Raw genomic sequence first — 98,579 nt, 5'->3', positions numbered from 1 at the left:
GCGATACCGCCCTTTGGGGCGAGCAGTAACAATGGCCTTTGGAGGGCCAAGGATAAACCACCAGTTGAACTGGTGGTTGCTAACTAAAAAAACTTTTACCAAAACACCCAGTATGATAAACTTAAGGAAAAGAGCAATAATTGAATCCCCATAGCTATCGGCTAAAGGGACGCGACTTTGTTCACCAAGGTAAAATCGAAATTGAATACTGAAGGGATATATTTTAAAATGATGCTAGAAACTGAAAGATTGATTTTAAGAAAGTGGACGCAAGATGATGCAGAAAGTTTGTTTACTTATGCAAAAAATCCAAAAGTAGGGCCAATTGCCGGATGGCCTCCTCACAAGGATATCGAATCAAGTAAATATGTTATTGACAATGTTTTCACCGGAGCAGAATGCTATGCAATCTGTGAAAAAGAGAATAATGTTGCAATAGGAGCTGTTGAACTAAAACTAAACGGACATACAGATATGACAGATAGAGATGATGAATGTGAACTTGGTTACTGGTTGGGAGAACCATTCTGGGGCAGAGGGTATATGCCAGAAGCGGCATATGCGCTTATGAAACGAGGATTTGAAACGCTTGAAATGACTACAATATGGTGTGGCTATTATGACGGAAATAAAAAGTCCAAAAGAGTACAGGAGAAACTTGGATTTATTTATCATCATACTTGCGATGAGGTTCCAGTACCATTGCTTAATGAGATAAGAGTTGGCCATACAAATGTCATAACAAAAGAGCAATGGAAAAGCCATACACAACCTGATGGAAAAATCCACGTAGCCAATATCGAAGAAGTGTAAAGAACCAATTATATCTGTTGGAGAGAGTGGTGAAAAGTTATGAAGTTATTATTTAAACAAAGGCTGTTTTCATGGTTTGACAGCTATGATATCTATGATGAAGCAGGCAACACTGTTTATGTAGTAAAAGGTCAGTTGTCCTGGGGACATAAACTTGTAATTTATGATGCCTATGGAAATGAAGTGGGAATGGTTGTTCAGAAAGTACTTACTTTTCTTCCTAAATTCGAAATTTATAAAAACGGCAGTTATATCGGATGCCTGAGCAAAGAATTCTCATTCCTGACGCCACATTATAATATTGATTACAATGGATGGCATATTGATGGAACCATTATGGAATGGGACTATAGCATTCTTGATCGAAGCGGTTATTCAATTGCACGGGTTAGTAAAGAACTGTTTCATATGACGGATACATATGTTATTGATGTGCAGGATCCAGGAAATGCGTTGGATGCGCTGATGTTTGTACTGGCAATCGATGCAGAAAAATGTTCCAGAAATTAAATAGTTGATCTTGTTACCGAAGATATTCGGAGATGGGGAGGTAGCATGGGATTATTCAAAAAGAAAATCGTGAAAAAAACATATGACAGAGAACAGATGAAACCAGTTATTCGTGCAAGCATTTGCACCGGAGAAGAAGTAGCAGGATTTAAAGATATACGGACCGGAAAAATCGAAGAGATCATGCTGATCAGATCGTCGGAAGACTTAGAAAAATTCAAAGAGATATATGAGATAACAGAGGAAATCTCAAAAGAATATTAGACATCTTCTGGGTTGTGGATGAACGCCAGGTATTCGTCTGTAAGCTTATAGGGAAAAAGGAGTTATTTTATAAAGGTGATGAAAATTACTTACATTAAACACAGTGGATTTTTAATTGAAACTAAAGATTGCTACTATATTTTTGACTATTATAAGGGTGAATTACCACTTCTTGACAAGAAAAAAGAAGTAATTGTTTTTTGCAGTCATTTTCATAAGGATCATTTTAATCCTGTGATTTTTGAGATCCTTGATGATATGGGCATGACATATCAGGCAATTTTGGCGAAAGATATACGCAAAAGAAAACATTTGTCAGATATGAAGATCACATATGTTTATCATGATCAGACTTATAATCTGGATAATGGCACTCAAGTCGATACATTGCTATCTAACGATAGTGGTGTAGCATTTATTGTTAAAACAAAGGAAGGCACCATTTATCATGCCGGTGACTTAAACGACTGGTATTGGGATGGTGAGCCGAAAGCTGACAATCAGAGACTTACTTCAGCATATCGTGCGGAGATCAGCAAAATCAAGGGTATGCATTTTGACGCTGCATTTGTCCCCTTAGATCCGAGGCAGGGAGATCACTATGCTGACGGAATCCTGTATTTCCTTAAAAATGTAGATTGCAATGTCATTTTTCCAATGCATTACTGGAATGATGCCAGTGTAATTAAGCGGTTTATTACTGAATGCCCACAATATAAGTCACGAATTAAAAACACAGAATGTACAAAAGAAGAATTATGAAGTTTAAGATGATTCACGAAAACTACAATGTGTCAGATCTGGAGCGATCTATTAAATTTTACAACGAGGCTCTTGATCTGCACGAAGTGAGAAGAAAGACTACAGATGATTTTATCATTGTGTATCTGAGCAACGATGTAAGTGATTTTGAGTTGGAACTTACCTGGCTTAAAGATCATCCACAGCCATATAATCTGGGTGAATGCGAATTCCACCTGGCATTCCAGGCAGAGGATTACGAGGCAGCACACAAAAAGCACAAAGAGATGGGATGCATTTGCTTCGAAAATGAAGCAATGGGAATTTATTTCATCGTAGATCCAGATGGCTACTGGCTTGAGATTCTGCCGTAAAGCTGGTTGAGAAATCGAAAAAAACTGATGTATATTGATAATTTTAAAATCGTTCACATAAGAAAAATATATTTGGAAACATTGTCTCAGGAATAAGAAGTGATTATGAAGTATTGCAATGGAGACCAGAGAGCAATCAATAAACCAGTGCGGGATCTTGATATCCAGTACCGGTATTATTATTTTATAGAGGCATCTTGCATATGTTATTAACAGACAATATAATAAATACATTGGAGCAGTTTCAAGAAATGAAGAACTTTCAATTTTTGAAAGTGGGTGACTATATGAAAACAATACATCAATATTATCTTCATTGATTTCTACTAATAAGGTCAGTCTGCTTCAGATCTGAGGTGCTTATCCGAAAATGATTATTGCTCGAACCAAACATCCAAAATATAGCTATGAAGGAATCAAGATTCACGACATAGCTGATTGGTTGTTGCAAGAATAAGCACCTTTGTATTTTGATAATGTATATGAATAAGAAATAACTGCCATACTGTGCAGTTGTACCCAAAATAAATTGTATGGGAAAGACAGTAAAAATAATACCGTCTGTAAGAATATACGGACGGAAATGGGATGTGGAGGCATGGAGTATGTTTAAAGAAATTGGGGATGAACGGGCTTTTAACGGGATTTTAAATCAGATCATAGAGAACATTCAGAATGGCAATCTCAAAGCGGGAGCTGCCCTTCCGGCAGAGCGGACAATGGCGGAGACCATGGGAGTGTCCAGACCGGCAGTCAGAGAAGCTCTGAGAGCACTGGAACTGTTGGGAATAGTAAAGCCGGTGCCGGGAGGCGGGAATTATATTACGGAGGATCTGGATACCTGGCTGATCGAACCCTTATCCATACTTTTTAAATTAAATCATGGATATCTGCGCCAGAATCAGCAGTTCCGTGCGGCACTGGAAAGAGAAGCAGCAATTCTCGCAGCGAGAAAGTGCACACCGCTGGATGCAGCAGAATTAAGGGTGATTCTTGCACGGCTGGACGTAGCAGAAGATGAAAAGATACGGGGTGAACTGGATCGCGAACTTCACCAGAAGATTGCAAAGATCGCAGATAACCCGATGGTTTACAGTGTCCTTGCGGCAGCGGATCAGCTGACTGAGAATATTGTTTCCGGGACGAGAGACTACATTATGAAAAAGAATAATTCTGCCAAAGAGGTTGATGACCAGCATCATCGGCTTGTTGAGGCGATCATCAACGGAGATGCAGAACAGGCGGAACGATGTATGTCCGAACATATGGATACGATTGAACGCTATATGGAAGAAATGCAAAAAAAATCCTGAGAAATTTTGGGCATTTTTACAGGATAAATTGATATGACCTCTATTGCGTTTTGGTAATACCAGTGGTATAATCAAAATACAAATTGGTAATGCCAATAAACAAAACTGGCAATGCCGGGAAGAGGGACGAAACAATGGGATATGTGAAATGGTCATATGAGACACTGAATCATTTTTGCGGAGACGTATTCAAGGCGTTTGGTTTTACAGAGGAAGAAAGCAATCAGATCAAGGATGTGCTTCTTACGGCTGACCTTTATGGAATAGAAAGTCATGGTATGCAGAGAATGGTGCGTTATCATAAGGGAATCGAAAAGGGAACGATCCATCCGCAGGCGAAGCCTGAAGTTGTATTTGAAACACCGATATCTGCAGTGATTGACGGCCATAATGGAATGGGACAGCTTATTTCCGTTTATGCAATGAAAAAAGCCATCGAAAAAGCCAAAAAAACCGGAGTTGGAATTGTAACTGTCCGTGAGTCCAATCATTTCGGTATTGCCGGATATTATGCAAAGATGGCGTGCGATGAGGGACTTTTGGGAATGGCCTGCACCAATTCAGAGGCTATTATGGTTCCTACGTTTGGTAAAAAAGCCATGCTTGGCTCAAACCCAATTGCAGTAGCTATGCCGGCAGACCCGTATCCGTTTTTCTTTGACTGTTCTACCACGGTAGTTACAAGAGGAAAACTCGAAATGTACAACAAAATGGAGAAACCGCTTCCTGATGGATGGGCGCTGGATAAAGATGGTCATGCAAGCACAGATGCACCGGATGTCCTTGCCAATATTGTTGCAAAGAAGGGTGGCGGAATCATGCCTCTTGGTGGAAATGAAGAAGTTACAGGAAGCCACAAGGGATATGGATATGGTATGCTGTGTGAACTGTTCAGTTCCATTCTTTCCATGGGTGTCACTTCGGATCATTGCTGCACATTCCCGGATAAAACAGGAATCTGCCATGGATTTATGGCAATCGATCCGGCTTTATTTGGTGATCCTCAGGCAATCCGCAGACATTTTTCAGAATACCTGGAAGCTTTGAGAGAAAGCCCGAAGGCAGAAGGCAAAGACCGTATTTATACACATGGTGAAAAAGAAGTTTTTGCAGAAAAAGAAAGAAGAGAGCATGGATTACCTGTAAACGATAATACGATGGTCGAACTTGCTAATCTGTGTGGATATCTCAAACTTGACTTTGATAAATATTTTGATGGATATGAGCTTCCAAAAGACAGCAAATTCTTTACAGGAAACTATTAATAGATGAGATTAGAAAATACCAGGGAGGACAACAGAAATGGATTATGCAAAAGAATCTTTAAGACTGCATGGAGAATGGAAAGGTAAGATTGAAGTTGTAACAAGAGTACCTGTAGAAAATAAGGATGATCTGTCACTTGCTTATACACCTGGAGTTGCACAGCCTTGTCTGGAAATCCAGAAGGACGTAAACAAATCCTACGAACTCACAAGAAGATGGAACATGTGTCTGGTAGTTACAGACGGTTCTGCTGTTCTTGGACTTGGAAATATCGGACCGGAAGCCGGAATGCCGGTTATGGAAGGAAAATGTGTCCTTTTCAAGGCATTTGGTGATGTGGATGCATTCCCGCTCTGCATTAAAAGCAACGATGTGGACGAAATTGTAAATACAATCTATATGATCTCCGGTTCCTTCGGTGGAGTAAACCTGGAAGATATTTCCGCACCGAGATGTTTTGAAATCGAGAAGAAATTGAAAGAAAAATGTGATATTCCGATCTTCCATGATGACCAGCATGGTACTGCGATCATTACACTGGCAGGTCTTACCAATGCACTTAAAGTTGTTGGCAAGAAGAAAGAGGATGTCCGTATTGTAATGAACGGAGCCGGAGCAGCAGCAATCTCTATTGCACGTCTGCTTCTTACAGCCGGATTTAAGAATATCACCCTCTGCGACAGAAAGGGTGCAATCTATGAGGGACGCCCGGAAGGTATGAATCCGATCAAAGATGAAATGGCTAAAGTTACCAACCTGGCTAAAAAATCCGGTTCTCTTGCAGATATGCTGGTCGGCGCAGATGTATTTATCGGTGTTTCCGCACCAGGTGCCGTTACAACAGAGATGGTTAAGACCATGAATAAAGATGCAGTTGTTTTTGCATGTGCAAACCCGACTCCGGAGATCTTCCCGGATGACGCAAAGGCAGGCGGAGCAAAAGTTGTTTCTACAGGAAGAAGTGATTTCCCGAACCAGATTAACAATGTACTTGCTTTCCCTGGAATCTTCCGTGGTGCATTTGATGTGAGAGCAAAAGAGATCAATGATGAGATGAAGCTGGCAGCGTCTGAAGCACTTGCTAATCTGATCACAGATGAGGAACTTTCTCCGGAATATATCATTCCGAAGGCATTTGATAAGAGAGTAGGACCGGCAGTAGCCAAAGCGGTTGCTGAGGCAGCAAAGAGAACCGGTGTAGCCCGTATTTAAAAGACATACAATTTAATAATTAAGATAGGCAATTCTCCCCGGCATGACTTATAATGGGGACAGCAAGGACGTGTGACTGCAATAGATTTTACTTCAAGGAAACGTCCGCAGTATGCCGGGGAGTGCCTTTTTTTACATATTCTATAGGCGTAACCCTTTAATATCTTTAATACGTGATAAGATTGTATTGCAGCTGCAGCTGACAATACCAGGCAGAGGATCAATGACATTGTGCAGAAAGAGCTCCATTTCATCACTAGATGAAGCAACGGCATGTACATGAAGCCTGTCCCTTCCAGTGACACGGTAAATTTGTGTAACTATATCATTTTGGTATAATAGATTTGTTACCTGTGGCAGATGCTCAGGTTTTGTTTCAATCTCAAAATAGCATGACACAGCACCGCTGATTTTTGTGGATTTATTATCGTTGTATATTCTTCAATTACGCCTTTTTTCTCCAAAGCCTGAATCCGGGCTTTTACTGCGACTCTGGAAATCTCGATTTCTTCACCAATATCAGAGTAAGAGATGCGTGCATTTTCTATCAGTAACTGGATAATCTTCTGATCCAGTTTATCTAAACCGTCCAGGTACATAAGTATTCCTCCTGTAGAATAATATTCGCTGGATATCATTTTTTCTTAAATATCATATCATTCATATTACTAAAAGTAAACAGAAGCTTGACTTGACTGTTATAGCTACCTATAATTGTTACATAACGTAACTTATAGCTTGCATTTAGAAGATATAAAATTGATTCGGATGGAGGAAAGAGTAAGATAATGTCAAAAGATGAGTATTTGATTATAGATGCGCCTCTTAAAGCGCTGACGGTTTTTGCAATGCCGATGATTCTAGGCAGCTTTTTTCAGCAAATATATAATATGGCTGATTCCATCATCGTCGGTCAGTTTGTGGGTTCCTCCGCACTTGCAGCTGTTGGTGCCTGTGCAGCACTGACCAATGTTTTTATTTGTGTGGCGCTGGGTGCAGGTGTCGGCGCCGGTGTACTCGTGAGCCGTTACTTTGGTGCCAGGGAGTATGGAAAAATGAAAACCATTGTGTCAACGTCCTTGATTAGCTTTTTAATTCTAAGCATAGTCCTTGGTGTTTTTGGCTTTTGTTTTTCCCGCTCGATGATGAGCGCACTGCAAACCCCTGCCGATATACTGGATGACGCAGTGCTGTATTTGCGTGTCTATTTTGTGGGCTTTCCGTTCCTGTTTATGTATAACATTCTTTCAACGATGTTTACTTCTATAGGAGAATCAAAAATTCCACTGGGACTCCTGATATTTTCGTCAATCTTAAATATCTTTATGGATCTTTGGATGGTAGCCGGCCTTGATCTCGGCGTGTTCGGTGCGGCGCTTGCAACTTTGATTGCACAAGGCATTTCTGCCGTGTTTTCACTTTTGATTTTCTTCCATCGGATGCGGCGATATAAAAGTCACTTTGACTGGTTTGACAGGCAGGAGTTACTTTCTATGTTTCAAATTGCTGTGCCTTCGGTTCTGCAGCAGTCTACAGTATCTATCGGCATGATGATCGTGCAGGCAGTTGTAAATCCTTTCGGTACACAGGCACTCGCGGGGTATTCGGCGACGATGCGAGTTGAGAACGTTTTTTCTCTGATTTTTGTATCCATCGGTAATGCGGTTTCACCATATGTTTCCCAGAACCTTGGTGCAAATAAACCACAGCGTATCAAAAAAGGCTACCAGGCTGCACTGGTATTGGATGTGTGTTTTGCAGTCATTGCCTTCATTATAATTGAAACGCTCCACACGCAAATTTCCTCGCTGTTTCTTGGTAAAGACGGAACAGCCCTGGCCTATCAGGTATCTGGGGATTATATGAGATGGCTCGGTTATTTCTTTATCTTTATGGGAATCAAAATGGCAACCGATGGAGTCCTTCGTGGTCTCGGAATCATGCGCCCATTTCTCATTGCAAATATGGTGAACCTGGCAATCCGTCTTTCTGTTGCTTTGATTTTTGCGCCGCGTTTTGGCATTGCATTTGTCTGGCTTGCTGTACCAGCTGGATGGCTTGCAAACTTTTTAATATCCTATGTGGCTCTCAGAAGGTCATGGCCGACTGATAAATAGAAAAATGTTATGGGATTTTTCATTGCAAAGGCGATGAAGCTGTGCTTGAAAAAAATGCCTATCCTGTCGGCCAACAGGATAGGCGGTGGTCGTAAGACCTTATTTATTCACATCAATATAGCTGTACAGCGTATACTTGGAGATCCCGAAATAATTAGCTACCTTATCTCCGGATTTCGTGATAAGGAAAGCTCCGGAGTCATTTAAAAACTGTATGGCAGTAACCTTATCCTCTTTATTCATAAGAGCAACAGGCTTTCCAACCAGACTTACAGATTCCTCAATCAGACGGTCAAGCAGGTCATTGACACTGTGGGTGATCTGCTTAGGCTTCTCCTCCTTGTCCGTAGGTGTGATCAGATCATTCAATGCACTGTTGATCATGGTCAGCTTGGTAATATCATAGTTAATACCAAATACGTAATGAAGGCTGCCGTCATCGTCTTTAATATAGGATGTGCTGCATTTAAGGATTTTGCCGTCAGCGGTTTTCATCAGGTAACCGTTGTGATCTGCAGGTGCACTGTCCCCTCGTCTTTTCTGCCGGATTCCGTCAAAAACAGCATCAGATGGTCCGTCGCCTACATTTCGTCCGGTTACGTGACCGTTTACAATATAAATAATAGAGTGTTCAGGCTCCTGTGTTTTCAGATCATGGATTACCACTTCGCAGTCTGCTCCGAACTCCGCAGCGATATCCTGAGCAATCTGCTGTAAGACAGTTAATCTTCCCATATTTACCCTCCTGTTATGTAAATATCTTTTGCAACTGCTTTGGATCCTGAGTTTTTCAAAGAGACTTCAGATCCTGTCTGCAATTACTATTATATCATTATTTTAAGTGCAGGATGTTACCGTATGTTTCTTATATCATAACATGCCTGGATGGAAATAAAAAGATGTTTTGCAAAAAAATTGTTGCACACTGAAAAAAATTCGTGCCAGCTTTCTTGAACGCAGTGAAAACATATGTTATATTTACTAATAGAAATAATGGAAATGGGGGACGGATTATGAAATATCTCTTAAAAAACGGAACGGTAATATCAGGTACAGGCGGGAAAAAGCTGGACGTGCTGGTGGAAGGAGAGAAGATCATCCGCGTGGGAGAGTCGCTTTTTGAGCAGGACGCCAAGGTGGTGGACGTAACCGGAAAGCTTTTGTTTCCGGGCTTTATTGACGGACATACGCATTTTGACCTGGAGGTTGCCGGAACGGTAACAGCAGATGACTTTGAAACCGGAACCAGGGCAGCTATCCTTGGAGGAACCACTCTGGTCATTGACTTTGCTTCTCAGGACAAAGGGGGACATACTTTAAAGGAAGGCCTCGCGAAATGGCACAAAAAGGCAGATGGTAAATGCTCCTGCGACTATTCTTTCCATATGTCTATTGTAGAGTGGAATGAGGAAACCAAAAAAGAAATCCAGGATATGATTGATGAGGGAATTACCAGCTTCAAGCTTTATATGACTTATCCGGCTATGATCGTGGACGATGAGGATCTTTACAAGATTGTGAAGGCCCTGAATGAGAAAGGATGCTTCGCAGGCGTTCACTGTGAAAATGCAGGAGTGATCGATGCGCTGATCCAGGAGGCGAAAGCGGAAGGAAGATTAGGTCCGGAAAATCATCCGCTGGTGCGCCCAGACACTATGGAGGCTGAGGCTGTCCACAGACTTCTGGTGATCGCAAAGGAGGCAAAAGCACCGGTAATGGTAGTTCATCTTACCAACCGCAAGGCTTATGAGGAAATCCTTCGCGCAAGAGAAAACGGACAGACTGTCTTTGCAGAAACCTGTCCCCAGTATCTGGTACTGGATGACAGTGTGTATTCCAAACCGGATTTCGAAGGCGCCAAGTATGTGTGCGCACCTCCGATCCGTAAGAAAGAGGACCAGGACTGCCTGTGGAAGGCACTTGCAGAGGGCCAGATCCAGACGGTTGCAACTGACCAGTGCAGCTTTACCCTGGCGCAAAAAGCAATGGGAAAAGAAGATTTCACCAAGATTCCAGGAGGCCTTCCCGGGGTTCAGACAAGAGGAACTCTTCTGTATACTTATGGCGTGCGCACCGGCAGGATCTCTGTGGAGAAAATGTGCCAGCTTCTCTGCGAAAATCCGGCAAAGCTGTATGGCGTGTATCCCAATAAAGGTGTGATCGCAGAAGGCAGCGATGCAGATATCGTGGTGTTTGACCCGGAAAAAGAGAATGTGATTTCCGCGAAAACACATGCATACAATACGGACAATAACCCATATGAAGGCTTTGAAATCCACGGGGATATTGACAAAGTATTCCTGCGCGGCAATCTGGCTGTAGAGGATGGAAAACTGGTGCAGGAAAAGCTTGGAACCTATATTAAGAGAGGATTGAGACAGCCGCTGGCATAGTTTTGCCAGAGCCTGTTGGAAAAAGTTTTAGAAAAAATATGCGTCTTTTGCGGCGTGGCTTTTGGTAAGCCTTATGCCGCAAAGGGCGCATATTTTTATATATCTGTGTTTTTTGAAATTTCCCGCTTTTTCGCATATCCTGTCAGGATCAGTGCCAGCGCTCCGTCACAGGTCATGTTGCAGGCTGCCGCAAATCCGTCATGGATGGCAAATACCGCAAACATCAGCGCCACTCCCGAATCCCCGAATTTCAGGATTCCTGTAAGGGTTCCAAGTGATACCATCACCGTTCCCCAGGGAAGCCCCGGAGTGCCAATGGAGCAGGTAGCAAGAAGCACGGAAAAAATCACCATGGTGCCAGGTGCCGGAACAGAACCGTAAAGAATCCTGGAGATCATCATCGCGAAAAATACCTCTGTAAGCACAGAACCGCAGTGATGGATCTGTGTAAAAAGAGGAAGTGCATCTTTTGTAAGATCCTGTTCCAGACATTCACACTTAGAAGCTGCCTCCAGGGAATATTTGCCTGTGGCTGCAGAAGAGCGGGTCATCAGCGCCATCTTACAGACCGGCAGGTATTCTTTCAGAACTTTCCAGGGCTTTTCCCCGGAATAAGAGCCTGCAAAATAATACAAGAGCAAAGTCCAGATGCCATACACCGGAATCACGATTACCAGCGTCAGAAGCAGAAGGGGCAGATACTTAATGAAATACCCCTGATAAGCAAGGGTGCACAGGGAAAGTCCGATATAAGCTGGAAGAATCGGCAGCAGAACCCTGGACATCAGGGAAAGGGTAATTCCCCGAAACTCATTGAGCAGCTCCTTGGTGCGCACCGCATTGGTCCAGCAGGCTCCGAATCCCAGCAGGATGGCAAGCACAAGTGCACTTAAAGCGGAAACCGGTGCCGGAATGGGAAGCTCAAACAGGGTGTCCGGCAAAAAGCGGAAGGACAAGCTGTCTGTGGAAACCGGAAGCCTTGGGATGATCAGGTATCCAAGCACCGCCGAAAACGCAGCCGCCCCCAGCATGGAAATATAAGTAATGCGGATCACAGGTTTGGTGGCTGGCGTGGGATCTTTTTTTACGGAAATGATGGAGGATGCCATCAGCCCGATAATAATAAGAGGTGCCAGAAATGCAATCAGCTGGCTAAGTACATAACGTGTTGTAACAACCAGATTCAGTGCGCCGGATGTGAATCCCATGGTACGGGTGGCGTTGAAAAACAGCCCCGCAAGCAGGCCGGGGATGCTTACCGCCAGAATCCGGACCGGAAAACTGGTCATAATTCTTTTTTTCTTCATTGTGAAAATTCCTCCCGATGTATTATAATATACGAAAAAGAAAGGTGCAATGAAATTTTGAAAATGAGGTGAAGTGTCGTGTATAATAAAATTTATGAAATACTGGAAGAAAAAGGGCGGATCAAGACAGCGATCATTCTGGATGGTCCGGACATGGGGAAAAAGTGTATTGTGAGACAGCCTGGAAATCCAGATGCAGCAGCGCAGGAGAAGAGCCTGATTCCAGAACAGGAAGAAGACAGAGAAATCTGGGAAAAATATCTCCCACTGTTAAACGATGCTAGAGAAACAAAAGTCATAACTGCCGACGGCATTCGGATTTTCGTGGAAGACTATCGCAAAAATCCAAGGCTTGCTATTTTCGGCGGCGGTCACGTATCCCAGCCTACCGCCCATCTGGGAAAAATGCTGGGCTTTCATGTGACCATCATGGATGACAGAGAAGATTTTGTGACAAAAGAGCGCTTCCCGGAGGCAGACGAGCTGGTTTACGGGGATTTCAAGGATTTGGATCAGTACATTGTTCCCTATGAAAACGCCTATTACGTGATCCTGACAAGAGGCCATCTTGGAGATGCCGACTGCCTTCGCAGGCTTTTGAAGCGTCCTTATGAGTATCTGGGAATGATTGGCAGCAAAAATAAAGTGCGGATCACCCGGGAAAATCTCCTGAAGGAGGGCTATTCCCTGGAAGAACTTGATCAGGTTCATGCCCCCATCGGAATCCCTCTTGGCGGACAGCTTCCCGAGGAAATTGCAGTCAGCATTATGGCAGAGATTGTCAAGGTGAAAAATCAGCACTACAGCGCCTACTGCGATGAAAAGGTAGAGGCAGCAGTACAGGAGGGCCGCCATGGCGTAATGGTGACCATTGCCGAGAAATCCGGTTCCTCCCCAAGAGGAGTAGGCAGCAAAATGTTTGTGGAGCCATCCGGCCATATCGAAGGCAGCATTGGCGGCGGCAAGGTAGAATTCGAAGCCATCAACCACTGCCCGGAAGTGAAGGACAAAGAAGTGAAGCACTACGCCCTCACCGCCGACGGCAAAGACAGCCTTGGCATGATCTGCGGCGGCCAGGTAACGGTGGTATTCGAGCGGGTGTAAGCAGTTCCCTTCACTTAGGACTTGCATATTTTGTAATAATACTGTATATTAATTGTAACGATTCGCAAAAAGAGTATGCGGCTGCTGATAGGAGGCAGCTGACTTTCATAACAGAAGAATCAATCCGTTACTGTGCATGGAGTGGACAGTAACATGAATCCAAGGCAGTGATGCTTTGTAAAGGAGGAATAATACTATGAGAAAAGCAGGTTTGGCTGCTCTGCTTCTTGGCGCAGCACTTTGCATCCCGGGATGCGGATTTGAGGAAGGCGCAGGAGCAACCGTTACTGTTATACAGGCTACCCCTACTCCGATTCCAACCCCTACCCCGGAGGCAACACCTACTCCAGAGGCAACACCTACACCTGAGGTTGTAGTCGTACAGACTGCAAGCGGCGTGAACGTAACCAAACAGGATGGTACTTACGTTGCCAATGCAGATGTAAACCTTCGTGCAGATGCAAGCACAGATGCAGCTCTGGTTGCCAGCGTGGCAAACGGCACACAGCTTACTAGCACAGGTGTGTGCGACAATGGATGGGTTGAGGTTTCCTATGAGGGACAGACCGCATATGTATCCGGTGATTATGTAAGTGCAGTAGCTGCAGACGCAGGCGCAGCGAATGGAGCCGCAGATGTCGGTGCAGATCAGGCAGTTGACGCTTCCACAGAAGGCTGATGCTTTGAAGAGAACGAAATAAAAAAATGCCAGATGGGCAGGAATCAGAGTGTTTGTGATTTGCTCATCTGGCATTTTTCATGAAAGTTTTGAATTTGCTTCTGATTCAACTGCATGAATATGCAGATTCATGACCTGAATGCAAATATGTTCTGTAGTTTCCGAAGATGCGAAGAAACTGATTTTCGGAAACTGGTTTACTCTGGATAAACCAGTCTGTCCGGTTTAATATCGTAAAGCACTTCATCCAGAAACTTCTTTGCAAGATATTTTGCCATGCCAAGGTTCATGTCCAGGTAGTTTCCACAGTCCTTTGCAGACGCGCCCGGCACCTCGCCCTCGAAATCCCGGATAAACTCAAAAGTTTCGATCATAAGCGGCACAATGTCCTTAGATTCATAATCCCCGTTCAGCAGAAGATAATTTCCGGTACGGCAGCCCATAGGTCCCCAGTAGATCATCTTAGGGCCGAATTCCCTGTGGTTGCGAAGAAAAGTAGCTGCAAGATGCTCAATGGTGTGAAGTTCTGCAGTATTCATCACAGGCTCCTCATTGGGGGAAGTCATGCGGATGTCAAAAGTGGTGATCACGCTGTTTCCAACCGGATCCTTGCGGGAAACATACACTCCCGGCTGAAGCTTGATGTGGTCTATTGTAAAACTGGTAATCTTTTCCATAAAAAAGGTCCTCGCTTTCTGTAAAGTATAAAATTCTCCCTTGATTTTAGCAGACTCTGGAAAAAGTGGCAAGACAGGAATCCTGGAAAGAAAAATTTCCTGGATTTTCACTTGACAATAAAGCCTATTCATCATATCATCTTTGTTAAAAAAACAGGCTGTCTTTTGCTGGAACCAATATGTGATCGACGCAAAAGAGGGCCTTTTTTACGGAAAAAGCGAGAAAGGGTTTGGAAAACGACAGATGAAAAACTGGGAAAACGTAAGACTGGTCAGAGAATTTTCTGATCAGGGTGTGGACTGCTACAAGCTGGCAGGCGGAGACTATGTGAACGAATACTATGTGGTATCAGAGGCGGAGACAAGAAAACTGATGAACACACCGGAGGTTGTAGGCTATGAGGTTTACCACTGCCTGATCCCTGCTACCTCACAGATGCTTTACTATTTCAAGGAACAGAAGAAGGTGACAACAGCCAACATCCTGTCCATTCTTCGCGGTGCCCTGAACTATCCTCTTGAGGAGAGCTGCTATCGCGAGCACATCCGCGTACACGACATCAGCTTTTTGTCCAGCGAGCGTGTGTTCCAGGAGGACGAGATCGCAGGACTGGAGATCAAGTACAGCAAGCTTACCATGGTGCCGGACAGCACCCTTATGATCGGCGATATCATTGCCTCCGGCGAAACTCTGATCCACTGCCTGCGCTATGTAACCGATTTCTACCGGGCACATGGAGCCAAGCTTCGGAACATCATCATCTTCACCATCGGCGGCACCAAGGGAATCGAGATCCTGGAGAAGCTTACCAGCGAGATCCGCGAGTACTGGCCGGACTTCGAGGGATTTATCACCGTTTACTATGAGGGAATCTTCAGCACCTATCAGGACAAGGGCGTATCCGGGATCAATCTTCCGGACGTGGATTTCTACTGGAAAGACGGCATCATCGCACCGGAGTTTCGAAGAGAAACCCTTTCCATGCGGGATCCTCTGTTTGAGAAATGCATTATCTACGATGGCGGCGCCAGAAGATATGAGATCCATGAGCATGTGGAGGAGGTTCTGGACTTCTGGAAGGGCATGTTAGAGCGCTGCGATGTGATCGACATGAACGCCCTGATCGAGGAAAAATTAGGCTATGCACTGCCGATCAGTTACGAGGACTGGCTGGCCTGCAACCACTTCCAGGAGATTGAGTCCGCCCAGACCAAATGGCTGTATGAGATGGAAATGCGCTTCGCAGACTGTCTGAAACAGGTAACCTTGAAAGAGATTGCCCAGCAGAGAATCGAAGAATTCACAACTGCGCTGCGCAAATACATTTTATGATGATGCAACTACAGGAGAAAGAAAATGAGTAAAAACAAAAAAACAAAAGACGTTGACTTTGCGTCAAAGGCAGTTCCGGCAGACAGCCGCAAAGGCCTGGTTACTATGTTCATGATCATGCTGGGATTTACCTTCTTTTCCGCAAGCATGTGGGTTGGCCAGCAGCTGGCAGAAGGACTTGATTTCTGGGGCTTTGTGAAATCCCTGATTCTTGGCGGCGTGATCCTTGGGGCTTACACCGGACTGCTTGGATACGTAGGTGCCAAGACTGGATTATCCCTTGACCTTCTCTCCAGAAGAGCATTCGGGGAAAAAGGCTCCTACCTTCCATCAGCCATGATCAGTTTCACCCAGATCGGCTGGTTCGGCGTGGGACTTGCCATGTTTGCCATTCCGGTATCCAAGGAGCTTCTTGGGGGAAGCGATGCTGCCATGTGGGGACTTGTGATCCTGGCTGGTGTATGCATGACTGCTTCCGCTTATTTTGGAATCGATTCCCTTACCATTGTCAGCTATATTGCAGTGCCGCTGGTAGCGGTTCTTGGTACTGTTGCAATGGTGATGGCGGTACAGCAGGGAGATGGCACCATCATTGACCAGTTCGCCAAATCCAGCGGAAGCCTGACCATTGTAGGCGGCGCAGGACTGGTGGTAGGTTCTTTTGTATCCGGCGGAACCGCAACCCCGAACTTTGCCCGTTTCGCAAAGAACGGCAAGGTCGGCGCGATCACCACAGTGGTTGCGTTCTTTATCGGCAACTCCCTGATGTTCTTCTTCGGTGCTGTTTCTTCTATTTTTGTAGGAGGAAACGATATTTTTGAGGTTATGATCCGCTTGAACCTGTTTTATCTGGCTGTTTTGGTGTTGGGCCTTAACATCTGGACCACCAACGACAATGCCCTTTATACAGCAGGTCTTGGTCTTGCCAACATTTTCCATCAGAAAAAGAAACCAATGGTACTGATTTCCGGAATCATCGGAACGGTGGCTTCTGTATGGCTGTACTACAATTTCTGTGACTGGCTGAACATTCTTAACTGTACCCTTCCGCCAGTTGGAATCATTCTGGTAATGGACTATTTCATGAACCGGAAAGAGTATGAGAAAGAGAATCCGGCACTGAAAACGGTAAACTGGTTTTCCGTTGCAGGTGTTGTGCTTGGAACCATTGTGGCAAATGTGCTGAACTGGGGTGTGGCTTCCATCAACGGTATGGCTGTGGCAGCTGTGTGCTACATGATCGGACAGCTGATGCCAGGTACCAGAGGAGTTGTCAATGAGCACTAAAATAGAGAAAAAGCGGGAACGGGAAAAGAAAATGGTTTCCCAGATGATCCAGCTTTACTGCAAAAAGCAGCACCACAGCAAAGACGGGCTTTGCCCGGAATGTGCCGCGCTGGATGCCTATGCCAGAATGCGCAGCGAGAAATGCCCGTTTATGGAGACCAAGACCTTCTGTTCCAACTGCAAGGTGCACTGCTATAAGCCGGAAATGCGGGAAAAGATCCGTGAAGTCATGCGTTTCTCCGGTCCAAGGATGCTGTTTCATCATCCCATAGCAGCGATCCGCCATGTGGTGGAATCCAAGAAAGAGAAAAAGAAATTGAACAATTTGTGAAATCAATTGTATTTTGCGACAATTTCGTTATAATGAGAAAAGATGGCGTCAGGAAAAGCCTGGCGCCGTTTTTTATCCAAATACACATACTTAAGAACGTAATCTGGAGGCGAATTATGAAGAAAAGAAAAATTCTGGCAATGTTGATGACTGCAACCCTGTCAGTGGGACTGCTGGCAGGCTGCGGCACAGACAATGCGAAAGAAGAAACCCAAAATACAGAAGAAAAGACAGATGAGGCCACAGAAGAGAACTCTTCCGATACAAGTGAAGAGCAGGGAACTGACGAGGAAGTTTCCGGTTTTTCAGACGGTACGGATGAGAAAGGAACTGTGACAGATGAGGCAGTACTGGATACTTCACAGCCCCTTATCGGCATCCACCATGCGGAAATTGAAGTGAAGGATTACGGCACCATCAAGGTGGAACTGGATGCGGATACAGCGCCTATCAGCGTTACCAACTTTGTGAAGCTGGCACAGGAGCATTTCTATGACGGGCTGACTTTCCACCGTATTATTGACGGCTTCATGATCCAGGGCGGCGATCCGGAGGGAACCGGAAGAGGCGGCTCTGATGAGACCATCAAAGGAGAATTCTCTGAAAACGGCGTGGAGAATAACATTTCCCATGAAAGAGGCGTAATCTCCATGGCAAGATCCTCAGATCCGGACAGCGCAAGCTCCCAGTTCTTTATTGTGCAGTCAGACAGCACTTATCTGGACGGACAGTATGCAGCTTTCGGCCATGTGACAGAGGGCATGGACATTGTGGACCAGATCTGCAAGGATGCCAAGCCGACGGATAATAACGGAACTATTTCCGCAGACCAGCAGCCGGTGATGACGAGCGTGATTATTACAGACTGATTTCGGAGTCTGCAATTTTACATCTGCAATCGATGTTTTGTCCAGCTTCGGCCTGCGCAGTTTGTGCTGTGCGGCTTTGGCTGGACAAAATTTTTTATGAGATATAATGCAGATGCAGAGGTTATTGTTTTACTACAAGCACAGGCATAGGCGGATTGTTGGGACGGTTGTAGTATTCGGTTTTGATTACCAGATATTTTCTGGAGTCCAGTTTTTTCAGCCAGCTAAGAAGGGCATCCCGCTCCTCAAATCCGGAATCGCCGCCGCTGTAAATGCACAGCATCAGGATTCCGCCTTTTTTCAGAAGGCCAAGGGAAGCCTGAAGGGCCAGAATGCTGGAATCAGGCCTGGTGGCCAGACTGTGATCCCCTCCCGGCAGATAGCCGAAGTTAAACACAATGCAGCTTACACTCATGGGCGCAGCGTAGTTTCCCATATTTGCATGGGAATCCAGGATCAGCTCATAGTTGTGAGCTGCATTTTCTTTTTCCAGGCGCTCCCTGGTGTGGGCAAGGGCCAGTTCCTGGATGTCAAAGGCAAGTACATGGCCTTTTTCCCCGCAAAGACGGCTAAGGAGCAGGGTGTCGTTTCCGTTTCCCATGGTAGCGTCAATGCACAGGTCTCCTTCCTTTACATGCTCTGTGATAAAGTGGGCGCACCACTGTGTGATCTGATAATTCATGATAAAGTCCTTTCCGCTTGGATTCGATGATATCTAAAATGCCATTTCATTATAGCAGATTTTCCTTTTATATTCATGGAAAAATGGCAAAAAAATCTGCCGGATGCGGGCAATAAAAAGGCTGACCGCGGCAGCGCAGCATGTACGAAAAGCTATACATGGAAAAAATACATTGCAATCAGAGCTATATTTGTTTTATAATAAGCGGTACGGACAGAAAAATGTCCCCATGAGTTTAAAGAGAAAAGAGGAAAACGAATGTTAGAGGGAAAGACCGTTCTTCTGGGAGTGACAGGCAGTATTGCCGCATATAAGATCGCATATCTTGCAAGTGCGCTGAAGAAGCAGCACGCGGACGTTCATGTGCTGATGACCAGGAATGCCACGAACTTTATCAATCCCATTACCTTTGAGACTCTTACCGGGAATAAATGCCTGGTGGACACCTTTGACCGGAATTTCCAGTTCCAGGTAGAGCATGTGTCCATTGCCAAGAAAGCAGATGTGGTGATGATCGCCCCGGCCAGTGCCAATGTGATCGGCAAGCTGGCACATGGAATTGCAGATGATATGCTGACCACTACCATCATGGCATGCAGATGCAAAAAAATTATTTCCCCGGCCATGAATACCAATATGTTTGAGAATCCCATTGTCCAGGATAATTTAAAGACCCTGGAGCATTACGGATATGAAGTGATCGATCCTGCAGTGGGCTATCTTGCCTGCGGCGACACAGGAGCCGGCAAAATGCCGGAGCCGGAGACTCTTTTGTCCTATATTATGAGAGAGTGCGCCTGCGAGAAGGATATGAAAGGGCTGAAGCTGCTTGTCACAGCTGGTCCTACCCAGGAGGCCATTGATCCGGTCCGCTATATTACCAACCATTCTTCCGGCAAGATGGGCTACGCCATTGCGAAAATGGCAATGCTGCGAGGTGCAGATGTCACACTGGTAAGTGGACGTACTGCCATTGCGCCGCCGCCCTTTGTGAAGGTGGTTCCGGTGGTGACAGCAAGGGATATGTATGAGGCTGTCACAGCGGTAAGCAAGGAACAGGATATTATCATCAAGGCAGCAGCTGTTGCGGATTACCGTCCGGCTACCGTCAGCGATGAGAAGATCAAGAAGAAAGACGACGATATGTCCATTGCCCTTGAGAGAACAGATGACATTCTGAAGTATCTCGGGGAGCACAAACCGGATGGACAGTTTCTGTGCGGATTTTCCATGGAAACACAGAATATGATCGGTAATTCCAGAGTCAAGCTTACAAAGAAAAATCTGGATATGGTAGCTGCCAACAATGTAAAAATGGCTGGCGCCGGATTCCAGGGGGACACCAATGTTCTGACTCTGATTACACAGGATGAGGAAGTGTCACTCCCGCTTATGAGCAAGGAGGATGCAGCCAGTAAAATCCTGGATAGAATACTTTTTTTAAGAGTGACGGGTAAATAAAAGAACACATGCCCGTCAGTCCATACCGTATTGTATCCCTTTTACGGGAACGATAACAAGGAGGATCATTATGAACAAAAAATTTACAACATCTCAAATCACACTGCTTGGCCTGATGATAGCAATCCTGCTTCTGATGGCTTACACACCTCTTGGCTACCTGAATATCGGACCTCTTGCCATTACTTTTAACATTATTCCGGTTGCCATCAGCGCAATTACAATGGGACCTGTAGGCGGAGCCATTGCCGGAGCCGTATTCGGACTGACCAGCTTCGGACAGTGTATCGGCATTGGCGGTACCAGCATTATGGGTGCTACCTTATTCGGAATCAATCCATTTCTGGCATTTGTACAGAGATTTATCCCAAGACTGGTTGACGGACTTCTGCTTGGATATATTTTCCAGGGCGTTCGCAAAAAATCAAAAAATATTTATGTTTCCTGTGCAGTGACAGGCTTTTGCTCCGCATTTCTGAACACTTTGTTCTTTATGGCACTGCTGGTAGGACTTTTCGGAAATACAGAGTATGTGCAGGGCCTTATGGGCGGAAAAAATGTAATTCTGTTTATCTGCACATTTGTAGGAATCAACGCAGTATGCGAGATGATTTCCGCCACTGTGATCACGGGTGCTGTGGGAGCTGCCCTTTATAAGGCAAGACTGCTTCCTGGCGCAGAGAAAAAGGCTGACAAGGCGGTAAAGGCAGCAGAGGTTTAAAATACAGATAGATGATTTATGTCCGGGCAGACTTTGACTGCGGACGGGAAAAAGGCCAGACGGCTGATAAGAAACTATGGAGGGAAACTATGATCTTAGCAATTGATATCGGAAATACAAACATTGTGGTTGGGTGCATTGACCGGGAGAAGACTTATTTTATTGAGAGACTTTCTACGGTCCGCACAAAAACAGAGCTGGAATATGCAGTTGATTTAAAAACGGTTGTTGACATTTACCACATTAAACGTACAGATATTGAAGGCTGCATCATTTCCTCTGTAGTTCCCCAGATCACCAATGCCGTGAAGCTTGCTGCTGAGAAGGTGCTTCACAAGGAGCCCATGGTTCTGGGACCTGGAGTGAAGACCGGTCTGAATATTATGATGGATAATCCGGGACAGCTTGGCGCTGACCTGGTGGCAAATGCGGTTGCGGGAATCCATGAGTATCCCCTTCCTCTGGCGATTATCGATATGGGAACTGCAAGCACGGTGAGCGTGGTTGATGAAAAGAAACATTATGTGGGCGGTATGATTTTTCCCGGAATGGGAGTGTCCCTGGATGCCCTCACAGCCCGTGCTTCTCAGCTGAGTGGTATCAGCATTGAGGCTCCCAAACGTATCATTGGTAAAAATACCATCGAGTGTATGAAAAGCGGCGTGATCTACAGCAATGCGGCTGCACTTGACGGTATTGTGGACCGGATCGAAGAAGAACTGGGCCAGAAGATTACAGTAGTTGCCACTGGCGGTCTTGCCCGCAAGATCGTTCCTCACTGCCGCAGGGAGATCCTGCTGGATGAGGATCTTCTGCTGAAGGGGCTGCTGATTATTTATGAGAAGAATCGGTAAGAGAAGATAGGGCGACGGCCGCGAAGCCAGAAATAGCTCTATACGAAAACCAGACACGTCGATATGGCGGCTGTATTAACACGAAAATATAAAAGGCAGATCAGAGGAAGCACAGGATGTGCGGCGCTGGTCTGCCTTTTTTAACATACATTAGTGAAAAGCATTAGAGAAATCTTCTGGTACCGGGGCGGTGATGCACATGACTTCTTTTGTAACTGGATGGGTGAATTCCAGCTGGTAGGAGTGCAGGGGCTGGCGCTTTATGATGCTGTAATCCGGATTGTAGAGAAAATCTCCTGGAAGAGGGTGCCCGATGTGCTTCATGTGCACCCGAATCTGGTGGGTACGACCGGTTTCCAGGTGAAGTTCGATTAAAGAATATGCCTGGAGAAAATCTGTTTTCTGTGCGTCCGAAACAGGAGAGAATATTCCAGCGTGAAGCGCGTAAGCAGCCAGCCTTTCATAATGTGTGACTGCACGCTCCCCATTTACAGGGTCAATCTGCCGTTCAATAGTGGAGCCGTCTGTCCGTCCGATAGGCGCATTTATGGTACCGTGGGACGGCGTGATCCCCTGAACGATTGCCAGATAAGTCCGGCGGATCTGCCGCTGCTTCATCTGGGCGGAGAGAACTGCGGCGCTGTAAGGATTTTTCGCCAGAATAAGAGCACCTGTGGTATCCCGGTCCAGGCGGTTGATGCAGCGGTAGACGAAGGTTTGTCCCTTTTCCTTAAAATACCAGGCCGCTCCGTTGGCAAGGGTGTTGTCGTAATTGCCGATGGAAGGATGCACAGGCATGTCTGCCGGCTTATTTATGACCAGGAGATCCTCGTCCTCATAGAGTATGGAAAGGTCCATTTTCACAGGCAGAATATTCTCGCTGCTTTCCGTTTCCGGGATATGAATGCGAAGAAAATTCCCGGCATGAAGAACCGACTTGCCGAATCCTCTTTCCCCATTTAACTGAATTGCTCCTTTATACGGCTTCATAGAGGAAAGAATGCCCCGGGAAAATCCCTTGCTTCGAAGGAAATCAAGAAGCAGCATGTTTTCCTCGTCTGGCTGTACAGTGTAAGTAAGAATCCGGTCCAAAGTAAGTTCCTCCTGTGTTGTTTTTATTGGCAAAGAATGTTACAGAACATCTGACTTTCATATATGATGATATCGCCGGTAGACGACATGTCCGTTTTGTGAAATAGTCTGACATTATATTTAGAATTTCGTACTGCAATTTTTTCGCTTAAGGTGTATAATAACACAGATAAAATGTGTATGGAAGTATACAATCGATTTTTACGGCTGATTTCTGTGCATCGTGAAGTATGTTGCTGGATACAGAGTGGACAATAACATATGACGAAATGTGCTGCCGAGCACGTGGCCAGTAATCATCCGTTTAGGGGGAAAAGAGAAAACATATGGAACAACAGCAGCACCTTTTTACCAACAAAATGCTCCGGGCTCTTCTGGTGCCTATTATTATGGAGCAGCTTTTAAACGCACTGATGGGAACTGTGGATACTATGATGGTCAGCAATGTAGGCTCCGCGGCGATTTCCGCAGTCTCCCTTGTGGACTCCATCAACGTTCTGATCATTCAGGCGTTTTCCGCACTGGCAGCAGGTGGAACCATCATCTGTACCCAGTATCTTGGTCAGAAAAATCACGAGATGGCAAACAAATCTGCCAGACAGGCTCTTTTTATCATAACTGCCATTTCCGTCTGCATTGTCACATTGGGACTGATTTTCCGTGCACCACTGCTGAGCTTTATTTTCGGAAAAGTAGATGCGGATGTTATGGATAATTCAATGGTCTATTTCTTTTACACCGTACTGTCTTATCCATTTATCGCCCTCTATGATGCCGGAGCTTCCATTTTCCGTGCCCAGGAAAATACAAGAGGACCAATGGTGATTTCCATTATTTCCAATGTGATGAACATTGGGGGAAATGCAGTTTTGATCTGGGTATTTCACATGGGAGTTGCGGGAGCAGCGATTTCCACCTTGGTATCACGAATCTTCTGTGCAGTGGTAGTTCTGTATCAGCTGCGAAAAGACAGACAGCCCATTGCGGTGAGGGATTATCTGAATATCCGCCCGGATGGAAATATGATAAAGCGGATCCTGGCACTTGGAGTGCCCTCTGGTGTGGAGAACAGTATGTTTCAGCTTGGAAAGCTGGCAATCCAGTCCACTGTGTCTACCCTTGGAACCACAGCCATTGCAGCTCAGGCTATGACCAATATTATGGAGATGCTGAACGGAACGGCTGTAATCGGCGTGGGAATCGGACTGATGACCGTAGTAGGCCAGAGCCTTGGCGCAGGACGCAAGGACGAAGCTGTGTATTATATGAAAAAGCTGATGATCTTTTCAGAGGTCTTTCTGATTGCCTGCTGTGCGATTGTGTATGCACTGGCGAAACCGATCACCATGATCGGCGGCATGGAGCCGGAAAGTGCCAAAATGTGCCTGAATATGATATTCTGGATCACCATTGTAAAGCCTCTGGTATGGATGCCGGCCTTTATTCCAGCCTACGGCATGCGTGCAGCCGGAGATGTGAAATTTTCCATGATCACCTCCTGCACCACCATGTGGGTATTCCGTTTCTGTCTCTGCGTCTACCTGATCCGCGTCTGCGGCATGGGCCCCATGGCCGTCTGGATCGGAATGTTCACCGACTGGACCGTAAGAGGAATTGTATTCAGTCTTCGCTTTAAAAGCGGGAAATGGATGGAACACAGGGTTGTGTGAACAAAAGCAGCAGTTTTGCGGTCGGGATGGGTCAGGAGCGGCTTGGCTGTTGACTTTTACAGGACAAAATTATATAATGTAACGGATAAAAACAGGGAAAAGTATTTTCAGGAAGCAGGTGGAACTCCTGCACAAGTCCGTTACTGTACAGTCAGATACTGGATGCTTTTTCAGGAACAGGATTTCCTGCGGCAACCGGGATCATTCTGGGAAAAGAAGCTTTGTTGTCACGTTACGACAGAGCTTTTTTTGTGTAAGCCTGGCTGCGGAAAATGGTTTCCATTAAAAATCCCAGCCAATAGCTGAAAAATTTACTTTTATACCTACGGAGGCAAAGGATATGGCACACAAAACCGGTCTGGAAGAGTACTACGTGATCCGCGGACAGAAGAAAATGCGCTTCGGCTACACCACAGGCTCCTGCGCGGCAGCTGCCTGCAAAGGCGCAGCGCTGATGCTCCTTGGGAAAAAGAAGCTGGACAGCGTTCCTCTTATGACGCCCAAAGGAATTCTCCTGGATCTGGAACTCCACCACATTCAGATCGAAGAAAACCAGGTCACCTGCGCTGTCAAAAAAGACGCAGGGGATGACCCGGACACCACCAATGGGATCCTGGTATACGCCACCGTATCAAAGACAAAAGAACCAGGAATCCAGATAGACGGCGGAATCGGTGTTGGCCGCGTGACAAGACCGGGACTTTCCCAGCAGGTAGGAGAGGCGGCAATCAACCCAGTTCCCCGGGCCATGATTCTTCGTGAAGCAGAGGAAGCTGCTGTGTCTTACGACTATGAGGGCGGGCTGAAAGTGGTGATCTCTGTGCCCGAGGGCGTGGAAATCGGCAAGAAAACTTTTAATCCGAGGCTTGGAATTACAGGCGGAATTTCCATTTTGGGAACCTCCGGAATTGTGGAGCCCATGAGTGAAAAAGCGCTGGTGGAGAGCATCCACGTAGAAATGAAGCAGCATTTCGTCCAGGGCGAGCAGTACATTCTTGCCACTCCGGGCAACTATGGCGCAGACTATTTAAGAGAGCATATGACATTGCCCTTTGAGCGGAATATCAAGTGCAGCAACTACGTAGGCGAGACCATTGATATGGCAGTAGACATGGGGGTAAAAGGCATTCTTTTTGTGGCTCATATCGGCAAATTTGTAAAAGTGGCAGCCGGGATCATGAACACCCATTCCCATAGTGCAGATGCCCGTATGGAAGTACTGGCTTCCAATGCCCTTCGTGCAGGAGCTGACGGCGACACCGCAAGAGCGGTTTTAAACTGCAATACAACAGATGAAGCCCTGGACGTTCTTCATGAGAAGCAGCTTTTGCAGCCCACAATGGAAGAAATCATGAAAAAAATCCAGTTTTATCTGGACCACCGTTCCTATGAACAGATCAAGCTTGGGGCAGTGGTATTTAACAATGTATACGGCTATCTTGGCAAGACGAAAGATGCAAAAGAGTTGATCGAAGAAATCAAGAAACAGGACATAGAGCTGCAGAAAAAATAATGCAGGAAGCAGAAAATAAAAGAAACGTAACTGGCAATCAGGAATTTTGCAGTTACGGGAAAGAGAAGTAAATGACAGGAAAATTATACGGCGTAGGTGTAGGTCCGGGAGATCCGGAACTTGTTACACTCAAAGCCTTACGACTTACAAAAGAAGCAGACATACTGGCGTTCCCAGGGGAAAATCCCAGGGAATCCGTAGCCTACAAGATCATGAAGGGCGCATACCCGGAAATCGATACCAAGCAGATGATATCCCTTCCCATGCCCATGACCAAGGACAAAGAACAGTTGAAGCAGGTTCATGACGAAGGCACCAGAATCATCGCAGACCAGCTGGATCAGGGCAAAAATGTGGTATTTTTGACCCTTGGAGATCCCACCGTCTATTCCACCTACCTTTATGTGCACAAACGTGTGGCACAGATGGGATACGACACAGAAATCGTAAGCGGCATCACTTCATTTTGCGCGGTAAGTGCCAGATTTAACCAGGGCCTGGTAGAAAAAGCCCAGCAGCTTCACGTGATCCCGGCTTCTTACCAGATTGAAGAGGCACTGAAGCTTCCCGGCACCAAGGTGCTGATGAAAACCGGAAAACAGATGAAAACAGTGAAAGAGCAGATCAAAGCATCCGGCAGCGAAGCCATGATGATCCAGAACTGCGGTATGCCGGATGAGCAAATATACAGAACCGTAGATGAAATCCCGGAAGATGCAGGATACTATTCATTAATTATTGTAAAAGAGGAGAAAAAGCCATGATTCATTTCGTAGGAGCAGGTTCCGGTGCCCCGGACCTGATCACAGTAAGAGGAAAAAAATACTTAGAGGAAGCAGATGTGGTAATCTATGCCGGATCCCTGGTAAATCCCAAGCTTCTTGAGTGCACCAAGGACATCTGCACTATTTACAACAGTGCCAAAATGACCCTGGAAGAAGTACTTTCCGTAATGGAAAAAGCAGAGGCTGCAGGCAAGACAACAGTAAGACTTCACACAGGAGATCCTTGTATTTACGGTGCTATCCGGGAACAGATGGATGTTCTGGATGAAAAGGGAATCGCTTATGATTACTGTCCTGGCGTCAGTGCATTCTGCGGCGCAGCAAGCGCACTGAATCTGGAATATACTTTGCCGGACATTTCCCAGAGCGTGATCATCACCCGTATGGAAGGCAGAACTCCGGTTCCGCCCAAGGAGAGTATCCAGTCCTTTGCTGCTCATCAGGCAACTATGGTTGTTTTTCTCAGCACAGGAATGCTGGAGAAACTGAGCAGAAGACTGATCGAGGGCGGCTACACAGCAGACACTCCGGCAGCCATTGTTTACAAGGCAACCTGGGAGGATGAGAAAAAATTTGTGTGCACAGTAGGCACTCTGGCTCAGACTGCCAAAGAAAACAACATTACAAAGACAGCCCTTATGATCATCGGTGACTGCGTAAATGCAGCACACTATGACCGTTCTAGGCTCTATGACCCGGGATTTACAACAGAGTTCCGTGAAGCAACAAAGTAATTGAAATAAGATGAAGATTTCCATAATATGTTTCACCCTGACCGGGCAGCAGACCGGAGAAAAACTGAAAAAAGCACTGGAAGAACAGGAGCATGCAGTTTCCCTGTATACGAAGAGCAAGTACATTCCGGAGTCCATAAAAGAGAGTACAAAGGAATGGGCAGGAAAGCAGTTTGAGAGTGCGGATGGAATTATTTTCATTGGAGCCACAGGAATTGCAGTGCGCAGTATTGCCCCCTATGTAGCCAGCAAAAAAACGGACCCGGCGGTCCTGGTGACAGACGAATGCGGGAAATTTGTGATTTCCCTGTTATCCGGACATCTTGGAGGTGCTAATGAGCTGGCATTGCAGGCGGCAGAGGCTTTGCATGCAGTTCCTATTGTGACCACTGCCACGGATCTGGAAGGGAAATTTGCCGTAGATGTTTTTGCAAAGAAAAACAACTGCCATATTTTCCGTATGAAAGAAGCCAAAGAAGTGTCAGCAGCTTTGCTTGCAGGGGAGAAAGTAGGATTTTACAGTGAATTTCCCTGGGAAGGCGAATTGCCGGATGGGCTGGTGAATTGCTGCGGACTTAGGGATGAAAACTGGATTTCAGAAAATGAACCCGGAACCAATGTCCAGAATGATAACCAGATAAAATCGGGAAAACAGGAACCAGAGACAAGGAATGAAATTAGTTCTGAAACAGATTTGGCAGCGATGGAAGCAAAGCTAGAATCGGCATCTGATCTGTTTCCTAAGGTAGGAATTGCCGTCACCATACATAAAAACTGTACTCCATTTCTTTCCACTACTCATGTAGTACCCCAGGCCGTGGCTCTGGGAATGGGCTGCCGCAAAAATAAAGAAGCGCAGGCAGTGGAAAAGGCCGCGTTTACCTGCCTTGAGGAAAATCAGATTTATCCCCAGGCCGTGGCCTGTCTTGCCAGTATTGATATCAAAAAAGAAGAACCAGGACTTCTGGCCCTGGCAGAAAAAATGGGAATCCCATTTGAGACTTTTTCTAGTGAAGAGCTTCTTGCTGTGAAGGGGGAATTTACAGCCTCTTCCTTTGTGAGCAGGACGGTAGGCGTTGACAACGTGTGCGAGAGAAGCGCATTAAAGGCGGCGCAGGATAGAATCTGTTTGAATACCGGTAGGATTCCAGAACGAAACCAGACAAAACCAGGTACCAGGCGAGGTGGGGAACATTGCCGCCTGATCCAGAGAAAACAGGCAGCAGACGGCGTGACAGCCGCCCTTGTCCTTGCAGATTGGAGGATACATTTTGAATAAAGAGAAGAAAATTTACGTAGTGGGCATTGGCCCCGGCTCCTATGAGGGAATGACAGGAGCAGCAGTGGCAGCCCTTGAAAAAAGTGATGTGATCGTGGGCTACACCGTATATATTGATCTGGTAAAGGATCATTTTGCGGGCAAATCCTTCCTTACCACTCCTATGAGAAAAGAGGTAGACCGCTGTGTCATGGCCTTTGACGAGGCAATGAATGGACAGACCGTTTCCATGATCTGCAGCGGAGATGCAGGCGTATACGGAATGGCTGGCCTGATGTACGAGGTAGGAGCCAATTATCCGGATGTTGATATCGAGGTAGTAGCAGGCGTTACTGCAGCTACAGGCGGCGCAGCAGTCCTTGGCGCACCTTTGATCCACGATTTCTGCCTGATCAGCTTAAGCGACCTTCTTACCCCATGGGAAAAAATTGAAAAACGCCTTCTTCTGGCATCGGAGGCGGATTTTGTGATCTGCCTTTACAACCCGTCCAGCCATAAGAGACACGACTATCTGAAAAAAGCATGCGAGCTGATGCTGCAGCACAAGTCCCCGGATACTGTATGCGGCATTGTGAAAAATATTGGAAGAGAAGGGGAATCTTCCCAGATCATGACCCTGGACGAACTGAAGGATACTCAGGTAGACATGTTCACTACCGTATTCATCGGCAATTCCCAGACTCGCAACATCAAAGGCAAAATGGTTACTCCAAGAGGATACAGGGATGTCTGAAATCATTGTATTTGCAGGCACAACAGAGGGATGTGATATCAGTAATTTTCTGGCAGAACATCAGATCCATGTGCTTGCATGCGTGGCTACCGACTACGGCAGCAAATCATTAAAAGAGAACGAATATCTGAAAATCCACGCCGGGCGCCTGACAGAGCCGGAAATGGAAGCACTTCTAAATGAGAAAAAGCCGGAAATGGTTCTGGACGCAACCCATCCTTACGCTGCAGAGGTTACGGAAAATATCCGCACAGCCTGCCAGAACACAGGTTTGGAGTACAGGCGTGTGCTGCGGGAGGCTGGAGCCTATCAGGACCAGGCCGTTTATGTGCCGGATACCCAGGCTGCCATTGAATTTTTGGAGGGGACAGAGGGCAATATCCTTCTTACAACCGGAAGCAAGGAGCTGGGAAAATACACCGCACTTTCTGATGCTGGAGAGCGCATTTATGCCCGTGTCCTTTCCCTGCCCTCTGTGATGGAAACCTGCAAAGGCTACGGCTTTGAGGGAAAGCATCTCATCGGCATGCAGGGTCCTTTTTCTATGGAATTAAATGCTGCCATGCTGCGCCAGTTTGACTGCAAATATCTGGTTACAAAGGATACCGGAAAAGCAGGAGGCTTTCAGGAGAAAATTGATGCGGCCCTTTCCTGCGGAACTGTTCCGGTAATTATTGGACGTCCTCTGAAGGAAGAGGGACTTTCTGTGGCAGAGTGCAGGCATATGCTGGCAGAGTATTTCGGATTTACCGTGAAGCCTCATATTACTTTGCTTGGAATCGGCATGGGAAGCCAGGAAACTCTTACTGTTCAGGGAAAAAAAGCGGCGAAAAGCGCGGATCTGATTATTGGCGCAAAGCGGATGGCAGATGCCGTTCGGGAGCCGAGACAGGCAGTGGTATATGAATACCGCAGCGATGTGATCGCGGATTATATACGGAATCATCCGGAATATGAGAAGGTTGTGATCGCTCTTTCCGGTGATGTGGGATTTTACAGCGGAGCCAGGAAGCTGCTGACGGCACTTGGCGGTAGGGAATCTAACGTGGAGGTAATTTGCGGAATTTCTTCTGTAGTATACTTCATGTCCGAGATCGGGCTTTCCTGGGATGACGCGAAGATCACCAGCGCCCACGGTAAACATTGCAATCTGATTTCCATGATCCGCCATAACCAGAAGGTATTTTCCATTCTTGGAACCGGCACTGCAGTGGCAGAGCTGGCAGGGAAGCTTGTGAAGTATCATATGGGCGAGGTTCGTCTCTATGTAGGCGAGAATCTTTCCTATCCCGATGAGAAGATTTTTGTAAAAAAAGCAGAAGAGCTGACAAACTATGAGGGACAGCCTCTTAGCGTTGTCTGTGCTTTTCATGAAAACCCGGAGCCGGCCCTTTCTACTCATGGAATCCCTGACGAGGAATTTATCCGCGGAAAAGCCCCTATGACAAAGGAAGAAGTGCGAAGCGTTTCTCTTTCCAAGCTTCGCCTTACAGAGGATTCCATCTGCTACGATGTTGGCGCGGGAACTGGTTCTGTGTCTGTGGAAATGGCTCTTCGGGCAGACCAGGGACAGGTGTTTGCCATCGAGAAAAAAGAGGAGGCAGCCGCTCTTCTGGAAGAGAACAAACAGAAATTTGCAGTGGACAATCTGGAAATTATAAAGGGAGAGGCACCTCAGGCACTTGAGAATCTGCCTGCGCCTACCCATGCATTTATCGGAGGCTCTTCCGGTAATTTGAAGGAGATCGTAGCACTGCTTCTTGGAAAAAATCCACAGGTGCGGATTGTAATCAACTGTATTACCCTGGAAACTATCAGCGAAGCTTTGGATGTGCTGAAAGAGTACGGTTTCCAGCAGCGCGAGGTAGTGCAGCTTGCTGCTTCCAGATCCAAAGAAATCGGCCGCTACCATCTGATGATGGGAGAGAACCCGATTTATATTATTACCTGTCAGAATCCGAAAATGCGAAAGTAATTTTTTATATGAGAAGTAAGCAGGAGGGCAATGACGTGCTAAAAACAATACCAAGGATTATGCTTGCGGCAGGAGCCAGCGGGAGCGGGAAAACCCTTCTGACCTGCGGACTTCTGCAGGTGCTTGTAAACCGGAGAATCAAAACAGTCTCTTTTAAATGCGGACCGGATTATATTGACCCTATGTTCCACACCCAGGTCATTGGAACCAAATCCCGGAATCTGGATACCTTTTTCACAGGGGAAGAGATCACCAGATCTCTTCTTGCCAAAAACAGTGCAGACTGTGAAATGGCGGTGATGGAAGGGGTTATGGGATTTTACGATGGAGTTGCCGGAACCACCACACAGGCAAGCGCCTATGATCTGGCGCGGGTTACGGATACTCCGGTAATTCTGATCGTAAACAGCAAGGGAATGAGTGTTTCCCTCGCTGCCTACATAAAGGGTTTTATGGAATACAAAAAAGACAGCCGCATAAAGGGTGTGATTTTCAATCAGATGTCCCCTATGCTTTACCCCAGAATGAAAAAGCTGGTGGAAGAGGAACTGGGAATCAAAGCTCTTGGCTATGTGCCAAAAGTAGAGGATTGTGTGATCGAAAGCCGCCATCTTGGCCTGGTGCTGCCGGAGGAAATTCCAGAGTTGAAGCAGCGTCTTCTGAAGCTGGCAGACGTACTGGAGAAAAGTCTGGATATAGAGGCGATTATACAGCTGGCCAAAGAGGCACCGGAGCTTTCTTATGAGCCGTTAGAGGAAGAGAAGACAAGGGCATCGATTATGGCATCAGAGCCAGAAAAATGTACACAGAATTCTGTTGCTCTATCGGCAGCGGAGAACACGAAGCAGTCGTCCCTCTCTTCTGTAAAAGAGGTATTAAAATGGAAAAGTTCGAAAAAGCTTCGAATTGGTCTTGCTAAAGACGAAGCATTCTGTTTTTTCTATGAGGACAACTTAGATTTGCTTCGTGCGATGGGGGCAGAGTTGGTGCCGTTTTCCCCGATACATGATGCTCATCTGCCGGAAAATCTGGACGGACTGCTTCTCTATGGCGGCTATCCGGAGCTGAATACACAGGCGTTAGAAGAAAATAAGTTTATGCGTGAGGAAATCGCTGAAGCCATAAAAGGCGGAATGCCTTGTCTTGCAGAGTGCGGCGGATTCATGTATCTTCACGACCAGATGGAAGGCATGGACGGAAAATTTTACCAGATGACAGGTGTGATTCCCGGCAAAGTCTGGCGCACGCCAAAGCTTACAAGATTTGGCTATATTACTTTAACTCAAAATGAACCGCTTGTTCTGGGGGAGACAGACTTTGGAAGCAGCCCGGCGCACGAATTCCACTATTTTGATTCGGAAAACTGCGGCACCGCCTTTCACGCATCAAAGCCTCACAGCAAAAGAGGCTGGGACTGCATACACGGATCAGACCGCCTGCTGGCAGGTTTTCCTCATCTTTATTACTACGCAAACCCAAAAATCCCACAGGCATTCCTAAAGAAATGCTTAGAGTATCGTTTGTCTGGCAGATCCAATGATTGAAGAATGCAGCAGATGAAAACAGGGAAAGTTCGTGCATAAATGTTTGAACAATTGCAGGACTTACTTTGCAGAAAATATCGCCTGGAACACAGGTGGAATGAAGGAGCAACAAACATGATACGATTATTCACCCTCCCGGCAGGGTTTCTTCTGGATCTGCTTATGGGCGATCCAAGATGGCTGTACCACCCGGTATGCCTCATCGGAAAACTGATCAGCGTACTGGAAAAAGGAATCCGGAAGGTTTTTCCAAAATCAGAAAAAGGAGAGCTGGCAGGCGGTGTTCTGGAAGTCATCCTTGTGTGCCTGATCACATTTCTGGTTCCTTTTGGCATCATCCATCTGCTTTATGGATGGAACTTCTGGGCAGGCTTTGTGCTGGAAACCTTCTGGTGCGGACAGCTGCTTGCAACCAGATCCTTAAAAGATGAGAGCATGAAGGTATACGACCGTCTGAAAAACGGAACCATTGAGGAAGCCCGCTATGCTGTTTCTATGATCGTGGGCCGGGATACCCAGTCCCTTACAGAGGTGGGAGTTACTAAAGCTGCGGTGGAGACCGTTGCGGAAAACTCTTCCGATGGAATCATTGCCCCCATGCTTTATATGGCGATCGGTGGAATCCCTCTTATGTTTCTTTACAAGGGAATCAACACTATGGATTCCATGCTGGGTTACAAAAACGACAAATACCTGTATTTTGGAAGATGCGCCGCAAAGCTGGACGATGTGGCCAACTATATTCCGGCCAGGACTTCCGGCTGGCTTATGGCCCTGTCCACTGTTTTTGTGGGAATGGACACCAAAAATGCAGTGAAAATCTATAGAAGGGATCGCCGGAATCACGCCAGCCCCAACTCTGCCCAGACAGAGGCTGCTATGGCAGGGGCCCTGGATGTGCAGCTTGCGGGAAACGCCTATTATTTCGGCAAATTATATGAAAAACCAACCATAGGAGACCCTATCCGTCCAGTGGAAATCGAGGATATTCTCCGCTCGAACCGACTGCTTTACGCAACCTGTATTGCAGGCGCAATCCTGTTCTGGGGCGTGCGCATGCTGGTATGGCTGTATGCTGGAATATAAAGCAAGGATATCAATATATAAATATGCAGACAAGCAACAAGTCTGCTGTCTAACGGAGAAACAAAAATGGAAAAACACATACATGGCGGTGATGTCTACCATCACCAGGGGTGCATCGACTTCTCAGCAAACTGCAATCCCCTTGGCACCCCGGAGGGAATCAAAAAAGCCATTATAGAAAGCCTGGATCACATCGGTGACTATCCCCAGGTTGGCTGCGCTCCCCTCAAAGAAGCCATTGCAGAATACGAACACACCAAACCGGAGCAGGTAATCTGCGGAAACGGCGCAGCAGAGGTGATCTTTTCCCTTTGCCGGGCGGTAAATCCAAAGAAAGCCCTGGTGCCGGCTCCCACCTTTGCAGAGTATCAGCAGGCGCTGTACAGCGTGGACTGTGAGGTGGAATATTTTCCTCTGGAAAAGGCAAAACAGTTTGCCCTGGATGAAAGCTTTCTCCAGGCGCTGACCCCGGATGTGGACATTATTTTCCTGTGCAATCCCAACAATCCCACAGGCCTTCTGGTAGAAAAGCCTCTTCTGGAAAAAATCCTGGACCGCTGCCAGCAGCTTGGAATTTTTATGGCAGTGGATGAGTGCTTCCTGGATTTTGTGGAAGCGCCGGAGGCATATACTCTGAAGGAACATCTGGAAAGCCATCAGAACCTGTTCCTTTTCAAGGCTTTTACCAAGCGCTACGCCATGGCGGGAGTAAGACTTGGTTACGGGCTTTGCGGGAATCGTGCCCTTCTGGAAAAAATGGAAAGCATGAGCCAGCCATGGAATGTCTCTTCTATAGCACAGGCAGCCGGCCTGGCAGCTTTGAAGGAAAAAGAATATGTGGAAGAAGGAAGACGGATCACCTTTGAGGAGCTTGCCTACCTGAAAAAGGAGCTGACGGAGCTTGGCTATCCGGTTTATCTATCACAGGCGAACTACGTTTTCTTTGAAGGCCCGGAAAATCTCTATGACCAGCTGGAACAGAAGAAGATCCTCATTCGGGACTGCAGCAACTACACCGGACTTTCCAAAGGGTATTACCGGGTGGCAGTGAAGAATCACCAGGACAACCAGCAGCTGATCCGGGCGTTGAGAGAATTACAGAAATGATTTTTTTACATGATTTAGATGAAGTATAACTTACATATTCAGGGGGAGGAACACATTTTGGCAAAAGCAATTATGGTGCAGGGTACCATGTCCAATGCAGGAAAAAGCCTTCTGGCAGCAGGGCTTTGCAGAATTTTCAAGCAGGATGGATATCGGGTGGCACCCTTTAAATCCCAGAACATGGCACTGAATTCCTTTATCACAAAAGAAGGGCTGGAAATGGGACGGGCCCAGGTGATGCAGGCGGAAGCCGCAGGAATTGCCCCATCCGTTCTGATGAATCCCATTCTTTTGAAGCCCACCAACGATGTGGGTTCCCAGGTGATCGTAAACGGCGAGGTCCTGGGAAACATGAGCGCCAGAGACTATTTCAAATACAAAAAGAAACTGGTGCCAGACATTATGAAGGCGTACAATGCCCTTGCAACAGAAAATGATATTATTGTTATAGAAGGAGCAGGAAGCCCTGCGGAAATCAACCTGAAAAGTGATGATATCGTAAACATGGGAATGGCGAAAATGGCCAAGGCTCCAGTGCTGCTGGTAGGCGACATTGACAGAGGCGGTGTTTTTGCCCAGCTGATCGGAACAGTTATGCTGCTGGAAGAAGATGAGAAAAAGATGGTAAAAGGCCTGATCATCAACAAATTCCGCGGAGACAAAACCATTCTGGATCCCGGCGTGGATATGCTGGAGGAAAGAAGCGGCATTCCGGTGGTTGGGGTGGCACCTTATCTGAACATTCAGGTGGAGGATGAGGACAGCCTGACAGAGCGTTTTGAGACCAAACGCTCTGTGGATCTGATTGACATTGCGGTAATCCGTGTGCCAAGAATTTCCAACTTCACGGATTTCAATCCTCTGGAGAGCATTCCGGGCGTTTCCCTTCGCTATGTGAAAAATCCTTCTGAGCTTGGCAATCCGGACATGATCATTTTGCCCGGAACCAAAAACACTATGGAAGACCTTCTGTGGATGCGGGAAAACGGGCTGGAAGCGCTGATCCTGAAAGAAGCCGCAAGAGGCAAGCTGATTTTCGGAATCTGCGGCGGCTATCAGATGATGGGAGAGAGCTTAAGCGATCCTCATGGGGTGGAAGCCGGCGGTACCATAAAAGGAATGGGACTTCTTCCAATGGACACTGTTTTTGCTGAAAAGAAAACAAGGACCCGGGTGGAGGGTACCTTCGGAGAATTGGATGGAGCTTTTGCAAAGCTTAGCGGCACTGCGCTGGAGGGCTATGAGATCCACATGGGCGAGACCGTTCTGAAAGGAGCGGCGAAGCCATCCACTGCCATCTGTGACAGCGTGACAGGGGAGCAAAAAGCCGACGGAGCCCATCTTGACAATGTGTGCGGAACCTACGTCCACGGTGTTTTTGACAAGGAAGCTGTGGCAGAGGCAATCGTTCACATCATCGGGGAAAAGAAAGGACTGGATGTATCCGAAATGACCGGAATGGATTTCCAGGCGTTTAAGGAAACCCAGTATGATATTCTGGCGGCAGAGCTTCGGAAGCATTTGGATATGAAGAAAATTTATCAGATTTTGGAAGAGGGGGTATAAAAATGAAGGTAGAACTTGAAAATGTAAAGCCAATGGACATAGAGAAAAGAAGCTTTGAGATTATCACAGAGGAGCTTGGAGATACCCCTCTGATTCCGGGAACGGAGCTGGTGGTAAAGCGCTGTATCCACACAAGCGCGGATTTTGATTATGCGAAGAACCTCTGCTTTTCTGAAAATGCAGTGGAGAAAGCAATCCAGGCAATCAAGGACGGCGCCTGCATTGTAACGGATACCCAGATGGCAAAAGCGGGAATCAATAAGCGTGCTCTTGCCAGATACGGCGGCGAGGTTTATTGTTTTATGTCCGATGAAGATGTGGCAAAAATCGCAAAGGAAAATGGTTCCACCCGTGCCACAGCCAGCATGGATAAAGCGGCAGGGCTGAATAAGAAGCTAATCTTTGCCATCGGAAATGCGCCTACTGCACTGGTTCGGCTTTATGAGTTGATAGAGGACGGAAAGCTGAATCCGGAGCTGATCATCGGCGTGCCAGTAGGCTTTGTGAATGTGGTACAGTCCAAGGAGCTGATCATGCATACGGATGTGCCTTATATTGTAGCAAGAGGACGCAAAGGCGGATCCAACATTGCGGCATGTATCTGCAATGCGCTGCTGTATATGATCGATAATAATCGGAGGTAATTGAGCTTAGAGCGTATGATTTGTTAAGGACAGCCTGTCAGATCATACGCTGTTTATATAAAGTGAATTTCAGGCAGTGACAATCGATTTCAGTAATTCACATGCGGGAACGAAATCCTGTACTGCCATAGAAGAGCAGGACATCAGAACCGTTACCTCTGATTCGGTTTCTTTTAGAATCTGCAGACGCAGGCCTTTCACACGGGCCTGCTTTTTTAATTCTTCCCCGTTTTTTTCGCAGGGCAGGGTAAGAGCAAGACTGGTTCCGGCAGAGCCCGCCTGGATCTGACAGACTGAGCCGAACACCTGCCGGATCGCGCTTCGAAGCTGCTTTAATTTGGAAGCGTAAAGCCGTTTCAGCCTTCTGGTCTGGGCTGCAAGATGGCCGTCCCGGATAAACTGGCACAAAGCGATCTGCTCTGCCTTGGAAGCGGTCTGATTATAAAAGGAGGCTTTTTTTCGGTAGGCGGCAAGAAGCTCTGGCGGCAAAATCATAAAGCTGATTCGGATGGAGGGCAGCAGAAGCCTGGAAAAAGAGCCAATATAAACCACGCCTTGCCCTCCGGAAAGTCCGAACAGGGAAGGAGTAGGCTTCTGAAAATACACGAACTCATTTTCAAAATCATCCTCAATTACAAGATGATGCCGCTCATCTGCATATTTCAAAAGCTCCAGACGGCGTTTTACCGGCATGATCTCGCCCCACTTGGTCATATGCGCCGGGGAAACATAAACCACATCGCAGTCTTTATTCCGATAGTGGATTTCATAGCCGTAATCCGCAAAAACAGTACTTCCATGGACAAAAGAAGGTGTGGGAAAGGATACCTGTTCGAAATTCGGATATACTTCCCGGATCAGCGGGCACAGAATCTGCAGAAGACTCTGGAAGCTGGCACCTACCACAATGTCATCCGGGGAACACAGAATGTTCCGGCGCTCCCGGATATAAGCAGCCAGCGCTTCCCGGAAATCCGTCTCCCCCTGGGGCTCTCCGTAAGTGAGCATGCGCTCATCCTGGCGAAGGGCGCTTTTCATATAACGGCTCCACAGATCGAAGCGGAAGCTTTCCCGGTCAACGCCGGAGGAGGCAAGGTCATAGCGGTAGTGGATTTCATCCCGTCTGTCCGGCTGACTGCTCATATGGTGGTGAGATGCGATCTCCGTTACGTAGTAGCCGCTCTGGGCCTTTGCCATAATATAGCCGTCTGCGGCAAGCTGCAGATAGGCGGTCTCAATGGTGGTGCGGGAAAGCTTCAGCTCCTGGGAGCATTTGCGAAGAGAAGGCATTTTGCTGCCCGGAGCCATTTTCCTATCCAGAATCAGCTTTTTGTAATATTCATAAACCTCCATGTAAAGATGTGTGGTGCGATTCTGGTCTTTTGCAATGTCTAACATAAAACTGTCCCCTCGAAAAAAGTTTAATTTGGATATTTCTGTACATACACTTAAGTGTTATTCTACAATATAAACATAAAATTTACAAGATGTTAGAATCTGCTGCTCATGATCAAGGGGATAGCAGCTAACATCTTTGCAGGAGTGATAGATTTGAAGAAAATAGCAGTGATTCAGGATTTGTCCGGGCTTGGGAAATGTTCTCTGACAGCCGCCATTCCCGTAATCTCGGTAATGGGCGTGCAGGCAGTCCCTCTTCCCACGGCAGTTCTCAGCAACCAGACTGGTTACCCGTCCTACTATGCCTGTGACTATACCGATCATATGGAAAAAGTCATGGATGAATGGGAGAAGCTTGGGTTTGCCCCAGACGGGATTTATACCGGATTTCTGGCAGACGAGAAACAGGCAGACAAGATCCTGGACTTTTTCAGAAGATTTCGAAGCCCGGAGACCATGGTGCTGGTGGACCCGGTAATGGGAGACAACGGCAGCGCTTATGGAATTTACACAGAAGGGCTTCGGGAAAAAATGCTTCAGTTGGTAAGCTGTGCCCAGGTGATCACGCCAAACCTTACGGAAGCGTTGCTTTTGCTGGACGGAAAGTCAGAGATGGAAAAAAGATATGCATCCCTGATGGCCCTGGCAGGGGAGAAACGCCTGGAGCAGATTGGGAAAATCGGGGAAGAGCTGGCGGAGCGCTTTCATCTGCAGGCAGCAGTAATTACCGGGATTGAATATGAAAAAGAAACCCAGGCAGTGAAGGCAGGTACAGAGGAAGTGCAAACCCAGATGGGAAATCTGGTAGTGGAAAATGGTGTGCTCTCCTGGTATTTTGCCAGGAAAGAGGGCAGCAGCTATTCCGGAACCGGAGATTTGTTCGCTTCCATTTTAAGTGCAGGCCTGGTGCGGGGAATGTCCATGATGGACTGCGTGAAACTGGCAGTGGATTTTCTCTCCAAAGCAATTTCAGAAACCGTAAAAGAGGGAACCGACCGGAACGATGGGGTTTGCTTTGAGAAATATCTTGGGGAATTGTGTAAAAAGAAATAGAAAGGTGTGTATATCATGGCTGATATTGTATATTGTTATAATGATGAGGTGTATTTTAATCTGACGAATAAATGTCCCTGCAACTGTACTTTCTGTATCCGAAATAACGGGGATTCTGTGGGAGAGGCAAAGACGTTATGGTTTGACAAAGAGCCAACTATGGAGGAAATTTACAAGGCAATCGATGCATTTGATTTCTCAGGATATAAAGAAGCTGTCTTCTGCGGCTACGGAGAACCAACCATGGCACTGGACAAGCTGATTGCAGTCAGCGAGTACATGCGAAGAAAATATCCGGCACATCTTGACCGGGACGGGAATCCCTGTGCAGGAATCAAGCTTCGCCTGAATACAAACGGCCTTGGTGACCTGATCAATAAGCGCTCCATTGCAAAAGAAGTCTGTTCCGCAGTAGATGTAGTTTCCATCAGCCTGAACATGCCCGATGCCAAATCCTACAATGAAGTAGTCCGCCCGGCATACGGGGAGAAAGCCTTTGATGCAATGCTGAAATTTGCCGCAGACTGCAAGAAGTATACGGAAAATGTGAAATTTACAGTAGTAGACTGCATTGGCGAAGAGAACATCGAGAAAAGCCGCAAAGTGGCAGAAAAGATGGGAATCCCGCTGCGGGTAAGAGAGTACACGGCGGAATAATTTCAATTTGCCACAAAAAGTACCATAGGCCTTTTGGGGCATATTTTAGAGTGATGCGGCTCATAGAGAACATGGTTGTTTATGACAAACTCTCCGCCTTTTTACAATGACGGAGAGTTTGTTATATTGATAAATTGCATATATCTTTGGAAAATCTGCATGATCTGCTTTGTGGTATATATTGTCTGAACTCGACCTGTGCAGTTTACTACAGTGCTTTCATTCGGGAAAAAGTTTTTGCAGATCAATATTTGTGTTCAATTAACTGAAACAGTATTTCCCGAAATTGGGGTACGCAGGCCAGAATGTCCGCATTGGCAAGATAAGGCAGCTTCTCATTTTTCCAGTCAGAGATGGTGCCGCCTGCTTCTTTTAGAATGACCGTAGCCCCGCTGTAATCCCATGGCTTTAAATTCTGCTCCAGAAAGGCGTGCTGTCTGCCGCAAGCCACATAGCAGAGGTCAAGAGCAGCAGATCCGGTTCTCCTGAAATCCGCGCAGTTCATAAATACATTATAAAATACCGGGAACAGATCCTTCGCCCGGTTTTTTTCATAAGGGGAAGATCCAAAGGAAACCACCGCATCTTTAAATTCCGGCTGGTCCGAAACGTGGATCGGCACTCCATTTAAAAATGCCCCTTCTCCCTTTGCCCCGCAGAAAAGTTCTTCTGTAAACGGATTGTAAACAACTCCGAAGGTAATTTCCCCCTTTTCATAAAGTCCCAGGGACACTGCGCTGAGATGATAGTCCCGTATCAGGTTGGTAGTTCCGTCAATGGGATCCAGAATCCAGTAGGATTTCGCCGGGTCCAGACCAAGGTTTTCCTTTTCCTCGGCAATTAACGCAATATCCGGAAACTCTTTGGCAAGGGCGTCCTTCAGGAAATTCTGAACTGCCACATCTACATTTGTCACATAATCCGCAGCCCCTTTTTCCGTCACCTTCTCATGGGTCATTTCCTGAAAAATCAGGGGTTTGGTCTGCTTTACAAGTTCTATTATTTTGTTCTGATTTTCTGTCATAAGTCTGTACACCTCCAGATAGAATTTACCATAAATGTTCTCGCCGGGCAACCAGTACAGCGAAAATTAAGTTTCTGCGTCAATATAGCGGTTACTTAATATTCGCTGTACTTGGGCTTATAAAAAATTTTCTTTACTCAGCATACAGGGTAAGTTATAATAAAATTTGTCTGAAAATATCGAATTTCAGGAATACGCGGAGGCATTTAATCGTTACGAAATGGGCATGGCGCCTGTAAGCGGCAGGACCATGTATGAAAATGATGGGAATTATGGAGGAAATGAAAATGGGCGAAACAGCCAAAAAAGCAATTCTCGCAGTGAGCTTCGGAACCAGCCACAGCGATACCCGAAAAGTAACAATCGATGCCATTGAGGAAGACTTGAAAGCAGCATTTGCGGACTGCAGTCTTTACCGGGCATGGACCAGCAAAATGATTCTTGCCAGACTGGAAAAAAGAGACGGCATTCATTATGACAATGTAAAAGAAGCCATGGAACATATGTTAAAGGACGGCATCACAGATGTAATCGTTCAGCCAACCCACGTAATGAACGGTGTGGAAAATGACCTTATGAAAGAGGACGTCCTTACATATGCAGGTCAGTTCCAGTCCGTGACCTTTGGCACCCCTCTTCTGACTACTGAAGAGGACAATGAACTTGTAGTAAAAGCAATTGCAGAGGCATTCCCGGCAATTGAGGATAAAGAAACTGCACTGGTGCTTATGGGTCATGGAACCGAGCACTACGCCAACGCAGTTTATGCAGCCCTTGACTACAGATTTAAGGACATGGGACATGAAAATGTGATCGTGGGAACTGTAGAAGGCTACCCGGAAATTTCCCAGGTATTAAAGCAGTTAGAAAAATGCGGACCCAAAAAAGTGGTAATTGCCCCTCTTATGATTGTTGCAGGAGACCATGCCAAGAACGACATGGCCGGCGATGAGCCAGATTCCTGGAAAACCATCATCAGCCAGAAAGGTTATGAAGTACAAACCGTCCTCAAAGGCCTGGGCGAATACGAAAGCATCCGCCATATTTTCGTGGAGCACGCAAAAGCTGCGAAATAAATCTAAAATCCTTCAGGGATAAGCAGACGCAGAAGATCGCGTAGTGCGGGCTATGCTATTTTCTGCAATAAGAAGAAAATAAATGAGACTGGATGCTGCTCCATAAGATGCGGTATCCAGTCTTTTTGGCAGAAGTTAATCGTATCGGCAAAAATAAAATAATTGAAATATGTATATTTATTGTCGATAATTCGAATCAAGAATTTGCGCAGTAGGTTGTTGCACAAATTACATCAAAATTGAATTGAAATAAAAGCGGTATAGTAGAGGAAGATAATACGTAAGATAATACGCAAGATGATGGAACGGTTGGGAGTAAAAGCGAAAGAAGGATTCTGAAGAAATTACCTTTAACGAGACCGTTTGTTTCTTGAAAAATAGAACAATATATGATAAATTATAAATGTGACGTAAAAATAGTCACATTTATAAAAAGGTGATTGATATGAAAAAATTTCTGGAAGAATCATTACGGCAAAATGTAATAATGATGGAGAATAAAGAGTTATATAAAAAGCTCCCATTAGTATATCGTGGAAGATATGATATTTTTAAAGTAGAGACGAATGGTGTATTGTGGATGGCTCTTCATCCAAAAGATGACGTTGGACTTGTCCTGCTGCGAAGAGACAGAGCTAGTGTAGAAAAAATCACAGGGTTAAACTGTGCAATATTTCTTGACCGAACGACATTCTATATAAAAGAAAAGCTGATGGAAGAAGGAATTCCGTTTGTAATAGATGGGAAGCAGGTATTTCTCCCGTTTATTGGATATTTGTTGAGTAAGGCAAATGAAAGAGAGCTGGCACCAGTTCATTTGATATCATTTCTGACGCAAAAAATGCTTCTGACAGCTATTTATGAACGCTGGAATGGAGTGAAAGTATCTGATGCAGCGAAAAGATTGGGAGTGTCAACAAAATCTGCAAGCCGATGTTTTGATGAGTTGGAATATTTAAATGTTGGCGTGTTAGGTATGAAAAGTAAATCAAGAGTCATCGAGATTCCAGATGACCGAAAAGAATTATGGCTGCAGATTGAACATATATTAAGAGATCCAGTCATTCGAAGATTTATTCTGAGAGAAGATATGAAACTTGAAAAGAAAGCAGGTATTTCTGCTTTGTGTGAGTATTCTCTTTTGTCCGATAATGTTTATCCTACCTATGCAGTAACGAAGAAAGAACTGAAAGCCAGTGGAGTGAAAATGGAAAAACAAGCAGGTAAACTGGAAGAAATTGGCTGTGTCGTTTTGGAATTGGGATATTTTATTGATTTTTGTGGAAAAGGATTGCAGGATCCTTTGAGTGTAGCATTGTCACAGACGGGAGAGGAACAAGAAGAGGAACGGGTTGATCTTTCTATTAATAAGATGTTGGAGGAATATGTATGGTCAAAGGATTAGACACATTTCGGAAGTACTTTGTAGATTATGAAGAACAGTATGTCTTAATAGGTGGCGCTGCCTGTGATATTCTAATGGACTCTCTGTCCTAAGAACAGAATATATAATTCTTTTTAAAGCAAAAGCGTATCTTGATTTGAAAATGCGAAAAGATTTAGGTGAAAAAGTTGATTCCAGTGATATTAAGAAGCATAAAAAAGATGTTTTGCGCATTGCTTCAGAACTTATGCTTGAAAAAGTGGAAGAGTTGCCAATAGCGGTAAATACTGATATACATAGTTTGATTAACTTATTGGAGCAAGAACCATTTGATCAGAATTCTTTGAAAAGATATATGCTGAAAAATGAGGATGTTGTGGAATTGTTAAAAAGAGTATTCGGATAGAACCTGTGACGTTGAGGATATTCTGTAACTTATATCAGTGGATAATATGGTTATATACATCGAGAATATTTTTAGTATATAGGTTTAAACACAATAATTTTACACACGAAATCTAATTAGATGTGCGTAAAAAATCAAATGCTATGGCAAAGGCTTTAAAACAGTTGATTAGTCAGCAAGTCTATCACTTATAAAGTTGTAAACTGGTGTATTAAATTTGAAAAATTATGAATTTCATTTGTTAAGCAGATTGAATTTTTTTATAAAATCCGTATAATAGAGGAAGATAATACGTAAGATAATACGTAAGATAATACTCAAGATGATGGAGGTGTTTACATGGGAGAATACAAACCGCCTTTTACTATAACGAATAAAATATTATCGTATGTATCGTCGATTTCAGAAAAAATAGGGCGGATAACTGCAACCGGAAATCTGGAAGCAAAACCGCATTTGAGAAGAAACAATAAAATCAGATCCATTCATTCCTCGCTGAAAATTGAAGCGAACTCACTAACTTTGGGACAGGTTCGAGATGTTATTAATGGTAAGGCTGTGTTAGGCGCACAAAAAGAAATTCAGGAAGTAAAGAATGCCTATGTGGCCTATGAACATTTATGATACATCGAGTGATAAATTTCAGAATTATTATAAAGATGTGTCACTTCGCATGAAGAATAAAGAATTGGATATTCTGATTGTAGTAAATATGTTTCTCACAGGTTTCGATGCCACAACTATGAATACGCTGTGGGTGGATAAGAACTTGAAAATGCATGGACTGATACAGGCGTTTTCCCGTACTAACCGTATTTTGAATTCTATCAAGACCTTTGGAAATATTGTGTGTTTCCGAAGTTTGCAAAAGCGTGTAGATAGTGCCATTTCTCTGTTTGGAGACAAGAATGCCGGAGGTATTGTTCTGCTGCAGAGTTTTAAGGATTATTATTACGGTTACGAATCTGTAGACGGGAAACCAATGCCAGGATATGTGGATATGATGAGAGACTTAAAAAATAAGTTTCCATTGTCAGAATCACAAATTATCGGAGAACAGAATCAGAAAGACTTTATTGCTTTGTTCGGTGCGATTCTTCGTATGAGGAACCTTCTGCTTTCCTTTGATGAGTTCAAGGGAAATGAGCAGATTTCCGAGCGTGATCTACAGGATTACCTTGGACGTTATCAGGATTTACGTGATGAGTGGAAGCGTAAGCGTCAGAAAAGTACAGATATTACAGATGATGTGGTATTTGAGATTGAACTGATTCGTCAGATAGAAATTAACATCGATTATATTCTCATGCTTGTAAAAAAGTACCATGATACCCATTGTGAAGATAAGGAAGTGCTGATAAACATCAATAAGGCAATTGAGGCCAGCCCGGAACTGCGCAGCAAGAAAAAGCTCATTGAAAATTTTATTGCAGGAATTAATGACGTAGATGATGTTCTGAATGAGTGGCACGAGTTTGTAGTAGAACAGCGTGATCAGGACCTTAATGCAATCATTACAGAAGAAAGGCTGAAGCCGGAAGACACACGGAAGTTTATGGAGAATGCGTTCCGTGACGGAGAAATCAAAACAGCTGGAACAGATATCGATAAACTCATGCCGCCGCTTTCCCGTTTTGGCGGTGGCGGAAGAGCCAAGAAGAAACAAGGCGTCATTGACAAGCTGAAAAATTTCTTTGAAAAGTATTTCGGTATCGGTGGTTCATCTAACTTTACTGAGCCAGAGCATAAGCCGGTGACATATAACTTGAGCGGTCAGGAAACGCTGTCGATGGCAGCAGAACCAAAAACACCATACGGAAAACAGCCATAACATATTGTCAATAAAACCGGGAACTCTTTTTCCCGGTTTTATTTGACAATATCGGGCTGAATTAGTAAAATAGGCAATGGACGTCAGCGCAGGCCCGTTTTTATTCATTCTGCTCTGACGAAGCAATCGAAAGTTTTTCAGAAGGAGAAATTACATAAGATGAGTATTTCCATGATTGGAATCGACCATAGTATGGCTCCCGTAGATATACGAGCCTTATTTGCATTTACAAAGAAAAATGCAGGGGAGGCCATGGAAAAAATAAAGGAACAGCCGGGAATCTACGGCTGTATCATATTGTCCACCTGCAACCGCCTGGAAGTATGGGCAAGCGTAGACGAGGAAGCGGAAATTTCCCTGTATGAGGAATTGTGCCGACTGAAAAATGTCCACAACGACGAATACCGGAAATATTTCACCAAACGGGAAGGCCACGATGCCGTAGAACATCTTTTCTACCTTTCATCCGGCCTGAAATCCCAGATTCTGGGAGAAGACCAGATCCTCACCCAGGTAAAAGATGCCCTTGGAATCGCAAGAGAACACTTCACCACAGACGGTGCCCTGGAAGTTCTTTTCCGCATGGCTGTGACCGCAGGCAAGAAGATCAAGACAGAGGTCCCTTTTTCCCACGGCAACCCTTCCGTCATCCACCAGGCCATCCAGATGCTGGAAAAACAGGGCTACTCTGTTGCCGGTAAAGTCTGTATGGTAATCGGAAACGGGGAAATGGGAAAAGTAGCCGCTCAGGCTTTAGAGGAAGCTGGCGCAGACGTAACCGTCACCGTAAGACAGTACCGAAGCGGCGTGGTAAACATCCCCTTTGGCTGCAAGCGAATCAACTACGGGGAAAGAATGGAGTACCTTCCCAAGTGCGACCTGGTGGTAAGCGCAACCGCAAGCCCCAACTTCACCCTCCGGGAAGAACTGTTTGAGGATCTGGAGCTTGAGAAAAACATCATTCTCATTGACCTTGCCGTGCCAAGAGACATTGAGCCGGAAGTAGGCCGATTCGAGGGCGTCACTTTATTTGACATGGACAGCTTCCGCATGGACGAAACTCCCGCAGAGCTTCAGGAAAACTTAGAAGCCGCAGGAAAGATCGTCAGAGAGCAGATGGACGAATTTTTCAAATGGCTGGATGGAAAGGAACTGATCCCGAGAATCCAGGAAATCAAAGAAAATGCAGTCAACGATTTTAACCTGCGCATTATGAAGCCTCTGAAAAACAGCCCTCTGGAAGAAGAGGACAAAGAGAAGTTGATGAGCGCAGTAGACAAAGCAATGGAGAAGGTAGTAAACAAAATGCTGTTTGGCCTAAGAGACAGCATGAATGAGAAGGCATTTCTGGAATGTGTAGCCGGACTGGAGAAAACATATGAAAAATAAGCGCTATTTTCCACTGTATGTGGATCTGTCAGATAAAAATGTGGTTGTTGTGGGTGGGGGAACCATTGCAACCAGAAGAGTAAAGGCACTGCTGCTTTTTACAAGGAACATCACTGTGATCGCGCCGAAAATGACGGCAGATCTGTGGGAGCTTGGCAAGCTTGGCAAGATCCAGATCCAGCCCCGCCCTGTGAAAAAATCCGATTTTTCCATGGCGTATATGGTGCTGGCTGTAACCAACAACAGGGAATTAAATGAAGAAATTTATCATGCCTGCAAAGAAGAGGGAATCTACGTAAATGTAGCCAGCGACAAAGACCTGTGCGACTTTTATTTTCCCGGGATCTGCCTGAAGGATGATGTGGTGGTGGGAATTACCGCCAGCGGCATGAACCACAAAAAAGCCAGAGCCGTGCGCGAAAAAGTGCAGGCCCTTCTGGAAGAAATTGCAAAAGACGAGGAGAGTTATGAGTAATAAAATTGTGATCGGCAGCAGGGAAAGCAAGCTTGCCGTACTTCAAAGCCAGATGGTACAGGACTTCATTGTACAGAATCATCCGGACATGGAAGTGGATATCCTTACCATGAAAACCACCGGAGACAAGATTCTGGACCGTACCCTGGACAAAATCGGAGGCAAAGGCCTTTTTGTAAAAGAACTGGACCGGGCCCTTCTGGAGGGAAGAAGCCAGCTGTCTGTACATAGCCTGAAGGACATGCCCATGGAAGAATCCGAAGAGCTTCCCATCCTGGCATTTTCCAAGAGAGAGGATGTAAGAGACGTGCTGGTGTTTCCAAAAGGCTGTGAAGAACTGGATGCCTCAAAACCAATCGGCTGCTCCAGCCTGCGAAGAAAGCTGCAGCTGCAGGAAATTTTCCCAGATGTAAAAGTAAAAAGCATCCGCGGAAACCTTCAGACAAGACTGGAGAAATTAGACTCCGGAGAGTATTCTGCCCTTGTTCTTGCGGCAGCAGGACTGAAGCGCCTTGGCCTGGAAAAAAGAATCAGCCGCTATTTTGACACAGAGGAGATCCTCCCGGCAGCAGGCCAGGGAATCCTTGCGGTACAGGGCAAAAAAGGACTGGACTATGAGTATCTGAAGGGCTACGATGACCCGGAGGCACATAGTGTTGCCCTTGCGGAACGTGCATTTGTAAGATATTTAAACGGCGGGTGTACCTCCCCTGTGGCAGCTTACGGCCAGATTCAGGAGGGACAGTTAAAGCTGTGCGGCCTTTACTATGAAGAAGAGACCGGACATTATCTCAAAGGAAGCAAAACAGGAGCCGTATCAGAGGCCGAAGCGCTTGGAATCGCCCTTGCAAAGGAGCTGAAGGAGCGCTGCCGGAAGGAATATAAAGTGGCAAAACAGGAAGAAAGAAAAGAGATGGGAAAAGTCTGGCTGGTTGGTGCAGGCCCTGGAGATGCAGGTCTTTTCACCTTAAAAGGCGCAGACGTGCTGGAAAAAGCAGACGTAGTGGTATACGACAGCCTTGTAGGCCAGGGAATCCTCACCAGGATCCCGCCGGATGCAAGACTGATCAACGTTGGAAAACGTGCCGGACATCACATGATGCCCCAGAATATGATCAATCAGGTGCTTGCAGACGAGGCGAAAAAAGGAAACCGGGTAGTGCGCCTCAAAGGCGGCGATCCTTTCTTATTTGGAAGAGGCGGCGAGGAACTGGAGCTTCTTACGAAAGAAGGGGTTCCCTATGAAGTGGTACCGGGAGTGACCTCCCCTATTTCCGTGCCTGCCTACAACGGAATTCCGGTAACCCACAGGGATTTTTGTTCCTCTGTGCACATCATTACCGGACACAAGCGCCAGGGAATGGAATATGACATTGATTTCAAAGCGCTGGTTCACACAAAAGGAACCCTTGTTTTCCTCATGGGCTTAACGGCCATGGAAGACATCTGCAAAGGCCTGATGGAGGCTGGAATGGATCCGGATATGCCGGCAGCTGTATTATCCAAGGGAACCACAGCAGGACAGAGAAGAGTGATCGCCACCATTTCCACTTTGAAAAAAGAATCCGACAGACAGAAGATCAAGACTCCGGCCATTATTGTGGTAGGCAAAGTCTGTACCCTTTCTGAAGATTTTGCATGGTACGAGAAGCTGCCGTTGGCGGGATGGAAGATTCTTGTCACAAGACCGAGGGAAAATATTTCCAGAACAGCGGCAAAGCTTCGGGAAAAAGGCGCTGAGGTACTGGAGCTTCCGTCCATCAGCATCAGCCCCCTTGAGGATCAGAGCAGGCTTCAGGAAGCGTTTGCAAAGCTTAACACCTATGACTGGCTGGTATTTACAAGTCCCGCAGGCGTGGAAGTATTCTGGCGGGAACTGGGCAAAAAGAAAGTGGACATCCGCTGCCTTGGCAGCGTCAAAATCGCAGCCATCGGCGAGGGCACCAAAAAGAAGCTTCTGGAAAGAGGCATCTACGCAGATTTCGTGCCATCTGTTTATGACGGCGACACCCTGGGCAAAGAGCTTGCCAGCCTTTTGACAGGAAAAGAAAAGATCCTGATTCCAAGAGCTATGCTTGGAAACAAGACTCTGGTAGAAGAACTGGAAAAAACAGGCGCTTCAGTTGAAGATGTGCCTACCTATGAAACCGATTACCAGAACTGCCCGCTGATCGACGAGAAAAAGGAATTCGAAGAGGGCAGCATTGATATGGTCGTATTCACAAGCGCTTCCACTGTGAAAGGCTTTGTGAAGAGTACAAACGGACTGGACTATTCTAGGGTGCGTGCTGCCTGCATTGGCAAACAGACCAAAGCCGCAGCAGATGCTTACGGAATGCAGACCTATATGTCAGAGAAAGCCACCATCGACAGCCTGATCGAGCTGGTTGAAACATTAAAGAGGAGTGAAGAAAAATGGAACTGATCAAAAGACCAAGAAGATTAAGAGGCGGGGAGACCCTGCGAAAAATGGTAAGGGAAACCAGAATGGACAAATCCTCCCTGATCTATCCTTTATTTGTTATGGAAGGAACCGGGATCCAGGAAGAAATCCCGTCCATGGAAGGCCAGTACCGCTACAGCCTGGACCGTCTGCCTTATAAGTTAGAGCAGCTGGAAAAAGCAGGAGTAAGCAGCATCATGCTTTTTGGAATTCCGGATCATAAGGATGAGATCGGAAGCGGTGCCTATGCCCAGGACGGCATTGTGCAGAAAGCCCTTCGTTCTGCCAAGGAAAGATTTCCGGAAATGTATTATGTAACAGATGTCTGCATGTGCGAGTATACTTCTCACGGACACTGCGGCGTGCTTTGCGGTCATGATGTGGACAATGACAAGACCCTTGAGCTTCTTGCAAAAACAGCCCTGTCCCACGCACAGGCAGGATCCGATATGATCGCGCCTTCTGATATGATGGACGGCCGTGTGGCAGCAATCCGTAAGGAACTGGATCAGGGCGGATTTTCCAATATCCCGATCATGTCCTATGCGGTGAAATATGCTTCTGCTTTCTACGGCCCGTTCCGTGATGCGGCAGGAAGTGCCCCGGCCTTTGGCGATCGCAAGAGCTACCAGATGGATTTCCACAACAGAAGAGAGGGGATGAAAGAGGCTCTTATGGATATTGAGGAGGGCGCAGACATTATTATGGTGAAGCCGGCAATGTCCTATCTGGATATGGTATCTGAGATTTCCAAGGCTGTGAATGTTCCGGTAGCTGCATACAGCGTAAGCGGCGAGTACGCCATGGTAAAAGCAGCAGCCAAAATGGGCTGGATCGATGAAGAGCGCATTATCGGGGAAATGGCAGTTGGCGCATACCGTGCCGGTGCCCAGATCTATATCACCTATTTTGCAGAGGAAATCGCAAAAATGATGGACGAAGGGAGAATCGGCTGATGACAAAGTCTGAGAAGCTTTTTGAAAGAGCAGTAAAAAGGATTCCAGGAGGCGTAAACAGCCCGGTGCGTGCCTACGGATCCATCGGAGAGGCACCAAGATTTATTGACAGGGCAGACGGCTGCTACATTTACGATGTGGACGGCAACCGCTATATTGACTACATTGATTCCTGGGGACCGATGATCCTTGGCCATAATTTCCCGGCCATCCGGGAAAGTGTGTTAAAGGCATGTGAGAACGGCTTAAGCTTTGGCTGTGCCACTGAGATTGAGGTGGAGATGGCAGAGTTTATCTGCGAGAGGATCCCTCATGTGGACATGATCCGTATGGTCAATTCCGGAACAGAGGCCGTTATGAGTGCTATCCGTGTTGCCAGAGGCTTTACCGGGAAAAATAAGATCATCAAATTCGCAGGCTGCTATCACGGACACAGCGATGCCATGCTGGTAAGTGCTGGCTCCGGTGTCATGACAAGCGGCGTGCCGGACAGCGCAGGCGTGCCAAAGGGATGCACAGAGGATACCATGCTGGCAGTTTACAATGACATTGGCAGCGTGAAGGCTCTTTTTGAACAGGCAGACGGCCAGGTGGCAGCTGTGATCGTGGAGGCAGTTGGAGCCAACATGGGTGTGGTTCCTCCATGCGAGGGCTTCCTTGAGGGGCTTCGGGCTCTTTGTGATCAGTATCATGCACTTCTTATTTTCGATGAGGTTATCACAGGATTTCGTCTGGCATTTGGGGGCGCAGCCCAGTATTTTGGCGTAACTCCGGACCTTGTGACCTACGGTAAGATCATCGGCGCAGGAATGCCTGTGGGCGCTTACGGCGGAAGAAGAGACGTGATGGAGCTGGTTTCCCCGGCAGGAAAGGTTTACCAGGCAGGAACCTTAAGCGGAAACCCGGTTGCCATGGCAGCAGGTCTGATCCAGCTGAAATATTTATACGATCATCAGGAAATTTATAAAGAACTGGAAGCCAAGGGCCAGATGCTTTACGGCGGCATGGAAAAAATTGCCCGGGAAAAGGGCCTGAAGGTACAGATGAACCACATCAGCTCCCTGGGAAGTCTGTTCTTTACCGGGCAGCCTGTAGTGGACTATGTTTCCGCCAAAACCTCTGATACCAAGGCCTTTGCAGAGTATTTTAAGAAAATGCTGAAAATGGGAATCCACATGGCACCTTCCCAGTTTGAGGCAATGTTCTTATCTGCTGCCCACACAGATGAAATTATTATGGAAACTCTGGATGCAGTAAAGCTTGTTCTTTGAAACCGGGTGTGGTATAATTCAGTTACAAATTACATAAAAGAAACCAAACCAGTTACTGGGAATGTACTGAACAGTAACCAGGACCGCTGCAGATTGAGAACGGAAAAGCAGCGAAAGCAAATGGTTTCCAGAAATGAGACTGTAGGAGGCTAGACAAATGGGGAAGAAATATGTGGCTTATGTAGGTACCTATACTCACGGAACCAGCAAAGGAATCCAGGTTTATGACGTGAACCTGGAAGAAGGTACTCTCACAGAGAGAAGCGAAGTGGAAGTAAGCAATGCATCTTATACCGCAGTGTCCAAGAATGGCAAGTATCTGTATTCCATCGAGGACGAAGGAGTTGCGGTTTTCAAGCGTGATCACAACGGTGATCTGTCCCGTATCAACAGCGTTGATATCGACGGCATGCGCGGATGCTTCCTGGCAACAGACGTAGACGGCAAATATCTTTACGTTGCAGGCTATCATGATGGCAAGGTGACAGTTGTGCATACACATAAGGATGGACGTCTTGGAAGCGTTATGGACGGCGTGTTCCATACAGGACTTGGAAGCGTGGCAGAGCGCAACTTCCGCCCTCATGTAAACTGCGTGCGTCCCACACCGGACAATAAGTATCTCTGTGCAGTAGACAATGGAATCGACCAGGTAAAGGTGTACCGCATCAATAAGCGCACAGACAAGCTTGAGCTTGTAGATATTGTCCGCTGCCCGAGAGAGAGCGGCCCGCGTATTATCCGCTTCAGCGCAGACGGACGTTTTGCATACATTCTTTTTGAGCTGAGCAATGAGATCAAGGTGTACAGCTATGACGGAAGCGGAGATGCTCCGGAGTTTGAACTGCTTCAGAGCGTATCCACTCTGGCGAAGAAGGAGACTGGTGTTTCCCACAATGCAGCTTCCGGACTTGCGCTTGCACCGGACGGCAAGCACCTGTTCTGCACAACAGCAGGTGAGAATACCGTTGCCATGTTTGAGGTAGATGGGGAGACCGGACTTCTGGAGCGCAAATTTGTGCTTCCGGTTAGCGGTGATTACCCGAAGGACCTGGTAATCTTCCCGGATAACCAGCACATTGCCGTTGCCAACCATTCCAGCAACAGCGTAACCACCTTCAAGGTAGACTACGAGAAGAACATCATTATGATGAAAGGCAAGCCCCGTAAGATCGAGACTCCGAACTGCATCAACATCTGGCCGGTTCCGGATGGAGAGGACATTGAGGATTTGGAGGCCTGATGTTTTCGTGAAAAAGCGATTATAAAAAACAAGGACAGTTATCTGAAAGTAAAAGCAGATAGCTGTCCTTGTTTTTGCAAGTGCAGAAATTTAGAACTAAGTAGTTTGTAAAAGAAAACTCCCTCCGAATCCGGGAGGGAGCTTTAGAGCGTGTTTGAAAAATCATTCCCGCAATCTGTACGCCCCACTTTGCGGGAGATTTTGCCCGAATTCAGTTGCCGTAGCCCGCTACGGCGCCTTCATGCGGACAAAATCTCCCACAAATTGTGACGCACATCTTGCAGAAAGCCTTTTTCAAACACGCTCTAGGAAAAGACATTTCTTACAGATAAAAATCCTTCACATAATCCATGCGGGCGCTCATGTTGGAGAACATGGCATCTACCAGGGTGATGGCAGCCATAGATTCTACAACTACAACGGCTCTTGGCACGATCACCGGGTCGTGGCGCCCCTTGATTTCGATGGAAATATTTTCTCCGGTCCTGGTGACAGTCTGCTGTGCCTGAGAGATGGACGGAGTAGGCTTTACATGGGCGCGAAGAAGAATCTGTCCGCCGTCACTGATGCCGCCAAGGATACCTCCGGCGTGATTGGTGGTTTTTGTGATCTTGCCGTCTTCCATGTGGAAACCGTCATTATCCGTGGAGCCTTTCATGGAAGAAACCTTTACACCGTCACCGACTTCTACAGCCTTGACTGCGCCAATAGACATCAGTGCCTGCGCAAATGCTGCATCAAGCTTGCCAAAAACAGGGTCTCCGATACCTGCAGGAACACCATTAATACGGCATTCGATCACGCCGCCTGCACTGTCATTTTTTCTCATGCACTGCTCCAGATACTGGACTGCTTTTTTTGCGGCAACCATATCCGGCATATAAAAAGAATTCTCCGAAATCACCTCAGGATGAAAGCCCTGGCAGGAGACAGGTCCGATAGAGCTTGTATATGTCTGCAGGGTAATGCCAAGCTCTTTAAGAATCTTAGCTGCAATGGCACCGGCTGCTACCCGGCCGATGGTCTCCCGTCCGGAGGAACGTCCTCCGCCTCTGTAATCCCGAAAACCGTATTTGCTGTCAAAGCCAAAATCCGCATGTCCGGGACGGTAAGTCTGGGCAATATTTCCATAATCCTGGGAACGCTGATCCTTATTATACACGATCAGGGAGATGGGAGTTCCTGTAGTTCTGCCCTCGAATACGCCGGAGAGAATTTCTACCTGATCACCCTCACTGCGGGATGTAGTGTAGCGGCTCTGTCCAGGCTTTCTGCGATCCAGATAAACCTGAATGTCGGCCTCTGTAAGGAAAAGTCCTGCAGGTACTCCGTCCACAACTGCCCCAAGTGCCTTGCCGTGAGATTCTCCCCAGGTAGTTACTGTGAATTTTTTTCCGAATGTTGACTGACTCATAGGCGTAAAATCCTTTCTGTTTTTTGACTATATCGTATTAAAGTACGAATGTGTTGTTAAAGACATTATAGCGAAATGCTAAAAATTTGTAAACCGAATCTATTAGAATTGACAAAATTTCTTGTACAAATTATAATGGAAACTGTATTTTTGTGATGGAAGGAGTGCAGATTGTGGTAAGGGTTTTCAAGACAATAGAAGGGGCAATTCATGAAATCCAGGAGCCACAGGAGGATTGCTGGATTGCGATGACCAATCCTACTGCAACTGAGATATTTGAGATATCCGAGCGATTTGGAATTGAAGTGGATGATCTTCGGGCACCTCTTGATGAAGAAGAGCGTTCCCGTATCGAAGTGGAAGACAATTATACCCTGATACTTGTAGATGTTCCGATCATTGAGGAACGTAATGAAAAGGATTGGTACGGCACCATCCCTCTGGGCATTATAGTTACCAGGAAAATGATCATTACCGTATGTCTGGAGGATACGCAGGTACTTACCCGTTTTATGGAAGGAAGGGTGCGGAACTTTTTTACCTATATGAAGACCAGATTTATTCTGCAGATTCTGTATCGCAATGCGACCATGTACCTGCATTATCTGCGAATTATAGATAAGAAGAGCGAGCAGGTAGAAGAGAAGCTTCATATGTCTACTAGGAATCAGGAATTATTAGAGCTTTTGGAACTGGAGAAATCACTGGTCTATTTTACAACCTCTCTTCGTTCCAATGAGGTAGTGCTGGAGAAGCTTCTGAAAGTAGAGAGTATCAAGCAGTATCCGGAGGACACAGATCTTCTGGAGGATGTTATCATAGAGAATAAGCAGGCAATTGAGATGGCGAACATTTACAGCGGTATCCTGAGCAGTATGATGGGAACCTTTGCATCTGTTATTTCCAATAACTTGAACGTGGTTATGAAGGTTTTATCTGTCATTACCATTGTTATGAGTATTCCCACCATTGTGTTCAGTGCCTACGGCATGAACCTAAGTCCTGCAGGAATGCCTTTTTCAGCAGATAAATGGGGATTTTTAGTGGTAATCGTGTTGTCCGTTCTGGTAAGTATTGTGGCGGCAGTGATTCTATCCAAGAAGAAATTTTTCTGATCATCAGAGAATGGAGGATTACATGAAATTTATTGACAAGTGGGAACGCAAATATGGAAGATTCGGAATTCCCAATCTGACAGTTTACATTATTGTTTGTTACGTGATTGGCTATGCGCTTACGATCATAAATCCAAGCCTTCTGAACTGGCTGAGTCTGGAACCGGCGTATATTTTGCGTGGACAGATATGGAGACTGGTGACATGGGTTTTGTATCCGCCAAGTACTGCAGGTGTACTCTGGTTTGCAATTGCGGTTTTATTCTTTTATTATCCGATCGGAACGTCACTGGAGCGTACGATTGGTACCTTTAAATATACTTTGTATATTTTTTCGGGAATCCTGTTTACAATTATAGGCGCTTTTATTTTATACTTCCTTCTTGGAGGGAATGTTCTGGTAGGAAGCGTATTCTCCACCTATTATATCAGCTTGTCCACATTCCTTGCATATGCAATGTGCTATCCGGATATGTCGGTTCTTCTTATGTTTATCATTCCGGTGAAGATGAAGTGGATGGCGGTTTTCTATGTAGTGATTGTTGCATATGAAATGATTCAGTACATTATGGCAGGTGCATGGTATCTGGTGATCCCTATTGTGGCTTCACTGTTGAACTTCATTATTTTTTACTTTGGAAGTAAGGATTTCAGTCGGTATAATCCGAAGGAGGTCCACAGAAGGAATGAATTTCGCAGGGCGATGGAGCCAAGAGGACGTACCGGGTCAGGCGGTGGTGCACTGACCAAGCATAAATGTGCAATTTGCGGGCGCACCGAGCTTGATGATCCCAATCTGGAATTTCGCTTTTGCTCCAGATGTAACGGAAATTATGAGTACTGCCAGGACCATCTTTTTACTCATACACATGTGAAGTAGAGCCTTTTCAATATGCTTTGGCACATACTTTAAACAGAATCCGGGGGTGAAGCAGATGGTTTTGCTTCCTTGGGATTCCGGGAACTCACTATAGATGTGAGGTTCTGTAAACTATTACAAACAGAGGGATAAACTGCTATGAAAAGAACAAAAATCATCTGTACTCTGGGACCGGCCTCCAGTAAGAAAACTGTATTGAAAGCTATGATGCGTGCCGGAATGGATATTGCCCGTTTTAATTTTTCCCATGGCTCTCATGAAGAACACAGAGGGCGCGTGGACATGATCAAGAACCTGAGGGAAGAGCTGAATATTCCTGTTGCTATGCTTCTTGATACCAAGGGACCTGAGATCCGTACCAAGCTTCTGAAGGATCATAAGAAGGTTATGCTGGAAACAGGAAGTGAATTTACACTTACCACAGGTGACATAGAGGGAGATGAAACCCGTGTTGCCATTACGTATGAGAATCTGCATAAGGATGTTAAAAAAGGCGGCAAAATCCTGATCGATGATGGTCTGATCGAGCTGGAAATCGAGAATATAAAGAACTGTGACATTGTCTGCCGTGTTTTAAATGGCGGTGAGCTTGGCGAGCGTAAAGGAATCAATGTCCCTTATGTGAAAGTGAAACTTCCGGGAATTACAGAGCAGGATAAAGCTGATATTTTATTTGGAATTCAGCAGGAATTTGACTATATTGCAGCTTCCTTTGTCCGGGATGCAAAGGCAATCCGGGAAATCAGACAGCTTCTGGATGAAAACGGCGGTCAGGATATTGGTATCATTGCCAAGATTGAGAATGCAGAGGGCGTTGAGAATATCGACGAGATCATTAAGGCAGCAGATGGAATTATGGTTGCCAGAGGTGATCTTGGAGTGGAGATTCCTCCGAGTGAGGTTCCCTACATTCAGAAGATGATCATCCGCAAATGCAACGAAAATTACGTTCCGGTTATCACAGCTACACAGATGCTGGATTCCATGATCCGCAATCCGCGTCCAACAAGAGCAGAGGTTGCAGATGTTGCAAATGCTATTTATGACGGTACAGATGCAATTATGCTGTCAGGTGAGACTGCGGCAGGTAAATACCCGCTGGAGGCACTGAAAATGATGGTAGAAATCGCACAGAATACAGAGCCTCATCTGAATTACGAGTCCTACACCCATGGCCGTAATATGTGCGGAGAGAGCCGTGTTTCCAGTGCTGTGGGGCTTGCAGCAGTACAAACAGCAAGAGATTTGAAGGTAAAAGCTATTGTAACGCCTACCTTTAGCGGAAGAACGGCCAGACTGATCTCCAATTTCCGCCCGGCTGTTCCCATCTATGCAGTTACGCCCAGTGATACGGTTCTTCACAGACTGCAGCTGGTTTGGGGTGTGACTCCGTTGAAGGGATATGAGAAGGATTCCACAGAGCATATTATTTCCCAGGCCATGAGCGTTGTCCGCAGAAAGCGTCTTGCAAAGAAGGGCGATCTGATCGTGTTTACTGTAGGAGATCCGGCTACGAATATGACCAGGGAGGGTGCTGTTACAAACATGCTTCATGTGATTGAGGCTAAGTAACAAATAGCTGTACATTTTATAAACGAGGAGAAACTATTATGAAAAAAACACCTTTTGTAACATTGGAGAAGGTTCAGGAAATTGCAAAGAAGTATCCTACACCGTTCCATCTCTATGATGAGAGGGGAATCCGTGAGAATGCACAGGCTTTAAAGGAAGCATTTGCATGGAATAAGGGATTTAAGGAATTTTTTGCCGTAAAAGCAACACCTAATCCATTTCTCATTAAGATTCTGCAGGAATATGGCTGCGGCTGTGACTGCTCTTCCATGACAGAGCTTATGCTTTCCAAGGCAATCGGCTGCGGAAAGGGAGACATTATGTTTTCCTCCAATGATACTCCGAACGAAGAGTTTAAGTATGCAGATGAAATTGGTGGAATTATTAATCTGGATGATATCACTCACATTGAGAGTGTGGAAAAGGCTGTAGGCAGGATTCCGGAAATTATCAGCTGCCGCTATAATCCAGGCGGAGTATTCAAGATCAGCAATGATATTATGGACAATCCGGGAGATGCCAAATACGGTATGACAACGGAACAGATTTTTGATGCTTTCCGTATTCTTAAAAGCAAGGGTGCAAAGGAGTTTGGTATCCATTCATTTCTTGCCAGCAATACTGTAACGAACGAATATTACCCAATGCTTGCAAAGGTAATGTTTGAGCTTGCTGTTAAGCTTCAGAAGGAGACAGGAGCGCACATTAAGTTTATCAATCTTTCCGGTGGTATCGGTATTCCGTATCGTCCGGAACAGACACCTAATGATATCCGTGTGATCGGAGAGGGTGTGCGCAAGGTTTACGAGGAAGTTCTTGTTCCGGAAGGAATGGGAGATGTGGCAATCTACACTGAGCTGGGACGTTTCATGATGGGACCGTATGGCTGCCTGGTAACCAAGGCAATCCATGAGAAACATACCCACAAGGAATATATCGGCGTGGATTCCTGTGCAGTAAACCTGATGCGTCCGGCTATGTACGGTGCTTATCATCATATTACCGTTCTTGGCAAGGAGGATCAGCCTTGCGATCATCTGTATGACATTACAGGATCTCTTTGTGAGAACAATGATAAATTTGCCATTGACCGTTATCTTCCGAAGATTGACATGGGAGATTATCTGGTGATCCATGATGCCGGTGCCCACGGCTTTTCCATGGGCTACAACTACAACGGCAAGCTGAAATCTGCGGAGATCCTTCTTCACGAGGACGGAACCTTCGACATGATCCGCCGCGCCGAGACCCCAAGAGACTACTTCGCAACCTTCGACTGCTTCCCGATTTTTGAGAAGCTGCTGGAAGATGAGGAGAAGGCGTGATTGCCGGGGATGAATTGTAATTAGGCAATTAAGCACAATATAAAAAGCGATATCGTTCAACTCCGGAAGTTGAGTGGTATCGCTTTTTGTGCAATTAAATCCAAGCAACAAGATGGGCGGCTATAAATACTTTTGGCTTCATGTTTACTCCCTTAGGTAAGAAAAAATCCCGCAGGACAAGGCTCTGACGGGATTCATAGAAACGTATGAAATTGCCGGCAGTGGGACTTGAACCCACACGTAGTTGCCTACAACAGATTTTGAGTCTGCCTCGTCTGCCATTCCGACATGCCGGCGGTTGAAACAAGATATATGATAGCATAAATTGTCATGTTATGCAAGTGGATTTCCGAAATTAATTTATGAAATTGTGTAAAAAATACACACAATGAGGAAATAAAGGAATGATGAAAAGAATGAAAAGTTTATAAATTTTCCGGGCAGAATATTGATATTCCCAATTAGAAATGCTAAAGTATTTAACAGTTGACAGAATATGGAGGAAATGCCAATGAATATTGACCATAAAAAACCAGAGAACCGTCCCTTATACATTTTCGTGCTGGTGGCGGTAGTGGTGATTCTTCTCCTGAACGTGTTCGCAATCCCTGCCATGCAGGAGCGCTCTGTGGAGAAGACAGATTACAGCACATTCCTCAGCAATGTAGAGCGTGGAAATGTGTCCAAGGCAGAAGTACAGGATGATTACATCTATTATGTGGTAAGAAAGAACGGAGAAGACGTTGTCTGCAAGACCGTGCGCATGGATGATCCGGATCTGGTAAGCCGCCTTTACGACGCCGGCACCAGCATGGAGGCAGTAGAGCCCCAGAAGCAGTCCATTCTTCTCAGTCTGATCATAGGTTATGTGATTCCCATTGGCATCTTTGTTTTACTTGGTAGATGGCTGAGCAGGAAGATGATGAGCTCCATGGGCGGAGGTCCTGGCGGAGCCATGTCCTTTGGCAAAAGCAATGCCAAGGTATATGTGAAATCTTCCACAGGTATTAAGTTTACAGACGTAGCAGGCGAGGATGAGGCCAAGGAGCTTCTTACGGAAATCGTAGATTATCTTCACAATCCGCAGAAATATACGGAAATCGGAGCTTCCATGCCCAAAGGTGCCCTTCTTGTAGGCCCTCCAGGTACAGGTAAAACCCTGCTTGCCAAGGCAGTTGCAGGTGAAGCGGAGGTTCCTTTCTTCTCTATCTCAGGCTCTGAATTTGTAGAAATGTTTGTTGGTATGGGAGCTGCCAAGGTTCGGGATCTGTTTAAGCAGGCTAATGAGAAAGCACCCTGTATCGTATTTATTGACGAAATTGATACTATCGGAAAGAAGCGTGACAGCGGAAGCTTCACCGGCGGGAATGATGAGCGTGAGCAGACCCTGAATCAGCTTCTTACAGAGATGGATGGCTTTGACGGTTCTAAGGGTGTTGTGATTCTGGCAGCAACCAATCGTCCGGATTCTCTTGATCCGGCATTGCTTCGTCCGGGACGATTTGACAGACGTATTCCGGTAGAACTTCCCGATTTGAAGGGTCGTGAGGAAATTCTTAAGGTTCACGCCAAGAAGATCAAGATTGCGGATAGCGTACGCTTTGAGGATATTGCCAAGGCAGCAGCCGGAGCTTCCGGCGCAGAGCTTGCCAATGTTGTAAATGAGGCTGCCCTGCGTGCAGTACGTGACGGCAGAAAATTTGCTACACAGGCAGATTTTGAAGAGAGCATTGAGGTTGTAATTGCTGGATATCAGAAGAAGAACCGCGTACTTTCCAATAAGGAGAAGCTGATCGTTTCTTATCACGAGGTGGGACACGCACTTGTAGCTGCCAAGCAGACGGATTCGGCTCCGGTTCATAAGATTACCATTATCCCCCGTACCTCTGGTGCACTTGGATACACCATGCAGGTGGATGAACAGGAACATTTCCTGATGTCCAAGGAGGAACTGGAGAACAAGATCGCCACCTTCACAGGAGGGCGTGCTGCAGAGGAACTGATTTTCCACAGCATCACAACAGGTGCATCCAATGATATTGAGCAGGCGACTAAAATTGCCCGGGGCATGATTTCCCGCTATGGAATGAGTGACGAATTTGACATGGTAGCAATGGAGAGCATGAACAACCAGTATCTGGGCGGAGATGCAAGCCTGAGCTGTTCCTTTGAGACACAGACTCTTCTGGACAAGAAGGTTGTGGAACTGGTGCGCAGACAGCATGAGAAAGCTTACAAGATCCTGGAGGACAACATTGAGAAGCTCCACGAGCTTGCCAAATACCTGTATGAGCATGAAACCATTACAGGCGAGGAATTTATGAAGATTTTGAATGACCCGCCAAGGGTGCTTACAGCAGAAGAATAAGAAACCGCAAAAGGGAGTGCAAAAGAACGATGCCATGTTTTTTTCCACTCCCTTGTGTTTTTTTGAGGATTCGGATATAATAACCGATATGGGCCGTAGGCTTGCAGAAAATACTGCAGGAGAACCTGCAGTGGAAAACAGCGGCGAAGAACTACAGTACCAAAAAGACAGGGGGAAAATCCATGAATTGTCAGACTGCTGAGAGTATGGTAAACCGATATATTGAACATGATCTGTCCGTAAATGAGCTGGAGGATTTTCTGGATCATGTGGAGAATTGTCCATCCTGTTACGATGAACTGGAGACGTATTTCATTGTTCATGCCGCCATGCGCCAGCTGGATGAGGAAAGCGGGGATTCTTCGCTGGACCTTCGGGAGCTTCTTGAGGATGACATCCGCAGATCCAAGCACTATATATTGAAAATGAAATTCCGAAGAGCCTTAAGCGGCGTAGGTTTTTGTACCTTAATTGCTGGGCTTGGAGGATTTTTAATTTATATTATTATGCAGACCTTGTAATCTGCATTACAGCGAATATTAAGTAACCGCTATGTTGACTTGTCTGATTTTTTATATGCTGTGGCAATAGAGCTGATATTTGATTTTCGTTATATTAGAGCGTGTTTGAAAAAAACTGCTGTACAGGAGGCACACATGTGTGAGAAAATTTTATTGATAGATGGTCACAGTATTTTGAACAGAGCATTTTACGGGCTGCCGGATCTCACCAGTCCGGAGGGACTGCACACGGGCGCTGTTTACGGTTTTCTGAATATTCTGTTTAGAGTACTGGAAGAAGAAAAGCCGGAATACCTGGCAGTAGCTTTTGACAGAAGCGAGCCTACCTTCCGTCATCAGAAATATCCAGAATATAAAGGTACCCGCAAACCAATGCCGGAAGAACTAAAAGAGCAGCTTCCCCTGCTTCAGGAAATGCTGGCTGCCATGGGGATAACCACCATTTCCCTGGCCGGCTATGAGGCAGACGATCTCCTTGGAACCCTGGCGAAAAGAAGCGAAGAGAAAGGTATGGATGTGACAGTTCTTTCCGGTGACCGGGATCTGCTGCAGCTGGCATCAAAGAAAACCCTGATTCGTATTCCAAAAACAGCCAAGGGACAGACCCTTATAGAGAGCTATCATGAGGATGAGGTGCTGGAGCATTATCAGGTCACTCCCTCCCAGATTATCGAACTGAAAGCCCTTATGGGAGATTCCGCAGACAATATTTCGGGAATCCCGGGAGTGGGAGAGAAAAATGCCACCCGCTTGATTAAAGAATACGGCACTGTGGAGAATGCTTACGCCCACGCGGAAGAGATTCCCCAGAAACGTGCGCGGGAATCCCTTCTGGAACATTACGAACTGGCACAGTTAAGCCGGGAACTTGCTGCAATTTGTACGGACAGCCCGGTGGAATTTTCCTGTGAGGATGCCAAAGTCGGGGATCTTTACACAAAGGAAGCCTATGAGCTGTGCCGAAAGCTGGATTTCAGAAGCTTTTTGAACCGCTTTGATCCTGCACAGGTGAACGAGGACTCTATGGAACAGGACTTTTTTACCTGCAGTGATTTCGAGGGCTGCGAGGCTCTTTTTGAGAAAGCGGCGCAGGCAGAAGCGGTTGGAGTCAGTCTTCTTGGAGACAAAGAGGGCACATACGGTCTGGGACTGGCATTAAATGAGGATGAAATTTATTACATTCCAGTACAGGGAATGACTACACCAGGCTATCTTAGTGAGAAACTTGAAAGTCTCAGCCAGAATACCATGCTTTGCTCCATGGATGTAAAAGCCATGTTAAAGCATATCGAACTGCGCCCGGAAGCAAAGGTCTTTGACTGCGGTATTGCAGCCTACCTTCTGAATCCATTAAAGAGCACTTATACCTATGAAGAGCTTGCCCGGGATTATCTGGATGGCAAAGCCATTCCTGCAAAAGAAGAGCTTCTTGGCAAAATCTCCCTGAAAAAAGCCTGGGAGCAGGACATGCCAGAGCTGGAGCAGCTGGCATGCTACATGGCCTACACCGCATTTTGTGTCAGAGGGCCGCTGGAAGAGAAGCTGAAGGAAACCAGCATGTGGAAAGTTTACACAGAAATTGAGCTTCCCCTTGTATTTACCCTGGATTCCATGGAAAAATGGGGAATCGAAGTGAAAGGGGAAGAACTGAAAAATTACGGAGATCAGCTGACGGTCCGCATCCAGGAGCTGGAGAAGCTGATCTGGCAGCAGGCAGGAGAGGAATTCAATATTAATTCCCCCAAGCAGCTTGGAGTTATCCTTTTTGAAAAAATGGGAATTCCCGGCGGGAAAAAGACCAAAACCGGCTATTCCACTTCCGCAGACATTCTGGAGAAGCTGGCACCGGATCATCCCATTGTAAACGATATTTTGGAATACAGGCAGCTTGCCAAGCTGAAATCCACCTATGCAGACGGTCTTGGCGCTGTAATTGAAGCAGATGGAAGAATCCATTCCACCTTTAACCAGACTATTACCGCAACAGGCAGAATCAGCAGTACAGAGCCGAATCTTCAGAACATTCCAGTGCGCATGGAGCTGGGAAGACTGATCCGCAAGGTTTTTGTGCCGGAGCCTGGCTTTGTATTTCTGGATGCGGATTATTCTCAGATTGAGCTTCGCGTGCTGGCCCATATGTCCGGGGATGAGAAGCTGATCCAGGCATACCGGGAGGCAGAGGATATCCACAGACTGACTGCATCCCAGGTATTCCACATCCCCCTTGAAGAAGTCACCCCGCTGCAGAGACGAAACGCCAAGGCAGTAAACTTCGGCATTGTGTACGGTATCAGCTCCTTTGGACTGAGTCAGGATCTTAGCATTACCAGGAAAGAAGCAGCTGCCTATATCCAGAAGTATTTTGAGACATACCCAAGTATTAAGGGCTTTCTGGATGGTCTGGTGGAGCAGGGAAAAGAAAAGGGCTACGTTTCCACCATGTTTGGCAGAAGACGTCCGGTGCCGGAACTGAAATCCAGTAATTTCATGCAGCGTTCCTTTGGAGAGCGAGTGGCAATGAACTCCCCAATTCAGGGAACTGCCGCAGATATTATTAAAATTGCCATGAACCGTGTGTATAAGCGCCTTCTGGATGAGAAATTAAGATCCAGGCTTGTGCTTCAGGTACACGATGAGCTTCTCATTGAAACCTGGAAGGATGAAATTCCACAGGTTTCCAGAATTCTGGAAGAGGAGATGAAGGGGGCTGCTCATCTGGCAGTAGAGCTGGAAGTGGACATGCACCAGGGAGATAACTGGTACGAAGCGAAATAAATCCATGCATATGAGGCAAAACAAATGAGAACCATAGGAATTACAGGAGGGGTAGGCGCCGGGAAAAGCACGGTGCTTGCTTTCCTTGAGAAAAAATACGATGCATACGTAATTCAGGCAGACGAAGTTGGCCATCTTGTGATGGAACCTGGGGAAGAATGTTATGAGCCCGTGATCCGCCTGTTTGGAAAAGATGTGATAAAAAACGATAAAACTATTGACCGGAAGAGGGTTTCGGATGTAGTATTTGGACAACCGGATATGCTGGAGCAGTTAAACGGCATCATTCATCCGGCTGTGAAACGGTATATTTTACGAAGTCTGAAAGAGAAGGAACAACAGGGCTGCAAGCTTTGCATTGTAGAGGCGGCTCTTTTCTTAGAAGAGCATTACGAAGAATTCTGCGATGAAGTGTGGTATGTCCACACAGACGAAGAAATCCGGATTCAGAGACTGATGGAGAACCGGGGCTATACAAGGGAAAAATCTCTTGGTATCATCCGCAATCAGGCTTCAGTGGAATATTTCCGTGCCCACACAGACTATACGGTAGAAAATAACGGCGATCTGGAAGAAACATGGAAGCAGATCGAAGAAGGAGTAAGAAGAAATGAGATTTTGTAGCATTGCCAGCGGCAGCAGCGGAAACTGTATTTATGTGGGATCAGAAGAAACCCATGTCCTGGTAGATGCAGGAATCAGCGGGAAAAGAATTGAGCAGGGCCTGAACCAGCTGGAGCTGACAGGCAATGACATTGATGCTATCCTGGTCACCCACGAGCATTCCGATCATGTAAGCGGGCTTGGGGTGATGGCGCGCAGATACCACATTCCCGTGTATACAACAGGCGGCACGGCAGATGCCATCAGCCGTATGAAGAACATGCAGAAGCTTCCCGAGGATACCTTCCATGAGATTGAGGAGGATCAGGACTTTCATATTAAGGATCTGACCATCCATCCGTTTTCCATTCCACACGATGCGGCACAGCCTGTAGGATATCGTCTGGAATGTCAGGACAAGGCAGTGGGGATTGCCACAGACCTTGGCAAATATAACAAATACATAGTAGATAATTTACAGAATCTGGACGCCCTTTTGCTGGAAGCGAACCACGATATCCGCATGCTTCAGGTGGGAAGCTATCCCTATTATCTGAAACAGCGTATCCTGGGAGACAGAGGGCATCTTTCCAATGAAAATGCAGGAAGGCTGCTTTGTCGGCTTTTGCATGACGATATGAAAGCCATATTCCTGGGACATTTAAGCAAGGAAAACAACTACGAGGCTCTTGCCTATGAGACCGTGTGCTCAGAGGTGACCCTTGGAGATAATCCATATAAATCCAAAGATTTCAAGATACAGGTTGCGAAACGTGACAGTATTTCAGATGTGGTCATGCTCTAGAGTGAGGTTGAAAAAGCATTCCCGCAATCTGCACGCCCCAAGCTGGCTTTTTTGCTGCCGCAGATGGCGGCGGTTTCGGAAAACATTCTGTCCGTTTTTGTATACAGGTCATGGGGGAGATCTTGGACTGTTCATCTGGAGCTTTTTTCAAATTTGCTTTAGAGTACAGCAATGAGTTTCCCTGAGACAGCCATAGCTGCTGCTTGCAGCAACAGTCAAATATGGGCCGCATGCCCAAACACAGGAGGAGTATCATGAAAAAAACAATCATCACAGTAGTAGGAAACGACACCGTTGGTATCATTGCAAAGGTATGTACCTATCTTGCCCAGAACCAGGTCAACATTCTGGACATTTCCCAGACGATTGTACAGGGATATTTTAACATGATGATGGTCGCAGACACCAGCGCTTCAGACAAGGAAATTGCAACTCTTTCCAAGGAACTGGCTGCTCTCGGGGATGAGATCGGCGTAGTGATCCACTGTCAGCACGAGGATATTTTCAACGTAATGCATAGAATCTGAAAGGAAAGTCCCGGACAGCTGACTTTCATTAAAAATGTCGTCAGAAGACGACAGTTTCATTATACTTGAAAGGAACACATACGCTATGATTAATATGTTTGAGGTAAACGAGACCAATAAAATGATCGAGCAGGAGAACCTGGATGTTCGTACCATCACCCTTGGAATCAGCCTGCTGGATTGCATTGACAGTGATCTTGATAAATTAAATGAAAAAATTTATAACAAAATTACCACTTATGCTAAGGATCTGGTAGCAACCGGAGAGAAGATTTCTGCCCAGTACGGAATTCCCATTGTAAATAAACGAATTTCCGTAACCCCGATTGGTCTGATAGGCGGAGCTGCCTGCAAGACCACAGAGGACTTTGTGACCATCGCCAAGACTCTTGACAAAGCTGCAAAACAGGTTGGAGTAAACTTTATCGGCGGATACACTGCTCTTGTAAGCAAAGGAATGACCCCCGCAGAAGAGCTTTTGATCCGTTCCATTCCCCAGGCACTTGCAAGCACTGAGCGGGTGTGCAGCTCTGTAAACGTTGGTTCCACAAAGACCGGAATCAACATGGACGCCGTGAAGCTGATGGGAGAAATCGTCCTTGAGACAGCAGAGGCTACCAAAGAGCAGGATTCCCTTGGCTGTGCCAAGCTGGTGGTATTTTGCAACGCGCCGGATGACAACCCGTTTATGGCAGGTGCTTTCCACGGTGTTACAGAGGCAGACAGTATTATCAATGTCGGCGTCAGCGGACCTGGCGTTGTAAAAACCGCTCTTGAGAAAGTAAGAGGAGAGGATTTCGAGACTCTCTGCGAGATGATCAAACGTACCGCATTTAAGGTTACCCGTGTGGGACAGCTGGTTGCCCGTGAGGCATCCAAGATGCTTGGCGTTCCATTTGGTATTGTGGATCTTTCCCTTGCGCCAACTCCTGCAATCGGCGACAGTGTGGCTGAGATTCTGGAGGAGATCGGCCTTGAGAGAGCCGGCGCACCGGGAACCACTGCAGCCCTTGCCCTTCTGAACGACCAGGTGAAAAAAGGCGGTGTCATGGCATCCACAGCAGTGGGCGGATTAAGCGGCGCGTTTATTCCAGTCAGTGAGGATCAGGGAATGATCGACGCTGTGACAGCAGGCGCCCTTACCATTGAGAAGCTGGAAGCCATGACCTGCGTATGCTCCGTTGGACTGGATATGATCGCAGTTCCGGGAGACACCAAGGCATCCACTATTTCCGGTATTATCGCAGATGAGGCAGCCATTGGAATGGTGAACCAGAAGACCACAGCAGTCCGTCTGATCCCGGTAATCGGAAAAGGAGTGGGAGAGACGGTTGAATTTGGCGGCCTTCTTGGATATGCCCCGATCATGCCGGTCAATAATTTCTCCTGCGAAGCTTTTGTAGCAAGAGGCGGACGCATCCCGGCTCCGATCCATAGTTTTAAGAATTAAGCTTACGCAGCAAACGCTGCTTCTTGTGCAACGCACAGGAAAGTTCGGATTTTTATCGGTCATACGATATAAAAACAAGTATCATAATTTTCATTTTAAAAACAAAGTGCAGCCCGGATATGCTTCGTGCATACCGGAACTGCACTTTGTTGTTTTTGGGGGTAAAATCTCCCGCAAATTGTGACGCACATCTTGCAGAAAGCCTTTTTCAAACACGCTCTAGCCGAAATCCTCTATGAACACACTTCCGCTATAAATATATCCTATAACCAGCTATTAAAATTCTATAGTAGACAATCTGGTTGTCCTATGTTATCATCTTAATCACATTAAACCTATTGAAAAAATAGGAAATATAAAACAGGGGGAAATGGAAATGAAAATGAGAATGACCACTGCAGCTTTAAGACTTGTTACTATATTGCATCATCCAAACATTCGGCAGAAAATGTTGTGAATCTTTCAGCTTTGGGAAATCCGTGAATGATTCCATTGCAGCAAATCACAACGAACAGACAATATTTTATAAATTGAACGAGGAGAATTATTATGAAAACGAAAACATTACATAGACTTTTTACAGCTGTTTTAACAGGAACTCTTCTTTTTGGCGGCACACAGCTTGTATTTGCAAATGAACTGGAGGATATTCAGAATGCAGGTGTGATCAAAGTAGGTGTGGAGGGAACTTATCAGCCATATACATACCACGATGAAGATGGAAATCTCACTGGCTTTGATGTGGATGTAGCAAAGGCAATTGCAGAGAAGCTGGGAGTAGAGGTGGACTTTACCGAAGCTGACTGGGATTCTCTTCTTGCAGGAATTGACAGCGGCCGTATTGATACTGTAATCAATGCTGTAAGTGTTACAGACGAACGAAAAGAAAAATATGATTTCGCAGGCCCCTATTTTTATATCGAGCAGCAGGTTGTGATCAAAAAGGGCAACGATGAGATTAAATCCTGGGATGACCTGAAGGGAAAAAAGGTTGCTACCAATATTACCTCCACTACCGCTGACATTTACAAAGCCGCCGGTGCCGAAGTAGTTGCAATTTCCACCTCGGATGAGGCTGCATCTTTGGTTCTCTCAGGCAGAGCTGATTTTTGCAGCTTTAACGCAAATGTGTTCAGCAGTTATCTGAAAGAACACCCGGATGCAGAGCTGGAAGCCGCTTTTTCCGTCCCAGACTCTGTTGATGAATATGCAGTTCCTGTGAAAAAAGGGGAAACAGAACTTCTGGATGCCATCCAGACAGCGATTGACGAATTAAAAGCGGACGGTACTTTATCCAAGCTTTCAGAAAATTATTTTGACGCCGATTTCACTGAGGCACCGGACAGCGAATCATGAGTGAAAGATTAGCACAGATTCTGATTTCTTCTTTTACCAGAATCCTTATCCCCGGAATTAAAGTTACCATTCCCCTTACCTTAATTTCTTTTGTACTTGGCTGTACCATTGCACTGTTTCTGGCAGTGGTACAGACTGCAAATATCAAAGGACTGAAGCAATTTTCCAGATTCTACATTTGGGTATTCAGAGGAACGCCGCTGATTGTACAGCTGTTTATCATTTTCTTCGGTCTGCCCTCTGTGGGAATTGTGCTGGATGCTTTTCCGTCTGCTGTGATTGCTTTTGCACTGAACCTTGGCGCATACAATGCCGAAATTTTCCGTTCTGCCATCCAGGCTGTACCCCAGGGACAGACAGAAGCCGCGTACATGATAGGTTTGAATTATCCACAGACCATGTTACGTGTTGTAATGCCCCAGGCATTTCGGATTGCATTCCCGCCATTATTCAATTCCCTGATCGGATTAACCAAGGATACCTCCCTTGCTTCCAGCATTACAGTAGTGGAACTTTTTACCACCGCACAGCAGATCGCGGCCAGAACCTATGAACCATTTGCCCTGTACTGCGAAGCAGCAGTCATCTATCTAATGATCTGCACGGTTTTAACCTGGATCCAAAACTATTTTGAGAAAAAACTGGTCTGGAATACACCTGCGCCAGTGAAAGGATGATAATATGTCTTATATTTCAAAAATAAATCCGGAAACCGCCGGAGAAAAAGAAAAGAAAGTAATCGAGGAGCACCTTGCACAGGGCTATAAGCTTACCAACGAGAAGCTTACCCTGCTTCACAATGCAGAGGCGTTCAATGCCATTGAGGCCAGTTCTTATGCTCTGGACCGGGAGCTTCAGAGACTGATCGGCAAGCGGGCAGGCGACTTTTTCGAGTATGCCATCTCGGAGGAAAACGACTGCCTGGTATGCAGCACGTATTTCAGAAAGCTTCTGAAAGAGAACGGAATCGATTTCGATACCTTTGAATTTACGGACAAAGAAAATCTCCTGATTTCATTCGGACGCGCCCTTGCCAGAGACCCGAAAAATGTTCCGGAGGAAATTTATGCCCAGTTAAAAGAGCAGTTCACAGAGGAAGAAATTGTAGTGATCACCGCAATGGGCGTGATGATGATCGCCAATAACTATTTTAATGATATTCTGAAAGTAGAAGCGTGAAAACCTATGCTGGAAGTAAAAAATATTCATAAAAAATTTGGTTCAAATGAGGTCCTGAAAGGTGTGGACTTTAAAGTGGAGAAGGGTTCTGTGATCGCAGTTCTGGGAAACAGCGGCTCAGGAAAAACCACCCTTTTGCGCTGTATCAGTTTCCTTGAGCAGGCAGATCAGGGAGAGATTACCTTTGATGACTTCCAGAAGGACATTACCGCAGTTACCAGGAAGGAAATTAAAGAATTGCGGATGAAAATGGGCTTTGTTTTCCAGGGCTATAATCTTTTTCGCAACAAAACAGCCCTTCAGAATGTGCTGGAAGGCCTTACAGCAGCCCGAAAAATCTCTGTCAAAGCAGCCCAAAAAAGAGCTATGGAAATGCTGGGAAAAGTAGGCATGGAGAATCGTGCCAATTTCTACCCGGATCAGCTCTCCGGCGGTCAGCAGCAGCGCGTGGCCATTGCAAGAGCCATTGCCTATAACCCGGAAGTGGTGCTGTTTGATGAGCCCACATCTGCCCTGGATCCAAGACTCACCGGAGAAGTTCTGGATGTTATGCGGAAACTGGCAGACGAGGGAACCACCATGGTAGTAGTTACTCACGAAATGGAATTTGCCCGGAAAGTGGCGAACTGGGTGGTGTATATGGAAGATGGCGTAATTGTAGAAGAAGCTCCTTCCAAAGAATTTTTCGCCTGCCCGAAGAACCCGAAGACCATGGCATTTCTACACATGACAGATTCAGACTATTCCATTTAAAGGAAGTTAGGGGCAAAAAGCATTTTGACCCTAACTTGATATCCACGAATTGCTCCGCTGCAAAGCAGCTGTTACTGTTCACTCCGTGCCCAGTAACACGCTTCGCGATGCACAGAAATCATGCTTTGCATGATTTCGCGCCGCAATTCTCGATATCTTTAAAATTGCACTTGACATTCTTACAGTACTGTGCTAAAGTATAAACCAGTTAAACCGATGAGAAAGAGTAGTAAACCAGATGTGACATTTGGTCATTGTGAATGGAATGAGTGATGACCTGACAGAGAGCGGAGGATGGTGTGATCTTCGTATGAAGCGGCTGGCGGAATGGACTTTCGAGGGCGGCCCGAAATTTTGAACCAAGAGTAGGCACCGACGGGAACCGAACCCGTTACCAATCAGGAGTGTATGTTTGTACATGAGAAAGTGGACGATTTGTCAATTTGAGTGGCACCGCGATAATAAGAACTTATTACCGTCTCAAAGAACAACGAAAGCGTTGTTCTTGAGGCGGATTTTTATTTATCCCACTCATTCTTTCTCGCAGACAAGATGCGGGGAATCGGCTCAGTAATTCCCCAGCCAATTTTAAGAGAGAGAGGAAAACAACTATGAAAAAAAGAATGATCGCAATCGCAGCAGCAACAATGGCAACTATGATGATGGCAACACCTGTTCTTGCAGATGACTATAAGATCGGTATCTGCAACTACGTAGATGATGCATCCCTGAACCAGATCGTAGACAACTTAGAGAGCCGTCTTGCAGAAATTGGGGAAGAAAAGGGTGTAAACTTCGAGATCTCCTATGACAACTGCAACGCGGATGCCAACGTAATGGAGCAGATCATCTCTGATTTCCAGGCTGACGGCGTAGATCTGATGGTAGGCGTTGCAACTCCGGTAGCTATGCGTATGCAGGCAAGCACAGAAGGAACCGACACTCCGGTTGTATTTTCCGCAGTATCTGACCCGGTTGGAGCAGGACTGGTAGAGTCTCTTGACGCACCTGGTGCAAACCTTACCGGAACAAGCGATTATCTGGATACCGCTTCCATTATGAAGCTGATCGAAGCAGTAAATCCAGACACCAAAAAGATCGGACTTTTATATGATATCGGACAGGATTCCTCCACAGCAGCCATCGAAGCAGCAAAGGCTTACATGGATGAGAACGGAATCGAGTATGTAGAGCGTACCGGAACCACCACAGATGAGGTACAGCTTGCAGCAGATGCGCTTGTTGCAGACGGTGTAGATGCCGTATTTACCCCAACGGACAACACCATCATGACAGCAGAGCTTTCTATCTATGAGAAATTCATTGATGCAGAAATCCCGCACTACACAGGAGCTGATTCCTTCGCGTTAAACGGAGCTTTCGCGGGATACGGCGTTGACTATGCAAACCTTGGCGCAAAAACAGCAGATATGGTTGCTGACATTCTTTTAAACGGCGCAGATCCGGCTACCACTCCTGTAGAGACTTTTGACAACGGTACTGCAACTGTAAATACAGAAACCTGCGAGGCACTTGGCCTTGATTTTGAGACTGTCAAAGCAGCTATGGAACCTCTTTGCACACAGGTAAATGAGATCACCACAGCAGAGAGCTTTGATGAACTGGAAGAAAACTAACCGGAGGGAAAAACTGTGACACTGGCTACTGCACTCTCCTTAGGAGAAACTGCCCTGAAACTGGGACTGATCTGTTCTCTGACTGTCCTTGCATTATTTTTAAGTTATTCCATGCTGAATGTCTGCGACCTTTCTACAGACGGCTGCTTTACCTTAGGCGCCGCTGTAGGAGCCGCCGTGGCGGTCAGCGGACATCCTTTTTTATCTATTATAGCGGCAATGCTTGCCGGAATCTGCTCCGGTTTTGTAACCGGATTCTTGCAGACGAAGATGGGCGTGGACAGTCTGCTTGCGGGAATTATTGTGAATACAGGACTGTATTCCATTAACATTGCGGTGATGGGAGGCTCTTCCCTGATCAATATGAACCGTACAGACACGGTATTTTCCATGATGAAGGATGTTCTGGCAGATACTCCATTGAAAGGAAGAGCAGACATTCTTGTTGCGCTGATCGCAGTAGCAGCAGTGATCGCGTTCCTGGTAGTTTTCCTGAAGACACGGCTTGGTCTTGCAATCCGTGCCACTGGAAACAACGCGGATATGGTGAAGTCGTCCTCCATCAATCCCGTATTTACAACAATCGTGGGACTTTGTATCGCCAACTCCTTTACAGCACTGTCCGGATGCCTGCTTTCCCAGTCACAGAAATCTGTGGATATCAACATCGGTCAGGGAATGGTTACCATCGCACTGGCTTCCCTTCTCATCGGCGGTACCATCCTGGGAAAAGGCGGGATCTTTGTAAGAGCGGTGGGAATGGTTCTTGGTTCCTTTATTTTCCGTCTGGTGTATACCGTTGCACTGAGATTTAACATGCCGGCATTTATGCTGAAGCTGGTATCCTCTGTGATCGTCATTCTGGCTATTTCCGGTCCGTACCTGAAACGGCAGTGGCCGCAGCTGAAACGAAGAATGACACACAAGAAGGGAGGATTTTAAGCCATGCTGAAGCTTTCACATATTTCCAAAACCTTTAATCCGGGTACCGTGAATGAGAAGGTGGCAATCCAGGATCTGTCCCTTCATCTTGAAAAAGGTGATTTTGCAACCATCATCGGTTCCAACGGAGCCGGCAAGTCTACCATGTTTAATGCCATCTGCGGGGATTTTCTCACAGATTCCGGTTCTATCGTGCTGGATGGACAGGACATTACGTTTATGCCCCAGCATGCCAGAGCCAAGAACATTGGGCGCCTTTACCAGGATCCTATGAGAGGAACGGCGCCGGGCATGACCATTGAAGAGAATCTTGCCCTTGCGGCAGGAAAAGGCGGCTGGCTTTCCCGTATTTCCAAAAGTGATAAGGAACGGTTCCGTGAGCAGCTGGCGCTTCTGGATATCGGACTGGAGAACCGCATGAACCATCCGGTGGGACTGCTTTCCGGAGGCCAGAGACAGGCACTTACCCTTCTGATGGCAACTATGAATCCGCCCAAGCTTCTGCTTCTGGATGAGCATACAGCAGCACTTGACCCGGGCACAGCCGAGAAGGTGCTGAACCTGACCAAAAGGATTGTGGAGGAACATCATCTGACCTGTCTGATGATCACCCACAACATGCAGTCTGCCTTAGAGCTTGGCAACCGCATTCTGATGATGGATTCCGGAAATATTGTTCTGGATATCAAGGGAGAAGAGAAGAAAGGACTTACGGTAGAGGGACTTCTTGATAAGTTTAAGGTTGGCGTCGGAAAGAAACTGGACAATGACCGGATTCTTCTTTCTAATGAGAAATAAAGATATAAGATACAAACATCCTGACTGCAGGGAATTTTGAAGCAGCCAGGATGTTTTTTGTATGGATAGAAGTTTTTATAAAATTATAATTTGCTGTTTGTATTCATGCACGTAAGAAGTGCCGTTTTTTTGTGCCAGCATGCTCTCGTAGAGGTTGGAGGCGAAGGTGGTTTCGTCCAATAATGGAAGAGCGGAGGAAGACTGAGAGAGCCTTATACGAACAGGTTCGCGATCCGCCAGAGCAGGCTCATCACTGGCAGCTGCAAGGATCTCCTTCGCATTGGCAAGTTTCGTAAGCAAAGGGATGTGCCCACGCTTTTTGATTTCTCCAAGAAGGGCCGAACTGCTTTTTCGAAAGCCCAGAACCCGGGCGTAGGGAATCTGCTCCGGGGCCTTCTGAATATGAAGAAGCATGTGAAGAAGCGCCCTCTGGATCCTGGTGCGGGTGATATCCCTGGTTTTCAGAAGGTCTGCAAACTGGGAAAAGGTCTCGTACTGATCCTGGCAGGCGAGAATTCTTCTGGCAAGAGAGTGGGACATGTCCAGGTATGTGCACAGGCTCGTTTCATTTTCCTGAAGGAGGCAGTAACGGTACAGGCTGTCCAGGTCATTTTCCAGAAGAAAGGCATTCTTACAAATGGCATCGTAAAACAATTCCTGGCAGGATGCAGGAAGAAAATTACGGGCGAGATCTGCAAGTGAAGCAGTATTGGAAGCTGCCGACTGGATCACCGCATTTCGGATGGCAGAAGCCGATGGGAAGCTGTCTGTGAACAAGGAATTTTCATGATAATCATTTCCTTCACGCTTTATAGCAGTCGGCACAATGGAGCTGTTTTCCCGCAGGATGGCCTTGCAGTATTCAATCCCCAGAATATTGTTGGGAGAGGAAAGCACCTGCTGGTATTTTTCAGACTCATTTCCCGGCAAAACTTCCCCAAGGGCCAAGCTCCTGGCTTTGGGAAACGTCATTCCTTCTTTCAGATTCCGTCGAAGAGCACTTTTGAATTCTTCTGGCTCTTCCACAAGAATCCCGGCCAGCTTCATAAGAATCTCCGTGTCCCCGCATTCGCTTCCAAAACAGAGGGTGTCCACCACCCCAAGTCCATCAAGAAGCTGCACGCCGCTCCTTGCAAAAAGCTCCGCGCTGGCTGTGGCACAGGAAACAGGAAGCTCCAGCACCAGGTCTGCTCCGGCACGTAAGGCCATCTCGGCCCGCACATATTTGGAAAGAAGGGCTGGCGTACCCCTCTGCACAAAATCTCCGCTCATAGCAATGACCACATAGTCTGCGCTAAGCGTACCCTTCACATGATCAATCTGATATTTATGCCCTGTGTGAAAAGGGTTGTATTCCGCAATGATTCCAGCTGTTTTCATGAAATTGCACCTCAAAAAATACGTTGTTCTGCCATATTCTAACATTGAAAAGCTTGAAATACAAGGCCGGGTGGCGTATAATGGGAGTAAGTTACCAGAGGGCTGATTCCTACTCAAAAGGTTTTGGGAGGATCACCCGGAGGACTACTGTAACGAATGAAAGGAGCCATTTAATCATGGGATTTATTGATGTAATCAAAGAAAGAGCAAAATCCAGCATTAAGACAATCGTACTGCCAGAGACAGAGGACATGAGAACTCTTGAAGCAGCAGACAAAATTTTAAAAGAGGGAATTGCCAAACTTGTACTTGTAGGTAATGAGGAAGCAGTTAAGAAGAGCGCAGCTGAGGGCGGCTTCGACATTTCCGGCGCACAGATCGTAGATCCTGCAACATCTGAGAAGACTCAGGGATATATTGACAAGTTAGTAGAATTAAGACAGAAAAAAGGCATGACACCAGAGCAGGCTAAGGAGATTCTTCTGAACCAGTATCTGTACTATGGTGTTATGATGGTTAAGATGGGCGATGCAGACGGTATGGTATCCGGTGCCTGCCATTCTACAGCTGATACATTAAGACCATGCCTTCAGATCTTGAAGACCAAACCGGGAACCAAGCTTGTTTCCGCATTCTTCCTGATCATTGTTCCGGATTGCGAGTACGGTGCTAACGGTGCATTCGTATTTGGTGATTCCGGTCTGAACCAGAACCCGAATCCGGAAGAACTTGCAGCAATCGCAGCTTCTTCCGCAGAGTCCTTCAAGCTTCTTGTACAGGAAGAGCCTGTAGTAGCTATGCTTTCCCATTCTACTAAGGGAAGTGCTAAGCACGCAGATGTTGATAAAGTTGTTGAGGCTACCAAGATTGCCAAAGAGCAGAACCCAGACCTTGCACTTGACGGAGAGTTCCAGCTTGATGCAGCTATCGTTCCAAGCGTAGGCGCATCCAAAGCTCCGGGAAGCCCGGTTGCAGGTAAGGCCAATGTCCTGATCTTCCCAGACCTTGATGCAGGAAACATCGGATACAAACTGGCTCAGCGTCTTGCTAAGGCAGAAGCTTACGGACCTATCACACAGGGTATCGCAAAACCTGTAAACGACCTGTCCCGTGGATGCTCCGCTGACGATATCGTTGGTGTTGTTGCAATCACATCCGTACAGTGCCAGGCTCAGGACTAATTAAATATTCATACATAAGGTGTCGGGGAAGGGAGTTCGCTTTCCCCGTTATCTTACATAATCATGTAAACAGGAGAGTAGAAAAATGAATGTATTGGTAATTAACTGTGGTAGTTCTTCTTTAAAGTATCAGCTGATCGATTCTGAGACAGAAGCAGTTCTTGCAAAAGGTCTTTGCGAGAGAATCGGCATCGACGGAAGACTGGTATACCAGAAAGCCGGAAATGACAAAGAGATCACAGAGGCTTCCATGCCGACTCATAAAGAAGCAATCCAGATGGTTCTGGAAGCTCTTACAAATGAGAAGACAGGCGCGATCAAGAGCCTTGAGGAGGTTAACGCAATCGGTCACCGTATTGTACATGGTGGTGAGAAATTTGCTTCCTCCGCTATCATCACAGATGAGATGATCAAAGCAGTAGAAGAGTGCAACGACCTTGCACCTCTTCACAATCCTGCAAACCTGATCGGTATCCGTGTATGCTCTGAGCTTATGCCAAACGTACCTCAGGTTGGTGTATTCGATACAGCTTTCCATCAGACTATGCCTGCAAAAGCATATCTGTACGGACTTCCTATCGAGTACTACAAGAACTATAAAGTAAGAAGATATGGCTTCCACGGAACCTCTCACAGCTTTGTATCCAAACGTGCTGTTGAGTTCCTTGGCCTTGACAAGGACAACTCCAAGGTTATCGTTTGCCATCTTGGAAACGGTTCTTCCATCAGTGCAGTACAGAACGGCAAATGCGTAGACACTACAATGGGACTTACTCCTCTTGAAGGTGTTGTAATGGGAACCCGTTCCGGAAGCATTGATCCGGCTATCGTTGAGTACATTGCAAAGAAAGAGAACCTTGACCTTGCAGGTGTTATGAACGTTCTCAATAAGAAATCCGGTCTTCAGGGAATGTCCGGCGTTTCCAGCGATATGCGTGACCTTCGTGCAGCAGCTGCAGAAGGAAACGAGGACGCTAAAAACGCAATCGAAGTTCTCTGCTACGGCATTGCAAAATACGTTGGCGGCTATGTAGCAGCTATGAACGGTGTTGACGCAATCGTATTTACCGCTGGTATCGGTGAGAACGTTGGCATGATCCGTGAGAAAGTTTGCTCCTATCTTGGATACCTTGGTGTTACAATCGACGCTAAGGCGAACGAGGCTATGGGCGAGGAAGTTGTAATTTCCGGTGCTGATTCCAAGGTTAAGGTTGCAGTGATCCCGACTAACGAGGAGCTTGCAATCTGCCGTGATACAGTGGCACTTGTAAAATAATTCCAGTGCACAGATCACTGCTGCGGTGCTGAAGCAACAGGCTTCTGATAACCGCAGAAATCCTTTTCGGAACATTAGGATCCTGCCGGGGCAATAGATCTCCGGCAGGATTTTGTGTGAAAGAGAGAAATTCACTGCCTTTTATTTTGCCGGCTGCAATGGATTTTCCCGGGTTCTGCTTAAATTTTACAATTTTTTTGAAAATTTATGGCAGATACGGAAAAATTCGAGTTGACAAATAATGACAGGGTATGTATAATTGATTGAGTGTGAATAGGAGACGATTATGCAGATACATTTATCAGACATTTCATCCAGTGAAGGGAAGAGCGTACACTACAGTGCAGCTTTTGAGATGGAGGACATCACCTTCCAGCAGGGAACTTTTCCAGTTCTGGAGAAGAAGCCTGTAGAGCTTACCATTACCAATACCGGAGACAGAGTTCTGGAGCTTGAGGGAAGCGGTCTTGTGACTGTTGGAATCCCGTGTGACAGATGCCTGGATCAGGTAGCGACTGAGATTCCTTTTGAGTTTAAGAGGAAGCTTGACATGAAGCTGACTGATGAAGAACGTGTGAATGATCTGGATGAGAGCAGCTATCTCACCGGCTATGACCTGGATGTGGACCGTTTGGTCTATCTTGAGGTACTGATGAGCTGGCCTTTGAAGGTCTTATGCAAAGAGGACTGCAAAGGGATATGTAGCAGATGCGGGAAGAACCTGAACAATGGTCCCTGCGGATGTACCGAGGAGCCCAAGGATCCCCGTATGGCAGCTATCAGTGATATATTCAGTAAATTTAAGGAGGTGTAACCGAAATGTCCATCTGCCCAAAGAATAAATCTTCCAAAGCAAGACGCGATAAGAGAAGAGCAAACTGGAAAATGAGCGCTCCAAACCTTGTAAAATGCAGCAAATGCGGCGCACTTATGATGCCACACAGAGTTTGCAAGGCTTGCGGAAGCTATAACAAAAAAGAAATCGTTAAAGTTGAAGACTAATAACGAACCATGAAAGGACATCTGAGCTGATCGGGTGTTCTTTTTTTATGCAAAAAAACAGAAGAATTCTTGTTTTTTACGCAGGTTTTTTATATAATATTACAAGGAGATTAGAGCTAAAATGTATTTTGCCCCCCTGACTTTGATATCTACGAATTGCTCCGCTGCTTTGCAGCTCCCGCAATTCCAGGACATTCGGAATCCGGAGATTTACTACGTAAATCGCTACTTCCTCATGTCCTGCAGGCCCTAAGTTCAAAAGCTTTATCGTGCAAGTACGAACAGCTTTTTGACCTTTTGACCTTGATATCTCAAAATATTACAACCTTGGAGGAACTATCATGTCTGAATTAAGTGATAAGATCAGATCAGAGTTTAAGAAATCAGATGACGAGCGCGATGCGCTTATGAATACCCCGGAGGACGTAGACCGCTGGGATAATATTGTATATGGACACGACGACAGGGAAATACAGAAGCTGGATGTGTACAGACCGAAGCAGGCCCAGGGAGAGGACCTTCCGGTCATCATCAGCGTACATGGCGGCGGCTGGATGTACGGCGACAAGGAGAGATACCAGTACTACTGCATGAGCCTTGCACAGCGCGGCTTCGCAGTAATAAACTTTACATACCGCCTCGCCCCGGAGAACAAGTTCCCGGCAATGTTAGAAGACCTGAATTTGGTGTGCAAATGGGTGATGAAGCGTGCAGGACGCTTCCACTTTGACACAGAGCGTATTTTTGCAGTGGGAGATTCCGCTGGTGCCCACATTCTGGGCCTTTACGCAGGTATCTGCACCAACCCGGCATACGCTGCCAAATATGATTTCACAGTGCCGGAAGGCTTTGCCCTCACAGCCATTGCCCTGAACTGCGGCGTTTACCAGGTTTCTGGGGAGAACGTAGAAGACCTGACCATGCAGATCATGAAAGAGCTTCTTCCACAGGGCGGCACCGAAGAAGAACTGGCACAGATCAGCGTTCTTGACACCATTACAGACGTTTATCCACCTGTATTTTGCATGACAGCAGTTGCGGATTTCCAGAAAGGACAGGCCCCTGCTCTGGTACAGAAGCTGATGGAGAACAATGTGCCATTTGTTTATCGTGTATTTGGAGACAAGGTCAACAAGCTTGGCCATGTTTTCCACTGTGACATCAAGACAATTGACGCTGCACAGTGCAATGACGCAGAATGCGACTTCTTCCGGGAATTCTGCTTCTGATTTTGTGCTGCTTTTCACGGAAACCTGCGGTTCGCCACAGGTTTCTTGTTTTATTTGGAGGAATCCTATATGCTAAAACCAGAACAAATTCAAATGAGGAAATACATGAAAAGAAAAATGACTTTCTGGATTTTTGCCCTTTGTTTCCTGCTGATGCTGTGTCCTCTGACAGGCGCGCAGAAGGTGTGGGCCGGGAACAGCGTGATCACAGATTTTTCCAGAATTTTTTATATACCTGCAGGAGCTGTGTTAAGAGGGGGAAGCCTGGAGGAGCTAAAAGAGACCTATGACTCTATGAGCTGCATGGCCTACACAGAAGACGGCCAGGAGCTGGAACTAAATGTAATCTGGGATTACTCCAAAGTGAATGTGCAGAAGGTGGGGGCATACCAGATCACAGGAACCCTGAAGCTTCCGGAAGGCTATACCAGCGGTATAACTGTTCCCAGCTGGACTGTGGGAATCTCTGTTCAGAATTTTGAGGAGCTGGAGATCCAGGTGTATTCCAGAATGATTTCCGCGGGACTCTATTATTTTCCCTGGATCACAGATCAGGACCCGGATGCTATGGAAATCTGGATGCAGCCGGAAGGCGAGGACTGGATCAACATCAGCGAGGAAGGGTATGGAATGTGTGATACAGACGGCATGTACCTTTCCTGCCAGAGCATGGTGAAAGGAAATACCTACACCCTGACTGTGGTTTATCCCAATGGGAAAACAAGGAATCTGAAGTACTGCTATGCATCAGATGGAACTCTGGATATCATCAGCTACCAGCCCTGGCTTTTGGGAAGCAGCGGCGTGAAGGACACCACCATCCGTTCCTGTGAACCCATAGAAGAGGGAAGCCTGGAGCGTTTGGGGGCCTATGCCCTTCGCAAAGGCCAGAGTACCTATGGACTGAAAAAACAGCTGGAAAAGAGCTTGCATATCCTTGGCAGCACCCAGACGGAATACGAGGACAGCGCGTCCCACCCTTCGGTTGTAATGCCTTCTGTGTGGGATTTTGGCGGGGTAAATACCAATGTTCCAGGTGTTTATAAGGTAACAGGAAGCTTCCAGGCACCAGAGGGATATACGCTGGATCCGGATGCCAAGCTTCCGACAGCATCTGTCTATGTTGCCGTCCAGCGCCCGGATCAGCCGCAGGTGCAGACCTGTGCCATGGCTGGTTCTTCCCACCTGTTTTTCCCCATGATTCTGGATGCCTTTACAGACGATCAGCTAAAGGATTTTCAGCCGGAGTTAAAGTGCAAGGATCAGAAGATCAGCCTGAATCAGGACAGCTGGTACATGACCCGGGAAGGCCTGTATCTGAAAAAGACTAACCTGCAGCTAAACCATGATTACAGCCTGCAGGTAGCATATCCCGGCGGAAGCACTGGTACCTACACCTTCCATTTTGATGAAAATTTCATTACAAATGACCACTGGTATGAGAGAAATTACGCGGACCGTGACGGCAAGGACCTTCCGGACATTGACACAGGCAAAGAGACGGTCACCGATGTGTCCACCGTGATCGTGGGAAACCGTCTGGCCGCCCTTATGAGCGCACAGGTAGAGAAGATTCCTTTTGAAAGCGGAGGCGTGCTGGTTCGTGTCCCTACGAAAGTGGTGAAGGACTGGGAAGTAGGACCGGAGGATGAGGTGAAGGTGGATATTTCCAGGGAAGATGGGGATTTATCCGTAAGCATTTCCAAAAACGGCGAGGAGATCACAGATATTCCAGGTGCTACCGTGGAGATTCCAAAGAGCTCTGGGTCTGGCACCAGAACTGTGCTGACAGATGAAGAGGGAAATTCCTACACGGGAATGGTCAATGAGACCCAGAATGTAGCTGTGATCCCTGTGGATAAAACCGGGGAATATTCCATCAAAGAAGAGCAGTCCCAGGATGCTTCCGAAAACGGGGAAGAAATCGAGAAAGCATTGGATGAAGAGACAGATACAGAGGAAGAAACTGCCGATGATTCTTATGAGACAGCTGAAATCGCAGGAGAAGATGTGGAAGCTGCCCAGAAAACAACCGGGGACAGCAGTCAGGATGATTTGAGAAAACAGCATATAAAAACAACCGCCTTGGTTGCGGGAATTGTAGTTTTGTTAATATTGTTATTGCTTTTGCCTATGAGAAAAAACAGAAGGCTCCGAAAGGGGGACCGGGGTGAAGGAGAAGAGGACAGGTAAGAAAGACAGAAAGCTGCTGTGGGGAACCATCATCATAAGTATGATCCTTTCCCTTATGGTTTTTTATGTATTGTATAACGCGAACAACAAATACATGACAAGAGAAGAAAAGGCCATACACGGAATTCTCTACGCAGACGGTTCCTACGACAGCCTTCCGGTCTACTATCTTTCCAGGGAATGGGAATACTATCCGGATGTGCTGCTTACCCCAGGGGATGACCTGGAAAAGTACTATTTCCGGTATCTTTCCATCGGGGAATACGGCGGAATGGAGTTAGATGACAGAAATGGAAAACCCTATGGAAGCGGAACCTACCGGCTTCGGATCATGCTTCCCTCAGAAGAGCATACTTATGGCCTGTATCTGCCAGAGATATTTTCTGCATATAATCTGTATGTGGACGGCAAGCTGATCGAGCAGGTGGGCAATCCGGACCCGGATCACTATGAAGAGCGGATCCAGCACAGAATGTTTACCTTCAAAGGGCATACCTCTGTAGAGATCATGATCGCAGTGACGGATAAAGATTCCGCGTCTCCGGGAATCCAGTATGTTCCAGCCTTTGGCAATCCTCTGAAGGTCAATACCGTAAGGGGAATCCCGGTATTTCTCAATTCCTCTGTTTTTACCCTGGTTCTTCTGGTGCTGCTCTTCTCCGTATGGGCGTTTTTCAGAACCAGAAGCCGGGCAAATGCACTGTTTGCAGGAGTGTGCGTCTGTGTCCTTGGATACACCTGCTATCCCCTTTTGCATACCTATCTGGCTTTGCGGGTACAGCCCTGGTTCAGTCTGGAAATGCTGTTTTATTATCTCACATTTCCGGCCATGCTGCTTCTGGAGCATGAGATCACAGGCAGGAAATACAAATGGGTGTGGTGGCTGGTTGGCTTTACTGCTGCGGCTGGCATTGGTGCCACAGTTGCCGGGATTTTTGCAGGAGGAATGGAAACGGCAGCATTGTCCTACGGGGTGTCGGCTGTTACAGAGGTTTTGAAATGGTTTACTGCCATATGCCTGGTGGTGATCGCCTTTTTTTACACGGAAGGAACCCGCGGGCTTCCGCTGCTTGCAGGGACAGTGCTCTATGCCTCTTCTCTGGCAGCAGACCGGATCTGGCCCTTATATGATCCCATTATCGGCGGATGGTTCCCGGAATGGGGCGGTACCATTCTGGCTGGCGTGTTTGGGGTAATTTTGTGGCGGGAGCTTACAGACGGCTACCGGATGCGGCTGATCTACGAGGAGCAGTCCAGACAGATGGAGCTGCGCCTGATGATGCAAAAGGAGCACTACGAGAAATTGACTGGTGCGTTGGAGGAAGCAAGCCGGACAAGGCACGATATGCGCCAGTACATCCGTACCGCTTCCATGCTGCTGGAAGAGGAGCATTATGAACAGCTTCGGGAGTATTTCCATCAGTTTGCAAAGGAGAGCAGTGAGAAAATGCAGGCGCCTATGTGCTACTGCAAAAACATGTCCGTGGATGCCATCCTGCACTATTATGCAGGCCAGCTGGAAGATGCAGGAGTAAGCTTTCACCATTCAATTGAAGTTCCCCAAAAGATGAAGATTACAGACCTTGATATCTGCAGGATTTTCGGAAATCTTCTGGAAAATGCGGTGCGAGCGGTGAAAGCGGACAAAGAAACAGAGGAGCCCTATGTAAACTGCATCTGCAGGGTTCGTATGGGAAAGCTTCTCATTGATATTGAAAACAGCTATTCAGGGGAAGTACGAAGAAATGGGGATGTTTTTTATTCCACAAGCCACAGCGGCCAGGGAATCGGGACAGCCTCCGTCAGCAAAACGGCTGAGAAATACGGAGGCTATGCAGATTTCGAAGCATCAGAGGGCGTTTTTCGGGCCAATGTATTTATCCCTCTGGAAAACAGCGGATCATGAGAACAGATAGTTCAGGTATTCTTTCTTGATGGCGTTGGCACCGCGCTTGCGGATCTGCACCACCTCCTGGTTGTCCAGAAGAAAGCTGTCCTCAAGGGTCTTGTGGATGCGGTCCATGTTCACAAGACAGCCCCGGTAGCAGGAAAGAAAGCAGGGAAGATCCTGGATCAGCTCCTCAAATTTCTGAAAGGTAAGATAAGTGCGCAGAACCCCGGCATCCGTGTGAAGCTGGACGGCATTGTGGAAGGTATCTGCATATAATATGGTTTTTACAGGAACACGCACAGGCGTACGGTCACAGATCACTTCGATGTACCGCACGTCCTGTGCGTTTTTGATCTGGATGGTGTCAAGCACCTTCATAAGCTTGGCGGTGTCAAGGGGTTTCAGAAGGTAGTATGCCGCCTGCACGTCATAGCTGGCCACTGCGAAAGCGTCGCTGCTGGTGACAAAGATTAAGGAGCAGGAGTCGCCTGCCTCACGGATGCGCACTGCCACGTCCATGCCGTTATCCTGGTCCATGTAGATATCAAGGAAAATCAGGTCATATTTGCCGGGAGTGTAGGCCTTCCAGAAGGCAGCAGGGGAAGAAAAGCTTTGGATCTGCACCATGATCTGCCGGTCTTCATAATAGTTCTGTGCAGCCCTGCCAAGGGTGTCAAGGTCCTGCTGTACGTCATCGATAATTGCAATGTTCAATGTTATGTATCCTCCATATGAAAAGAAATGCGCTTTCGGATTCCAAATATCACCGAAAGTGTCATCTCGTCCCATGTGTATTGTTTTTTGGAAAAAAATCAGATATAGTGGTCTCAAGGTGGTGAGGTACTTAGAGACCTACATATCATACCACAAAATTCAAAAAAGTGAGGTAGAAAATATGAAAAACTGGAAAAAAGTTATGGCGATGTTATGTACTGCAGCAATGATCACAGGATTCAGCGCACCTGTATGGGCAGAAGCTGATGCAGCAGAAGAGACAGAGGCAGCTGAAGCAACTGAAATCACTGAGCTGACCATCGATATGCTGGAGGAAGCAGCATACGAAGGAACCTGGTTGACCTTTGAACCAGGCTTCGACCTCTATGTACCAAGTAACTGGAATGTTCTGGAAGTTTCCGAGGAAGACCAGGCGGACGGGGTTATGTTCCAGGCACTGGATCCGGAGTCTGAGGATGGCGTCAATCTGGCAGTAACAGCAACAGAGGTAGGAACAGAGTATGATCTGGATTCCATGGCTCAGGAGCTTGATGAGGCAGGCTATATTGATGTTGAGAAGGTTTCCATCAACGGAATCTTTGCAGTGTCCTTTGAGACAGAGTCTACTTATGGAATCGGATTCCTGGATGACACAGGAATCATGTACAACGTTCAGATCGGACCGAAGAGCGAGGAGCTTCAGCCGACCGCAGAGACTCTGTTCATCTCCCTGATCAAGAGCGAAGAGAATACCTACAAGGATGATGCACAGGCAGCAGATGAGACAGCTGACGAAGCAGCAGACGAGGAAGCTGCAAACTAAGAAAAAAGAAGGCATAGCAGAGTAAAGTAAAATGCAATGCCGCGGCTTTGAGTGATACGAGAGGGAACCATGTATAAGCTGCAAATGACCGTGAAATAAGAAAAAAGGGCTGTTATAAAATAGCCTGAAAAAGAAGGACCTGTGGATTATAAAAAGGAATCCAGGGTCTTTCTTTTGTGATGATATGAAAGTCGGCTACCTGGCGCCTATGGGCGCTCCCACAGCGGATGACTGCATTTGTAATCCAGGCTATTGCCCAGACCATATCCAAGAATTCGCTCATGCAAGCCTAGAGCGTGTTTGAAAAATCATTCCCGCAATCTGCACGCCCCACTTTGCGGTATATTTTGCCCGAATTCGGTTGCCGTAGCCCGCTACGGCGCCCTCATCCGGACAAAATCTCCCACAAATTGTGACGCACATCTTGCAGAAAGCCTTTTTCAAACACGCTCTAGAGCGTGTTTGAAAAATCATTCCTGGATGTCGTCTGGGACTTTCATAGTAAATTACTTCAGCGCTTTCTTAATCCGTGCATTCCACTTCTGTACAATCAGCGGATTCATTTTTACTTTCTTACGGTCATAGGTAATCAGTCCGTTTACTTCCTCCTCAATATCAGAGAGCTGCGTATAAATAGCAGCGGAGTAACCCTTTTTCACAGAGGGAACAATGGTATCCTCCATCAAGCGGGCGAATCCGCTGGTAAGCCCGTCGGAGGTGGCGAATTTCTTATAGCCATAGGTATTTTTGCAGGCGCTGTGTTCCGGGATACGAAGGGAATAACCTCCAAATTCCGAGAGTGCCAGTACACGCTTAGACCTGGGAATCGGAAGACCCAGGAAATAATAGTGGAGGCTGTTAATGTCACCGCAGCCCTGGTCAAACCAGCCGCTGGCGGAATCCACCAGACGGGAAGAATCCAGCTTGTGAATCATGTCTGTGACCTGTTTCGTAGAAAACTGTCCCCACCCCTCATTAAATGGAATCCATGTAACAATGGAAGGATGATTGTACAGCGCCCGGATCATGCCCCGGATATCATCCACATATTCCTGCCGTCCGTCCTCATCTGTGCGGGAGAGAAGCTTCGCATGAATGTCCTTCACTGGAATGCGCATCCAGTTCAGTAAGGTAGCAAGGTAGGTGACAAACCAGTGATGGTAGGAGGAACCGCCGTTTGGCATGTCCTGCCAGACCAGCATGCCCATGCGGTCGCAGTGGAAATACCAGCGGTCTGCCTCAATCTTGCCGTGCTTGCGCAGCATGTTAAAGCCAAGATCCTTCATGGCACGGATGTCATAGATCAATGCCTCATCGCTGGGGGCTGTGTAAAGTCCGTCCGGCCAGTAGCCCTGGTCCAGAACCCCGCTCTGGAAATAAGGCTCATGATTCAAGAAAAAGCGGGGATATCTGTCCTCTGCCATCTGAACGTCGCATTTCCTAAGGGCAAAATAGGTAAGAACCCGGTCTTCCCCATATTCAATGGAAACGGGATACAGCCAGGGCTTCTCCGGGGACCAGTGTTTCTGGTATTTGGCAGGAACAGGAATGGAAATTTCTTTCCCCGGTTTCAGGAAGGCTTCGGTGATGGGCTGCTGGCAAAGCTCATCCGTCACGCCGTCCGCATCCAGATAGACCGGCGGATAAATCCGGCAGAGAGCGGAAGCGTGGACCGATCCTTTAGCGTCTTCGCAGGAGTCAGAAGAAGTCTTATCACTATCTGGCTGTACATCATAAGAGGCATTGCCTGTGCCGTAACGATTGTCCGGGCATTCTGTGCGCATCCGGATCTTCACATGCCCATTGTCAAAATCCGGGGTGATCCGCAGATCTCTTATGTAATCCTCTGGCACAATCTCCATCCACACAGTCTGCCAGATTCCGCTCTGTGCGGTATAGAACATGCCGCCTCTTTCCAGCTGCTGTTTGCCTCTTGCGTGGTAGGAGGTGTCGCTGAAGTCGCGGACGCTGATCAGAATGGAAATAACCAGGTTCTCCCCTACAAAATCCGTAATATCCGCGGAGAATGGAAGGTAGCCGCCCTTGTGGTAGGTGACGAACTTACCGTTAATATAAACGCTGCAGATCTGGTCTACCGCTCCGAAATGAAGAAGGAGCCGCTGACACGTTGGATCAAAGCTGCCCTCTGGAAGCTGAATCACCCGGGAATACCACAGGGTTTCATCGGGAAGCAGCTGTCTGTTTACCTGGGACAAAGGTGCTTCCGGGGAAAAGGGAACCAGGATCTGTCCGTCAAATGGAAAATATTCGTTTTCATAAAACTGCCAGGGCAGGATGCGGCTGTCCGTGATCAGATAATCCCACATTCCGTTCAGGTTGATCCAGCGCCCGCGTACCATGCCGGGACGTGGATATTCCTTTAATGTCTGTCCGTCTGCCGCCTGGCTGGTCCAGACTGTATCCAGATTTTTCAAAAATAAGTCCTCCTTCAAGTTTACTGATAATATTTTATACTATCTTTCATTATACACGAATTGCGCGCTTTTGCAATTGAAAAAGAGGGTATATTATGTTAGGATAGAAAGGATTGATGGAGGGGAGAAAATGAATAATTCACAAAACAAGAACCTGCTGACAGAAGGGTCCATCTGGAAAAAACTGATGGGCTTCGCATTCCCGCTTTTTCTGGGAAACCTGTTTCAGCAGCTGTACAATACTGCAGATTCTTTGATCGTAGGAAATTTTCTGGGAAGTGATGCGCTGGCAGCAGTCAGCTCATCCGGCAGCCTTACCTTTTTGCTGGTAGGATTTTTCCAGGGAATGGCAATGGGAGCCGGCGTTATTATAGCCAGGTATTTTGGCGCAAGACAGCAAAAGGAGCTGCAAAAAGCCATCCACACTACGGTAGCCTTTGGTATTTTATGCGGAATCCTTCTGACCATATCCGGTGTTGTGCTGGCGCCGAAGATCCTGGTCCTGATGAAAACCCCGGCAGATATTTTGCCCAAATCTACCCTGTATTTCCAGGTATATGCCATGGGTTCACTGGGACTGGTTCTTTACAATAACTTTGTAGGCATTATGCAGGCGGTAGGAGACAGCCGCCATCCGCTGTATTACCTGATTTTTTCATCCCTGCTCAATGTGACCCTGGACATGGTTTTCGTTGGAGCAATGGGAATGGGCGTGGAAGGGGCTGCACTTGCAACCATCATTGCCCAGTTTGCAAGCGCACTTTTGTGCCTGTATCGTCTCATGAAGAAGAGCCCGGAGGAATATACGGTTTCTCTTAGAAAAATAAATCTGGATCCCTATATGGTGAAGCAGATCGTGTCCAACGGTCTTCCGGCTGGCGTGCAGAACTCTGTAATTGCCATTGCCAACGTTGTGGTCCAGTCCAATATCAACAGCTTCGGCAAGCTGGCAGTGGCAGGCTGCGGAGCTTATTCCAAGGTGGAGGGCTTCGGATTCCTGCCGATCACCTGTTTTTCCATGGCACTGACTACTTTTATCAGCCAGAACCTTGGAGCCAAGAAATACGACCGCGCGAAAAAGGGCGCGCGCATTGGAATCCTGTGCAGCATTTCCATGGCAGAAGTGGTTGGAATTATTGTGTATTTTGCAAGTCCGGTTCTGATTGCTGCCTTTAACAATGATCCGGGAGTGGTGGAATATGGCGTGAGAGAGGCACATGTCATTACTTTATTTTACTTTTTGCTTGCCTTTTCCCACTGTATTGCAGGCCTGATGCGAGGGGCAGGCAGGGCTACTGTGCCTATGTTTGTCATGCTTGCCTGCTGGTGTGTGATCCGTGTGACTTACATTACTGTAGCGGTAAAAATACATCCGGTGATCCAGACCGTGTTCTGGGCTTATCCGCTGACCTGGACCTTAAGCTCCATTCTGTTTCTGATCTTCTATCTGAAATCAGACTGGATCCACGGATTTGAGAAAAAAAGAGGATAAGAACAGCAATCGCGGAGTCAGCACTGGAAAGTGTTGCAGGACTTTTGAGCTGGCAGCAGGTTATAGCAGAAGGAGTAATTAGATCAGATGAACGTACTGAATATAGAACATGTAAGCAAAATTTTCGGAGATAAAAAAATATTTGATGATATTTCTTATGGAATCCATGATGGTGATAAGATTGGTATTATCGGAATCAATGGAACAGGAAAAAGTACTTTGCTTAAGATCATTGCAGGGGAAGAAGAGACCGATGAGGGACAGGTAATTACGCAGAACGGGCTTCGGATCACCTATCTGCCCCAGATGCCGGATTTTCCAAAGGGAGCCATTGTGCAGGATTATGTGGCGGACGGTAAATGGCAGAAGGACTGGAGTACCCAAAGTGAGGCAAGGAATATTCTGAACAAGCTTGGCATCACTGAGCATGACGCCCTGGTGGAGCAGCTTTCCGGCGGCCAGAAGAAAAAGGTTGCCCTTGCCCGCACCCTTGTGAATCCTTCCGATGTGCTGATCCTGGACGAGCCTACCAACCATCTGGACAATGAGATGGTGACCTGGCTGGAGGATTACCTCAACCGGTTTAAGGGCGTTGTGATCATGGTTACTCATGACCGTTATTTTCTTGATAAGGTAACCAACAAGATCCTGGAGATCAGCCATGGGAAAATTTATTCCTATGATGCCAACTATTCCGGGTTCCTGGAACTGAAGGCGCAGAGGGAAGAAATGGAGCTGGCGTCCGAGCGGAAGAGACAGAGTGTTCTTCGCATGGAGCTGGAGTGGGCCAAGCGTGGCTGCCGCGCCAGAAGCACCAAGCAGCGTGCCCGCCTGGAGCGTCTGGAAGCGTTAAAAAACGGCAAGGCACCTACCCAGGATCTGGATGTGCAGATGGATTCCGTGGAGACCCGCATGGGAAAGAAAACTGTGGAGCTTCACCATGTTTCCAAACATTATGGGGATAAGGTGATCCTGGATGATTTTGATTATATTGTGCTGAGAAACCAGCGACTTGGCATTATCGGGCCCAACGGCTGCGGCAAATCTACCCTGATCCGCATCATTGACGGAATGGTGCAGCCAGACAGCGGTGAGGTGGAGCTTGGGGAAACCATTAAGATCGGTTATTTTGCCCAGGAAGTGCCGGATATGGATGGGAACCAGAGGGTGATCGACTATATCCGTGATGTGGCGGAATTTATTCCTACAAGAGACGGACGGATCAGTGCGTCTATGATGCTGGAGAGGTTTTTGTTTGATTCTGCTATGCAGTACACGCCGGTTGCCAAGCTTTCCGGCGGGGAGAAGAGACGTCTCTATCTTCTGAAAGTGCTGATGGAGGCGCCTAACGTGCTTCTTCTGGATGAGCCAAGCAATGACCTTGATATTCCGACTCTGACCATTCTGGAGGATTATCTGTCCTCTTTTTCCGGAATTGTGATTACCGTGTCACATGATCGCTATTTCCTGGATGATGTGGTGGACCGTATTTTTGCATTTGAGGGAAATGGAAAGCTGACTCAGTATGAGGGCGGCTACACCGATTATGTGGAGGCGAAAGCTCGGAGATTTGGCGGAGATGGCAGCTCTGCCGGGGCAGCTGATAAGTCTGGTTCCGGGGCGGATGGCAACGGTGAGGAACCGAAGAAAGCCACCAAAAAGGACTGGAAGCAGGGACAGAACCGCCAGGAGAAGCTGAAATTCTCTTATAAGGAAGAGCGGGAGTACGCGACCATTGATGATGATATCGCGAAATTGGAAGAGAAAATTGCCAAGCTGGAAAACGACATGATGGCAAACGCCACTAATTCCGTGAAGCTTCGGGAAATCATGGCGGACAAGGAAGCCGCAGAGCAGCAGCTGGAAGAGAAGATGGACCGCTGGGTTTATCTCAATGACTTGGCGGAGAAGATTGAGGCACAGAAAAATAATGGGTGACCGTGATCAGGCATCGGAGGTTCCGGAAGGCCAGAAGAGCAGAGAAGTTCCGGAAGGCTTTAGGAAAAACAGAAATGAACTGCTTCGGAAAATCCCGAAAATTGACAGGCTCATGGAGATGGAATCAGTAAAGGCGCAGTGTGAGCTGTATGGATACCAGATTGTGCTGGAAGCTGCGAGAAAAGCCCAGGAGCAGCTGCGGGAAGTGCTGCGGACGGGCAGCTGCATCGGATCGGAAGAAAGCTGCCTGGAAACTGGCAGACAAGAAAGTCCTGCTGATGTTCCGAAGAGGAATGCAGACGAATCAGAATGTTTATATGATGAAAAAAATAAGGAACAAAATATTCAGAGTTCCAGTACGTTTGAGCAGTATCTTCTTGTAAAAATGCAGGAGATTTTATCTCGGCAGGATCAGCGGCGGATGCAGCGGGTGATCAATGCAACGGGCGTGATCCTGCATACCAATCTTGGACGTGCACCTCTGGGAGAAAAGCTGGTGTTTGAGCTTGTGCCCCTTATGACCGGATACACCAACCTGGAAATGAACCTGGAAGATGGAAAGCGGGGCAGCAGGTACGACCATTTTTCCGAAAATCTGTGCAGGCTCACAGGAGCAGAAGCATGCCTTGCAGTCAATAATAATGCGGCAGCTGTCCTTGTAATGCTGACAGCGCTGGCATCTGGTGGGGAGACCGTTGTGTCCAGAGGAGAGCTTGTGGAAATCGGCGGCAAATTCCGGATCCCGGACGTATGCAGCCAGAGCGGAACCACCCTTGTGGAAGTGGGAACCACCAACCGCACTTATCTGGAAGATTACCAGAATGCGGTGACAGAAAATACCGCCGCGTTCCTCAAGGTTCACACCAGCAACTATCAGATCACAGGCTTCACCCATGAACCAACCGTGGAAGAGCTTGCAAAGGCAGCTCACAGCCACGAAATCCCCCTTCTGGTGGATCTTGGAAGCGGCTGTCTTGTGGATCTGGCATCCTATGGCCTTGGCACTGAAAAACAGGTTCAGGAGCTTCTGGCAAAAGGAGCAGACCTTGTATCCTTCAGCGGCGACAAGCTGCTTGGCGGCCCACAGGCAGGGATTCTGGCAGGCCGCAGGGATCTGATCGAAAAGATTGCGAAGCATCCCCTTATGCGCGCCCTTCGCATTGATAAATTTACAGCGGCTTCCCTGGACAGAACTATAAGTCTGTATCTGAAAGAGGATATCCGTCAGGAAATCCCAGTGTACGAGATGATGAGCCGAAGCGCTGCACAGTTGAAAACTATGGTACAGGAACTGGTCACGGAAATTGCCAGCTTTTCTGGTGAGCATATATCTGAAACTAATTCGTGGTTGAACTCCTGGGAAAAGCCACTGCCTGGTCAGCCGCAAAAACGAGGGTTCAATCAAGACGCGAACAGCAGATTCCTATTCGAAATTGTTCCCACAACCAACGTCACAGGCGGCGGCACCACGCCGGGGAAAACTCTGCCTGGATTTGCCCTGGGAATAAAACCCCGTGACAGCAGCATATGCGCCGAAGAAATCAGCCATCGCCTAAGAACCCTTTCCACCCCAGTAATCGGTCACATCCAGGATGACTGCGTCTATCTGGAAATGCGAACCCTCCTGCCTGGAGATTTGGAAATTTTGAAAAAAGAATTAAAAGATCTGTAGAGAAATAATGAAATATATTTTGCGGCAGAGGAGAATAAAGTCATGGATATGAAAAAAAGAAGAGATCTGCAGCTGGCTTACATTGCGGATGAAACAATTATGGAGGAGCAGCGCAGGTGCAGGAAAATCCTGCAAAAACTTCTTTGCAAATTATAACTGTACGATCATAGATGTGGCAAAAGTAAAAATAGGTGACAACTCAAGATTGGAAAAAGCAAGGCGTGACCGAAGTCACGCCAGATTTTTTAGTTATGCCAAGCCAGTCTCACGCTTGCAGAGTGGATTTCTCCAGTGAGCCAGTCGCAGTCGTTGGTGATCCAGTCCATAATGCCCAGCTGGCGGGTTTCCCAGGCAACGGTAGCTTCGTGAGCTTCCGGGGTCTCTTCGGTTTCCATGGTGGTGTCGATCTCGTCGTAGCCAAAAATATAGCCGCCTGCGTTCCAGATGCTGAAGTTGCTGTCCGGGCCGGGATCAATCTTGCCTTCTCTTGCGGCGACCAGACCGTCATGTCTTGCCTTGTATTCTTCCTCGCAGCCAGGTTTCAGCTTCGTCATGAACATTCTGTGGCGGATCAGCTCTTTGTTTTCGCGGACAACGCCGAAGTTGTGGTACATCAGGCGCATATTTTCCCCCGGAGTGGAGATCCAGGTGAAAGTATCCTCAATCCTAGCGGTAAGTGCCTGGATCTGGGCTTTTTTCTCTTCCGAAAATTCGTGATTTTCGTCGGTTTCGTAATATCCGAAAATCAGGGAATCACAGTTCCAGATACTGAAGTTATGTACCTTCTCCTGATCCAGAAATGCGGTAAGCTCCGGCCATATTTCGCCCAGCTTTCTGCGGTAGTCGTTCTTTTTTCCTTCTTTTAATTCCATTGCAAAGCTATGTCTTTCCATAAAAAACCTCCATACATCATATTAGATTTTTCTTCTGTTCCTTACAATAGCACAATTTCCGACAATAATCCACACCCTATATTGACATCTGCCGAAGACTTCTATACAATAAGAGAATTAGAGCGTGTTTGAAAAATCATTCCCGCAATCTGCACGCCCCACTTTGCGGTATATTTTGCTCGAATTCGGTTGCCGTAGCCCGCTACGGCGCCCTCATCCGAACAAAATCTCCCACAAATTGTGGCGTACATCTTGCAGAAAGCCTTTTTCAAACACGCTCTGGCCTTTTGGCAAACCAGTTTTTGATTTGAAAGGAGAGAGTAATTTTTGGAAAAAGAAAAAAATATCCAGGAAAACAAAATGGGCGTGATGCCTGTGGCAAAGCTTCTGCTTACCATGTCCGTGCCTATGATGATTTCCATGCTGGTCCAGGCGCTTTATAACATTGTGGACAGCATGTTTGTTGCGAAACTCAGCGAAAATGCACTGACAGCAGTTTCCCTTGCTTTCCCGGTACAGAACCTGATGATCGCGGTGGGAACCGGTACAGGTGTAGGTATCAATGCCCTGGTTTCCCGTGCCCTTGGGGAAAAGAAAAATGAATATGCCAACAGCGCGGTAAACAACGGTATTTACCTTGCTATTTTCAGCTTCATCGGATTTGCCATTGTGTGCGGATTTTTCGCTCCGGCATTTTTCAGCGTGCAGACCGATGATCCCCAGATCCTGGCATACGGCGTGGATTATGTGCGGGTGATCGGAATCATGTCTTTCGGTCTGTTTATCCAGCTGTGTGCGGAGAAGCTTCTGCAGTCCACGGGAAAAACCATATATTCTATGGCAACCCAGCTGATTGGTGCTGTGATCAATATCATTTTAGACCCGATCATGATCTTTGGTCTCTTTGGATTCCCGAGAATGGAAGTAACCGGTGCGGCGCTTGCTACTGTAACCGGACAGATCATTGCAGCTGTGATCGGTGTGATCATGAACATCAAGCTGAACAAGGAACTGCATATTTCCCTTGTGAAATATAAACTGAACGGGGAAGTGATCCGTCACATTTACAGCGTTGGATTCCCGTCTATCATCATGGCTTCCGTTGGTTCGGTTATGACCTTTGGAATGAACAAGATCCTGATGGGATTTACTTCCACAGCAACTGCGGTATTCGGCGTATACTTCAAGCTGCAGAGCTTTATCTTTATGCCGGTATTCGGACTGAACAACGGTCTGGTGCCCATTGCAGCATACAATTACGGTGCGAGAAAGCCTGAACGTATTACCAAGGCCATCAAGCTGAGCATCACTTATGGTGTGTGCATTATGCTGGCTGGATTTGTGGTATTCCAGCTTTTCCCGGGAGCGCTTCTGGGAATCTTCAGTGCATCGGATGACATGCTGGCAATTGGAATCCCGGCACTTCGGATCATCAGCATAAGCTTTTTGATCGCAGGATTTTCTGTGGTGGCATCTTCTGTATTCCAGGCACTGGGACATGGATTCCTCAGCCTTGCCGTGTCTGTGCTCAGACAGCTGATCGTACTGCTTCCTGCAGCCTTTATCCTTGCAAAAGTGGGAGGACTTGGAGCCTGCTGGTGGGCATTCCCTATCGCGGAGGTATTCTCCGGGGCGGTTTGCTTTATTTTCATCCGCTATACATTTAAGAAAGAGATTCATCCTCTTTATGAGAATGCAGGGAAATAATTGGAATTGTGACAAAATACAAGAAAGCCTCCAGAGCGATTTTACTCTGGAGGCTTTCCTGGTATTCTGGTATATGTGTCGTATATAAATA

88 protein-coding genes, 1 tRNA gene and 8 pseudogenes are annotated in these 98,579 nt (G+C 46.7%); 79 read left to right on the top strand and 18 right to left on the bottom strand.

The annotated features are described in order from the left end of the window. Positions 1–177: 177 nt before the first annotated feature. From OCV70_RS12835 to OCV70_RS12795, 9 genes and pseudogenes are all read left to right on the top strand, one after another. Positions 178–813, top strand: a complete 636-nt coding sequence (locus OCV70_RS12835) for a GNAT family N-acetyltransferase (RefSeq protein ID WP_317259469.1) — start codon at positions 178–180, stop codon at positions 811–813. A 39-nt stretch (positions 814–852) separates the two neighbouring features. After that, complete coding sequence (locus tag OCV70_RS12830) at positions 853–1,323, top strand: LURP-one-related/scramblase family protein (protein WP_015514812.1); 471 nt, start codon at positions 853–855, stop codon at positions 1,321–1,323. A 45-nt stretch (positions 1,324–1,368) separates the two neighbouring features. Beyond that, the gene (locus tag OCV70_RS12825; protein ID WP_117853974.1) at positions 1,369–1,587 is read left to right on the top strand and encodes an aspartate dehydrogenase; all 219 of its coding nucleotides are present in this window, start codon (positions 1,369–1,371) and stop codon (positions 1,585–1,587) included. 78 nt (positions 1,588–1,665) lie between these two features. Further along, positions 1,666–2,349 carry an MBL fold metallo-hydrolase gene (locus tag OCV70_RS12820; RefSeq protein ID WP_195587669.1) on the top strand — a complete coding sequence of 228 codons (684 nt, stop codon included), beginning with the start codon at positions 1,666–1,668 and terminating at the stop codon, positions 2,347–2,349. Continuing rightward, positions 2,346–2,702 (top strand): VOC family protein, encoded by a 357-nt coding sequence (locus tag OCV70_RS12815; protein ID WP_117853969.1) that lies wholly within the window; start codon positions 2,346–2,348, stop codon positions 2,700–2,702. The genes OCV70_RS12820 and OCV70_RS12815 overlap by 4 nt, the downstream gene beginning before the upstream one ends. A 358-nt stretch (positions 2,703–3,060) precedes the next feature. Next, positions 3,061–3,159, top strand: a pseudogene (locus tag OCV70_RS19845) (ATP-binding protein); the annotation flags it as partial. Positions 3,160–3,307: 148 nt separating this feature from the next. Beyond that, entirely contained in the window at positions 3,308–4,015 is a 708-nt protein-coding gene (locus OCV70_RS12805) for a FadR/GntR family transcriptional regulator (protein ID WP_173766343.1), read from the top strand. A 134-nt stretch (positions 4,016–4,149) separates the two neighbouring features. Further along, on the top strand, positions 4,150–5,280 hold the full coding sequence (locus OCV70_RS12800) for an Ldh family oxidoreductase (protein WP_262579735.1): 1,131 nt from the start codon (positions 4,150–4,152) through the stop codon (positions 5,278–5,280). A gap of 37 nt (positions 5,281–5,317) precedes the next feature. Continuing rightward, complete coding sequence (locus tag OCV70_RS12795; protein WP_117853961.1) at positions 5,318–6,493, top strand: NAD(P)-dependent malic enzyme; 1,176 nt, start codon at positions 5,318–5,320, stop codon at positions 6,491–6,493. Between the two features lie 141 nt (positions 6,494–6,634). Here OCV70_RS12795 and OCV70_RS19840 read toward each other — a convergent pair. After that, positions 6,635–7,092 (bottom strand): annotated as a pseudogene (locus OCV70_RS19840) (Lrp/AsnC family transcriptional regulator). Between the two features lie 189 nt (positions 7,093–7,281). Between OCV70_RS19840 and OCV70_RS12785 the strand changes: the two are divergent. After that, entirely contained in the window at positions 7,282–8,610 is a 1,329-nt protein-coding gene (locus OCV70_RS12785) for an MATE family efflux transporter (protein ID WP_117853957.1), read from the top strand. A gap of 99 nt (positions 8,611–8,709) precedes the next feature. Here OCV70_RS12785 and OCV70_RS12780 read toward each other — a convergent pair whose 3' ends face one another. Continuing rightward, the gene (locus tag OCV70_RS12780) at positions 8,710–9,345 is read right to left on the bottom strand and encodes a helix-turn-helix transcriptional regulator (RefSeq protein WP_021925999.1); all 636 of its coding nucleotides are present in this window, start codon (positions 9,343–9,345) and stop codon (positions 8,710–8,712) included. 278 nt (positions 9,346–9,623) lie between these two features. Here OCV70_RS12780 and hydA point away from each other — a divergent pair, with 278 nt between their 5' ends. Continuing rightward, a complete protein-coding gene (hydA, locus tag OCV70_RS12775) occupies positions 9,624–11,003 on the top strand; it encodes a dihydropyrimidinase (protein ID WP_021926000.1) in 1,380 nt (459 codons plus the stop codon). 95 nt (positions 11,004–11,098) lie between these two features. On the opposite strand, the gene OCV70_RS12770 is transcribed toward hydA, so the two are convergent. Beyond that, the gene (locus OCV70_RS12770) at positions 11,099–12,310 is read right to left on the bottom strand and encodes a cation:dicarboxylate symporter family transporter (protein ID WP_021926001.1); all 1,212 of its coding nucleotides are present in this window, start codon (positions 12,308–12,310) and stop codon (positions 11,099–11,101) included. Positions 12,311–12,388: 78 nt separating this feature from the next. Between OCV70_RS12770 and OCV70_RS12765 the strand changes: the two genes are divergently transcribed. Then, a complete protein-coding gene (locus OCV70_RS12765; RefSeq protein WP_021926002.1) occupies positions 12,389–13,414 on the top strand; it encodes an XdhC family protein in 1,026 nt (341 codons plus the stop codon). A gap of 196 nt (positions 13,415–13,610) precedes the next feature. Then, positions 13,611–14,093, top strand: a complete 483-nt coding sequence (locus tag OCV70_RS12760; RefSeq protein ID WP_021926003.1) for an SH3 domain-containing protein — start codon at positions 13,611–13,613, stop codon at positions 14,091–14,093. 197 nt (positions 14,094–14,290) lie between these two features. On the opposite strand, the gene OCV70_RS12755 is transcribed toward OCV70_RS12760, so the two are convergent. Then, the gene (locus tag OCV70_RS12755; protein WP_021926004.1) at positions 14,291–14,770 is read right to left on the bottom strand and encodes an S-ribosylhomocysteine lyase; all 480 of its coding nucleotides are present in this window, start codon (positions 14,768–14,770) and stop codon (positions 14,291–14,293) included. Positions 14,771–14,951: 181 nt separating this feature from the next. Between OCV70_RS12755 and OCV70_RS12750 the strand changes: the two genes are divergently transcribed. The 4 genes from OCV70_RS12750 (at position 14,952) to OCV70_RS12735 (ending at position 18,590) form a co-directional block, all read left to right on the top strand. Beyond that, positions 14,952–16,103: a hypothetical protein gene (locus tag OCV70_RS12750; protein ID WP_021926005.1), complete on the top strand. Its 1,152-nt coding sequence runs from the start codon at positions 14,952–14,954 to the stop codon at positions 16,101–16,103. Positions 16,104–16,127: 24 nt separating this feature from the next. Further along, positions 16,128–17,390, top strand: coding sequence for a cytosine permease (gene codB, locus OCV70_RS12745; protein ID WP_021926006.1), 1,263 nt, complete (start codon positions 16,128–16,130; stop codon positions 17,388–17,390). Beyond that, positions 17,380–17,721, top strand: a complete 342-nt coding sequence (locus OCV70_RS12740) for a nitrous oxide-stimulated promoter family protein (RefSeq protein WP_021926007.1) — start codon at positions 17,380–17,382, stop codon at positions 17,719–17,721. The genes codB and OCV70_RS12740 overlap by 11 nt, the downstream gene beginning before the upstream one ends. 116 nt (positions 17,722–17,837) lie before the next feature. Continuing rightward, positions 17,838–18,590, top strand: coding sequence for a peptidylprolyl isomerase (locus OCV70_RS12735; RefSeq protein ID WP_021926008.1), 753 nt, complete (start codon positions 17,838–17,840; stop codon positions 18,588–18,590). Positions 18,591–18,711: 121 nt separating this feature from the next. Here the strand turns inward: OCV70_RS12735 and mnmM are convergent, their stop codons facing one another. Further along, the gene (mnmM, locus tag OCV70_RS12730) at positions 18,712–19,275 is read right to left on the bottom strand and encodes a tRNA 5-(aminomethyl)-2-thiouridylate-methyltransferase MnmM (RefSeq protein ID WP_173766353.1); all 564 of its coding nucleotides are present in this window, start codon (positions 19,273–19,275) and stop codon (positions 18,712–18,714) included. Positions 19,276–19,530: 255 nt separating this feature from the next. Here mnmM and coaBC point away from each other — a divergent pair, with 255 nt between their 5' ends. From coaBC to OCV70_RS12715, 3 genes are all read left to right on the top strand, one after another. After that, positions 19,531–20,733 carry a bifunctional phosphopantothenoylcysteine decarboxylase/phosphopantothenate--cysteine ligase CoaBC gene (coaBC, locus tag OCV70_RS12725; protein WP_117853945.1) on the top strand — a complete coding sequence of 401 codons (1,203 nt, stop codon included), beginning with the start codon at positions 19,531–19,533 and terminating at the stop codon, positions 20,731–20,733. A gap of 70 nt (positions 20,734–20,803) precedes the next feature. Then, a complete protein-coding gene (locus OCV70_RS12720; protein ID WP_021926011.1) occupies positions 20,804–21,454 on the top strand; it encodes an ECF transporter S component in 651 nt (216 codons plus the stop codon). Between the two features lie 89 nt (positions 21,455–21,543). Further along, entirely contained in the window at positions 21,544–22,308 is a 765-nt protein-coding gene (locus OCV70_RS12715) for a type III pantothenate kinase (protein WP_021926012.1), read from the top strand. 150 nt (positions 22,309–22,458) lie between these two features. Here OCV70_RS12715 and OCV70_RS12710 read toward each other — a convergent pair whose 3' ends face one another. Continuing rightward, positions 22,459–23,400, bottom strand: a complete 942-nt coding sequence (locus OCV70_RS12710; protein WP_262579734.1) for an RluA family pseudouridine synthase — start codon at positions 23,398–23,400, stop codon at positions 22,459–22,461. 326 nt (positions 23,401–23,726) lie between these two features. Here OCV70_RS12710 and OCV70_RS12705 point away from each other — a divergent pair, with 326 nt between their 5' ends. The 12 genes from OCV70_RS12705 to OCV70_RS12650 all read left to right on the top strand — a co-directional run bounded on the left by OCV70_RS12705 (position 23,727) and on the right by OCV70_RS12650 (position 38,036). Then, entirely contained in the window at positions 23,727–25,070 is a 1,344-nt protein-coding gene (locus OCV70_RS12705) for an MATE family efflux transporter (protein ID WP_021926014.1), read from the top strand. A 340-nt stretch (positions 25,071–25,410) separates the two neighbouring features. After that, on the top strand, positions 25,411–26,583 hold the full coding sequence (cbiD, locus tag OCV70_RS12700; RefSeq protein WP_173766327.1) for a cobalt-precorrin-5B (C(1))-methyltransferase CbiD: 1,173 nt from the start codon (positions 25,411–25,413) through the stop codon (positions 26,581–26,583). Between the two features lie 71 nt (positions 26,584–26,654). After that, positions 26,655–27,347 carry a precorrin-2 C(20)-methyltransferase gene (cobI, locus tag OCV70_RS12695; RefSeq protein ID WP_021926016.1) on the top strand — a complete coding sequence of 231 codons (693 nt, stop codon included), beginning with the start codon at positions 26,655–26,657 and terminating at the stop codon, positions 27,345–27,347. Beyond that, positions 27,344–28,102 (top strand): precorrin-4 C(11)-methyltransferase, encoded by a 759-nt coding sequence (gene cobM, locus OCV70_RS12690; protein WP_173766325.1) that lies wholly within the window; start codon positions 27,344–27,346, stop codon positions 28,100–28,102. The genes cobI and cobM overlap by 4 nt, the downstream gene beginning before the upstream one ends. Before the next feature lie 10 nt (positions 28,103–28,112). Then, positions 28,113–29,381 (top strand): cobalt-precorrin 5A hydrolase, encoded by a 1,269-nt coding sequence (locus OCV70_RS12685; protein WP_173766322.1) that lies wholly within the window; start codon positions 28,113–28,115, stop codon positions 29,379–29,381. After that, positions 29,374–30,114, top strand: a complete 741-nt coding sequence (cobJ, locus tag OCV70_RS12680) for a precorrin-3B C(17)-methyltransferase (RefSeq protein WP_021926019.1) — start codon at positions 29,374–29,376, stop codon at positions 30,112–30,114. The genes OCV70_RS12685 and cobJ overlap by 8 nt, the downstream gene beginning before the upstream one ends. Continuing rightward, positions 30,107–32,089: a precorrin-6A reductase gene (cobK, locus tag OCV70_RS12675; protein ID WP_173766320.1), complete on the top strand. Its 1,983-nt coding sequence runs from the start codon at positions 30,107–30,109 to the stop codon at positions 32,087–32,089. Before cobJ ends, cobK begins: the two co-directional genes overlap by 8 nt. Before the next feature lie 8 nt (positions 32,090–32,097). Continuing rightward, the gene (locus tag OCV70_RS12670) at positions 32,098–33,633 is read left to right on the top strand and encodes a cobyrinate a,c-diamide synthase (RefSeq protein ID WP_416795314.1); all 1,536 of its coding nucleotides are present in this window, start codon (positions 32,098–32,100) and stop codon (positions 33,631–33,633) included. Between the two features lie 114 nt (positions 33,634–33,747). Beyond that, positions 33,748–34,719, top strand: coding sequence for an adenosylcobinamide-phosphate synthase CbiB (gene cbiB, locus OCV70_RS12665; protein WP_173766318.1), 972 nt, complete (start codon positions 33,748–33,750; stop codon positions 34,717–34,719). 66 nt (positions 34,720–34,785) lie between these two features. Continuing rightward, entirely contained in the window at positions 34,786–35,826 is a 1,041-nt protein-coding gene (locus tag OCV70_RS12660; RefSeq protein ID WP_173766316.1) for a pyridoxal phosphate-dependent aminotransferase, read from the top strand. A 57-nt stretch (positions 35,827–35,883) separates the two neighbouring features. Next, on the top strand, positions 35,884–37,392 hold the full coding sequence (locus OCV70_RS12655; protein WP_173766313.1) for a cobyric acid synthase: 1,509 nt from the start codon (positions 35,884–35,886) through the stop codon (positions 37,390–37,392). Positions 37,393–37,394: 2 nt separating this feature from the next. After that, positions 37,395–38,036: a precorrin-8X methylmutase gene (locus OCV70_RS12650; protein WP_173766311.1), complete on the top strand. Its 642-nt coding sequence runs from the start codon at positions 37,395–37,397 to the stop codon at positions 38,034–38,036. 69 nt (positions 38,037–38,105) lie between these two features. Here OCV70_RS12650 and pdxR read toward each other — a convergent pair whose 3' ends face one another. Further along, on the bottom strand, positions 38,106–39,434 hold the full coding sequence (gene pdxR / locus OCV70_RS12645; protein ID WP_262579733.1) for a MocR-like pyridoxine biosynthesis transcription factor PdxR: 1,329 nt from the start codon (positions 39,432–39,434) through the stop codon (positions 38,106–38,108). 153 nt (positions 39,435–39,587) lie between these two features. Here pdxR and OCV70_RS12640 point away from each other — a divergent pair, with 153 nt between their 5' ends. Continuing rightward, positions 39,588–40,487, top strand: coding sequence for a pyridoxamine kinase (locus OCV70_RS12640; RefSeq protein ID WP_243176790.1), 900 nt, complete (start codon positions 39,588–39,590; stop codon positions 40,485–40,487). 15 nt (positions 40,488–40,502) lie between these two features. Next, positions 40,503–41,144 (top strand): TIGR04100 family radical SAM protein, encoded by a 642-nt coding sequence (locus OCV70_RS12635; protein ID WP_262579732.1) that lies wholly within the window; start codon positions 40,503–40,505, stop codon positions 41,142–41,144. Between the two features lie 244 nt (positions 41,145–41,388). Here OCV70_RS12635 and OCV70_RS12630 read toward each other — a convergent pair whose 3' ends face one another. Continuing rightward, positions 41,389–42,168 carry an inositol monophosphatase family protein gene (locus tag OCV70_RS12630; RefSeq protein WP_173766305.1) on the bottom strand — a complete coding sequence of 260 codons (780 nt, stop codon included), beginning with the start codon at positions 42,166–42,168 and terminating at the stop codon, positions 41,389–41,391. Positions 42,169–42,455: 287 nt separating this feature from the next. Between OCV70_RS12630 and OCV70_RS12625 the strand changes: the two genes are divergently transcribed. From OCV70_RS12625 to OCV70_RS12570, 12 genes and pseudogenes are all read left to right on the top strand, one after another. After that, on the top strand, positions 42,456–43,244 hold the full coding sequence (locus OCV70_RS12625) for a sirohydrochlorin cobaltochelatase (protein ID WP_173766349.1): 789 nt from the start codon (positions 42,456–42,458) through the stop codon (positions 43,242–43,244). 445 nt (positions 43,245–43,689) lie between these two features. Then, complete coding sequence (locus OCV70_RS12620; protein WP_173766303.1) at positions 43,690–44,649, top strand: hypothetical protein; 960 nt, start codon at positions 43,690–43,692, stop codon at positions 44,647–44,649. A 142-nt stretch (positions 44,650–44,791) separates the two neighbouring features. Further along, entirely contained in the window at positions 44,792–45,034 is a 243-nt protein-coding gene (locus OCV70_RS12615; RefSeq protein WP_021926033.1) for a hypothetical protein, read from the top strand. Between the two features lie 339 nt (positions 45,035–45,373). Then, complete coding sequence (locus OCV70_RS12610) at positions 45,374–45,658, top strand: Fic family protein (protein WP_021926034.1); 285 nt, start codon at positions 45,374–45,376, stop codon at positions 45,656–45,658. Continuing rightward, positions 45,636–46,865: a type I restriction endonuclease subunit R, EcoR124 family gene (locus OCV70_RS12605; RefSeq protein WP_117853924.1), complete on the top strand. Its 1,230-nt coding sequence runs from the start codon at positions 45,636–45,638 to the stop codon at positions 46,863–46,865. Before OCV70_RS12610 ends, OCV70_RS12605 begins: the two co-directional genes overlap by 23 nt. 159 nt (positions 46,866–47,024) lie before the next feature. Continuing rightward, positions 47,025–48,254 (top strand): glutamyl-tRNA reductase, encoded by a 1,230-nt coding sequence (gene hemA, locus OCV70_RS12600; RefSeq protein WP_021926036.1) that lies wholly within the window; start codon positions 47,025–47,027, stop codon positions 48,252–48,254. Beyond that, complete coding sequence (locus OCV70_RS12595) at positions 48,244–48,729, top strand: precorrin-2 dehydrogenase/sirohydrochlorin ferrochelatase family protein (RefSeq protein ID WP_021926037.1); 486 nt, start codon at positions 48,244–48,246, stop codon at positions 48,727–48,729. Before hemA ends, OCV70_RS12595 begins: the two co-directional genes overlap by 11 nt. Continuing rightward, positions 48,722–49,585, top strand: a pseudogene (gene hemC, locus OCV70_RS19835) (hydroxymethylbilane synthase); the annotation flags it as partial. The gene OCV70_RS12595 and the pseudogene hemC, both read left to right, overlap by 8 nt. Before the next feature lie 57 nt (positions 49,586–49,642). Then, positions 49,643–51,154, top strand: a complete 1,512-nt coding sequence (gene cobA, locus OCV70_RS19830) for a uroporphyrinogen-III C-methyltransferase (RefSeq protein WP_243000295.1) — start codon at positions 49,643–49,645, stop codon at positions 51,152–51,154. Further along, positions 51,145–52,128 carry a porphobilinogen synthase gene (gene hemB / locus OCV70_RS12580; RefSeq protein WP_021926039.1) on the top strand — a complete coding sequence of 328 codons (984 nt, stop codon included), beginning with the start codon at positions 51,145–51,147 and terminating at the stop codon, positions 52,126–52,128. Before cobA ends, hemB begins: the two co-directional genes overlap by 10 nt. Then, positions 52,128–53,399 carry a glutamate-1-semialdehyde 2,1-aminomutase gene (gene hemL / locus OCV70_RS12575; protein WP_021926040.1) on the top strand — a complete coding sequence of 424 codons (1,272 nt, stop codon included), beginning with the start codon at positions 52,128–52,130 and terminating at the stop codon, positions 53,397–53,399. The genes hemB and hemL overlap by 1 nt, the downstream gene beginning before the upstream one ends. A gap of 157 nt (positions 53,400–53,556) precedes the next feature. Then, complete coding sequence (locus OCV70_RS12570) at positions 53,557–54,642, top strand: lactonase family protein (protein WP_021926041.1); 1,086 nt, start codon at positions 53,557–53,559, stop codon at positions 54,640–54,642. Positions 54,643–54,661: 19 nt separating this feature from the next. Here OCV70_RS12570 and OCV70_RS19825 read toward each other — a convergent pair. Together OCV70_RS19825 and aroC are read right to left on the bottom strand one after the other, a co-directional pair. Next, positions 54,662–54,919, bottom strand: a pseudogene (locus OCV70_RS19825) (DUF6783 domain-containing protein). A 45-nt stretch (positions 54,920–54,964) separates the two neighbouring features. Continuing rightward, on the bottom strand, positions 54,965–56,056 hold the full coding sequence (aroC, locus tag OCV70_RS12565) for a chorismate synthase (RefSeq protein WP_117853919.1): 1,092 nt from the start codon (positions 56,054–56,056) through the stop codon (positions 54,965–54,967). A gap of 173 nt (positions 56,057–56,229) precedes the next feature. On the opposite strand from aroC, the gene OCV70_RS12560 reads away from it, so the two are divergent. The 4 genes from OCV70_RS12560 to OCV70_RS12545 all read left to right on the top strand — a co-directional run bounded on the left by OCV70_RS12560 (position 56,230) and on the right by OCV70_RS12545 (position 60,948). Then, on the top strand, positions 56,230–57,171 hold the full coding sequence (locus tag OCV70_RS12560) for a magnesium transporter CorA family protein (RefSeq protein ID WP_117853992.1): 942 nt from the start codon (positions 56,230–56,232) through the stop codon (positions 57,169–57,171). A gap of 22 nt (positions 57,172–57,193) precedes the next feature. Continuing rightward, on the top strand, positions 57,194–58,051 hold the full coding sequence (locus tag OCV70_RS12555) for a hypothetical protein (RefSeq protein WP_117853917.1): 858 nt from the start codon (positions 57,194–57,196) through the stop codon (positions 58,049–58,051). Positions 58,052–58,189: 138 nt separating this feature from the next. Beyond that, the gene (pyk, locus tag OCV70_RS12550; protein ID WP_117853915.1) at positions 58,190–59,623 is read left to right on the top strand and encodes a pyruvate kinase; all 1,434 of its coding nucleotides are present in this window, start codon (positions 58,190–58,192) and stop codon (positions 59,621–59,623) included. Between the two features lie 38 nt (positions 59,624–59,661). After that, positions 59,662–60,948, top strand: coding sequence for a diaminopimelate decarboxylase (locus tag OCV70_RS12545; RefSeq protein WP_021925046.1), 1,287 nt, complete (start codon positions 59,662–59,664; stop codon positions 60,946–60,948). 213 nt (positions 60,949–61,161) lie between these two features. Here the strand turns inward: OCV70_RS12545 and OCV70_RS12540 are convergent. After that, a tRNA-Leu gene (locus tag OCV70_RS12540) sits at positions 61,162–61,244 on the bottom strand. Between the two features lie 215 nt (positions 61,245–61,459). On the opposite strand from OCV70_RS12540, the gene ftsH reads away from it, so the two are divergent. The 7 genes from ftsH (at position 61,460) to OCV70_RS12505 (ending at position 69,997) form a co-directional block, all read left to right on the top strand. After that, positions 61,460–63,316: an ATP-dependent zinc metalloprotease FtsH gene (gene ftsH, locus OCV70_RS12535; protein WP_021925045.1), complete on the top strand. Its 1,857-nt coding sequence runs from the start codon at positions 61,460–61,462 to the stop codon at positions 63,314–63,316. A 101-nt stretch (positions 63,317–63,417) separates the two neighbouring features. Then, a complete protein-coding gene (locus OCV70_RS12530) occupies positions 63,418–63,837 on the top strand; it encodes an anti-sigma factor family protein (RefSeq protein ID WP_243000290.1) in 420 nt (139 codons plus the stop codon). A 135-nt stretch (positions 63,838–63,972) separates the two neighbouring features. Beyond that, positions 63,973–66,612 (top strand): DNA polymerase I, encoded by a 2,640-nt coding sequence (gene polA / locus OCV70_RS12525; protein ID WP_021925043.1) that lies wholly within the window; start codon positions 63,973–63,975, stop codon positions 66,610–66,612. Positions 66,613–66,636: 24 nt separating this feature from the next. Next, positions 66,637–67,236: a dephospho-CoA kinase gene (gene coaE / locus OCV70_RS12520; protein WP_021925042.1), complete on the top strand. Its 600-nt coding sequence runs from the start codon at positions 66,637–66,639 to the stop codon at positions 67,234–67,236. Next, the gene (locus tag OCV70_RS12515) at positions 67,223–68,020 is read left to right on the top strand and encodes an MBL fold metallo-hydrolase (RefSeq protein ID WP_021925041.1); all 798 of its coding nucleotides are present in this window, start codon (positions 67,223–67,225) and stop codon (positions 68,018–68,020) included. Before coaE ends, OCV70_RS12515 begins: the two co-directional genes overlap by 14 nt. A gap of 254 nt (positions 68,021–68,274) precedes the next feature. Further along, positions 68,275–68,547: an ACT domain-containing protein gene (locus OCV70_RS12510; RefSeq protein WP_021925040.1), complete on the top strand. Its 273-nt coding sequence runs from the start codon at positions 68,275–68,277 to the stop codon at positions 68,545–68,547. 85 nt (positions 68,548–68,632) lie between these two features. Further along, complete coding sequence (locus tag OCV70_RS12505) at positions 68,633–69,997, top strand: PFL family protein (protein ID WP_021925039.1); 1,365 nt, start codon at positions 68,633–68,635, stop codon at positions 69,995–69,997. A gap of 95 nt (positions 69,998–70,092) precedes the next feature. On the opposite strand, the pseudogene OCV70_RS20335 reads toward OCV70_RS12505, so the two are convergent. Further along, positions 70,093–70,197, bottom strand: a pseudogene (locus OCV70_RS20335) (DUF6783 domain-containing protein); the annotation flags it as partial. On the opposite strand from OCV70_RS20335, the pseudogene OCV70_RS20330 reads away from it, so the two are divergent. The 8 genes and pseudogenes from OCV70_RS20330 to OCV70_RS12470 all read left to right on the top strand — a co-directional run. Beyond that, positions 70,165–70,236: pseudogene (locus OCV70_RS20330) on the top strand (DUF6783 domain-containing protein); the annotation flags it as partial. The pseudogenes OCV70_RS20335 and OCV70_RS20330 sit on opposite strands and share 33 nt — an antisense overlap. 310 nt (positions 70,237–70,546) lie before the next feature. After that, the gene (locus tag OCV70_RS12500; RefSeq protein ID WP_117853912.1) at positions 70,547–71,353 is read left to right on the top strand and encodes a transporter substrate-binding domain-containing protein; all 807 of its coding nucleotides are present in this window, start codon (positions 70,547–70,549) and stop codon (positions 71,351–71,353) included. Next, positions 71,350–72,030, top strand: coding sequence for an amino acid ABC transporter permease (locus tag OCV70_RS12495; protein WP_021925037.1), 681 nt, complete (start codon positions 71,350–71,352; stop codon positions 72,028–72,030). The genes OCV70_RS12500 and OCV70_RS12495 overlap by 4 nt, the downstream gene beginning before the upstream one ends. A gap of 4 nt (positions 72,031–72,034) precedes the next feature. Continuing rightward, the gene (locus OCV70_RS12490; RefSeq protein WP_021925036.1) at positions 72,035–72,532 is read left to right on the top strand and encodes a carboxymuconolactone decarboxylase family protein; all 498 of its coding nucleotides are present in this window, start codon (positions 72,035–72,037) and stop codon (positions 72,530–72,532) included. A gap of 6 nt (positions 72,533–72,538) precedes the next feature. Next, on the top strand, positions 72,539–73,285 hold the full coding sequence (locus OCV70_RS12485) for an amino acid ABC transporter ATP-binding protein (RefSeq protein WP_021925035.1): 747 nt from the start codon (positions 72,539–72,541) through the stop codon (positions 73,283–73,285). Between the two features lie 611 nt (positions 73,286–73,896). Beyond that, positions 73,897–74,922: an ABC transporter substrate-binding protein gene (locus OCV70_RS12480; protein ID WP_173766297.1), complete on the top strand. Its 1,026-nt coding sequence runs from the start codon at positions 73,897–73,899 to the stop codon at positions 74,920–74,922. A 15-nt stretch (positions 74,923–74,937) separates the two neighbouring features. Further along, positions 74,938–75,864 carry an ABC transporter permease gene (locus tag OCV70_RS12475; RefSeq protein ID WP_173766295.1) on the top strand — a complete coding sequence of 309 codons (927 nt, stop codon included), beginning with the start codon at positions 74,938–74,940 and terminating at the stop codon, positions 75,862–75,864. 3 nt (positions 75,865–75,867) lie between these two features. Continuing rightward, positions 75,868–76,662: an ABC transporter ATP-binding protein gene (locus OCV70_RS12470; RefSeq protein ID WP_173766293.1), complete on the top strand. Its 795-nt coding sequence runs from the start codon at positions 75,868–75,870 to the stop codon at positions 76,660–76,662. Positions 76,663–76,737: 75 nt separating this feature from the next. On the opposite strand, the gene OCV70_RS12465 is transcribed toward OCV70_RS12470, so the two are convergent. Beyond that, the gene (locus OCV70_RS12465; RefSeq protein WP_117853905.1) at positions 76,738–78,042 is read right to left on the bottom strand and encodes a tRNA(Met) cytidine acetate ligase; all 1,305 of its coding nucleotides are present in this window, start codon (positions 78,040–78,042) and stop codon (positions 76,738–76,740) included. Positions 78,043–78,218: 176 nt separating this feature from the next. Between OCV70_RS12465 and pta the strand changes: the two genes are divergently transcribed. The 7 genes from pta to OCV70_RS12430 all read left to right on the top strand — a co-directional run bounded on the left by pta (position 78,219) and on the right by OCV70_RS12430 (position 86,829). Continuing rightward, entirely contained in the window at positions 78,219–79,223 is a 1,005-nt protein-coding gene (pta, locus tag OCV70_RS12460) for a phosphate acetyltransferase (protein ID WP_117853900.1), read from the top strand. 85 nt (positions 79,224–79,308) lie between these two features. Next, complete coding sequence (locus tag OCV70_RS12455; protein ID WP_173766291.1) at positions 79,309–80,499, top strand: acetate/propionate family kinase; 1,191 nt, start codon at positions 79,309–79,311, stop codon at positions 80,497–80,499. Positions 80,500–80,785: 286 nt separating this feature from the next. Beyond that, a complete protein-coding gene (locus OCV70_RS12450; RefSeq protein ID WP_117853894.1) occupies positions 80,786–81,313 on the top strand; it encodes a YceD family protein in 528 nt (175 codons plus the stop codon). Between the two features lie 5 nt (positions 81,314–81,318). Continuing rightward, a complete protein-coding gene (gene rpmF, locus OCV70_RS12445; RefSeq protein WP_077610953.1) occupies positions 81,319–81,501 on the top strand; it encodes a 50S ribosomal protein L32 in 183 nt (60 codons plus the stop codon). 341 nt (positions 81,502–81,842) lie between these two features. Then, the gene (locus OCV70_RS12440) at positions 81,843–82,730 is read left to right on the top strand and encodes an alpha/beta hydrolase (RefSeq protein ID WP_021926697.1); all 888 of its coding nucleotides are present in this window, start codon (positions 81,843–81,845) and stop codon (positions 82,728–82,730) included. A gap of 105 nt (positions 82,731–82,835) precedes the next feature. After that, entirely contained in the window at positions 82,836–84,923 is a 2,088-nt protein-coding gene (locus OCV70_RS12435; RefSeq protein WP_173766289.1) for an Ig-like domain-containing protein, read from the top strand. Next, positions 84,901–86,829, top strand: a complete 1,929-nt coding sequence (locus OCV70_RS12430; protein WP_173766287.1) for a sensor histidine kinase — start codon at positions 84,901–84,903, stop codon at positions 86,827–86,829. The genes OCV70_RS12435 and OCV70_RS12430 overlap by 23 nt, the downstream gene beginning before the upstream one ends. Here OCV70_RS12430 and OCV70_RS12425 read toward each other — a convergent pair. Continuing rightward, the gene (locus OCV70_RS12425; protein WP_021926701.1) at positions 86,824–87,528 is read right to left on the bottom strand and encodes a LytR/AlgR family response regulator transcription factor; all 705 of its coding nucleotides are present in this window, start codon (positions 87,526–87,528) and stop codon (positions 86,824–86,826) included. The two genes, OCV70_RS12430 and OCV70_RS12425, sit on opposite strands and share 6 nt — an antisense overlap. A 181-nt stretch (positions 87,529–87,709) precedes the next feature. Between OCV70_RS12425 and OCV70_RS12420 the strand changes: the two genes are divergently transcribed. Continuing rightward, positions 87,710–88,351: a hypothetical protein gene (locus OCV70_RS12420; RefSeq protein ID WP_021926702.1), complete on the top strand. Its 642-nt coding sequence runs from the start codon at positions 87,710–87,712 to the stop codon at positions 88,349–88,351. A 279-nt stretch (positions 88,352–88,630) separates the two neighbouring features. Here OCV70_RS12420 and OCV70_RS19820 read toward each other — a convergent pair whose 3' ends face one another. Next, a complete protein-coding gene (locus OCV70_RS19820) occupies positions 88,631–88,774 on the bottom strand; it encodes a DUF6783 domain-containing protein (protein WP_317259468.1) in 144 nt (47 codons plus the stop codon). On the opposite strand from OCV70_RS19820, the pseudogene OCV70_RS19815 reads away from it, so the two are divergent. Continuing rightward, positions 88,712–88,936 (top strand): annotated as a pseudogene (locus OCV70_RS19815) (DUF6783 domain-containing protein); the annotation flags it as partial. The gene OCV70_RS19820 and the pseudogene OCV70_RS19815 sit on opposite strands and share 63 nt — an antisense overlap. On the opposite strand, the gene OCV70_RS12415 reads toward OCV70_RS19815, so the two are convergent. After that, positions 88,858–90,786 carry a glycoside hydrolase family 2 protein gene (locus OCV70_RS12415; RefSeq protein WP_021926703.1) on the bottom strand — a complete coding sequence of 643 codons (1,929 nt, stop codon included), beginning with the start codon at positions 90,784–90,786 and terminating at the stop codon, positions 88,858–88,860. The pseudogene OCV70_RS19815 and the gene OCV70_RS12415 sit on opposite strands and share 79 nt — an antisense overlap. A gap of 130 nt (positions 90,787–90,916) precedes the next feature. On the opposite strand from OCV70_RS12415, the gene OCV70_RS12410 reads away from it, so the two are divergent. The 3 genes from OCV70_RS12410 to selA all read left to right on the top strand — a co-directional run bounded on the left by OCV70_RS12410 (position 90,917) and on the right by selA (position 95,888). Continuing rightward, positions 90,917–92,278, top strand: a complete 1,362-nt coding sequence (locus OCV70_RS12410) for an MATE family efflux transporter (RefSeq protein ID WP_021926704.1) — start codon at positions 90,917–90,919, stop codon at positions 92,276–92,278. Positions 92,279–92,365: 87 nt separating this feature from the next. Next, positions 92,366–94,216, top strand: a complete 1,851-nt coding sequence (locus tag OCV70_RS12405; protein WP_021926705.1) for an ABC-F family ATP-binding cassette domain-containing protein — start codon at positions 92,366–92,368, stop codon at positions 94,214–94,216. Continuing rightward, positions 94,209–95,888: an L-seryl-tRNA(Sec) selenium transferase gene (gene selA / locus OCV70_RS12400; protein ID WP_173766285.1), complete on the top strand. Its 1,680-nt coding sequence runs from the start codon at positions 94,209–94,211 to the stop codon at positions 95,886–95,888. The genes OCV70_RS12405 and selA overlap by 8 nt, the downstream gene beginning before the upstream one ends. A 245-nt stretch (positions 95,889–96,133) precedes the next feature. Here the strand turns inward: selA and OCV70_RS12390 are convergent, their stop codons facing one another. Both OCV70_RS12390 and OCV70_RS19810 read right to left on the bottom strand, forming a co-directional pair. After that, the gene (locus tag OCV70_RS12390; protein WP_021926708.1) at positions 96,134–96,781 is read right to left on the bottom strand and encodes an L-rhamnose mutarotase; all 648 of its coding nucleotides are present in this window, start codon (positions 96,779–96,781) and stop codon (positions 96,134–96,136) included. 101 nt (positions 96,782–96,882) lie between these two features. Continuing rightward, positions 96,883–96,993 (bottom strand): annotated as a pseudogene (locus OCV70_RS19810) (DUF6783 domain-containing protein); the annotation flags it as partial. Between OCV70_RS19810 and OCV70_RS19805 the strand changes: the two are divergent. Together OCV70_RS19805 and OCV70_RS12385 are read left to right on the top strand one after the other, a co-directional pair. After that, complete coding sequence (locus OCV70_RS19805; RefSeq protein WP_317259470.1) at positions 96,952–97,092, top strand: DUF6783 domain-containing protein; 141 nt, start codon at positions 96,952–96,954, stop codon at positions 97,090–97,092. The pseudogene OCV70_RS19810 and the gene OCV70_RS19805 overlap by 42 nt on opposite strands. 49 nt (positions 97,093–97,141) lie before the next feature. Then, complete coding sequence (locus OCV70_RS12385) at positions 97,142–98,488, top strand: MATE family efflux transporter (RefSeq protein ID WP_021926709.1); 1,347 nt, start codon at positions 97,142–97,144, stop codon at positions 98,486–98,488. Positions 98,489–98,579: the final 91 nt, after the last annotated feature.

Source organism: Blautia acetigignens, from assembly GCF_025566865.1.
GTDB lineage: Bacteria > Bacillota > Clostridia > Lachnospirales > Lachnospiraceae > Blautia_A > Blautia_A acetigignens.
Note: the sequence above shows the minus strand (reverse complement) of the source record. Positions and strands in the feature narration are given on the sequence as shown.

Excerpts from the sequence above, each read along its gene's own strand:
- OCV70_RS12830 (WP_015514812.1), top strand. The coding sequence starts at position 853 with ATGAAGTTATTATTTAAACAAAGGCTGTTTTCATGGTTTGACAGCTAT.
- OCV70_RS12825 (WP_117853974.1), top strand. The coding sequence starts at position 1,369 with ATGGGATTATTCAAAAAGAAAATCGTGAAAAAAACATATGACAGAGAA.
- OCV70_RS12820 (WP_195587669.1), top strand. The coding sequence starts at position 1,666 with ATGAAAATTACTTACATTAAACACAGTGGATTTTTAATTGAAACTAAA.
- OCV70_RS12815 (WP_117853969.1), top strand. The coding sequence starts at position 2,346 with ATGAAGTTTAAGATGATTCACGAAAACTACAATGTGTCAGATCTGGAG.
- OCV70_RS12805 (WP_173766343.1), top strand. The coding sequence starts at position 3,308 with ATGTTTAAAGAAATTGGGGATGAACGGGCTTTTAACGGGATTTTAAAT.
- OCV70_RS12800 (WP_262579735.1), top strand. The coding sequence starts at position 4,150 with ATGGGATATGTGAAATGGTCATATGAGACACTGAATCATTTTTGCGGA.
- OCV70_RS12795 (WP_117853961.1), top strand. The coding sequence starts at position 5,318 with ATGGATTATGCAAAAGAATCTTTAAGACTGCATGGAGAATGGAAAGGT.
- OCV70_RS12785 (WP_117853957.1), top strand. The coding sequence starts at position 7,282 with ATGTCAAAAGATGAGTATTTGATTATAGATGCGCCTCTTAAAGCGCTG.
- OCV70_RS12780 (WP_021925999.1), bottom strand. The coding sequence starts at position 9,345 with ATGGGAAGATTAACTGTCTTACAGCAGATTGCTCAGGATATCGCTGCG.
- hydA (WP_021926000.1), top strand. The coding sequence starts at position 9,624 with ATGAAATATCTCTTAAAAAACGGAACGGTAATATCAGGTACAGGCGGG.
- OCV70_RS12770 (WP_021926001.1), bottom strand. The coding sequence starts at position 12,310 with ATGAAGAAAAAAAGAATTATGACCAGTTTTCCGGTCCGGATTCTGGCG.
- OCV70_RS12760 (WP_021926003.1), top strand. The coding sequence starts at position 13,611 with ATGAGAAAAGCAGGTTTGGCTGCTCTGCTTCTTGGCGCAGCACTTTGC.
- OCV70_RS12755 (WP_021926004.1), bottom strand. The coding sequence starts at position 14,770 with ATGGAAAAGATTACCAGTTTTACAATAGACCACATCAAGCTTCAGCCG.
- codB (WP_021926006.1), top strand. The coding sequence starts at position 16,128 with ATGAGTAAAAACAAAAAAACAAAAGACGTTGACTTTGCGTCAAAGGCA.
- OCV70_RS12740 (WP_021926007.1), top strand. The coding sequence starts at position 17,380 with ATGAGCACTAAAATAGAGAAAAAGCGGGAACGGGAAAAGAAAATGGTT.
- OCV70_RS12735 (WP_021926008.1), top strand. The coding sequence starts at position 17,838 with ATGAAGAAAAGAAAAATTCTGGCAATGTTGATGACTGCAACCCTGTCA.
- coaBC (WP_117853945.1), top strand. The coding sequence starts at position 19,531 with ATGTTAGAGGGAAAGACCGTTCTTCTGGGAGTGACAGGCAGTATTGCC.
- OCV70_RS12720 (WP_021926011.1), top strand. The coding sequence starts at position 20,804 with ATGAACAAAAAATTTACAACATCTCAAATCACACTGCTTGGCCTGATG.
- OCV70_RS12715 (WP_021926012.1), top strand. The coding sequence starts at position 21,544 with ATGATCTTAGCAATTGATATCGGAAATACAAACATTGTGGTTGGGTGC.
- OCV70_RS12705 (WP_021926014.1), top strand. The coding sequence starts at position 23,727 with ATGGAACAACAGCAGCACCTTTTTACCAACAAAATGCTCCGGGCTCTT.
- cbiD (WP_173766327.1), top strand. The coding sequence starts at position 25,411 with ATGGCACACAAAACCGGTCTGGAAGAGTACTACGTGATCCGCGGACAG.
- cobI (WP_021926016.1), top strand. The coding sequence starts at position 26,655 with ATGACAGGAAAATTATACGGCGTAGGTGTAGGTCCGGGAGATCCGGAA.
- cobM (WP_173766325.1), top strand. The coding sequence starts at position 27,344 with ATGATTCATTTCGTAGGAGCAGGTTCCGGTGCCCCGGACCTGATCACA.
- OCV70_RS12685 (WP_173766322.1), top strand. The coding sequence starts at position 28,113 with ATGAAGATTTCCATAATATGTTTCACCCTGACCGGGCAGCAGACCGGA.
- cobK (WP_173766320.1), top strand. The coding sequence starts at position 30,107 with ATGTCTGAAATCATTGTATTTGCAGGCACAACAGAGGGATGTGATATC.
- OCV70_RS12670 (WP_416795314.1), top strand. The coding sequence starts at position 32,098 with ATGAGAAGTAAGCAGGAGGGCAATGACGTGCTAAAAACAATACCAAGG.
- cbiB (WP_173766318.1), top strand. The coding sequence starts at position 33,748 with ATGATACGATTATTCACCCTCCCGGCAGGGTTTCTTCTGGATCTGCTT.
- OCV70_RS12660 (WP_173766316.1), top strand. The coding sequence starts at position 34,786 with ATGGAAAAACACATACATGGCGGTGATGTCTACCATCACCAGGGGTGC.
- OCV70_RS12650 (WP_173766311.1), top strand. The coding sequence starts at position 37,395 with ATGAAGGTAGAACTTGAAAATGTAAAGCCAATGGACATAGAGAAAAGA.
- pdxR (WP_262579733.1), bottom strand. The coding sequence starts at position 39,434 with ATGTTAGACATTGCAAAAGACCAGAATCGCACCACACATCTTTACATG.
- OCV70_RS12635 (WP_262579732.1), top strand. The coding sequence starts at position 40,503 with ATGGCTGATATTGTATATTGTTATAATGATGAGGTGTATTTTAATCTG.
- OCV70_RS12630 (WP_173766305.1), bottom strand. The coding sequence starts at position 42,168 with ATGACAGAAAATCAGAACAAAATAATAGAACTTGTAAAGCAGACCAAA.
- OCV70_RS12625 (WP_173766349.1), top strand. The coding sequence starts at position 42,456 with ATGGGCGAAACAGCCAAAAAAGCAATTCTCGCAGTGAGCTTCGGAACC.
- OCV70_RS12620 (WP_173766303.1), top strand. The coding sequence starts at position 43,690 with ATGAAAAAATTTCTGGAAGAATCATTACGGCAAAATGTAATAATGATG.
- OCV70_RS12615 (WP_021926033.1), top strand. The coding sequence starts at position 44,792 with ATGCGAAAAGATTTAGGTGAAAAAGTTGATTCCAGTGATATTAAGAAG.
- OCV70_RS12610 (WP_021926034.1), top strand. The coding sequence starts at position 45,374 with ATGGGAGAATACAAACCGCCTTTTACTATAACGAATAAAATATTATCG.
- OCV70_RS12605 (WP_117853924.1), top strand. The coding sequence starts at position 45,636 with ATGTGGCCTATGAACATTTATGATACATCGAGTGATAAATTTCAGAAT.
- hemA (WP_021926036.1), top strand. The coding sequence starts at position 47,025 with ATGAGTATTTCCATGATTGGAATCGACCATAGTATGGCTCCCGTAGAT.
- OCV70_RS12595 (WP_021926037.1), top strand. The coding sequence starts at position 48,244 with ATGAAAAATAAGCGCTATTTTCCACTGTATGTGGATCTGTCAGATAAA.
- cobA (WP_243000295.1), top strand. The coding sequence starts at position 49,643 with ATGGGAAAAGTCTGGCTGGTTGGTGCAGGCCCTGGAGATGCAGGTCTT.
- hemB (WP_021926039.1), top strand. The coding sequence starts at position 51,145 with ATGGAACTGATCAAAAGACCAAGAAGATTAAGAGGCGGGGAGACCCTG.
- hemL (WP_021926040.1), top strand. The coding sequence starts at position 52,128 with ATGACAAAGTCTGAGAAGCTTTTTGAAAGAGCAGTAAAAAGGATTCCA.
- OCV70_RS12570 (WP_021926041.1), top strand. The coding sequence starts at position 53,557 with ATGGGGAAGAAATATGTGGCTTATGTAGGTACCTATACTCACGGAACC.
- aroC (WP_117853919.1), bottom strand. The coding sequence starts at position 56,056 with ATGAGTCAGTCAACATTCGGAAAAAAATTCACAGTAACTACCTGGGGA.
- OCV70_RS12555 (WP_117853917.1), top strand. The coding sequence starts at position 57,194 with ATGAAATTTATTGACAAGTGGGAACGCAAATATGGAAGATTCGGAATT.
- pyk (WP_117853915.1), top strand. The coding sequence starts at position 58,190 with ATGAAAAGAACAAAAATCATCTGTACTCTGGGACCGGCCTCCAGTAAG.
- OCV70_RS12545 (WP_021925046.1), top strand. The coding sequence starts at position 59,662 with ATGAAAAAAACACCTTTTGTAACATTGGAGAAGGTTCAGGAAATTGCA.
- ftsH (WP_021925045.1), top strand. The coding sequence starts at position 61,460 with ATGAATATTGACCATAAAAAACCAGAGAACCGTCCCTTATACATTTTC.
- polA (WP_021925043.1), top strand. The coding sequence starts at position 63,973 with ATGTGTGAGAAAATTTTATTGATAGATGGTCACAGTATTTTGAACAGA.
- coaE (WP_021925042.1), top strand. The coding sequence starts at position 66,637 with ATGAGAACCATAGGAATTACAGGAGGGGTAGGCGCCGGGAAAAGCACG.
- OCV70_RS12515 (WP_021925041.1), top strand. The coding sequence starts at position 67,223 with ATGAGATTTTGTAGCATTGCCAGCGGCAGCAGCGGAAACTGTATTTAT.
- OCV70_RS12510 (WP_021925040.1), top strand. The coding sequence starts at position 68,275 with ATGAAAAAAACAATCATCACAGTAGTAGGAAACGACACCGTTGGTATC.
- OCV70_RS12505 (WP_021925039.1), top strand. The coding sequence starts at position 68,633 with ATGATTAATATGTTTGAGGTAAACGAGACCAATAAAATGATCGAGCAG.
- OCV70_RS12500 (WP_117853912.1), top strand. The coding sequence starts at position 70,547 with ATGAAAACGAAAACATTACATAGACTTTTTACAGCTGTTTTAACAGGA.
- OCV70_RS12495 (WP_021925037.1), top strand. The coding sequence starts at position 71,350 with ATGAGTGAAAGATTAGCACAGATTCTGATTTCTTCTTTTACCAGAATC.
- OCV70_RS12490 (WP_021925036.1), top strand. The coding sequence starts at position 72,035 with ATGTCTTATATTTCAAAAATAAATCCGGAAACCGCCGGAGAAAAAGAA.
- OCV70_RS12485 (WP_021925035.1), top strand. The coding sequence starts at position 72,539 with ATGCTGGAAGTAAAAAATATTCATAAAAAATTTGGTTCAAATGAGGTC.
- OCV70_RS12480 (WP_173766297.1), top strand. The coding sequence starts at position 73,897 with ATGAAAAAAAGAATGATCGCAATCGCAGCAGCAACAATGGCAACTATG.
- OCV70_RS12470 (WP_173766293.1), top strand. The coding sequence starts at position 75,868 with ATGCTGAAGCTTTCACATATTTCCAAAACCTTTAATCCGGGTACCGTG.
- OCV70_RS12465 (WP_117853905.1), bottom strand. The coding sequence starts at position 78,042 with ATGAAAACAGCTGGAATCATTGCGGAATACAACCCTTTTCACACAGGG.
- pta (WP_117853900.1), top strand. The coding sequence starts at position 78,219 with ATGGGATTTATTGATGTAATCAAAGAAAGAGCAAAATCCAGCATTAAG.
- OCV70_RS12455 (WP_173766291.1), top strand. The coding sequence starts at position 79,309 with ATGAATGTATTGGTAATTAACTGTGGTAGTTCTTCTTTAAAGTATCAG.
- OCV70_RS12450 (WP_117853894.1), top strand. The coding sequence starts at position 80,786 with ATGCAGATACATTTATCAGACATTTCATCCAGTGAAGGGAAGAGCGTA.
- rpmF (WP_077610953.1), top strand. The coding sequence starts at position 81,319 with ATGTCCATCTGCCCAAAGAATAAATCTTCCAAAGCAAGACGCGATAAG.
- OCV70_RS12440 (WP_021926697.1), top strand. The coding sequence starts at position 81,843 with ATGTCTGAATTAAGTGATAAGATCAGATCAGAGTTTAAGAAATCAGAT.
- OCV70_RS12435 (WP_173766289.1), top strand. The coding sequence starts at position 82,836 with ATGAAAAGAAAAATGACTTTCTGGATTTTTGCCCTTTGTTTCCTGCTG.
- OCV70_RS12420 (WP_021926702.1), top strand. The coding sequence starts at position 87,710 with ATGAAAAACTGGAAAAAAGTTATGGCGATGTTATGTACTGCAGCAATG.
- OCV70_RS19820 (WP_317259468.1), bottom strand. The coding sequence starts at position 88,774 with ATGTGCGTCACAATTTGTGGGAGATTTTGTCCGGATGAGGGCGCCGTA.
- OCV70_RS12410 (WP_021926704.1), top strand. The coding sequence starts at position 90,917 with ATGAATAATTCACAAAACAAGAACCTGCTGACAGAAGGGTCCATCTGG.
- OCV70_RS12405 (WP_021926705.1), top strand. The coding sequence starts at position 92,366 with ATGAACGTACTGAATATAGAACATGTAAGCAAAATTTTCGGAGATAAA.
- selA (WP_173766285.1), top strand. The coding sequence starts at position 94,209 with ATGGGTGACCGTGATCAGGCATCGGAGGTTCCGGAAGGCCAGAAGAGC.
- OCV70_RS12390 (WP_021926708.1), bottom strand. The coding sequence starts at position 96,781 with ATGGAAAGACATAGCTTTGCAATGGAATTAAAAGAAGGAAAAAAGAAC.
- OCV70_RS12385 (WP_021926709.1), top strand. The coding sequence starts at position 97,142 with ATGGGCGTGATGCCTGTGGCAAAGCTTCTGCTTACCATGTCCGTGCCT.